The organism is Salegentibacter sp. 24 (assembly GCF_004362395.1).
Lineage (GTDB): Bacteria > Bacteroidota > Bacteroidia > Flavobacteriales > Flavobacteriaceae > Salegentibacter.
Window position 1 is genome coordinate 57,672 of the sequence record NZ_SNWE01000005.1, and the last position, 115,343, is coordinate 173,014.

General features: G+C 38.5%; 90 protein-coding genes, 1 tRNA gene and 1 riboswitch (2 of these 92 cut by a window edge). Of the genes, 25 read left to right on the forward strand and 66 right to left on the reverse strand.

Annotation, left to right across the window (positions count from 1 at the left end; translation table 11 throughout):
• From DET49_RS04700 to DET49_RS04750, 11 genes are all read right to left on the reverse strand, one after another.
• Window positions 1–881 carry the 5' portion of a family 43 glycosylhydrolase gene (locus tag DET49_RS04700; protein ID WP_243729523.1) on the reverse strand. The gene continues 388 nt to the left of window position 1, outside the view, so only the first 881 of its 1,269 coding nucleotides appear in the window; it begins with the start codon at window positions 879–881; its stop codon lies off the left edge, out of view.
• 91 nt (window positions 882–972) lie between these two features.
• Window positions 973–2,547 (reverse strand): glycoside hydrolase 43 family protein, encoded by a 1,575-nt coding sequence (locus DET49_RS04705; protein WP_133546943.1) that lies wholly within the window; start codon window positions 2,545–2,547, stop codon window positions 973–975.
• A 44-nt stretch (window positions 2,548–2,591) separates the two neighbouring features.
• Window positions 2,592–2,942 (reverse strand): hypothetical protein, encoded by a 351-nt coding sequence (locus DET49_RS04710; protein WP_133546944.1) that lies wholly within the window; start codon window positions 2,940–2,942, stop codon window positions 2,592–2,594.
• 32 nt (window positions 2,943–2,974) lie between these two features.
• Window positions 2,975–4,909 (reverse strand): glycoside hydrolase family 97 protein, encoded by a 1,935-nt coding sequence (locus DET49_RS04715; protein ID WP_133546945.1) that lies wholly within the window; start codon window positions 4,907–4,909, stop codon window positions 2,975–2,977.
• Window positions 4,910–4,933: 24 nt separating this feature from the next.
• Window positions 4,934–6,088 (reverse strand): endo-1,4-beta-xylanase, encoded by a 1,155-nt coding sequence (locus DET49_RS04720; RefSeq protein ID WP_133546946.1) that lies wholly within the window; start codon window positions 6,086–6,088, stop codon window positions 4,934–4,936.
• Window positions 6,089–6,400: 312 nt separating this feature from the next.
• The gene (locus tag DET49_RS04725; protein WP_133546947.1) at window positions 6,401–8,536 is read right to left on the reverse strand and encodes an endo-1,4-beta-xylanase; all 2,136 of its coding nucleotides are present in this window, start codon (window positions 8,534–8,536) and stop codon (window positions 6,401–6,403) included.
• Window positions 8,537–8,563: 27 nt separating this feature from the next.
• Complete coding sequence (locus tag DET49_RS04730) at window positions 8,564–9,595, reverse strand: DUF5627 domain-containing protein (protein ID WP_133546948.1); 1,032 nt, start codon at window positions 9,593–9,595, stop codon at window positions 8,564–8,566.
• Between the two features lie 58 nt (window positions 9,596–9,653).
• Window positions 9,654–11,405, reverse strand: a complete 1,752-nt coding sequence (locus tag DET49_RS04735; protein ID WP_133546949.1) for a RagB/SusD family nutrient uptake outer membrane protein — start codon at window positions 11,403–11,405, stop codon at window positions 9,654–9,656.
• Window positions 11,406–11,431: 26 nt separating this feature from the next.
• Complete coding sequence (locus DET49_RS04740) at window positions 11,432–14,446, reverse strand: SusC/RagA family TonB-linked outer membrane protein (protein WP_133546950.1); 3,015 nt, start codon at window positions 14,444–14,446, stop codon at window positions 11,432–11,434.
• Window positions 14,447–14,507: 61 nt separating this feature from the next.
• On the reverse strand, window positions 14,508–16,406 hold the full coding sequence (locus tag DET49_RS04745; RefSeq protein ID WP_133546951.1) for a RagB/SusD family nutrient uptake outer membrane protein: 1,899 nt from the start codon (window positions 16,404–16,406) through the stop codon (window positions 14,508–14,510).
• Between the two features lie 12 nt (window positions 16,407–16,418).
• Window positions 16,419–19,589 carry a SusC/RagA family TonB-linked outer membrane protein gene (locus tag DET49_RS04750; protein ID WP_133546952.1) on the reverse strand — a complete coding sequence of 1,057 codons (3,171 nt, stop codon included), beginning with the start codon at window positions 19,587–19,589 and terminating at the stop codon, window positions 16,419–16,421.
• Between the two features lie 689 nt (window positions 19,590–20,278).
• Between DET49_RS04750 and DET49_RS04755 the strand changes: the two genes are divergently transcribed.
• Window positions 20,279–21,118 (forward strand): alpha/beta hydrolase, encoded by an 840-nt coding sequence (locus tag DET49_RS04755; RefSeq protein ID WP_133546953.1) that lies wholly within the window; start codon window positions 20,279–20,281, stop codon window positions 21,116–21,118.
• A gap of 83 nt (window positions 21,119–21,201) precedes the next feature.
• On the opposite strand, the gene DET49_RS04760 is transcribed toward DET49_RS04755, so the two are convergent.
• From DET49_RS04760 to DET49_RS04780, 5 genes are read right to left on the reverse strand one after another with little or no spacing between them, the layout of a single operon-like run.
• A complete protein-coding gene (locus tag DET49_RS04760; RefSeq protein WP_133546954.1) occupies window positions 21,202–22,155 on the reverse strand; it encodes a transketolase family protein in 954 nt (317 codons plus the stop codon).
• Window positions 22,156–22,206: 51 nt separating this feature from the next.
• Window positions 22,207–23,052 (reverse strand): transketolase, encoded by an 846-nt coding sequence (locus DET49_RS04765; RefSeq protein WP_133546955.1) that lies wholly within the window; start codon window positions 23,050–23,052, stop codon window positions 22,207–22,209.
• A 3-nt stretch (window positions 23,053–23,055) separates the two neighbouring features.
• Complete coding sequence (gene fsa / locus DET49_RS04770; protein ID WP_075325786.1) at window positions 23,056–23,712, reverse strand: fructose-6-phosphate aldolase; 657 nt, start codon at window positions 23,710–23,712, stop codon at window positions 23,056–23,058.
• 12 nt (window positions 23,713–23,724) lie between these two features.
• Complete coding sequence (locus tag DET49_RS04775; protein ID WP_133546956.1) at window positions 23,725–25,677, reverse strand: sialate O-acetylesterase; 1,953 nt, start codon at window positions 25,675–25,677, stop codon at window positions 23,725–23,727.
• 36 nt (window positions 25,678–25,713) lie between these two features.
• Window positions 25,714–26,433: an NUDIX hydrolase gene (locus DET49_RS04780; protein WP_133546957.1), complete on the reverse strand. Its 720-nt coding sequence runs from the start codon at window positions 26,431–26,433 to the stop codon at window positions 25,714–25,716.
• A 146-nt stretch (window positions 26,434–26,579) separates the two neighbouring features.
• On the opposite strand from DET49_RS04780, the gene xylE reads away from it, so the two are divergent.
• The 4 genes from xylE to DET49_RS04800 all read left to right on the forward strand — a co-directional run bounded on the left by xylE (window position 26,580) and on the right by DET49_RS04800 (window position 31,466).
• Complete coding sequence (xylE, locus tag DET49_RS04785) at window positions 26,580–28,184, forward strand: D-xylose transporter XylE (RefSeq protein WP_133546958.1); 1,605 nt, start codon at window positions 26,580–26,582, stop codon at window positions 28,182–28,184.
• Window positions 28,185–28,199: 15 nt separating this feature from the next.
• On the forward strand, window positions 28,200–29,693 hold the full coding sequence (locus tag DET49_RS04790) for a xylulokinase (RefSeq protein ID WP_133546959.1): 1,494 nt from the start codon (window positions 28,200–28,202) through the stop codon (window positions 29,691–29,693).
• A gap of 5 nt (window positions 29,694–29,698) precedes the next feature.
• Complete coding sequence (xylA, locus tag DET49_RS04795; protein WP_133546960.1) at window positions 29,699–31,012, forward strand: xylose isomerase; 1,314 nt, start codon at window positions 29,699–29,701, stop codon at window positions 31,010–31,012.
• 196 nt (window positions 31,013–31,208) lie between these two features.
• The gene (locus DET49_RS04800; protein WP_133546961.1) at window positions 31,209–31,466 is read left to right on the forward strand and encodes a hypothetical protein; all 258 of its coding nucleotides are present in this window, start codon (window positions 31,209–31,211) and stop codon (window positions 31,464–31,466) included.
• 245 nt (window positions 31,467–31,711) lie between these two features.
• Here the strand turns inward: DET49_RS04800 and DET49_RS04805 are convergent, their stop codons facing one another.
• The gene (locus DET49_RS04805) at window positions 31,712–34,444 is read right to left on the reverse strand and encodes an outer membrane beta-barrel protein (protein ID WP_243729526.1); all 2,733 of its coding nucleotides are present in this window, start codon (window positions 34,442–34,444) and stop codon (window positions 31,712–31,714) included.
• Window positions 34,445–34,883: 439 nt separating this feature from the next.
• Between DET49_RS04805 and DET49_RS04810 the strand changes: the two genes are divergently transcribed.
• Both DET49_RS04810 and DET49_RS18665 read left to right on the forward strand, forming a co-directional pair.
• Window positions 34,884–35,183 carry a nucleotidyltransferase family protein gene (locus tag DET49_RS04810; protein WP_133546962.1) on the forward strand — a complete coding sequence of 100 codons (300 nt, stop codon included), beginning with the start codon at window positions 34,884–34,886 and terminating at the stop codon, window positions 35,181–35,183.
• 128 nt (window positions 35,184–35,311) lie between these two features.
• On the forward strand, window positions 35,312–35,533 hold the full coding sequence (locus DET49_RS18665) for a DUF86 domain-containing protein (protein WP_243729528.1): 222 nt from the start codon (window positions 35,312–35,314) through the stop codon (window positions 35,531–35,533).
• Window positions 35,534–36,083: 550 nt separating this feature from the next.
• Here the strand turns inward: DET49_RS18665 and DET49_RS04820 are convergent.
• The 4 genes from DET49_RS04820 to DET49_RS04835 form a co-directional block, all read right to left on the reverse strand.
• Complete coding sequence (locus tag DET49_RS04820) at window positions 36,084–36,272, reverse strand: hypothetical protein (protein WP_133546964.1); 189 nt, start codon at window positions 36,270–36,272, stop codon at window positions 36,084–36,086.
• Window positions 36,262–36,837 (reverse strand): zeta toxin family protein, encoded by a 576-nt coding sequence (locus tag DET49_RS04825; protein WP_133546965.1) that lies wholly within the window; start codon window positions 36,835–36,837, stop codon window positions 36,262–36,264. The genes DET49_RS04820 and DET49_RS04825 overlap by 11 nt, the downstream gene beginning before the upstream one ends.
• A gap of 405 nt (window positions 36,838–37,242) precedes the next feature.
• Window positions 37,243–37,316: transfer RNA gene (locus DET49_RS04830), tRNA-Arg, on the reverse strand.
• Between the two features lie 49 nt (window positions 37,317–37,365).
• On the reverse strand, window positions 37,366–37,818 hold the full coding sequence (locus DET49_RS04835) for a GatB/YqeY domain-containing protein (RefSeq protein ID WP_133546966.1): 453 nt from the start codon (window positions 37,816–37,818) through the stop codon (window positions 37,366–37,368).
• Between the two features lie 131 nt (window positions 37,819–37,949).
• On the opposite strand from DET49_RS04835, the gene DET49_RS04840 reads away from it, so the two are divergent.
• Both DET49_RS04840 and DET49_RS04845 read left to right on the forward strand, forming a co-directional pair.
• On the forward strand, window positions 37,950–38,849 hold the full coding sequence (locus DET49_RS04840; RefSeq protein ID WP_133546967.1) for an alpha/beta hydrolase: 900 nt from the start codon (window positions 37,950–37,952) through the stop codon (window positions 38,847–38,849).
• 33 nt (window positions 38,850–38,882) lie between these two features.
• On the forward strand, window positions 38,883–41,483 hold the full coding sequence (locus tag DET49_RS04845) for a glycoside hydrolase family 2 TIM barrel-domain containing protein (protein ID WP_133546968.1): 2,601 nt from the start codon (window positions 38,883–38,885) through the stop codon (window positions 41,481–41,483).
• 101 nt (window positions 41,484–41,584) lie between these two features.
• Here DET49_RS04845 and bglX read toward each other — a convergent pair whose 3' ends face one another.
• The 11 genes from bglX to DET49_RS04900 all read right to left on the reverse strand — a co-directional run bounded on the left by bglX (window position 41,585) and on the right by DET49_RS04900 (window position 61,922).
• Window positions 41,585–43,858, reverse strand: a complete 2,274-nt coding sequence (bglX, locus tag DET49_RS04850) for a beta-glucosidase BglX (protein WP_133546969.1) — start codon at window positions 43,856–43,858, stop codon at window positions 41,585–41,587.
• Window positions 43,859–43,886: 28 nt separating this feature from the next.
• On the reverse strand, window positions 43,887–45,692 hold the full coding sequence (locus DET49_RS04855; protein WP_133546970.1) for a family 43 glycosylhydrolase: 1,806 nt from the start codon (window positions 45,690–45,692) through the stop codon (window positions 43,887–43,889).
• 29 nt (window positions 45,693–45,721) lie between these two features.
• On the reverse strand, window positions 45,722–46,537 hold the full coding sequence (locus DET49_RS04860) for an alpha/beta hydrolase-fold protein (protein WP_133546971.1): 816 nt from the start codon (window positions 46,535–46,537) through the stop codon (window positions 45,722–45,724).
• A gap of 35 nt (window positions 46,538–46,572) precedes the next feature.
• On the reverse strand, window positions 46,573–47,571 hold the full coding sequence (locus DET49_RS04865) for a metallophosphoesterase (protein ID WP_133546972.1): 999 nt from the start codon (window positions 47,569–47,571) through the stop codon (window positions 46,573–46,575).
• 5 nt (window positions 47,572–47,576) lie between these two features.
• A complete protein-coding gene (locus tag DET49_RS04870; RefSeq protein ID WP_133546973.1) occupies window positions 47,577–48,947 on the reverse strand; it encodes a glucoamylase family protein in 1,371 nt (456 codons plus the stop codon).
• A gap of 44 nt (window positions 48,948–48,991) precedes the next feature.
• Window positions 48,992–51,151: a glucoamylase family protein gene (locus tag DET49_RS04875; RefSeq protein WP_243729533.1), complete on the reverse strand. Its 2,160-nt coding sequence runs from the start codon at window positions 51,149–51,151 to the stop codon at window positions 48,992–48,994.
• A gap of 13 nt (window positions 51,152–51,164) precedes the next feature.
• A complete protein-coding gene (locus DET49_RS04880) occupies window positions 51,165–52,496 on the reverse strand; it encodes a glucoamylase family protein (protein WP_133546974.1) in 1,332 nt (443 codons plus the stop codon).
• Window positions 52,497–52,633: 137 nt separating this feature from the next.
• Window positions 52,634–54,349, reverse strand: coding sequence for a LamG-like jellyroll fold domain-containing protein (locus tag DET49_RS04885; protein ID WP_133546975.1), 1,716 nt, complete (start codon window positions 54,347–54,349; stop codon window positions 52,634–52,636).
• 6 nt (window positions 54,350–54,355) lie between these two features.
• Complete coding sequence (locus tag DET49_RS04890) at window positions 54,356–55,933, reverse strand: RagB/SusD family nutrient uptake outer membrane protein (RefSeq protein WP_133546976.1); 1,578 nt, start codon at window positions 55,931–55,933, stop codon at window positions 54,356–54,358.
• A gap of 10 nt (window positions 55,934–55,943) precedes the next feature.
• Window positions 55,944–58,946: a SusC/RagA family TonB-linked outer membrane protein gene (locus DET49_RS04895; protein ID WP_133546977.1), complete on the reverse strand. Its 3,003-nt coding sequence runs from the start codon at window positions 58,944–58,946 to the stop codon at window positions 55,944–55,946.
• Window positions 58,947–59,171: 225 nt separating this feature from the next.
• Window positions 59,172–61,922 (reverse strand): LuxR C-terminal-related transcriptional regulator, encoded by a 2,751-nt coding sequence (locus DET49_RS04900; protein WP_133546978.1) that lies wholly within the window; start codon window positions 61,920–61,922, stop codon window positions 59,172–59,174.
• A 95-nt stretch (window positions 61,923–62,017) separates the two neighbouring features.
• On the opposite strand from DET49_RS04900, the gene DET49_RS04905 reads away from it, so the two are divergent.
• The 5 genes from DET49_RS04905 (at window position 62,018) to DET49_RS04925 (ending at window position 66,453) form a co-directional block, all read left to right on the forward strand.
• Window positions 62,018–63,700, forward strand: a complete 1,683-nt coding sequence (locus DET49_RS04905) for a sulfatase (RefSeq protein ID WP_133546979.1) — start codon at window positions 62,018–62,020, stop codon at window positions 63,698–63,700.
• 117 nt (window positions 63,701–63,817) lie between these two features.
• Window positions 63,818–65,077: a putative DNA modification/repair radical SAM protein gene (locus DET49_RS04910; protein WP_133546980.1), complete on the forward strand. Its 1,260-nt coding sequence runs from the start codon at window positions 63,818–63,820 to the stop codon at window positions 65,075–65,077.
• Entirely contained in the window at window positions 65,078–65,860 is a 783-nt protein-coding gene (locus tag DET49_RS04915; RefSeq protein WP_133546981.1) for a TIGR03915 family putative DNA repair protein, read from the forward strand.
• Between the two features lie 46 nt (window positions 65,861–65,906).
• Window positions 65,907–66,143 (forward strand): hypothetical protein, encoded by a 237-nt coding sequence (locus DET49_RS04920; RefSeq protein ID WP_133546982.1) that lies wholly within the window; start codon window positions 65,907–65,909, stop codon window positions 66,141–66,143.
• A 79-nt stretch (window positions 66,144–66,222) separates the two neighbouring features.
• The gene (locus tag DET49_RS04925) at window positions 66,223–66,453 is read left to right on the forward strand and encodes a hypothetical protein (protein WP_133546983.1); all 231 of its coding nucleotides are present in this window, start codon (window positions 66,223–66,225) and stop codon (window positions 66,451–66,453) included.
• A 112-nt stretch (window positions 66,454–66,565) separates the two neighbouring features.
• On the opposite strand, the gene DET49_RS04930 is transcribed toward DET49_RS04925, so the two are convergent.
• From DET49_RS04930 to DET49_RS04995, 14 genes are all read right to left on the reverse strand, one after another.
• A complete protein-coding gene (locus tag DET49_RS04930; protein WP_133546984.1) occupies window positions 66,566–67,543 on the reverse strand; it encodes a polyprenyl synthetase family protein in 978 nt (325 codons plus the stop codon).
• 140 nt (window positions 67,544–67,683) lie between these two features.
• Complete coding sequence (gene rlmN / locus DET49_RS04935; RefSeq protein WP_133546985.1) at window positions 67,684–68,727, reverse strand: 23S rRNA (adenine(2503)-C(2))-methyltransferase RlmN; 1,044 nt, start codon at window positions 68,725–68,727, stop codon at window positions 67,684–67,686.
• A gap of 142 nt (window positions 68,728–68,869) precedes the next feature.
• Entirely contained in the window at window positions 68,870–69,925 is a 1,056-nt protein-coding gene (queA, locus tag DET49_RS04940) for a tRNA preQ1(34) S-adenosylmethionine ribosyltransferase-isomerase QueA (protein ID WP_208109623.1), read from the reverse strand.
• Window positions 69,926–70,006: 81 nt separating this feature from the next.
• On the reverse strand, window positions 70,007–71,236 hold the full coding sequence (gene aroA / locus DET49_RS04945; protein WP_133546986.1) for a 3-phosphoshikimate 1-carboxyvinyltransferase: 1,230 nt from the start codon (window positions 71,234–71,236) through the stop codon (window positions 70,007–70,009).
• 9 nt (window positions 71,237–71,245) lie between these two features.
• Window positions 71,246–71,509: a hypothetical protein gene (locus DET49_RS04950; protein WP_133546987.1), complete on the reverse strand. Its 264-nt coding sequence runs from the start codon at window positions 71,507–71,509 to the stop codon at window positions 71,246–71,248.
• Complete coding sequence (locus tag DET49_RS04955; protein WP_133546988.1) at window positions 71,509–71,835, reverse strand: nucleotide pyrophosphohydrolase; 327 nt, start codon at window positions 71,833–71,835, stop codon at window positions 71,509–71,511. Before DET49_RS04955 ends, DET49_RS04950 begins: the two co-directional genes overlap by 1 nt.
• A 7-nt stretch (window positions 71,836–71,842) precedes the next feature.
• The gene (locus DET49_RS04960) at window positions 71,843–73,855 is read right to left on the reverse strand and encodes a DUF3857 domain-containing protein (protein WP_133546989.1); all 2,013 of its coding nucleotides are present in this window, start codon (window positions 73,853–73,855) and stop codon (window positions 71,843–71,845) included.
• Window positions 73,856–73,862: 7 nt separating this feature from the next.
• Complete coding sequence (locus DET49_RS04965) at window positions 73,863–75,770, reverse strand: DUF3857 domain-containing protein (RefSeq protein WP_133546990.1); 1,908 nt, start codon at window positions 75,768–75,770, stop codon at window positions 73,863–73,865.
• Window positions 75,771–75,822: 52 nt separating this feature from the next.
• Window positions 75,823–76,275: a D-aminoacyl-tRNA deacylase gene (gene dtd / locus DET49_RS04970; protein ID WP_133546991.1), complete on the reverse strand. Its 453-nt coding sequence runs from the start codon at window positions 76,273–76,275 to the stop codon at window positions 75,823–75,825.
• Complete coding sequence (gene rsgA, locus DET49_RS04975; RefSeq protein ID WP_133546992.1) at window positions 76,272–77,222, reverse strand: ribosome small subunit-dependent GTPase A; 951 nt, start codon at window positions 77,220–77,222, stop codon at window positions 76,272–76,274. The genes dtd and rsgA overlap by 4 nt, the downstream gene beginning before the upstream one ends.
• Before the next feature lie 153 nt (window positions 77,223–77,375).
• Window positions 77,376–78,458: a bifunctional 3-deoxy-7-phosphoheptulonate synthase/chorismate mutase type II gene (locus tag DET49_RS04980; protein ID WP_133546993.1), complete on the reverse strand. Its 1,083-nt coding sequence runs from the start codon at window positions 78,456–78,458 to the stop codon at window positions 77,376–77,378.
• Between the two features lie 23 nt (window positions 78,459–78,481).
• Window positions 78,482–79,330: a prephenate dehydrogenase gene (locus DET49_RS04985; protein ID WP_133546994.1), complete on the reverse strand. Its 849-nt coding sequence runs from the start codon at window positions 79,328–79,330 to the stop codon at window positions 78,482–78,484.
• 85 nt (window positions 79,331–79,415) lie between these two features.
• A complete protein-coding gene (locus DET49_RS04990; protein WP_133546995.1) occupies window positions 79,416–80,567 on the reverse strand; it encodes a pyridoxal phosphate-dependent aminotransferase in 1,152 nt (383 codons plus the stop codon).
• Complete coding sequence (locus DET49_RS04995) at window positions 80,567–81,391, reverse strand: prephenate dehydratase (protein ID WP_133546996.1); 825 nt, start codon at window positions 81,389–81,391, stop codon at window positions 80,567–80,569. Before DET49_RS04995 ends, DET49_RS04990 begins: the two co-directional genes overlap by 1 nt.
• A 422-nt stretch (window positions 81,392–81,813) precedes the next feature.
• On the opposite strand from DET49_RS04995, the gene gldA reads away from it, so the two are divergent.
• On the forward strand, window positions 81,814–82,719 hold the full coding sequence (gene gldA / locus DET49_RS05000) for a gliding motility-associated ABC transporter ATP-binding subunit GldA (RefSeq protein WP_133546997.1): 906 nt from the start codon (window positions 81,814–81,816) through the stop codon (window positions 82,717–82,719).
• Here the strand turns inward: gldA and DET49_RS05005 are convergent.
• The 18 genes from DET49_RS05005 to DET49_RS05090 form a co-directional block, all read right to left on the reverse strand.
• On the reverse strand, window positions 82,706–83,461 hold the full coding sequence (locus DET49_RS05005) for a head GIN domain-containing protein (protein ID WP_133546998.1): 756 nt from the start codon (window positions 83,459–83,461) through the stop codon (window positions 82,706–82,708). The genes gldA and DET49_RS05005 overlap by 14 nt on opposite strands.
• Window positions 83,458–84,558 (reverse strand): acyloxyacyl hydrolase, encoded by a 1,101-nt coding sequence (locus DET49_RS05010; protein ID WP_133546999.1) that lies wholly within the window; start codon window positions 84,556–84,558, stop codon window positions 83,458–83,460. The genes DET49_RS05005 and DET49_RS05010 overlap by 4 nt, the downstream gene beginning before the upstream one ends.
• Before the next feature lie 24 nt (window positions 84,559–84,582).
• Window positions 84,583–85,539 carry a methylenetetrahydrofolate reductase [NAD(P)H] gene (gene metF / locus DET49_RS05015; RefSeq protein WP_133547000.1) on the reverse strand — a complete coding sequence of 319 codons (957 nt, stop codon included), beginning with the start codon at window positions 85,537–85,539 and terminating at the stop codon, window positions 84,583–84,585.
• Window positions 85,540–85,555: 16 nt separating this feature from the next.
• The gene (gene metH, locus DET49_RS05020) at window positions 85,556–88,240 is read right to left on the reverse strand and encodes a methionine synthase (RefSeq protein WP_133547073.1); all 2,685 of its coding nucleotides are present in this window, start codon (window positions 88,238–88,240) and stop codon (window positions 85,556–85,558) included.
• A gap of 50 nt (window positions 88,241–88,290) precedes the next feature.
• Entirely contained in the window at window positions 88,291–89,307 is a 1,017-nt protein-coding gene (locus DET49_RS05025) for a homocysteine S-methyltransferase family protein (protein ID WP_133547001.1), read from the reverse strand.
• 52 nt (window positions 89,308–89,359) lie between these two features.
• Window positions 89,360–89,470: riboswitch (SAM riboswitch) on the reverse strand.
• A gap of 192 nt (window positions 89,471–89,662) precedes the next feature.
• Window positions 89,663–90,169: a hypothetical protein gene (locus DET49_RS05030; RefSeq protein ID WP_133547002.1), complete on the reverse strand. Its 507-nt coding sequence runs from the start codon at window positions 90,167–90,169 to the stop codon at window positions 89,663–89,665.
• Window positions 90,169–90,591 carry an OsmC family protein gene (locus DET49_RS05035; RefSeq protein WP_133547003.1) on the reverse strand — a complete coding sequence of 141 codons (423 nt, stop codon included), beginning with the start codon at window positions 90,589–90,591 and terminating at the stop codon, window positions 90,169–90,171. Before DET49_RS05035 ends, DET49_RS05030 begins: the two co-directional genes overlap by 1 nt.
• A gap of 133 nt (window positions 90,592–90,724) precedes the next feature.
• On the reverse strand, window positions 90,725–91,789 hold the full coding sequence (locus tag DET49_RS05040) for an NAD(P)/FAD-dependent oxidoreductase (protein WP_133547004.1): 1,065 nt from the start codon (window positions 91,787–91,789) through the stop codon (window positions 90,725–90,727).
• Window positions 91,782–92,375, reverse strand: coding sequence for a bifunctional precorrin-2 dehydrogenase/sirohydrochlorin ferrochelatase (locus DET49_RS05045; protein WP_133547005.1), 594 nt, complete (start codon window positions 92,373–92,375; stop codon window positions 91,782–91,784). The genes DET49_RS05040 and DET49_RS05045 overlap by 8 nt, the downstream gene beginning before the upstream one ends.
• Window positions 92,376–92,386: 11 nt before the next feature.
• A complete protein-coding gene (cobA, locus tag DET49_RS05050) occupies window positions 92,387–93,199 on the reverse strand; it encodes a uroporphyrinogen-III C-methyltransferase (RefSeq protein WP_243729529.1) in 813 nt (270 codons plus the stop codon).
• Complete coding sequence (locus tag DET49_RS05055; RefSeq protein ID WP_133547006.1) at window positions 93,165–95,258, reverse strand: HEPN domain-containing protein; 2,094 nt, start codon at window positions 95,256–95,258, stop codon at window positions 93,165–93,167. The genes cobA and DET49_RS05055 overlap by 35 nt, the downstream gene beginning before the upstream one ends.
• A gap of 176 nt (window positions 95,259–95,434) precedes the next feature.
• Window positions 95,435–96,064, reverse strand: coding sequence for a phosphoadenosine phosphosulfate reductase family protein (locus tag DET49_RS05060; protein WP_133547007.1), 630 nt, complete (start codon window positions 96,062–96,064; stop codon window positions 95,435–95,437).
• A gap of 72 nt (window positions 96,065–96,136) precedes the next feature.
• Window positions 96,137–96,388: a DUF2061 domain-containing protein gene (locus tag DET49_RS05065; RefSeq protein ID WP_133547008.1), complete on the reverse strand. Its 252-nt coding sequence runs from the start codon at window positions 96,386–96,388 to the stop codon at window positions 96,137–96,139.
• Window positions 96,389–96,516: 128 nt separating this feature from the next.
• Window positions 96,517–96,933 carry an RrF2 family transcriptional regulator gene (locus DET49_RS05070; RefSeq protein WP_133547075.1) on the reverse strand — a complete coding sequence of 139 codons (417 nt, stop codon included), beginning with the start codon at window positions 96,931–96,933 and terminating at the stop codon, window positions 96,517–96,519.
• A gap of 95 nt (window positions 96,934–97,028) precedes the next feature.
• Entirely contained in the window at window positions 97,029–98,192 is a 1,164-nt protein-coding gene (locus DET49_RS05075) for a trans-sulfuration enzyme family protein (protein ID WP_133547009.1), read from the reverse strand.
• A 22-nt stretch (window positions 98,193–98,214) separates the two neighbouring features.
• Window positions 98,215–99,288, reverse strand: coding sequence for an aspartate kinase (locus tag DET49_RS05080; RefSeq protein ID WP_133547010.1), 1,074 nt, complete (start codon window positions 99,286–99,288; stop codon window positions 98,215–98,217).
• 11 nt (window positions 99,289–99,299) lie between these two features.
• Window positions 99,300–100,361 (reverse strand): alpha/beta fold hydrolase, encoded by a 1,062-nt coding sequence (locus tag DET49_RS05085; RefSeq protein WP_133547011.1) that lies wholly within the window; start codon window positions 100,359–100,361, stop codon window positions 99,300–99,302.
• An 85-nt stretch (window positions 100,362–100,446) separates the two neighbouring features.
• Entirely contained in the window at window positions 100,447–101,739 is a 1,293-nt protein-coding gene (locus tag DET49_RS05090; RefSeq protein ID WP_133547012.1) for an O-acetylhomoserine aminocarboxypropyltransferase/cysteine synthase family protein, read from the reverse strand.
• A gap of 902 nt (window positions 101,740–102,641) precedes the next feature.
• Here DET49_RS05090 and metK point away from each other — a divergent pair.
• From metK to DET49_RS05115, 5 genes are all read left to right on the forward strand, one after another.
• Window positions 102,642–103,898: a methionine adenosyltransferase gene (gene metK / locus DET49_RS05095; protein ID WP_133547013.1), complete on the forward strand. Its 1,257-nt coding sequence runs from the start codon at window positions 102,642–102,644 to the stop codon at window positions 103,896–103,898.
• A 131-nt stretch (window positions 103,899–104,029) separates the two neighbouring features.
• On the forward strand, window positions 104,030–105,394 hold the full coding sequence (locus DET49_RS05100; protein WP_133547014.1) for an acyl-CoA dehydrogenase family protein: 1,365 nt from the start codon (window positions 104,030–104,032) through the stop codon (window positions 105,392–105,394).
• 29 nt (window positions 105,395–105,423) lie between these two features.
• Entirely contained in the window at window positions 105,424–106,353 is a 930-nt protein-coding gene (locus DET49_RS05105) for a 2-hydroxyacid dehydrogenase (protein ID WP_133547015.1), read from the forward strand.
• 96 nt (window positions 106,354–106,449) lie between these two features.
• Entirely contained in the window at window positions 106,450–106,902 is a 453-nt protein-coding gene (locus tag DET49_RS05110) for a universal stress protein (RefSeq protein ID WP_133547016.1), read from the forward strand.
• A gap of 75 nt (window positions 106,903–106,977) precedes the next feature.
• Window positions 106,978–107,916 (forward strand): pyridoxal-phosphate dependent enzyme, encoded by a 939-nt coding sequence (locus tag DET49_RS05115; protein WP_133547017.1) that lies wholly within the window; start codon window positions 106,978–106,980, stop codon window positions 107,914–107,916.
• Here DET49_RS05115 and DET49_RS05120 read toward each other — a convergent pair.
• Window positions 107,913–108,431 (reverse strand): DinB family protein, encoded by a 519-nt coding sequence (locus DET49_RS05120; RefSeq protein WP_133547018.1) that lies wholly within the window; start codon window positions 108,429–108,431, stop codon window positions 107,913–107,915. The two genes, DET49_RS05115 and DET49_RS05120, sit on opposite strands and share 4 nt — an antisense overlap.
• A 149-nt stretch (window positions 108,432–108,580) precedes the next feature.
• On the opposite strand from DET49_RS05120, the gene DET49_RS05125 reads away from it, so the two are divergent.
• The 3 genes from DET49_RS05125 to DET49_RS05135 all read left to right on the forward strand — a co-directional run bounded on the left by DET49_RS05125 (window position 108,581) and on the right by DET49_RS05135 (window position 112,717).
• A complete protein-coding gene (locus DET49_RS05125; RefSeq protein ID WP_133547019.1) occupies window positions 108,581–111,874 on the forward strand; it encodes an amidohydrolase family protein in 3,294 nt (1,097 codons plus the stop codon).
• 132 nt (window positions 111,875–112,006) lie between these two features.
• On the forward strand, window positions 112,007–112,345 hold the full coding sequence (locus tag DET49_RS05130; RefSeq protein ID WP_133547020.1) for a DUF202 domain-containing protein: 339 nt from the start codon (window positions 112,007–112,009) through the stop codon (window positions 112,343–112,345).
• On the forward strand, window positions 112,346–112,717 hold the full coding sequence (locus DET49_RS05135) for a DUF6122 family protein (RefSeq protein ID WP_133547021.1): 372 nt from the start codon (window positions 112,346–112,348) through the stop codon (window positions 112,715–112,717).
• A 710-nt stretch (window positions 112,718–113,427) separates the two neighbouring features.
• On the opposite strand, the gene DET49_RS05140 is transcribed toward DET49_RS05135, so the two are convergent.
• On the reverse strand, window positions 113,428–114,321 hold the full coding sequence (locus DET49_RS05140) for a DUF302 domain-containing protein (protein ID WP_133547022.1): 894 nt from the start codon (window positions 114,319–114,321) through the stop codon (window positions 113,428–113,430).
• A 177-nt stretch (window positions 114,322–114,498) separates the two neighbouring features.
• Between DET49_RS05140 and DET49_RS05145 the strand changes: the two genes are divergently transcribed.
• Window positions 114,499–115,113 (forward strand): deoxynucleoside kinase, encoded by a 615-nt coding sequence (locus tag DET49_RS05145; protein ID WP_133547023.1) that lies wholly within the window; start codon window positions 114,499–114,501, stop codon window positions 115,111–115,113.
• A gap of 13 nt (window positions 115,114–115,126) precedes the next feature.
• Window positions 115,127–115,343 carry the start of a sterol desaturase family protein gene (locus tag DET49_RS05150; protein ID WP_133547024.1) on the forward strand. Its footprint extends 449 nt past the window's final position, so only the first 217 of its 666 coding nucleotides appear in the window; its start codon is at window positions 115,127–115,129; its stop codon lies off the right edge, out of view.

A 115,343-nucleotide genomic window follows, 5' to 3' on the forward strand; every position in this document is an offset into this window, starting at 1 on the left:
GCTGAAGATTTCCCTATGCCCCGATGGGTTGGAATGACCTTTTTAATGTTGCCATTTTCTTTGAAAAATAAACTATCAGCTCTAATCGAGCGGTTTTTATCAAAATCCGGCGACAATTCACTATCGTGATAAAACAAGTACCATTGATCTTTATAGTTGACCACTGAATGGTGGTTAGTCCAGGTGCCCGAGGATGATTCATCCATAATTACACCTTTGTGAATAAAAGGCCCCAATGGATTATCCCCGGTAGCATATTCCAATCTCTCAGTTTGGTTAGCCACGTGTGGATAGGTCATATAATAAGTCCCTTTGCGTTCGAAAACAAAAGGGCCTTCGATATGACCTTTCTGAGGTAATTCTGTAAAAACTTTGGGCTTTGAGGCGAGCTCCAGCATATTGTCTTTTAGCTTCGCCCCGTAAATTTTACCTCGTGACCAATACAGGTAAGCCTGTCCGGTTTTATCTATTAAAACATTGGGATCTATTCCCTCCACACCTTCAATTGGCATACGCTGCGGAATAAAAGGACCGGTAGGAGTATTGGAAACTGCTACCCCTATTGAAAAACCACCTTCGCCATCACCCGCTCCTTTGGTTCGGGTAGGGAAATAGAAGTAATACTTATCGTTGCGCTCGACAGCATCTGGTGCCCACATACTATAAGCCTCAGAATCTGCCCAGGGCACATCCTTCTGGTCTAAAATTTTTCCATGGTCCTTCCACTGTGTAAGGTTTTCCGTAGAGAATACATGATAATCTGCCATATTGAACCATTCAGGGCGTCCTTCTCCCTCAGGTGGCACAATATCGTGGGAAGGATAAACATATAATTTACCATTAAATACCCTTGCAGTTGGATCTGCAGTGAATTGATCCATAATCAAAGGGTTTTGTGAAAATAGATGGCAGGTAGATAAAAACGTAAATAATTTTATTATAAAACCTGCAGGCAGTTCGAAACTTAAAATCCTAGTCTTCATCCTCAATTAATTTTTTATCGTCTATTTTAAAAAAATCAAAGTCCACATAACCTCCAGCCTTTTCTGTAGCATAGGTGAATAATGCAAAACGGTATCCCATAAAATGAGGCAGGGTATAAGACATTTTAAGCTTGTTGCCTATGGATCTCCAGTTTTCGCCATCCAGACTATAATAGAATTTCGCAGTATCCTTTCTATCTTCAAAATCAGCAACCGCTTTAAGGTATAGCTCATCTTGCTCAAGGGGGATATTTTCAATCTCAACAGGCTTTTCCGATGTACCATTAAGCATTACAATTTGTTTTGTATTGTTTTTTATCTTGGCACCAACAAAACCAAAGTTCTTTTGCAGTAATCCAAGACCAGCATAATCCCCTACCTTCATTCCAGATACATCTATTTTAGTAACTGCAGTGCTTACTGGACCAATGGTTCGCTGGGTAAGGGTATTCCGGGTAGTTAAAAATGAAGAATCAACCCTATCGGTAATTAGTCTAAGGTAACCTTTACGTGCTTTTAAAGACCAGTATTGGGGTATAGGATTATGGTTCCACTGCCAAACAAGCGGTAAGGCTTTATCGTTCGAATTTCTGCTGAAATTGTCGGAAGCTACAATTCCGGGAATTAGACCCTTACTTACAGGCAGGTTCAAAGCCTCGGGTAGCTTGCCTTCTTCACCCAGCACCGGCCACCCGTCTTCCCATGATACAGGAACCAGGTAAGGAATACGTCCAACCGCGCCATTGTCGCGGAATAGATAGGCATACCAGTCCCCTTTTGGAGTTTCAATAAGACCACCTTGTGCCACTCCTTTATCCTGAAAAGCGATCTTTCCCTTATAAGGTCCTGTTATTTTATCGGCACGGTGGATTATAACCGTTCTCATTCCGTTCCTAGGCCAGGCAATATTAAATAAATAATATTTTCCATTGACCTTAAATAACTGGGATCCTTCCGCCGGAAGTATAAAATCAGATCCAATGGGTTTAGTGGCATTTTTAATTAAAACCCTTTCGGTGCCCGCCTTTACTCCGGAAAGATCATCTTTTAATTCTACAATGTTCAATTCTCCCCCACCCCAGATCAAATAGGTTTTCCCATCATCATCAAAAAATAAGGTGTTATCGTGAAAAGAAGGTGAAAACGCTATTTCCTTCCAGGACCCGTTTTCAATATCTTCAGTCTTAAAAATATGGGTTTTGCCAGTATTTTTTGAGAAGGTGCTCACATAATAAACCCCGTCGTGGTAACGCAGGGAACTTGCCCAGGAACCGGCACCATAGGCATTTTTGCCGTTCTTTAACTGCAATGTCTCCTGATTTCCCAAAGTATCATACGCATAATTTACAATCTCCCAGTTTACCAAATCTTTTGATTTCATTATGGGTACTCCAGGACTCATATGCATGGTAGTGCTGCTCATGTAATAATTATCTCCCACCCTGATTATGGACATATCAGGAACATCAGCATGGATAATTGGGTTTTGAGCCCTTTTTTGTGCTATACCTGTATGAGCCAAAAACAGGATTAGAACTATGAGGAGTAGAGTTTTTATTTTCATAAAAATGTTTAATCAATTTTTAATTAAAAAATTTCCTGGCAAATTCAATAAAATGAGGCCAGTTTGGCACCAAAGTATGACCTACTTGGTGCATTCGAAAGACAAATTTCCCATTCGGGTATTGAATTGACTTTTGAACCTTCTTTTAAAAGCAAAAGACCAGGTAAGGTATATTCTGAAACTTTAGTTTCATCTGAATTCGCTGCATTTGGATCATTTGGGTCTGCAGAAGGTCCCGGCCGGAGCGATTTTATATCCAGTTTATTTGTCATCATCTCCTGTTGATCTTCCGCACTTAAACGACAAATACCGCCCCCCTCCCGTTTTGAAAACTGGTCATTTACTTGGCCCAGGAACCACATCAGGCTGATGATAACTATTAAAATTGGTTTCATTTTTAAATTATTAAAAAATAAAGTCGCTTCTCTCAGTTTGTAATTACAAAACCGCCCTGTGGTTGCATAGTAACTTCAAATTTTCCGTTCTTTTGATTAATTTCCTTCTTTTCAGACCTTCCTTTATCGGTATCATTTATAATACTAAAGGTTTCACCATCAAGCTCAGGGAGGGAAAATTCAATGGTTTTAGGCTCTTCCAGTGCGTTGATTCCTGCAATATACCAGTGTTTATTATGTCTTCTAGCCAATACACTGTACTTCCCGGGCTCACCATCAATAAAAATGGTTTCATCCCAGGTGGTGGGAACATTTTTCATGAATTCTATGGCGAAATCAGGAGCATCATTGAGGTTATTCGGAGTTAATGCAAAAAACTGGATAGGTGTCTGGAATAAAATGGCAGTTGCCAATTGAAAGGCATCCGAAGTTTTCCTAGTATTTCCGCCATCATTACCTCGGTTGTATCTCTCGTTTAACACCGTCCCTCCGAAATCCATACTTGCTACAGTGTTTCTTATAAAAGGATGAATAGCTGCATTTTTAGCTTCCTGGTCGTTGGCATACTGGCTGAACATTAAATTCTCTGATGCAAGAACTGCCTCATTACTAATAAAGTTAGGATACATTACCTCCCAACCCCTGGGTAAAGTAGCACCGTGAAAGATCACCATCAACCCATGATCGTTAGCATCAGATAAAATATCTTCATAAAGCTGAATAGTATGTTGTTTATCTCCTCCCATAAAGTCAACTTTTAGCCCTTTCACACCATTTTCCTGCAGCCACTGCATTTCCTTTTTACGTGGAATAGCCCTGTGCATTTTATTTCGGGGGGTCATGGGAGCATCATTAGCAACTCCATTGGAATTATACCATAAAAACACATCGACATCTTTACTCTTGGCATAATCAATTAGCTCTTCCATTCTATCATATCCGATTTTCTGATCCCAAAGTGCATCTATAAGGATATATTCATATCCCATTTCAGCAGCAAAATCTATATAAGTTAGCTGGTCATCGTAATTCATACTTTGATCCTGCCACATAATCCAGCTCCATACCCCACGACCAAATCTATAATCTTCGGCAGCTTTATATAGGGGGTCAACCACATCAAAAGGAATAGTGGTTTCTACAATAGGTTTAAGACTTTCCCCCAGGCTAATAGTCCGCCAGGGGGTACTAAAAGGTAATGAAATTGCTGCACCCCTACTCCCAAAGCCATTATTTTCTGAACTTTCTGGAAAAGCGATTCTATACTCTCCCTTCCCATTAGGGTCACTTAAATGAGAAGCTACGTAAGTACCATCCACCCCGGTTTCGGAAATTAAAACCCAATGCTTTCCAGTTTTAAATAAGCCCGGAAATGTATATCCTAAATTGTTTGATGACACCGAAGTTATATCCTGTCCCAAATTATAGGCTTCCTCATAACTCGGTTTGGTACGTTGAAAACCTACCATAGACTTTGATTGGGGAGTTAAAAAACTCTTGGCTGATTGTGGAAAATCAAATCCCGTAAATTCCTGTGTAACAATATGGGCCACAGTATCACTATATTTATGAATATGATATTTAAAGGCAATATCATTGTTGCTTACCCGGAATACTACATCTATTTTTTGTCCCTTTTCATTGGAAAAAGTACTGATTAACTCCTCTGCCTTATAACTTATCTTCGAATTTTTAAGCTTATTAGATTCGTAGGTCTTTTCAATATTGTTAGTTTCACTACCTTCGAAACTTAAGTTCTCGGAATAATCGGTTATATTGGTTTTTAGACCTAAACGGGATTTTTCCAGTACTACCTCATTATTATATAGCACAGAATACAAGGGCCTTCCTGATTCCAAATAAATTTCCAGTTTAACAGACTGGTTGGGGCTTTTTACCACAGCTTCCTGTGCAAACCCGCAATTTAATCCGGATAATAATCCTATAAGCAAAACGATATTTTTCATTATTAAATCAAAGTTTTCTGTCGTTTATTTCCTTGAAGCCAGTTCAATTATTTCCTTTACCACGGGCTTAGCTTTGTTATTACGGTCGAACAACAAGGGATAATCGGTCCTTCCACGAACTGGCCAGTTATTCTTCCATGAATTGCCATCGTTGATACCCCAAAGGGCTACTCGTGAAATATTATCCTGATGCTTGAGAAAAAGCTCAAAAAATGCTAAATACCTTTTTGTGAATTGTTGCTGAACTTCTTCTGGCAAAGCATCTGGGAAGGGGTTCATTTTGTCTTCGTATTGATAATTATCTGATATTTCAGCTCCTGCATCACCCCATGGAGAGGGTAAAACACTAAGGTCCAATTCAGTTATCATCACTTCTCCAAGTTTCCCGTATGCTTCCAGGCTATTTTCAAATTCATGAATATCAGGGTTGCCAAGTCCTATATGCCCCTGCATTCCAATTCCATGAATCGGAACGCCCTCTTTATGAAGATTTTTTACCATGTTAACTACACCATTACGCTTTCTGGGGTTTGACATGGAATAATCATTATAATAGAGTCTGGCATCAGGATCCGCCTTATGGGCGAACTCAAAAGCCAACTTTATAAAATCTTCACCGATTATTTTATAGAATTTACTATCCCTATAACTCCCATCGTCTTCAATTGCTTCATTGACCACATCCCAGGAATGAATCCTACCCTTATAACGACCAACTACCGCTTGAATATGATCTTTCATTCGCTCAATCAGCACTTCTTTTGATACAGGGTTTCCATTCTGGTCTACAAAAAACCAATCCGGAGTTTGAGAATGCCATATAAGGGTATGACCGTGAATATGCATATTGTTCGCTTCTCCAAATTCCACAAACTTATCAGCCAGTGAGAAATCGAATTCACCCTGTTCGGGCTGAATTCTTTCACTTTTCATGATATTTTCTGAAACAATGGAATTAAAATGTTTTTTTACGATCTCCATTTCTTCTGGTCGCCTACCCATAATTTGCCATGCATTTAGTGTGGTGCCAATATGAAATTTTCCCTTAAGGGCTTCCTTTAAAGATTTTTCATTCGGATTTATGTTAATTGATGGATTTTCACTTTTATTATAACTATAAAATGTAAAAATAACACTTAAAAATAAAATTAAAAAAGGGATATTTTTTCTTTTTAACATAGCAATTATTTTAAATAAGATTTACCTAAACAGGTGTGATTTAACCATAGTAATTTAAAATTTTCTATGATTTATTCTTAAACTTCCTACCCACCTTTTTGGTAAGAATAAAATGAAAAAGTTCTCCCAACTTCCATAGGACCTTTCTTTTAACACCAGCAATTCTTAAGCGTTACAAATTCAACCGGCATAAAGGCTACATGGGTTTAGGAGAACTATTCAGTAAAAATTACACAAAGCTTAATTCAACTTTGAATTTGTAACGCTATAAAATAAATGTTCAAACTTTCGATTAGTTTGGTAACTTAACAATTATAAACTTTTTAGAGCTTCAGCAAAACTCTTATAAGCGGGTTTCCTATTTAAATTTACATCCCATAAGCCCTGAAACTCTCCAGGTAGCCAATTTGCATCTTCCAGACTATCGCTTACTCCCCAAACAGTAATTCCATATCTTTGAGCCACCGGGACATTTGCTTCATAAGCTTCAACGACAAAACTATACATATCTGCCTGTTGTTGTAATATTTCATCAGTAGGTTCAGAAACATCTGTTCTTATATCCAATTCTGAAACTTTTACTAGTTTACCGGTTTCAGCAAGTAGTTGAAACATCTCAACTATTTTATCCTTATCTGAATCCAAACTTATGTGCATTTGAGTACCGATTCCATCTACCCTTGCACCCTGACTTTCGATGTATTCAACATACTTAATAAGACCACGGGTTTTATCCAGATTGTATTCTAAATTATAATCATTTATAAATAAAAGGTCGTCCGGTTGCGCAAATTGTCTGGCAAGGTTAAATGCCTTTACTGCATAGTCTTTTCCCAGGTAATCCTGCCAGTAAAATTCATCACTCGTAATATCGGTATCGTTAGCCCCGCTTTTTAATTCATAGGGATTTCCATCATCCATAGGTTCATTTACTACATCCCAGGCTTGAACATAACCTGTAGCTGTCATTATCCCCGATATCCAATTTTCCAGTGCTGATTCTATAATCATTTCTTTCTCTTCATCAGTCTTGTTCACTATAGTGGTCTCCCCTCCGGAGGAGGATGAAGTATTTTTTAGTACAACATTATCTATATATACAGTACCTGCAAATTCTCCATAGCTTAAAATCAGCCTCTCACGATCTTCAGCCGTTGCTGTAGTAGAAAGTTCTATTCTTTGCCATTCGGGAGAAACATAAACCTGTCCGAAACCATCAGAGGAATAATTAGGGCTTTGGAGTTCAGGGCGAATAATGCCATCAGTAGTTCCTTTTACCCAAAAGCTTAATTCATAAGTTTCTCCCATTTCAAGAGGTTCCTGAAATCCATACACTGTTTGGACTTCCCAAAATCCACCGGTTAAACTGGGATTTGTTACAAAGAATGCTTTACCTTCGTTACCAAATCCCATTCCGTCCTCCGTAATTCCCCGAGTAGAGTTATTTCCCCAGCCACCCCAGCCAGTTCCTGTTTCAAAATCACCATTGGCAACAATATTATTAACTATTGGATCTCCTTCGGTATTATAAATATAAAAATTACCTATATCAACCAAATAGTTCACATTAGGGGCATACCCAAAGTTCAAATGAACATTTATAGAATCTGCCTGGAAATCATTTATTCTAAATCTTATTTCCTTCCATGACCTACCGGTTGTAAAAGTAGAATCTACCGTACCATCACTATCATAATCCAGCAAAGGAGTATTATTCTCCAATCCTTCAAAAGCAACACTTCCTTCACCAGGTATATCAGATTTAACATAGAATACAACCTCATATTCGTTATCCTGAACTACCGATATTGCAGGAGAAGTAAATTGAAGATCTTCAGGTGAATAAACACTTGTTCCCGCCTCAAGCCTAATGGCTCCAGCCATTTCACCCATACCTTCACCCTGCGCAAGTGAAACTTGCATGGGCTCATATATCCATCCGGTAAATGATCCATCCTGAAGATTCTGAGAATCTATTTCATTTGGAAATGCGGGAGTAGTTACAGCTATGGGTGCAATAAGCCCATTTAAATACCCTGCATTTTGATTAGCATGCCAAGTTAGCGTATGTCCAAAAACAGATATACCTGCTGCTTCAGTCATGGTCAGGAATGTGTTTACACCCGCTAAATTTAATGTCCCATCAGCTCTTACTACTGCTCCATGTTTCATTCCATATCCAGGAGTTACCTCCTGAAAATTGGAATTGATCAGGCGGTACATTACCTCCTTTGAGTTATATTCTGGGATGCTCACTGCTGCACCCAGTTTAAAGGCTGATGCATCTTCTTCCAAATATGTTTTTAAAGTCTGGTAGCTGTTCAATTCTTCCTGCAATGCTACACTCTCCGGCTTTTCGACATGAAAATCAAGTGGTTCATAATCCGTGCAAGAGGTTGCCATAGATAATACTGCCACCCAAAGCCCTAATTTATATAAACTTTTCATACAATTTTTATCTTACTTATTATACAATTATTCGAGCACAGGAGTAAAGAGTTCCATCTCTACACCACGATTCCTGATTACTAAAGTGTCGGTAGAGGAAACATGAAAATTTTCCAGTTCTACCTCATAATTAAGATAGATAGCATCACGGTCTTGGTTACCCCAACTATTTATTTCTCCATCTTTTACAAATTCTCCGCTGCCAGTAACGGTATAATCATCAGAACTAGTTCCTACTGTAATGTTTCCTTCCTCATCAAACTTAAGGATCAAGGGTACATCTATATTGCTTTCATCGCTAGCTTTGAAAGTTATTGGAAATAAGACTTCATCAATAGACTGAGTAGTTAATAAGACCACTTCATCATTTTCGACAAATTCTTCACCTCTGACAATTGTTTGATCAAGTTCAGAATTTCCATTTTTTCCTACAATAATGTCCTCACCCCTGCGTAGATAATAACCATGCAAAGGGTTAATATACTTTACAGCATATAAGACAAAGTCTTTAGGCTGGACAGCCCAATCACTCGCTACGGTTCTTCTCCCATCTATAGCAATCGGTTCCCCCACCAGAATAGAATCTGCCTGCTGAACATTTGTCATTCTAACTGGTATTACATAATTCCGCTGTATTGACAGTGGATCTGCAAAAAATGCCTCCGTAAGTTGAACCTCAACACCACCTGTAACTCTTCCTTTAGGAATCACAATATTATCCAATGCCAGATTATAATAATTGCTAGGCATTGTCAAAATATCTCCACCATTTGCAAAAGCTAAATCATCAACCAAAGTATTATCTACGGTTATGTCTATAATAATGTCTTGTTCATTTTCATAGATCCCTCCAGTGGTGGCCATGATCTCAAATTTCCATTCATTATCCAAGGATGTATCAAAAATATCCTCGCCCAACGTAATTGTTCTAACAGGATATTGATGGGCAAAGTATACTGTCTGGTACTCAAAATCAGGGAATTCCCAATCCTCATTTTCGCATGAAGCAAATAATACAGATAAGAATAAGAGTAAAAATAAATAAGTTATATTTTTCATGTTTTTTCCAGTTATTTTATTTAATATAAATATCCTCTACTACCGATTTAATCGGTGATTACCATCCCATATTTTGTGTAAAGCCAAATTTCAATATCTCGCTATACGGGACGGGGCCGTAAATCATATAGTCGGAATAAAGCCGAGGTTCAACAGAAATTATTGTATGATTCCCATTTTCAATCCTATCTCCCATTGCAGTTTCCGAGAGTTCTTCATTCCACCTGCGCAAATCCCAGAAACGGAAACCTTCAAAGCTAAGTTCCAGTCTCCGCTCGTTCCGAATTAGTTCCCGCATAGCATCCTGATCACCCTTGATAGATTCAAGGTAAGTATCATTACCCGCTTCACTTAGTCCTGCCCGCTCACGGATTGCCTTAATCACATCATAGGCGGAAAAAGCATTGCCCCCGGTATCCATAGGACCCCAGGCTTCGTTGGCAGCCTCTGCATAACTCAGGTAGATTTCGGTATAGCGAATAAGCGGAATAATGTGTCTCTGCTGATTCACGCTCTGAGGATTAAGATTAACATCTTCCCTAAGCAGCTTGCGAAGGTAATAGCCTGTTCGGGTAGAAGATTCCACAATGTTTAACCCATCATTTGTACCACCATCAACTGCTGTAAAGATTGTTTCATTAAAAGGTCCTAATTGGCTTTCGTTCACCACAATAAATTCAAGCAGTCGTGGATCACGATTGGAATATGGATCCGTAGGATCGTAACCACTTTCCGGATGAGTAATTGGAAAGCCATTGGCCATTGGAAAAGCATTAACCAAATTCTGTGTTGGATTCACCAGCCCATCTCCGAAAAGGGAAGGCGGATAGAGTTGCTCTTCAAGAGCGCTGCTTGGCCCCGGCATATTCATTCGCCAAAGAATTTCAGGCGGATTAAGGCCCGCAGCAAGATTATCAATCACTTCTCTATTATCATACCAGGTCACTCCATTTGGGGCAAGGCCCGCATTCATATCAATCACATCAGCCGCATAGTTAGCCGCATCAGCCCAGGTAGTGGTAGTCCCTTGAGTAAAAGCAGGGCTGGCCGCAAGCAAGGCAGCTCTTGCACGAATTGCCAGAGCAACGCGTTCAGTCATACGCAGACGATTAATACTTCCTAAAACCCGATTATAATCGTTCACACTAGCATCCATGTTAAGATATTTGTCCGGAATATCAGCTTCGCTACCAATGTCTTCGTAGTCCAGAGGGAGCAAGTCAATGGCATTCTCTATATCACTATATATTTGCTGCATGCCAGCCTCAAAGGTAGCCCGTTGCAGACTTGAAAAATCGGTAGAGGCATCTTGTGGTTCAAGATTGATCGGAACTCCCAATAGCTGCCCCCCAGCCATGCCACCATGGGCTTGCAGAAGCTGGTGCATAAAAAAGGCACGCAATCCATATACCTCCCCTTTAGTACGATCCATAAACATCTGGTTGACCGCCGGATTTTCAGCATAGGTAACCGTATCCGCTTTAGAAAGCATCAGGTTCAAATACTGGATTGCTGCATAGGAATTTTGCCACTGCCCTACCGGATTGAAATTTGCAGCCCATTGCCCTGTGGCCATATTAGAATAGGCGTTATTCTCGGCACTACTTACAGCATCAGCTGTGGCCATTTCATTGAATGAGAACCCGCCTGGTAGCCTAGTGTATCCGTTATATAGCAGTCCAAGTGCAAAACTTGGCTCATCCTGATTGCTCAGGTCCCGATTGTTTTCAATTGCTGGTTCAAGAAAATCCTTCTCGCAAGCGGACAGTGCCAGCACAACCAAAACGAAAAACAGTATTTTGTTATTCATAATCTATCAGTTTTTTAAAAATTCCATTAAAATAATGCCTTAACACCAATATTGAAAAAGCGTGTCTGAGGAGCACTTACTGTATTTAATTCCAAAATCTCCCTATTGGACGCTATCGTGAATAAATTAGCTCCGTTCACATACACCCCGAATTCCTCAACCAGATCGCCTCCAATCAAGTTCTCCGGAAACGTATAAGAAACCTGAACACGGGCTAGATCAAAACGGTCTGTACTATATTGCCAAAAATCCGAATTACGAAAGTTATTATTACCCCCAGAGGTGGTCAGGCGCGGGTATGTGGCTGTACCCATAGTTTCTTCCGTCCAACGATTCCTAACGATTTCTGAATATTTATCCTGACCATTTACCCAAAAATAGTCACTGTTCTTTATACCTATTGCACCTGCACGACCAACTCCTAGTGCAAAGAAGGTGAAGTTCTTCCATTTTGCCGTCAGGTTAATACCGACGGTATAAGGAGATCCATTCCAACCGCCCCTTCCAAGATATATCTCGTCCTGCGCATTGATTATACCATCGGAGTTTTGATCTTTATACTTTATATCGCCAGGTTGCACTTCACCAAAAGCCTGTTCTGGTGAATTAGCAATTTCTTCAATATTTTCAAAGAAGCCTTCGCTCTCCAGACCCCAAATGGCATCCAACGGTTTATTCTGTCTGTTCTGGTAATCATTTTCAAAGAATTCTGCTCGCTTGGAAGCTTCGGTTGTGACATAAGTCCCCACCAATCCCACCGACCAGTCTACCTGTCCGATTCGTTTGTTTAGATTCAGACTAAAATCAAAACCCGAGCGTAGATCATTGTTATAATTTACATATGGGATAAAAGATGAATTCGGCCAACCCGTTTCAAAATAATTGGGATATAAAATGGAAAGTTGATTCACAAGACCTGTCATCTTGCTCATAAAGACATTCCCATTAAAGACCAATAGGCTGTTGAAGAATGAAGCATCTAGCCCCAAGCTTATTTCCTCCCGCTTAGGCAAAGTCAGATCCGGATTCGCACCTCGGCGCGAATCGGTGCTTCGTGCAGGCGCAGATAAATCTGCCCATCCGTACCAAGCTCCATCTGTTTGTGTATAGATAGCTTCATAGAGGAAGTAATCTGGAATATCCAAATCCGTATGTAATATACCCGCCGAGACAGAGAGCTTCAAGTTGTCCACAACAGATGAGGATGCTAAAAAGTCTTCTTCGCTTATTCTCCAGCCTAACGAAAGTGTAGGAGAAAATCCAGTCCTGTTGTCTTCAGGCACTCTGGTGGAGTATATCATGGCACCATTAAATTGTGCATAGTACTTATTTTTAAAGTCATAACCCAAATGTAATCCGAGGTTCGCATTCGTGATTCCCTGGTAGACCCCGGATTGAGACCGTTGAAAACCCCCGGCAATTAACATAGCAGAGATATCATGATCATTATCAAGCAAAGTTTCATAGTTCAATTGTCCCGAAAAAGCCAAAGTCTGTCGGTACGAACTATTGCTTACTGTTAGTTCACCAGAGCTCGCATCCTGGCCATACCGTGTCAGGGAACTTATCATATCTGTTCCTGCATAGTTCGTCCAGGTTGGTTCAAACACGGCATATTCATTATTATAGGATTGATTATAGGAAGTGGCATAGTCTAACCCAAACATAGAACTGAATGATAATCCCTTCAGGATATTTTGTAAGTCAGCATCCACACCTGTATTAAATTGAAATTGACGGCTAGTATAGGTATTGGAACCACCAGCATAGACATCCGCGATAGGATTGGTTTGGTCCAGTTGCGTTCCTCCAAGCAGGTATTGTCCATCTATCAAGTTGTTGGTGTTTTCCACCAGATTCATTGAAGCCTCATCATTCTCTTCGATTAAATCGATTGGAATAAGTGGTGTAAACCGGTGAGGCCTTATGGAAGCGGCACCTCCCCAATAGTTAGCGTTAACACCTACATTATTGGAAAATATAGCACCTAAGTCTACAGTGGCAGAGATATAATCAGTCAATTTCATATCTACGTTTCCGCGGACATTGAACCGTTGATTCTTATTGTTCTCAGCCTCCCCAAAATCCAGTAGGGAACCTTCTGTAAAAAAACCTATATTGGTATAGTAACGGGCCTTTTGATTTCCACCAGATATTTCCATCGTCCCATCATAGCGGCTATAAACCTTTTGCAGGTACTCGTCTGAATAATAGTCGACATTAGGGTAGCGATAAGGATTGGTTCCCGAGAAATGATGATAGATTTCTTCTTCAGAATATAAGGCTTCCAGACCGTCATTTACCCGTGCTTCATTATACAGGGTCATATACTCCGCAGAACCGAGGTATTTGGGAAAGCTCTTCGGAATAGAAAGACCTGCATTGACCCGAACATCAACCGTCTGCTCACCTATATGTCCCCTTTTTGTGGTGATAAGAATTGCACCTTTGGCAGCACGGCTGCCATATAATGCTACAGCGGAGACTCCTTTCAGAAAACTAATTTGAGTAATCGCAGTGGGCTGGACACTACCTACATCACGAGGTACGCCATCTACAAGCACCAAATACTCGTCCATTCCCCAAATATTACCATTAAAACCAGGTACAAGGGCTTGCATATTATCTAAAGGAGAGGTTATATAGTTTTTTTCAAGTAATTCAGGAATATCGACATAGGATATACCTCCCATTAGATCCTTCTTTTCTTCCTCGCGATAGGCGACCTGAACCAACCTATCAGATCCAAGCACAATCTCTTGCAGGTCTGCCGTTGCGGCACTAAATTTAGTTTCATAGCCAACTCTATAAACGGACAGGATTGCATTAGGTGAGACTTCTAAGGAAAAAACTCCAAGACTATCTGTAATTGTTGAAACATCATCCTGCTCACTTCTTACAACAGCCCCCTCAACTGGCAATCCTTCGTCTGTTCGCACCACTGCCTCTATGTCTATCTTTGTGGTCGTTTGTGCGGAAAGAATTACAGGAAGTAGAATTATACTAGCGCACAAAGCAATTTTTAGTGTTATATATTTCATTAGTTAGTGTTTCGTCGTTAAGATCTTTTAATACTTAAAAAATAAACTGTTTCATTACCCGCTACCAGCCCGGATTTTGGTAGAACTCAGGACATAAACTTACATCTGATACTTTTAAAGGTAACCAGTAATGCTTCTCGCTGAAATTACGTTCCAGAATAACTTCTTCCCTGAGGTTCAATACACGGTTTTCTCTCGGGTTTGCAGGATCAAAGGATGCTGCCCGGTCAAATTCATGGGACGTTTTAATGGTATAAGGATATTCAATTAACAACAACCAACGGCGCAGGTCATTAAAGCGGTGTCTTTCAAAGGCGAGTTCCACGGCACGTTCACGTCTAAGCTCCGGCAAGAAAGCCTGAACAGAACCAGTGAAATTACTATGTACAGGATCTACACCAGCTCTGGCGCGAATAAAATTCACCGCTTCCAAGGCTGTTTTATTGAAATTTGGTGCACTACTTTGAGGTGAGCCGTAGCCCATCAGAGCAGCCTCCGCGTACATCAGGTATATATCAGCCAAACGCATATATGGCACCATAAGGTGAAGTGCATAACCATAATCATACTTTCGGTCAAATTGATTGGCTGTTAGAGGAATAAATTTCTGGTTGACGTAACCTGTACGACTTCCGAAGTTAACATCACGGTAACTTCCTCCAGTGTACAAATTGGCATAACGGACCTCCTCTTCGTTTACGTTAGGAGGTAGGGCACCTTCAACTACTTGCACCCCGTCATAAAGAATATCGTGATAAAAACGCGGATCACGTCCTTTCCAGGGGTATTCAGGATCATATCCAGACTCAGGGTCGGCTTGTGTAATATCATCCGGCAAAGGCAATCCATTAGCCATGCCGTAGAAATTAACATAATTGGCAGTAGGAACAAATTTAAGATCCCCACCTCCCACTACAGAAGGCAGATATTGCTTACTAATACCCCAGTTTGAATCATTAGCAGCAATATAAGGAGCTCGGAAAATCGCCTCCGTACCACCTGGAATGGCCCAATTCTGACCCGTAGTAAAAAAATTCTGGCTGTAGTCCTCAAAAGGAAGTAGTGCATATTGAGTTTCCCCATTTTCGACCAGAGACAATAATTCCCCAAATGCAACTGCCGCCCGTTGGGAAAATTCCTGATTATAAGTCCGGCTTCCAGTAGATTCATAGTTCATTAAGGGGCTCCCAGCCCAAAGTAGATTTTTACCTAAATAGCCCAAGGCCATAATCTTGTTGATGCGCAAATCGTTTTTCCCAAGCGTACGCGTACCTACTGTAGTATTATCCCAATTAATAGGCAAAAGGTCAGCCGCTTTTCTTAAGTCTTTTGCCACTAATTCAGCACTCTCATGATAGCTTAGGCGGGGCTCACACAGTGCTTCATCAGAAGGTAGCACTCTATCGATATAAGGAAGGCCACCGAAATACTGTATCAACTGAAAATGAAACCAGCCCCTGAAAAATAGCAGTTGCCCTTCAATCAAATTTCTTTCTTCCTGCGTAGCATTTGTCATAAGGTCCAGGTTTTCCAACCCAATATTTGCCTTTCTAATTCCATACCAGGCAAGCGGCCACAGGCCTTTATCAAATCTTCCACCATTAACATTGGTATTGGCATTGCTCTGGTCCATCCAGCCGGCACCCCAGCCATCATGTTCGGCTTGCCAGCCCCAGAAGTTTCCATTTTCGATTTTGACGCCAAAGTGAAAGTTGTTGGCAGCAGATTGAATCTCATCATCTCCCCAGTTAAACGAAGTAGTCCAATAACTGGTGGTAAAGTTTGGAATAGCCATGTAAAGCTCTTCTACAAATCCCTGAAAATTTTGAAAATTTTGAAAGGCAGTTTCTTCTGATATAACCGATTCTGGTGTTCTTTCCAGGTAGTCTTCACAGGAAACCATCATGAGCAATGCGATAAAAAAGCTGCTCTTAACAATAGTTCTTATATATACTTTCATAATAAAATGGAGTTAAAATGTAATATTTAAACCTAGGTTAAACCTTTTAACCGTAGGGTAAGCTCCTTGAGAAGCCCAACCCGTTCCTGCAAAGTTTGATTCCCGATCATCAGGCATTTCACTCCACAACAATAGATTGTTACCATTTACATATACGCGCAGGTTTTGAAAACCAAACCTCTGTACCATTTCCGAGTCAAAACGATAAGCTATTTCTGCATTCTTCAGGCGGAGGTAGGAACCATCGTAGAAATACCGGTTCCCCATGTTATAAGAAGGCGCATCCGAATTCCAGCGGGGCATAGGTGTATCGGCATTCGGAACCCCCTTAGACCAGTAGGTACCCTGCTCATAAACCCGGTTTGATTGGCCCCCAAGACTATTAAATACTACCTGCCGGGTAACATTATTAACACCGTAGAATTGGATAAATAGACTGAGTCCTCCCCAATCAACTCCAAAATTAGTGCTAAAGGTATTCTGCGGCACACCGGAATACCCAAAAGGGACGCTATCAAAACTATCGACTACCCCATCACCATTGTAGTCAAGGATCTGGTAATTACCGGGAATCTTATTGAGGTTATTTGAATTATGGGGGGTGCTCGCATATAGTTCGTCCCAGGTATTGTAGTACCCACTACCTATATGGGTACGCGCCTGGCCCAGTGAATAACCCGCATCCTTTAGATAATCAGGTAACAATTGGGGATCGTCACGTTCCAGCACCTTATCTTCTGCATGGGTCATGGCAAAGTCGGCCCATACGCTTATTCCATTTCCAAAGGTGTGGTTCATGCCTAAAACGATCTCATAGCCCTGTGTCCGAACACGGCCAAGGTTGGCTGCAGGAGCATCTGCACCAAAATATGAGGGCACTGCCCTGCCATCTGACATCAGGATATCCTTTCGGTCATCCCTGAAGACGTCTATAGAGCCATCTATGAAACCCTTCATTAAACCAAAATCCATACCTAGGTTGGTCTTGTATACCGTTTCCCAACGAACGAAAGGGTTACCCACCTGATCCTGTGAATACCATGTATAAGGGCTCAACTCACCACCCTGACCAACTAGGCCAAGTTGACTATTTCCTCCGTATGCCCACTCATCCATGTACAGAAAGCGAGCACCTATATTGTCATCTCCCACTTCCCCATAAGAGGCTCGCAGTTTCAACATATCCAGAAAAGAAACAGATTGCATAAAATTTTCTTCTGATACCATCCATCCAAGTCCTCCTGAAGAGAAGAATGCAAAACGAAATTCAGGAGCGAATTTTTCTGATCCATTATAGGCGCCGTTATACTCCAGCATATATTTGCCTTTATAATTATAGGTGGTCCGAAATACCCAGTCTTCGCGATATTCAGGAATTCCATTGCCCCTGGCATCTTTCTGGCGGTTCATAAGTCCCATCAGGCTGAAGTTGTGATCCTCTGCAATGGTGGTGTTATAATCCAGCTTTAATTGATAGAATATCTTACGCCAGGCCGCACCAACACTTCCGCTTGCTGAAGACCATTGTGGCCCCGGATTATAAAAATCAAGGCCTGTGGTTGAACTGATACCTTCTGTAAGGGTTACCTGACCGGTTTCCGGATCAATCCACTTTTGTTGAGCGTCATTGTACAAGTCGTTAACTCCTCTATCATTTTCTATAAAGGTATTATCAACAGCTAGAGTTCCATTAAAACTCAATCCTTCCAATACCATATCCAAATCCTGGTCAAGCACAAAGGTAGTTGAGATGCGCGCAGTAGTCTCTTTTTCTACCCCACTAAGGGAAAGGATACGCACGGAGTTCAGCCCTTTTTGCGCATTAGGAGCATAGTACCCATAATTACCATCCGAATATCGCGGGAGAAAGAGAGTTGGTATACCGTTATAGGCAGCATCCCAGAATGGGTATTCATTACCGCCTCCCCAAGGACTCCTACGTACACCATAGGTGCCACCCAAGTCGGTTCGGAGCTTAGTAGTGGGTGTAATTTGAAAATCTAAATTACTACGAAAATTAAGACGGTTATATTCATATCCAGGGTCATAGCCCCTATTATTTTCGAAATCCCGGAACAAGTCGCCTTCATTCTGAAAATCGAGGGTTGCAAAATACTTGACGAATTCGGTCCCTCCTCTAATGTTCAAATTGGCATTATAAGACATAGCATATTCCTTAAATAAGGTTTTTTGCCAGTCCACATCAGGATAGCGCTCTGCTTCCTGCAGATTTGCAGGATTACGGTACTTGTCTCTGATGTCTTGCGGAATTATTTGGCCCCAACTGGCGGGATTTGTAGAAAGTTCGTATTCGATTGCTCTGTTTCTAACACCTATGGCATCATATGCATTATAGGTGCCGGGTAATTGAGAAACCACCTTCACGGTAGAATTAAAATTGGCCGTGATCTCGGCCCTACCGGAACGTCCTCTTTTAGTTGTTACAAGGATTACACCGTTGGCGCCTCTGGAACCAAATACCGCGGTAGCCGATGCATCTTTCAAGACAGATATAGACTCTATCGAGCTAATAGCCATGTTATTAAAAAATTCGGGGCGCTCTACTCCATCCACCAAAATTAATGGGGAATTACCATTCCAACTATTCTGGCCCCTGATCACAATTTGGGGACTTTCCCCACCGGGCAAACCAGTGCTTGAAGACGTTATTAATCCCGGCAAAGCTCCTGTTAGGGCCGAACCTACATTGGAAACACCGCCCGTGCGTTCCAACACTTCGCTAGTTGTTTGAGTAACTGCCCCCACAACAGTTTCCTTCCTCTGTGTCCCATATCCAATAATAACAACTTCTTCAAGAGCACTTTGATCGGTATCCATAGTAACATTTATCTCAGAGCTAGAGCCAATTTCCCTTTCCACAGTTTCATAACCTATAAAACTGAAAGTTAAGATGGTAGCTGATTCAGGTACATTGATTTCGTAAAACCCTTGCATATTAGTTACAGTTCCTATGGATGTTCCCTTTACGATCACATTGACTCCTGGGATACCCAAATTATCTTCAGAGGAAATAACTGTACCACTAATAGTTTGTTGTTGCTCATCTACTAATCTAAGCTTGTTTTCATTAGCATAAATTGTAGAAGTAAGCAGAAGTTCAACTAATAATCCGATAACTGTCAATTTAGACAGATATGGAAATTTTAGAAATCCTATTCTCATATTATAAAATATTTTAAAACTTGATTAAAATGACACCAGATCACTACAATTGGTATGATATTCATATTCACTAAGGGTTTAGTAATTAGAAATGAAAGAAAATTTCCAGCACCTATGAACTGGATAAACTTCTTGAAGCATTTTTATTAGGTAATATTTCACCATTTGAATTTTATTTAATTGGTTAAAAAATCTACGATTTACAGATGGTTTATGAGATTTTATGCTTTAATAAAAATTTAAGATTTTAAAATGCATTCTGTTAAACTTAATTTAAAAAATGCGGCATTTTAAGGATTATATAATTTTCACAATAGAACAAATGTGAAATTTTCTTTAAAATGCTGAAATCAAATATATCTGTTAATTCAAATTTTCAATAATTGTAATGTTACAATTACTTTACGGTATGTTACATGGCTGTGAAAAAATGGTAAAATCAATGTAAATTCAGTTAAAATAATACAAGAATAGCAGAGAAAAAAGGCTTAAAAGCCTTGTAAACAGTAGGTTCTCAATTAAAGTACAATGAATATATTAGTATTTTTATAAAAATGTTAAATTTACACTTATAAGGCAGACGCAGTGCTAAATAAAGATTCAATTGCTATAAAATCATCCAATAAAAATGTATTTCATTCAATTTTATAACATAATTTTCTTCCAATCTTACCTTTTAATCTGAAAAAATGATGAAAATAATTTATTCTTTCCTACTAGGTATAATCTTGATTTCCGATTCACTTCATTCTCAGTCATTAGCACCTTCTCAAATCCCAGTTGAATTTGATAAGCCGCAGGATAATATAAATCCCGGAAAATTAAATTCTATTACTTACTTCTCTGAAACAGTAGGGTTAAAACGAAATGCAATGGTCTACACACCGCCAAATTTTGATTCAACTAAAAGTTACCCTGTATTATATTTATTGCATGGGATAGGTGGTGATGAAAAGGCCTGGATAAGTAATGGGAATTTAAAAAATATCCTAGACAACCTTTATGCGGAAAATAAAATTGAGCCTATGATTGTAATATTACCCAATGGAAGAGCGATGAAAAATGACAAAGCTGAAGGTGATTTATTTTCCAAAGAAAAAATAAATGCTTTTAGCACTTTTGAAAAAGATCTTTTGAATGATTTAATTCCTTTTGTCGAAAAAAATTATCCCGTAATGAAGAATCGCAAACATCGGGCACTAGCAGGGCTTTCTATGGGTGGAGGACAATCTCTCAATTTTGGACTCAGCAATATTGATCATTTTGCTTATATAGGAGGCTTTTCTTCCGCCCCAAATACCAAATCTTTCAAAAATTTAATTGAAAATCCGCCGGAAGTAAATGAAAAATTAGAATTGCTCTACATTTCCTGTGGGGATAAAGACGATCTTTTAAATATAACCGCGAAAGCTCATAAATATTTAAAAGAAAACAATATAACTCATACATACATTGTTCTACCCGGAGGACATGATTTTAAAGTATGGAAGAAAAATCTTTATAACTTTGCCCAACTTCTTTTTAAATAAACAAAAATAATTCCTGAGAATCGCGCACTAAAAAAAGCCAATGAAAAATTGTTTCATTGGCTTTTTTTATAAAATCAGAAAAATTATTTCCTTTTTAATACGCGTTGAGCTGCTTTTAAGATAGCATCAGCATTTAAACCATACTTTTCGAATAATTGTTCAGGCGTTCCGCTTTCCCCGAAAGTATCCTGTGTGGCCACAAATTCCTGCGGTGCTGGATGATTCTCTGCCAGGGTACGGGCAACACTCTCCCCAAGTCCGCCAAGGAAATTATGTTCTTCTGCAGTTACCACGCATCCGGTCTTCTTCACCGAATTAATAATGGCCTGCTCATCTAAAGGTTTAATAGTGTGAATATTGATCACATCGGCACTAATACCCTTTTCGGAGAGTTTCTGTGCTGCCTGGATCGCCTCCCATACCAAATGGCCGGTAGCGATAATGGTTACATCTTCCCCTTCATATAATCTAACCGCTTTACCGATCTCGAATTTCTGATCCTCTGCAGTGAAATTGGCCACTTTGGGTCTTCCAAAACGAAGATAGACCGGGCCATCGTGCTCGGCAATGGCCAAAGTAGCTGCTTTGGTCTGGTTGTAATCACAGGTGTTGATGACAGTCATTCCAGGTAGCATTTTCATAAGGCCAATGTCCTCCAGGATCTGGTGGGTGGCCCCATCTTCTCCTAAGGTAACTCCCGAGTGAGAGGCACAAATCTTTACGTTCTTTCCAGAGTAGGCGATGGATTGACGAATCTGATCGTAAACCCTGCCTGTTGCAAAATTGGCGAAAGTCCCTGCAAAAGGAATTTTCCCGCCAATGGTTAAACCGGCGGCCATTCCCATCATATTGGCTTCAGCAATTCCCACCTGGAAGAAACGATCCGGGTGCTCATCTATGAAATCCTGCATTTTAAGCGAACCTACAAGGTCGGCACATAATGCTACTACGTTAGGATTGGTCCTGCCAAGCTCGGTGAGTCCTGCACCAAAACCAGAGCGGGTATCTTTCTTTCCTGTATCTGTATATGTTTTCATTCTTTGTCTTCTTTGTCATTTCTGCTTTCGCAGAAACCTATTTATTTTACCTTAATAGTCTCCTAAAGTTTCCGGGTTTTGCTCAAGGGCTTTCTCCAGTTGTTCATCGTTTGGTGCCTTTCCGTGCCAGGCGTGGGTATGCATCATAAAATCAACCCCGTTGCCCATCACGGTGGTCATAAGCACACAAACCGGTTTTCCTTTCCCGGTAAGGGACTTTGCCTGCTTTAAACCATCGAGTACCTGTTGCATATCATTTCCGTCTTCGATCTCCATTACCTCCCAGCCAAAAGCCTCGAATTTAGCTTTTATATTGCCCATAGGAAGAACCGTTTCGGTACTTCCGTCTATTTGCTGGCCATTGAGGTCTACCGTAGCAATGAGGTTATCCACCTTGTTCCCTGCAGCATACATAATGGCTTCCCAGTTCTGGCCTTCCTGAAGCTCTCCATCCCCGTGAAGGGTATAAACCAGGTGCTTATCCTTGTTCAGCTTTTTAGCCTGCGCGGCGCCAAGGGCTACCGACATTCCCTGGCCAAGTGAACCTGAAGCTACGCGAATCCCCGGCAGGCCTTCGTGGGTGGTAGGGTGTCCCTGCAACCTGGAATCGATAAGGCGAAAAGTATTGAGTTCTTCTACCGGGAAATAACCGCTACGGGCTAAAACACTATAGAAAACCGGTGAGATATGGCCATTAGAGAGGAAGAAAAGATCTTCATCTTTTCCATCCATATTAAACTCGGGCTTGTGCTCCATAATCCCGCCCTGGTACAAAGCGGTAAAAAACTCTGTACAGCCCAGAGAACCTCCAGGGTGACCCGAATTCACTTTGTGAACCTGCCTTAAAATGTCCCGGCGAACCTGGGTGGCAAAATCTTCTAATTCTTTGATTTCCATAAATTATACATTAAAGGATTTAGCATCTTCTAGAAATTTGGCAAGCCCGCTATCAGTAAGTGGATGTTTCAGTAGACCATCTATTGAAGATAAGGGTCCGGTCATCACATCGGCACCTAATTTAGCACAGTTAATAACGTGCATAGTATGACGAATAGAAGCTGCAAGAATTTCAGTTTCAAAACCATAATTATCATAAATTAGTCTTATATCTGCTATAAGATCTAAACCATCTGTAGAGATATCATCCAATCTCCCCAGAAAAGGAGAAACGTAAGTTGCTCCAGCTTTTGCAGCCAATAAGGCCTGTCCAGCAGAGAAAACAAGCGTACAGTTTGTTTTTATTCCTTTATCTGAGAAATATTTAATGGCTTTCACGCCTTCCTTTATCATTGGAACTTTTACTATAATTTGCTTATGCAATTTTGCGAGCTCCTCACCTTCCCTTACTATACCATCAAAATCGGTGGCTACTACTTCAGCGGAAACATCACCATCTACTATTTCACAAATATCCAGGTAATGCTGTAGAATATTATCCTTGCCAGTAATCCCCTCTTTGGCCATTAAAGACGGATTCGTTGTTACTCCATCTAAAACGCCCAAATCCTGTGCTTCTTTAATCTGATCTAAATTTGCAGTATCAATAAAAAATTTCATGTCAATCTAATTTTAGTTATCTTCTTTCGTTAATTTCAATTCAAATGTCCCGGCTGGTAAATTTTGATTATTGTAAAGATTTGCATTCCCGGGATTATTTGCCCAGGCATATCTTACTATCTTGGGATTTTCTATTTCTTTATTAAAAATTTTCAGGGAATTATCATCCACTACTTCAGCTTTTGCTTCAACAAAGGTCTTCCCATCTCCTGAAATTGTAAAACCAGTCGGTTTCTCTCCATCTTTAAAATTCCAGCCATTTGGAACATTATCAAAGCTTATAATTACAGCTTCATTTTCAGTTCTCCATTCCCTGGGTATAGGGCCGGAACTAACCAGATCATCATTATAAATAAGTTCTCTGGCTTGAAGTGCCAATCTATGACCTACATCTTTTTTATTTAAAGGGTGAATGTCATTCCATTCCCCTAGGTCTATGGTAACGGCCAATCCGGTATTTGGAACATTGAGACTAGTTTTGCGTTGAACTTCCCTCATCTCCGCCCAATTACTTTCTTGCACGCCCGTTGTTTCTTCCATAAAATTTGGTAGTTGTACGATAAGAAAAGGAAGATCTGGATTATCCAAAAGTTCTCTCCAAGCCTCAATCATTTCAGGAAAGGTTTCTGCATACAATTTTGGATTATCAGCATCAGATTCACCCTGATACCAAATAACACCTTTAATTTCAAATTTCTTTAAAGGCGCTATCATAGCATTATACAGCCCACCTGGTTTCCACCGGATAAAAGTTTGAGCCGGTGTATTTGGCATAGAAGCCGCCTGTTTAAACTTCCAGCTCCCGGTAAGATCTAATGTATCTCTGTCTAAAATCAATTGGTAGTCCTTATCTTTTACAAATCCAGTCACCCCACCATTGTTTACTAACCGAACCACTATTTCATTTTCACCTTTATTTAAAACATTTGCATCAAATTCATATTTTCTGGGTGGATACTGATAGCCAGTATGACCTACCTGTTTCCCATTCACATAGGCAAAATCCATATCTATCAACCTACCTAAATGTAATTTCACTTTCTCTGATTCTGGCAGCTTTGAAATATTCACTTTTTTTGAAAACCATGCCACACCTGCGCTATCATTCCTATCTTCTTCAGAAATAAATCCTGGAACCTCAATTACTTTCCAGGAATTCTTGTCTACCTGGGTTTTAAACCACTCTTCCTCCAGGCCGATATCCTTTTTATCTAATTGAGCATACCAATTATCAATTGCCTGACGTTCGACTGTGGAAACCGAATCGATAAAGGCTTGGTCTGCCCATTTTAAATGTTCCTTATATAACACGGGGAATTTTTTTAACGCATCCGCGTCCATCCAAGCAGAAACTGGAGAACCACCTAAAGCAGAGTTTATAATACCGATAGGAATTCCTTTCTCTTCATAAAGCTCCTTTGCAAAAAAATATGCAACACCAGAAAATTCAAAAATATTTTCTCTATTGACCTCCTTCCATGTTCCTGAAGAAAAATCTTCATTTTCTTTAGAAAACTCATATTCATCTGGAACTTGAAACTGGCGAATATTAATATTACCAGCATTTCTTATCTCTTCAGCGTAAGTATCCGCCAGGCGCCTCATAGGTAACTCCATATTCGATTGTCCAGAAGCAAGATAAACATCACCAAAGAGGATGTTATTAACCTCTACGACATTTGAGGCTTTAAAAGTCATCTTGTAAGGACCACCTGCTTTTTGTGGTGGAAGCTGCAACTCCCAGGAGCCGTCGGCAGTTGCAGTGGTGGTAAATTCTTCACCGCGAAAAATTAAGCTGACTTTTTCATTTTCATCTGCCCATCCCCATATTTTCAGATCTGTACCTCTTTGGAGGATTACATTATCACTTATTAATTTAGGGAGTTTTACCTGTGCAAATGTATTTACTACACTTGTTAAAAATAAAACTAATAATATTTTCTTTTTTAACTTTAGAATTTTCATAATTATATTTTAAATTAAGGGAATGAAATTTTACAGTTAAAATTCAAAATTAAAGCCTTTACGGGTAAGATTTTTGTAAATTTCTTCATCAAATCTATATAATTTAGCTGCTCTGTGAGACACTCCTTGTTGTTTGTCACCTACATCCTGAAGCAGCTTCATTTTTAGGAATTTTCTTCGGAAATTGCTCTTGTCCATCTCTACATCCAGGATCTCAGTATATAACTGCATCAATTGAAGTAGTGTAAATTTTTCGGGTAATAAATTGAAGCCAATAGGTGCCCGTTTCACTTTACCCCGTAGTCGGTTTAAGCTGGCTTGTAAAATCTCATTATGATCGTAAATGAGCTCGGGAATATCTCTAACCCTGTACCATCTCGCTTCTGAAGCTGTAAAGCCGGCTTTTACATTGGAGTCTTCCCTATTAATCAGCGCATAATAGCCCACCGTAATTACACGACCTAAGGGAAATCTTTCAGGCTTACCAAAAGCTCTAACTTGCTCTAAATAAATATTTTTAAGTCCCGTTAGCTCAGATAACAGCCTATCTGCTGCTATATCTATATCTTCTTCCTTTTTTATCCAACCACCAGGCAGCCCCCACTTACCTTTACTAATCCCTTCCCCGTGCTGGACCAATAAAACTTCAAGATTCCCTTTTTCGAAACTAAATACACAGCAGTCAATAGTTATAGAACTCATCACTTCTGATTCGGTAAGATCATTGGTTGGAAGAAATGGTAACGGATTTTTCATAAGTATATATAATAGGTACCTTTATAAAGATATACACAAGCTTTAGTCTTATTTTTTACCACACTAGTTTAAATAAGCCTTGGAAATTGCTAATATAAAAAAAAATAACTATACTTGTAGTCAAATAAACCATAAGATACTCATAAATGTCAAAAATAAATAAAAGCGGTATTGTTTTAATTACCATCGTTGCCAGCCTTGGAGGATTATTATTCGGATATGATACCGCTGTAATTTCAGGAGCAGTCGGTGCTTTAGAAAATTATTTTGTCGGTGCCCTGGAAACAGACCAGGAATTGGCTTCAGCCGCTATTTTTCAGTTTAAAGTTATTATTAGTATCTGTGTTATCGCCTTAGTCATCTTATTTAGTTCTTTCCTCCTAAAATTCTTTAACAAATCCAAGGCCTATACCATAATAGGACTATTTGTTTTAATCGGGGGAGCTATTTATTATTTCCAATTTTTAAGCCTGCCAGGGGTATTGACTGAAAATCTAAAAAATTCGATCCTGGGCTTTATGGTAAGCAGTGCCCTGGTCGGATGTATCATTGGAGCTTCTTTAGGTGATAATGTGGCCAATTCATTAGGTAGACGTAACGGGCTACTAATAGCTGCCACTTTATTTGTCCTTTCCGCTATCGGATCGGCTTACCCGGATTCGATGAATATCTTTTTTGGGGATTCTCTTTCCGCATTTATAGTTTATAGAATTATCGGAGGAATGGGAGTTGGTCTTGCCAGTATGCTTGCACCATTATATATTGCTGAAATGGCTCCGCCAAAAATACGAGGAAAACTGGTTAGTTTTTATCAGCTGGCCATTGTCAGTGGAATGATGGTGGTGTATTTTGTTAATTATTTTATCGTACAGGGCCAGGCAGAAAGCTGGATTAACACCACGGGTTGGCGGTATATGTTTCTCTCAGAAGCAATACCCGCTGCTATTTTCTTTCTTGCTTTACTTTTAGTTCCTAAAACCCCTAGGTTCCAGGTGATGAAAGGGAACGAAGAAAATGCCCTTAAAGTCCTTACAAATCTGAATGGACCTGAAAAGGCTCCCGGGGTTTTAGCAGAAATAAAAAAATCCTTCGCAAGGAAAAAAGCCCATTGGTTATATTTTGGAGGAACCGTAGTTATAATAGGCTTGATGCTTTCCATATTTCAACAATTCGTGGGGATTAACGTGGTATTATATTACGCTCCGGAAATTTTCAGGGGTATGGGTATGGAAACCGATGCTTCCATGTTACAAACCATTATTGTAGGGGCCATTAATATGATCTTCACCGTTGTAGCCATTTCTACAGTAGATAAATTTGGCCGTAAAAAACTAATGATGATTGGTAGCGCAGTTATGGCTATTAGTATGATAGGTCTAGGTTTCGCGCTTTACCTGGAAACAACCGGAATTACCGCTTTAGTCTTTATGCTATTTTATATCGCTGCCTTTGCCATGTCATGGGGGCCTGTGGTTTGGGTATTACTCTCCGAAATTTTTCCAAACTCAATTAAAGGGGTTATGGCCGTGGCAGTGGCAGTACAATGGCTTGCGAATTTACTTGTATCGTGGACCTTCCCTATGATGAATAATAATTCTGAACTGGTTGCGATGTTCAATAATGGTTTTCCTTACTGGATTTACGGAATAATGGCCATCCTTTCCGGCTTGTTTATATGGAAATTTGTGCCTGAAACCAAAGAAAAAACCCTAGAAGAAATGGAGAATATTTGGACGGCCAAGAAACTTTAAAAAAGTAGTAAGCATATGTATTTTTTAGGAATAGATTTAGGCAGCTCTTCAATTAAATTATCGGTTTTAGATGCTGACAAAGGAACGACCATAGCCTCGGCTAAAGTTCCCGAATTTGAAATGGAGATTTCTGCACCACAATTCGGCTGGGCCGAACAAAACCCCGAGGATTGGTGGGAAAATGTAAAGAAAGGGTTTGGCATACTTAGGAATAAAAAAGGAATAGATCTTAAAAAAATCAGAGGGATTGGTATTGCCTACCAAATGCATGGCCTGGTTTTAACCGACGAAAAACTTAATCCTGTAAGGCCTTCCATTATATGGTGTGACAGCCGTGCGGTGGAAATAGGAGACAAAGCTTACAAGGCAATTGGAAAGGAAATTAGTCAGAATCAAATCCTGGGCAGCCCGGGTAATTTTACCGCATCAAAATTAAAATGGGTTAAGGAGAACGAACCTGAAAATTTCAAAAAGGCATCTGTTATGATGTTGCCTGGAGATTACATTGCCGCTAAACTTTCTGGAGTACCCCAAATAAGTACCTCAGGATTATCAGAAGCGGCCTTATGGGATTTCTCCAAGGGAAAATTAGCCAGTGAAGTCTTAAACAAAATGGAACTTTCAGAGGATCTTATCCCGGAAATCGTTCCTAGTTTTGGAGAGCAGGCTATAGTAAGCACAGAAATAGCAAAGGAGTTAGGTCTTTCTCCTGAAACAAAAATCAATTACAGGGCCGGCGACCAACCCAATAATGCGTTCTCACTAAATGCATTGAAACCAGGAGACATTGCCACCACGGCTGGAACTTCGGCTGTAATGTACGCAGTGAGTTCTGAAAATACTTTTGATCCTGAAAGCAGGGTAAACACATTTTTACATGTTAATAATACCGAAAAGGCTAAACACAATGGTGTGCTTTTATGCATTAATGGTTCAGGCATTCTTTACCAATGGTTGCGTAAAATAATATCGGTAGGTAGAGACGAACTAATCCCCTATGAGAAATTAAATGAGGAGGCTGCCAAGGTAGCACCGGGAAGTAAAGGCCTTCGGTTCTATCCTTTCGGCAATGGAGTAGAGCGAATTTTCAGCAATAAAGAGGTGAATTCTGGTATAGAAAACCTCAACTATAATATTCACCAACCTGCACATCTTATAAGATCGGCATGCGAAGGGATTGTTTTTGCTATGAACTATGGGTTCGAGGTCATGCAATCTATTGGTATTGAAGGCAAAGTGGTAAGAGCTGGCAAAGACAATCTTTTTTTAAGTCCGGTTTTTAGGGAAATATTTACCAATACCACGCAAACCGCCTTAGAGCTTTATAACACCTCTGGTGCGGAAGGTGCTGCTCGAGGGGCTGCAGTCGGATATGGTTTTTATAAGGAATTTGATGAAGCTTTCAGTAGCCTGAAGTGTCTGGAAAGAATGGAACCTGAAAAGGAATTAAGCAAGCAATACCAGGAGATTTATCAGCAATGGAAACAAAATATTAAAATTAAAGAATAACAATTATGAGCAACACATTTTTTAAAGGAATAGACAAAATCAAGTTTGAAGGCAGGGAAAGTTCAAATCCATTAGCCTACAAATGGTACGACGAAAACAAAAAAGTAGCCGGTAAAACGCTTAAAGAGCATTTAAGGTTTGCCGTTGCTTACTGGCATACCTTCAATAATAAAGGTGGGGATCCTTTTGGGGCTCCTACAGAGACTTTTCAATGGGACAAAAAGGAAAACGTAATAGATCGAGCCAAAGATAAAATGGACGCGGCCTTTGAGTTTATTGAAAAACTTGGAATACCCTATTATTGTTTTCACGATATAGACGTAGTTGACGACTGTTCTTCACTTTCGGAATTTGAAAAGCGTATGGAAACTATGGTTGACTATGCCAAACAAAAACAACAAGAGACCGGTATAAAGTTGCTTTGGGGAACTTCTAACCTGTTCAGCGATCCGCGTTATATGAATGGCGCCTCTACAAACCCTGACTTTAATGTTGTGGCAAGAGCCAGTGCACAAGCCAAGATCGCGATGGATGCAACTATTGCTCTTGATGGTGAAAATTATGTATTCTGGGGAGGTCGTGAAGGATATATGAGCCTTTTAAATACCGATATGAAGCGGGAGCAGGACCATTTGGCTCAGTTTTTAATTAATTGTCGCGACTACGCAAGAAAGCAAGGATTTAAAGGAAACTTCTTGATAGAACCTAAACCCATGGAGCCTACCAAGCACCAGTATGATTATGACACTGCTACTTCAATCGGATTCTTAAAGAATTACGGACTGGAAAAAGACTTTAAAATCAACATTGAAGTAAACCATGCCACCCTTGCAGGACATACCTTTCAGCACGAATTACAAACCGCAGTAGATGCCGGGATGCTTGGAAGTATTGATGCCAACCGAGGGGATTATCAAAATGGTTGGGATACCGATCAATTTCCAATAGATGTTTATGAAATCACCGAAGCCATGTTGGTCATCCTTGAAGGAGGAGGAATCCAGGGCGGAGGTATCAATTTTGACGCTAAAGTAAGAAGGAATTCTACAGATCTTGATGATAAATTTATCGCCCATATTGCTGGAATGGATGCCTTTGCACGCGGACTTATTGCTGCAGACCACGTTCTGCAAAACACAGAATACAAAAAACTACGTAAAGATCGTTATGCGTCTTTTGATACCGGTAATGGGGCTAAATTCGAAAAAGGAGATCTTTCCCTTGAAGAGATCAGCAAAATAGCCAGAGACCTTGGAGAACCAAAACAAATTAGCGGGAAACAAGAACTATACGAGCAGATTATCGCTAATTCCTATTAATTGGATTTCAGCTCAGGTAAAAATGATCATATTCTACAATTCCTCTGGGTTTATTCTCAGGGGAATTGTAGTTTTATAATATATTGATATTGGGCATCCCGGATAGGATCTTTTATCTTGACTATTACCCAGGAAGGATAAATATGCAAAAAATTCTCAGTAAGACAGTATCTGCTAAAAAAGTAAAATTTAGTTTATGAAATACAATGAAAATGACTCCATGTGGATAAGAAGCCAGGACAAAAAAGAATTGGCAAAATGTACGGCCTTCTCAATAAAAAGAAATATTGGTGGCAAGAAAAAAAGTGCTATAATGGGCACCATTTCTAATGGTTTCTGGGGAAGAACAGAAATTATACTCGGATTATACGACACAAAGGAAGTAGCTAAAAATGAATTAACAAGACTTCAAAAGGAGTTAGTTACCAATGCTGACATTTATGAAATGAATTAGGCTATCCTGTTAATATACCAATGTATTTCAATAAGCATTTTTCAAGGAAAAATAGGGTTAGTAAAAAAGGTTTTGTGAGATTAGGAAATTTTGAAGCGAATTTAAAATATTTTAGTTGTAAAATGTGTAGCCCCAGAGGCAGAAAGCAATAAAAAATCAGAACTTAAACATCCATCTTTAAACTTCTTTGAATAAGTTAAAAGACCCTCTTATTCACTATAGCCATCGGGTCTCTTACCCCCAAACTAGCTAACCTTATAAGTAAAACTCAACATAGCATAACGGGTAAGTATCAGTCTGCTAGTGTCCTGAATAAAATCATCGCCTATGGTACGCCTTGTATCCACGTTTTGATCCAGTGCGTCATACACCTTCACTTTCAGTGTAGCATCATCACCTAGAAACTGGTATCCCAGGCTCATATTCCAGAACAGTGCAGTATTATCAAACCCTGGCGCTACATTCCCGAAGTAGTTATAAGAAATGTCATTTCCGAAAATGACATTTTCAGGCCACCTTGTAGTAACCTCCAGACCAATGCTGTGATTTATGAAGTCTTCACTTCTGTCTGGATTAATGTTGTAGGTAGTACTGTTATAGTCCGGGTCATAGTCAAGATTAATATCAAACAGCTCATCTATGGCATAGGTCAGGCGAACACCAGGGCGAACAGAATAGCGTTTGGCGGTGTACTTTTCTTCATTGGTAAATCCCACATTTTTAATATAGCTGCTACGCAAACCTAATCGATATCTGAATTCTCTCGCTCCATCTTCAAATCGTTTACTGTAGAAGCCTCCCAGATTGGCATCCATCGCCCCATCAACATTCGTAAAGCTGGTGGTCCTTACTAGGTTCTCATCCACAACAGTAACGGGGACGATATTTCTATCAGTGAAACTAAGGTTAAACCAACTAAAAATACCGCTCCGGCTGGCGAAGTCGAAATTACGGTAATCAATATCTATACTTTGCCTGTAGGTTGGCTCTAATTCCGGATTTCCTACCACGATATTTAAAGGATTGGTTCTATCTACCACAGGTTGCAGCTGCCTGATTGAGGGCATCTCCACATCTGTTTCATATTCTACTGAAAAACTTTTGGAACGCTCTATTTCATATTCTACCTCAGCTTCTATATAGAGATTTCTATAGGTGTTGTCAAAGGCACCATCCTGCAGGTAGTTCCTATTTTCAAGCTCTGTAAAGATAACGCCAACTTCGGAATCAATTTCCCAGTTATCCCGTTCATAGTTTAAGCCGATATTCGGCGTGTGCTGTCTGCTAAGTGCTTCGAAGTCGCTGCTGAGCAGCTCATTGAGCTCGTCATATTCTTCTTCCGAAGCTTCTGCCTGGTAAACATATCTTTTATTTGTGGAATTGGCGTAATTGAATTGGTAGGCGAGATCGAGGAAGAATTCCTCGCCTAAAACACTTCGCTGTCTTGCCTGAAAAGAATAAGAGTTTCGCGTTTCATCTTCGTCTATATATTGATCTTGTATCTCAACCACTTCTTCTCCATCCTCTACAAAAAAGCTTTCAGAGTAGTAAAAATTGTCATTTACTTGCTCGTTGAGATCATTGGAAAATTCCAGGTCAAGAAAGGCTCCTCTGCTGCCAAAACGCTTGGTGAAATCAATTTCACTACTGAAGTCCTCACTTTCCATCTGTTCAATGTCCGAACTTTCAATATTGTTGATCAACTCACGATCTTCATCCAGAGATTCTGCTACTCTCCAACTACGGGAATTACCAATATTTTTATTGTAAGAGGTTTCCACTGACAATCTAGTAAGAGTATCAATTTCTACTTCAAATTCTGCATTGGCACGATGGCTGTCATTCAGGACGTTGCTTTCTTCTTCAGAATTTGTAAAATATCTTGAATCTGGAAGTATATATTCTCTGGCCACGAGCGATCTTCTCTCCGTATCATTCCTTCCAAAGAAATAATCGGCACTCACTTCAGTTTCATGAAAACCAAACAATTCTTCCCATTGGTTTACAAAATTAAGTCCGGCTGTTTCAGCTTTGGTAATTCCTCCTCCACCACCGCCAAAGACACTCCTACCCACACTTCTTCCCATCATCCCGAAAACCTCGTCATAACTGAATCCGGAACTATTAATGTTATTGGAACTGGCCAGGACACTTACGCGAAGATCATCTTTAAAGTAATTGCCAATCGTACTGAGTTCGTAGCGCTCATCTGTTCCTCCTCCAGCAGTAGCACGGGCAAAAAAACCTGTATTTTTATCTTCCTGGATAGTAATGTTGACTGTTTTGTTATCATTATCTCCTGCTTCCCCAGTGAATTCCTGGTTTTCGGTTTTAGTATTGGTTATTTGAATTTTATCTATAATGTCCTTAGGCAGGTTCTTTGTAGCAACCAGGGGATCATCTCCAAAAAACTCTTCCCCATTTACGAGGATTCGCGAAACAGGTTTCCCATTGACCGTGATATTACCCTCACTATCTACTTCTACTCCTGGTAGTTTTTCCATCAATTCTTCAAGATTGGCATCTGGCCTAGTATCGAAAGAACCTGCATTAAATTCAAGTGTATCCTTCTTTATTGTAATAGGAGCCCTTGTTGCAGTTACAATTACTTCATCAAGTTCATTATTGCTTTGCATCGTGATTGGTTCCAGATTTATCTGCTCCGTAATCTGTAAGGTGCGCTTATATGGCTTGAAACCAGCATAAGAAACATACAGTTCAACTTCCGGTGCATCGGTTTCTCCCGAGAGTTGGAAAGATCCGTCTACATCAGTAACGGTATAGGTAATTAGGCTACTGTCCACTGCTTTCTCGATATAAACAGTCGCCGATGACAATGGCGCTCCATCGGGATTTACTATTTTTCCATTTATTTCAAACTGCTGGGAGAAAGAAAATTGGGAAAGAAAAAGAAAAATAAAGGAGAAATAACGAGTCATATAATTGGTTGATAGGTAAAGAAAGTCTTCAACTTCCATACTCGTTTGACTGGAAATTTTCTAAAAGGTTTAAAATTCACATAATAAAATGATAAAAGAAGGTGGAATTGTCTGTTTCTGAGCATTGATAATAAGATTTCTCAAGCAAGGGGCATTATAGAGAAAAATCTGTTTGATGTTTTAATAATTTAATCGATAACAAAGGCTCTATATTTATATAATGCTTCGCAATTAGACTCCATAGGGAAAAATTTGGAGAAAATATCTGTGTTCAATAACTTTATCTATTTGACTGGCGGATTTCAAGGTCAATATCCGGAGTTGTGGAAAAATTCATATCCTCAACTCTTGACACTTAAATTAATAAGCAAACTTGTATGCTAATCTCTTCGGATAGACCTACATCGCAGCCTTTAGAATTTATTAAATTATAACAAAAAACAATATTGAAAGCGGTATTTTTAATTGAAATTGAGATATGAATATTTTAGAAAATCATATTGCAACTTTAAATAGACTATGTGAAAAACATAATGTGGATAAGATGTATCTTTTTGGATCTGCTTTAAAAGAAAATTTTTCTGAAAAAAGCGATATTGATTTTCTAGTTCGATTTAAACCTATTGAGTTAGCCGATTATTTCGAAAATTATATGAGTTTCAAAGAAGATTTAAAAATGCTACTTGGGAGAGAAATAGATCTTGTAGAAGAACTAACTTTAAAAAATCCGGTTTTGATAAAATCTATAAACCAATCAAAAGAATTGGTTTATGGATGACAGAATCTTAAAGTGGGTATTTGATATTAAACTAGCCATAGAAGAAATGACAGTTATTTTGAAAGTTCGAAAATGACTTTTTTGCATATAAGAACAACCTAATACTCAAAAGAGCAGTTGAAAGTGATTTGGAAATAATTGGAGAAACTATTAATAGAATAATAAACCGAGATCCAAGTTTTGAAGTTAAAATTACAAATGCAAACGCAATTATTGGATTAAGAAATCAAGTAATTCACGCGTATGATAATATCTCTGATGAAAATATCTGGCCGATTTTGATAAATCATCTTCCCAAATTAAAAAGTGAAATTGCCTTACTCAAACCTAAAAAATCATATCGCCGTTAAGTTGAATGAAATATTTCTTTTTGGAAGGGGAAGGTTAAACATACCTGTAAAGCTTTATTACATATTATGTAATCCTTTTGATATTAAAAATGATAACTATTATCATCTTTGATTAATAAACCTGCCAGGGTTTTATTAACCCAAATTTATCTTATCTACAGTTTAAATCAAAAAGACAATAGGTAGTTCCAATTAAGGACTGGAACTTATATTTTCATATAAAAAATCGCAACATTTTGATCCACATATTTTTGCGGTAAATTTAATGTATAAATGATAAACCTAACGGTACAAAACTCGAACCATTTATTAGATGATTTAAAGCTTCTGGCTAATATGTTTGCTGCGAAATCACTAATGATCTATTAAAATTACTAAAATTAAGGTTTTAGCCAGAATAGGTAATCTAAACTCTTTGTCGATTGTATCACCTCTTTATTGCTCCCTTGATTTTCATTATTAAGATTTTGCCCTAATCCCTTTTATATTGGAAAATATTGAGTACATCGTAATGGATCTGTTTAGAGCGATTCACTTTTATAGCTTTTGTCTAACTATTTCTAATATATGGTGCTGTGGGAAGCATTTCTTCCGGAGCTATTTCCAGAATCTTTCCATTCCTAGCGATAATTAAGGGACTTTTTTTATAGCGTTTAAATTCCACTAATTTTTGATAAGTTTTTTCAAGCCCGTCGACTATTTTCTTTCGCCTATCTTTTAGTTCTGACTTATTTTCCATAATTCTCCTTGTTTAATTTATTCCAAATTTCCGAATTGTTAATTTCTTCATCCTCTCCGGCGCCCTCTGCAATAACTTGATATGGTTCCCCGGAATTATCAATAAACATCCAATCGTCAACTACTTCTTTAAAAATGCTGAAAAAATTCTTTAGTCCGTTTTTATATCTTCTTCTAATTACATTTTCTGGAATATTATGACCACCTTCTCTAACTCTGGTTTCTACGCGTTTTATTGCCAAATCTTCCGAGCTAAGCCAGAAAAAAAGTAGTGTTACTGAAAATCCTCTTTTTTGAGCATCAATAACAAAATTCTTATAGCTTCTTGTTGCCAAGGTTGTCTCAAAAGCGAAGTCTTGTTCTGAATTTATTAAGTATTTGATCCTTTGCAACATTAATCTTCCCGCTTGAATTCCCGCTTTCTCCGGCTTAAATGGAGATAATCCCCTGGCAATTTCATCGGCGTTAACAAATTCTTCACATTGTAAAATATCGGGAAGTATTGTATAAGAAACCGTTGTCTTTCCTGCTCCATTACAACCTGCTATAATATAGAGTTTTTTCATCCTATGAAATTCATAACAAATATAATCTAAAATAATCTTTTTAATATTGCTTTACATTTTCGTTTGCTTAGCATTTTTTTTTCCTCCAGAAGCAAGGTTTATGATTTTCATTCGATATATCCGTATTTCACCCTGATCTCCGTATAGCTTTAGGATTTTGCTGTGTAGTGCAAGCGATCAGATATGCCTTATATAATGTTCGTGTTCCTCGGACTGGAACTTTTGTCGCCGGCTTCCTTCAGGTTATACTCGCGGTGGACCTTACCATTAACTAATGATAGGTAACTACAAACTCTCATAACGGACTTGTACAGACAGTGATACGACCTTGCGAAGCGGCATTAAAAAAAACCACGCCAATCCTAAGATTTGCGTGGTTTTGGTTGGATTTATAATCCTTAAAAGTGACCCCGGCAGGATTCAAACCTGCAACCCTCAGAGCCGAAATCTGATGCGCTATTCAGTTGCGCCACGGGGCCGTTTATTTTACCAAATATTATAGGTTTATAAACCCACCTGGTCTATATCTTATTTACTCAATTTACTTTTAACAATACTGGAAATAGTCTTACCATCAGCCCTACCAGCCAATTCCTGGCTTGCCATCCCCATTACTTTACCCATATCCTGCATTCCGCTAGCTCCGGTTTTAGCTAAAATCTCGTCTACTTTAGCTTCAATTTCAGCTTCGCTTAATTGTTCTGGTAAAAAAGATTCTATTACAGTAGCCTGTTTTTCTTCCGGTTCAGCTAGATCTGCCCTATTTTGTTCCCTGTAAATCGCTGCACTTTCTTTACGTTGTTTTACCAGTTTTTGCAAAATCTTAAGCTCTTCATCTTCCGTTAAACCATCTTTTGCAGAACTTTCAGTATTGGCCAATAAAATTGCACTTTTAACCGATCGCAAAGCTTCTAACTTTTCGCTGTCCTTGGCTTTCATAGCGGCCTTCATTTCTACCATTACTTTGTCCTGTAAACTCATAGCTTCTTAAGATTGTTTCCGTATCAACAGAAATTCAATTTCAGCAGCGAAGATAAAATATTAAAATTAAAATCCCCACTTATTCTCCCTTCAAAATTAAGTATCTTGAGGCTAAATTAAATCATCACAATATGAAGAATTGGATTTCAATCGGTTTGTTCTTGCTAAGCTTTTCTATTTCAGCTCAGGAGCGTTTCATAGACGATTCTTTTGAAATAGAAGACGTAGAGACCAGAATCTATGCTACTAAAAACGGTGAGCCTTTAAAGCTGGATATCTATGAGCCAAAAAATGATACCATGCAGCAACGCCCATTGATTATTTTTATGCACGGTGGCGGATTTTCCGGTGGTACCAGAACCAACCCGGCTGAAGTTAAATTCGCACAATCCGCAGCCAAAAAAGGATATGTTGCTGTTCAAATTTCTTACAGGTTAACTCGAAAAGACCAGTCTTTTGGATGCGACTACCAGGCTTCTGGAAAAATAGAAACCTTTAAACTTGCAGCTGAAGATTTTATGGATGCCGTTAATTTTATGGTGAAAAACAAGGAAGATTATGGAATAGATCCTTCTAAAATAGTTGTTGGCGGAAGTAGTGCTGGTGCTGAAGCTGTATTAAATGCTGTGTATAACAAGCGACTTATGTTTGAAGATCTATCCAATTACGATAACTTCGATTTCGCAGGTGTCTTCTCACTTGCAGGTGCCATAGTAGATGCACGATATATTACTGAAGAAAATGCAATTCCCGGGGTATTTTTCCACGGAACCGAAGATAATTTAGTGCCTTATGCCACGGGGCCACATCACTGGTGTGACAGGGAAAAACCGGGGTATATAATCCTGGATGGTTCCAAAACGATAACTGAAAAACTTGATCAATTAAAAACCTCTTATATGCTGTATAGTTTTGAAGGTGGAAAACACGAACATTCTGGTATGCCTTTTACCTATTTCCCTGAAATTTTCGATTATTTTAATTCGGTTTTCTTAAAGGGAAAACATAAACAAATTGAAGTATGGAAATAGAATTATTAGATCTCACCTACTGAAAAAATTCTCATGAAATTCTCTTCTCTTTTTTTTATAGCCTTATTTTTAACCTGGAGCTTTAATCTTTCTGCCCAACGTAATATTCAGACCATAAATTCTGCCTGGGAATTTTCTTCGAAAAAAAATGATGCAACAAAAATCGTTAATATTCCACATACCTGGAACGCTGAAGATGCCTTTGAAGATGGAAAAGACTATTTCCGTGGAAAAGGAACTTATAAAAAAACATTTTTTGTTCCGGAAGAATGGCAAGAGAAACGCGCATTTTTAAAATTTGAAGGCAGCAATCAGATCACTACTGTCTTTGTGAATGATCTGAAAGTTGGTGAGCATCGAGGCGGTTACACAGGTTTTGTTTTTGATATATCTGAAGCTTTAAAATTTGGAAAGGAAAACAAGATAAGGATAGAAGTAAACAATGCCCATAATTCCAATATTCCCCCATTAGATGCCGATTTCAATTTTTACGGCGGAATTTATCGTGATCTACACCTTATACTTACCAATAAAATTCATTTCGAGCTAGAAAACGAAGCAACCGGCAATATGCTGATAAAAACTCCAGAAGTAAATTCGGAGAATGCACAGGTAGTTTTTGAAACCAAAATCGTTAATCATTCTCAGAAAGCAAAAAATCTACAGGTGCGTGTGGAGATATTTAATCCTGAAAAACAAAAATTCGAAACTTTATCCAAACAAATTCGACTTTCACAAGGGGAGACCAAATCGGTTAATTTCAGCAAAGAGATCAATAATCCGGAATTATGGTCCCCCGATTCTCCAAGTTTATATACTGCAGTGGCCCAGATTTCTCATGAAAATTCCAGCGAAATTTTGGATGAAATAGATTCCAGATTCGGACTTCGCTGGTTCGAAGTAAGCACCGAAAAAGGATTTGTTTTAAATGGGGAGCCTATAAAGCTTATTGGCGCCAACCGGCATCAGGATTATAAAGACCTGGGAAATGCCTTACCCAACAAAATTCATAGATCAGATTATAAAACTATTAAAAAAATGGGGGCTAATGTAATTCGTACGGCTCATTATCCCCAAGATCCCGAGGTATATAAAATTTGTGATGAACTTGGTTTATTGGTTTGGACCGAAGTTCCGGTAATTAATGATGTCACCGATACTGAAGCTTATCACGATGTTTCACTAAAAATGCAACGCGAACAGATTCTACAGTTTTTCAATCATCCCTCTATCGTGATGTGGGGGTATATGAATGAGATTTTTATAAGACTGGTTTTTAATAATGAGATCACTGAAGCGGAAAAAGAAGCCAAGATAAAAACTTCGGTAGAGCTGGCTAAAAAACTGGAAAAAGAAACCAAGAGACTGGATCCTCATCGTTTAAGCGTGATGGCTTTGCACGAAAATCAATTATATAACGAGTCTGGGATTGCCGATATTCCAGATGTGATTGGCTGGAACCTTTATTTTGGGTGGTATTCTCCAGGACTGGAAAGTTTTGGCGAGTTTTTAGATAGACAACATACCCGATATCCCAATCGTCCTTTATTCATTTCGGAATATGGTCCCGGTGCTGATTCCCGCCTTCAGACCGATGAGCCAAAACCCTGGGATTATTCAGAAGCTTATCAGCTGAAACTTCACAGGAGTTATCTAAACCAGGTCCAGGCGCGGGATTATGTATTTGGAATGACCGCCTGGAATTTTGCCGATTTTGGTTCATCCTTTCGGCAGGATTCACGCCCTTATATCAACCAGAAAGGTTTGGTAAATATAGATCGCAGCAAAAAGGACATTTACCATTATTACCAGGCCAGGTTGCTGGATGAACCCTTTATCTACATCGCTGGTAAAAATTATGAAAAACGATATCCAATTGATGAAAATGACAGTATAGAAATCACCGTTTTTTCTAATGCAGACAAAGTAAAATTGAATATTGGTAATGCTGAATTTACTTCGGAGGTTGAAGATGCAATAGCTATTTTTAAACTTTCCCTTCCCACAGGGAAACATCAGCTAATGGCTACCGATGGTAAAGTTTCACATTCCCGGGAAATTGAGGTGAAATACAGAAAAAAGCTTGTTTTGGATATTGCAAAGAGCAATATCCTGGTAAACGTAGGTACGCAAGTGAATTTCACCGACGAAACTACAGGTGAAACCTGGATCAGCGATCAGGAATATAAAGAGGGAGGTTTTGGATATGTAGGCGGTAATGTTTACCAGAAAAATGAACATAAATTCCAGGGAACTGCTTCAGATATTCTGGGCACGGAAAACGATCCCCTTTTTCAAACCATGCGTGAAGGCATAGAAGCTTATAAATTTGATGTAAAAGAAGGAAAATATCGCCTAACGCTGCTTTTCGCCGAACCAGACTATAAGGCTTCAGAAGAAAATATTTATAATCTGAATGAATCACAAAAAGAAAAGCTTACTGGCTTAAGGAGTTTTGATGTAAGGATCAATGGAGAAACATTTTCTAAGAACCTCAATCTGGCAAGGGATTACGGCAATATTAGAGCGGTTAAGATTTCCTATGTGGTAAAAACTCAAAATGGAATTTCTGTTGAATTTGAAGAGAATTCCGGGAAAGCACTTTTGTCCGGCATTAAACTGGAAAAATTGTAACGAAAACTATTTCCTATTTGACCTAACAGAAAATCCCGCCGAAGCGGGATAAAAAAGCCCCGAGATAGTAGGGCATCTCAGGACTAGGCATTAATGAAAAATTACTCCACTACAGTAAAAGTTCCTGTGAACTGATGATCTGAACTTCCCGCAACGAAAAATTCAAATTCACCGGGTTCAACCACAAATTCAAGGTTCGCATTATAGAATTTCAGGTCTTCAGCAGATATTTCAAAACTTACTTTTTTAGATTCTCCTTTTTCTAATAAGATCTTTTTAAAGGCCTTCAACTCCTTTTTTGGAGGTGTAATGCTCCGCACTTTATCGTGCGTATAAAGTTGGACTACCTCTGCTCCATCATATGCTCCTGTATTGGTTACAGTTGTGGTAATGGTGATGGTGCCACCTTTGCTTAATTTATTGTCACTAATTTTAGTTTCCCCATATTCAAAATTAGTATAGCTCAATCCGTAACCAAAAGGCAATAGAGGAGAATTAGGTGAATCCAGGTAATTGCTTTTAAATTTCTGAAACTCTCCGCTTTCAGGAGCTGGTCTGCCAGTAGTTTTCATTCGATAATAGATTGGAATTTGTCCAACATTTCTTGGCCAGGTTGCTGTTAGTTTTCCTGAAGGATTATAATCTCCGAAAATCACATCAGCTATTGCATTACCAGCTTCTACACCAGGATGCCAAACCTGAAGAATACTTACGGGCATTTGCATTTCTTCTTCTATCACAAGGGGTCGGCCGCTCATAAGCACTAAGACTACAGGTTTTCCCGTTTTTACAAGCGCTCTAATTAGCTTCTTCTGACTTTCAGGGATACTTAAACTGGTACGACTTGCCGCTTCCCCGCTCATTTCAGTAGCCTCACCTACGGCTGCAACAATAACATCAGCGCCTCTAGAAACTTCCAAAGCCTCTTCAATCATAGCTTCAGGTGATTTTTCTGAAATCTCAATACGTGGACCAAACACGTTCACTTTGTCTGCGAAAACACTATCATTGCTAATATTAGCACCTTTTGCGTAAGTGATTTCTGCCTGGGGAGCCACATTTCTTAAACCTTCCAAAATCGGAACTGAAAGTTCCGGATTGCCTGTTGGCGCCCAGGTTCCTAACATATTGTTCTTGTTATTGGCCATTGGTCCTACCAATGCAATTTTAGCATCTTTAGACAAAGGAAGGGTGTTTTTATGCTTTTTTAATAACACGAAAGAACGTCTTGCTGCTTTTCGAGCTATGGAGCGATTTTCTTCAGTTAGAATATCTTTTTCAGGTCTGCTTTCATCAGAATACAAATAAGGATTATCTAGAAGTCCTAATTTATGTTTGGCTTCCAGGATTCGACGTACAGCTTTAGTAATTTGTTCTTCAGACACCTTTCCTTCTTCAACAGATTTCTTAAGCGTAGTTAAGAATCCTTCTCCAACCATATCCATATCAAGTCCGGCATTTATTGCCAAAGCAGAAACATCCTGAAGATCTCCCATACCGTGTGCGATCATTTCGTTAACCGAAGTATAATCTGAAACCACAAAACCGTCAAAACCCCAACGTTCCCGGAGTAAATCGGTAATTAACCATTTGTTTCCAGAAGCGGGTACCCCGTGAATGTCGTTAAAGGATGTCATCGCGCTGGCAACTCCAGCGTCTACCGCAGCTTTATATGGCGGTAAATATTCATTGAACATTTTTATCTTACTCATATCTACCGAATTGTAATCACGGCCGGCCTCAACTGCTCCATAAAGTGCCAGGTGCTTTACTGTCGCCAACATCGTATTAGGTGCCGAAAAATCCTCACCCTGATAACCTTCTACCATTGCCCTGGCAACTTGAGAACCCAAATAAGGATCTTCTCCTGCTCCTTCAGCAATTCGACCCCAACGCGGGTCACGGGCGATATCTACCATAGGTGAGAAATTCCAGTTTATACCATCAGCCGTGGCTTCTTTTGCGGCTATTTGAGCGGTTTCTTTAATCAAATCCATATCCCAACTGGAAGAAAGTCCAAGAGGAATAGGAAAGGTGGTTTTATAACCATGGATAACATCAGATCCGATTAAAAGGGGAATGCCTAAACGAGAATTCTCTACGGCAAGTTTTTGTGCCTGTCTGACTTTTTCTGGACTGGAAACTCCAAAAATACCTCCAACATTTCCCTCTTTTATTTTAGCCTCTACATCTTCACTAACTACCGATCCAGTGGCTACACCTCCGCCGGGAGTTACTAAATTTAATTGACCTATTTTCTCTTCAAGAGTCATTTTACTGAGTAATTCCTCTACTTCGGGAATCTGTGCTTGTGCTTGCAGAACCGATGCTGCTGTACATATTGTCAAGCCAAGTATTAGATAAATTCTTCTCATTTTATTTAGTTTATATTATCAACATTTTTTATTCTACTTGTAATACCGGAGATCTTTCTGAAATGCCATTTTCATTGAATGCCTCAATACTAAAATAATACTGTGTATCACGATCCAGGCTACGCATAAAATGCTCATTCCTATCATAAATTAACCAGGATTGATATAATTTATCTGGCGCGATACCCCATCGGATATTGTAGCCCTGAGCTCCTTCCACCGGGTTCCATTTCAGGGAGGCATTTCTTCTGTCCTTTTCTCTTGATACGGTGAATCCTTTCACCGTTGCTGGCTTCTCTCCTAAACCCTTACCAAATACTCTTATTTCGGACAATGCCAGGTTTTTTCCAGGAACTTCCACATTTTTATATCTTACATATTTTGCTTTTACAGGCTGACTTAGGGTAATGTAGGCATTGGGGGCATCTTCATAGCTTTCACTTCGGTCTACTACTGTCTCCCAGTCTGTGCCATTTTCAGAGACCTCAAGTATAAACCGGTGTCTCAAGCCTTCCGTACGGGTATATATGCCTGCGTCCTGATCATGAAAATTCAGTTGAAAAGCATATATATTTCCAGGTGAGAGCATTTCGATCTCAACCCATTGCTCATCATTATTGGCCTTAGCAACCCAAAAAGATTTCGGGCTTTCGTCGGTTAACAACTTGGAAATAATTTCACCCTCACTGTTTCTTTCTAGAGGCATTTCCTTAATGTCATAATCCCCATCGGTAGCAGTACTTTTTCTCACCTGCATTTCTGAGGAAGAAACTGTTGCATTTCCCTTGTAAGAAAGCAACATCCAACCACTGTGTTGTCCTGCCATTGTTGGATGATCGGGACCGAACAACGGGTAATCGCCATAACTTGTATTGGTGTACATTAATCCTTCTTGATCAAAATAGGTAGGGAACATGCTTAGACGACGTTCCCAATGGGAGTTCGAAGCCAGGGCCATGGTTGCAAAATGCCAATATTGGCCATTGGTTTGTTTCATCGTAATTCCGTGGCCCGCCCCGTTAGCAAAACCACCTGGTTTGAAACTCATGGGATTATTTTTCATGTAAGTAAATGGCCCAAGTGGGGTTTCTCCAATGTAAGCGGCATCGGCGTATACATTAAATTGTGTTCCAGGAGCCGCATATTGTAGATAATATTTACCATCATGTTTTGTCATCGAGGCTCCTTCCATGTAACCTTCCTTTATGGTTGGATGGTAATTATTTTGACCAAAACGCTCCCAACCGTGTTCTTCTTCAACCAGGTTGATAAGCTCTTTTTCAACTCCGGTTTCAAGAAAACGATCATTTTTATCTAGCATTTTCACACGAAGAGGATGGACATTCGAGGAGCCCCAATACAAATAGGTTTTCCCATCATCGTCGATAAATAATTCCGAATCCTGAATATTATTACTAATGGAGGCGGTGGGGGTCCAATTACCACTTTTCGGGTCATCCGTGTAAAGAATACTCCCATAACCCGCAGGATCACCAGCAAAATATACTAGCGAATCCTTATAATTGAAAGCCGTTGGCGCATTGGACCCCTCGAAAAACCATTGTTTCGGTTTAATAAATTCCCAGTTAATCAAATCGGTGCTATGCCAATAACCAAAAGAACGGGTAACAAACATATAATACTCGCCTTGAAATTCAATTACCGCAGGATCAGCACCGGAACGATATGAAATATTATCACTTGAATTATAAACCATATAAGAATAGTCAATATCCAAAGGATTAATATAAGTTTCTGGTACCACTTCCTGTGCAAACATTAATGCGCCAAATAATAAGGCCGCTGTAGTAAGAATATTTTTAAAACTTTTCATCTTTGCGTCTTAAACTGGTTAATAACTGCCTAATTTTTTAGTTGTTTTCTTTTAGTTAGTTTATGTGAAAATAGCCAGGGTAATAAATTTGGTTCAGCAAATGCCGAATCCCAGCTGTTGTGATTATCGTCCGGGTAAAGGGAAAGTTTAGCATTTCCCCCATAGTGATTAATGGCACGAGCCATTGCCTCGGAATACTTTGGTAATACTACATCGTCCTTTTTTCCATGAAATAGCCAAATATTGAACCCTTGTGGATATTCTTTAGCTATTTCGGGATTTGCACCGCCACAAATTGCAAAGGCTGCAGCGAACATTCCAGGTCTTTTATAAATGAGTTCGAAGGTGCCCATTCCACCCATGGAGAGTCCACCAAGATAAATTCGGTCTTCATTCACATATGGCTTAGAAATCATTTTTTCCATTAAATCCATCACAAGTTGCAAAGATTTCGTAGCAGGCTTATCATTCATAAAATCAAACTGAAAAGGAATGGTATCACGATTCACTTCAACCTTGGCCCAGTAATCATCTTTTGGCGCCTGCGGAAAAATAACTATAGCAGGGAAATCCTCCTGATTCTTCAGAAATAATTCACTCCCGTGAGTTAATTGGGACTGATTATCGTTTCCTCTTTCTCCCGCCCCATGCAGAAATAAAACCACGGGATATTTTTTAGCCTGAGAAAAATCCTTCGGAAATAGAATACGGTAATTTAAGGTATCACCATCTTTAATAAATTGCTCCTTTTTATAGGCCTGTTGTTCCTGTGCCGCTACTGTTATCGGGATTAACAACATAATTAGGATAAATAATGTTACTAGGTATAAAAATCTTTTTTTCATTTTTTGATATATAAAACCTTTGTGGTTTAGTGCTACTATTTTAAATGAGTGTTTTCAAATGTGAAGTCATGATCCTGTTCTTTTTTAAATTCATCTAGCCAGGGAGAATATGTTTTTACATCAATTTTTTGATTTTCAGGATCAACTTTAATAATTCTTAGAAAACCATTGCCTCCTTTTTTTGTGCCTTCAACTCCTTTTTGGTAATTGGCGAGCATTTGGTATACTTTATTCCCCTTTTCTCCCTCACTAACTAAAGTTCCGACTCCAGATTTAAGAATATGGCCAGAAAAAACCATTTTGATATTTTCGTGTTTCTTAATCAATTTCTCCCAAAGTTGCCGGCCATTATTTGGAGCTTCCTTACCAATATCCTTTCCAATACCATAATTTTCGGGGAGCCACCAGTCTTCCCCATCGTGAAGTGACCCGTCCTCGTAGAGGTAAGCATGGGTGACCACTATAAAATTATGATCAGGATATTTTGAAATCATGTCGTTAGCCCATGCAATAGTTTTATTACGCGGGCCAAACTCTAGGGAAAGCACCATCCATTTTTGTTCTCCAATCTTAAATTCGCTCAGTAGATTATCTATTTTACCCTTCGGAAAAGATGCAACAAGATTGGAGATATCATTAGACGGAAAAAAAGCATTGGCTAAAGAAGTATTTCTTGTATCGGCAAATTTCCCGATTTTACTGCCCATATCATGATTTCCAAGTGCAAAAGAATAAGGTACTTTTCCCTGCAGGATATTGAAGCCTTTTTTAGCTATATCCCACTCCTTCCCACTATTATTTTGGGTAATATCACCGACATGCAAGGCAAAGGAAAATCTTTCCTGATTGTTGGCCAACCATTGCATTTGGTGTAAATAAATTTCAGGATATTCTTCAACATACGTTTGGGTATCTGGAAGCACCACAAATTCAAAAGCTTGCTGCTGTGCTGAAGTAGTTTTTGAAACTGCAAATACCACAAGCACTAGCTGTAGGCTCCAATTTTTACGGAAGTATATAAAGAATTCAATCATATAAATTAATTAGAAATATTGAATCCCAATTTGTCTAATCCCTTCTGCACCTCAGGTGCTCCCATAAATAAATCCCAAATAAGGCCACTTCTATAATTTTCTATCATTACAACTTGAGGCCCCTGATCTATTGCCAGGTATTTTGGAGCTACCCAATCTTCACCTTCAAGACTAAAAGCATCGTAAAAACCTGCAGGTCCCCATAGCAAGTCATTCTGCTCTTCAAAGAAATATCGCATAGCAGCTAATGAAATCTCAGGGGTATACGGAATAGAACTAATCGCGCCAGTTGGAGAAACCACACCGCGATCTGAATCCGGGGAATGTGCCGCATAGCCAATACCGTCATCTTCATTACGGGTATAACTGGCGGTTAAGCCCCAGGAATTCTCAGTATAGGTTTCAAAATCATTGGGATTTTCCTGAGCGTATTGATAATTTATTTTAGTGTGATTCACGTTCAAATCCCAGTAATTTGCATATATATCTACGAGTCCCTTAGGATTCAAGCCTAAATAAGAATAGTGCGCCCAAAAAAGTGGGCCTGCTTTATCCCCGGAGGTATTATGTTTTAAGATCAGAGGTATTCCGTAGGCTTCTTTATCGCTCACAATATTTCCGCTCCTAGCCCAGCCATCATGGTAGGCATCAGCTTCAATTGCGTGATCTGGAGAAGAAGCGGCCATAATATAAGTAATCAAACATTCATTATAACCTTCGATCATAAAATCCATTTCCCACTGGTAATCCGGTGACCAGTGCCAGTAAAGTCCGTCTTTATTATTGGTGTACCATTCCCACTCGATACCTTTCCATAATTTATCATATTTTGCCGCCACTTCTTTTTCTCTTTCGTTTCCATTTTTCAAATATTCACGGACTACGAGAAAGCCCTGGGCTAGAAAGGAAGTTTCAACAAGATCTCCGCCATTATCTTTATCACTAAAAGCCTGAACATCTCCGGTTTCGCCGTTTAGCCAATGTGGCCAAACCCCGTGAAATCTAGGAGCCTTATCTAAGAAATTGGCAATCTTATCTAAACGAGCTATCGCTGAATCCCTGGGAATAAACTCACGTTCCATCCCCGCTACAATGGCCATTAATCCAAAACCAGTACCTCCAGTGGTGACCACGTGCGCATCATCCTTTGGATATACCCCATCTGGATGATAACGCTCCCGGGCCATTCCTGAATTAGGTTCGGCATATTCCCAAAAATATTTTAGTGTTTGCTTCTGAACAGTATCTAGCAGGGCTTCTTTGGAAAGGGCTTGGGTTCCTTTCGTTTCTTTGTTAGCTTCACTTTTATCTTCATTTTTACAACCTATGCAAAACAGCAAAGCGAGTAAGAGGATGGTTGATTTAAAGTGTGTCATTGAATATATAATTTAGTTTTCGGTTTAATTATAATAGTAAAAGACTAATTTTCTACTTTTCTTATTGCCCTAAGTGCTTCATGGACATTTTCATTCTTCATAAACAGATCCCATATGAGACCGCTTCTATAATTTTCTATCATCACTACCATTGGAGCCTGATTTAATCCCATAAAAATATCGGCAGTCCAGTCTTCTGATAAATTAAATGCATCCCTAAAACCATATTCCCCCCAAAGAAAAGAACCATATTCACGGTAAAAGTGTTTTAAAGCTTGCATTGATTTGTCCGGGGTATAGGGAAATGAAGCTATAGCACCAGTGGGTGCGATGGTACCATCGTCCATTTCAGCTTTTGCTTCTCGAGCTTTATAACCCCAGGGGCCGTCACTTGCGGTTAGACCCCAGCTTTCCTTACCATAACCTTCAAAATCTCCGGGATTCTCACAGCAATACCTGTAATTGATGGAAACAATAGCCTTGTTATTTTCGAAATAGTTGGTGTATTTATCTTCCATTTTTTTTGGATTGAGCCCAAGAAAAGAGTAATGGGTAAAAAACAGAGGACCTCCCACACCTACACCTATCTCCAATGGGATTCCAAAATAACTTGTATTATTGGTATACATAGAACCTTCTGCTGTTTGCCCCCAATTAGCGCGGTAACTTTTTGCGATACTATCCTGACTTGCCCAACCACTGTAATACATTTCAGGTGAAATACCATGAGTCGGAGAGGCTATTGCGAGGATATAAGTTATCATAGTTTCATTCCACCCAATAAGCTTATGATTTATATGCCATTTATATTCTGGAGACCAATGCCAGAATAGGTATGGACTATCTTGCTTCTTTTTAAACCAATCCCATTCTACATCTTTCCAAATAGCAGAAATTCTATCTCTTAGGTTTCTTTCTTCCGGATTATTTTTTGACAGATATTGTTCGGCTGCTAAAAGCCCCTGAATGAAAAAAGAGGTTTCAACCAAATCAGCTCCATCATCATATTTCCCGAAAAATGCTTCCACTCTGCCAGTTGGTCCATCCATAAAATGTGGTAATGCGCCATGAAATCGATCTCCATTTTCAACAAAACGAACTATTTTTTCCATTCGCGTAATAAATTCTTCTTTAGATATAAAGCCTCTTTCTGTTCCTACGATCAAAGCCATAATCCCAAAACCTGAAGCTCCTGTAGCAATCATATTCTTTCTTCCAGGTATATTTTCAAGGGCTAAACCACTATTAGGTTCTGCACCCTCCCAGTAGTAACGAAAACTAGCTTTCTGAACCATATCCAGCAGCTCCTTATCACTCATTTCCCTGGTGGTCACTTTGACGGATTCGGTCAGTGAAGTTTCAACATAATCATAACTAAGGCTGCTTAGCTTATAGAAGTAGGTTTTTCCAGGAACCCCTGTATAATCGGCATATCGAGAGAATTCATCTGGACTTTGAACCCCAACACCGACGAAGTTCTTGTTGTCCTCAGAACGGTAAATTTTAACATAACGTACTTCGTCAATACTCTCAAGAGACCAATTTATATCTACATGTCTTTCATAAGCTTCTGCACTTTTTATTTCCGGAGATGGTATTTTTCTAGTGGAAATTGTTTCATTAATTATTTCCACCTGGTCTATTAAAATTTCATGTTTACCAATATCGAAAGGTGATTGTTTGAGTGACACAATCCTGATACCATTACTATTGGTAAACCCCTTAAATCTTTCCAGGGGAACTTTTACCTGTATCCATTTTTTTTCTGCATAACCTGTGATATACTCACCTAGGGGAATATAATTTGAGATAAGCTCCGGGCCCCTTCCAATGGCTATTTCAGGGAGTTTTTCTTTGGAGATTGATTGAGGAAAATATAACCAGAGACTTAATAGGTTGCCTTTTTTTAAAAAATCCTTCCCACGCCATTCCGGATATATAAGGTTTACTTTCCAGCTGCCTTTAGGGGCTGAACTATAATTTAACTGAAGACTATTGCCTGGTGTAAAAGCCAGTTCAGAGGCTATTGGAAGCCTACCTTGAATGTTTAGAATATAAGAGGGGGAAGTATAAGAAGTTTCCCCATAAAACCAACTTTTTTCCATTAAACTATTATCGAAAAAAACGTGGTTGTATTGAGTTTCCTGGGCATATTGCATCAATGGGAAAAATAGACAAAACCAAAAAACACCACTTATCTTCATCACCCTAGTTCAATTAATATTTAAATCCAAGTTTATCTAGCCCGGCTTGTATTTCTTCATCTTGCATAAAAAGATCCCAAACTAAACCAGTTCTATGATTTTCTATCATAGAAATAATTGGTCCCTGGTCTATGGCCAGGTATCCATCGGCTACCCAGTTCTCTTCTTCAGAAAAAGCATCATAGAAACCATAAGGTCCCCAAAGTTTATCTCCAATTTCTTCATAGAAATAACGAAGGGCCTTCATAGATTCCTCAGGTGTATATGGGAAAGAGGATAATGCTGCAGTAGGTGTAATCACTCCAAGATCATTCGCGGGACTGTGAGCCGCATAACCTTCATAGCTATCACTTGCCGTAAAACCCCAGCTGTGCTCACCATAACCTTCAAAATTCTTGGGATTATCTATGGCATAATTATAATGAATAAGACTATGAGCCGTATTTTGTTGCCAGTAATTAGCATATTGATCACTTAGATTTCGGGGATCCAGACCTATAAATGAATAATGTGCAAAAAACAATGGTCCTCCATATGCAGGTCCCAGAGGTAAATCTAAGCCATAATGCTGACGATTATTCACCATATTACCATTGGATGCCCAACCCTGGTGATAGACTTCGGGCTCAATAGGATAGGTAGGCGATGCCGAAGCAAGTACATACACCATAAGAGATTCATTCCAGCCTTGAATTTTCAGGTTTTTTTCAAAATTATAAGTTGGTGACCAGTGCCAGTACAAAACGTTTTCTTCCTGTGTATACCAGTCCCACTCAACAGCCTCCCACAGTTGCGTAATTCGCGCTGTTATATTTGTTTGCTCAGAAAAATACTGTCGATTAATCAGTAATCCCTGCATTAGGAAAGCAGTTTCTACCAGGTCTCCCCCATCATCCATATTGCCGAAAGGACGAGTTTGAGCCACATCATCTAGATACCAGTGCGAAAAAGCACCGTGATAGGTTGGTACTTCTTCTAAGAAATCAAGGATTTTATCCAACCTTGCTACAGCATCTGATCTACTTATCCAACCGCGCTCAACTGCAACTGGAAAAGCAGCAAGACCAAAACCGGAACCTCCTATTGCTACAATATTTCTTCCCTGCCCCCCGTAAGCATCTGCTTGGGACCGCTCAAGTGCTAAGCCTGAATTAGGCGCAGCAAAATCCCAGAAATACTTAAAGGTTTGCTGCTGTACTTTTTCCAGTAGTTCTTGGTCAGTTAATTTTTCTTCCTCTTCGATTTCTGAATCAGGATCATATGGTTCCTGGTATCCCGGCCCCTCATCACTGGAACAGGATGAGAAAACCATCATTAACCCTATAAAATACAAGTATCTAATCATTATGATTTCGTTATTGGGGAGAATTAAATTGTCATTTCCTAATTTTTATTAGAAAATTAAAAGCTATCTCGCTTAAATTATATTAGCGAGGCAAAAAAGATTCCGGCCCCTTTAAGGCCGGAATTATTTTAAGAAATCTATTGGGCCATTGCAGCCTGTATCTCTTCCTGAGTTAGTGCCTTATTGTAGAAACGAAGCTTGTCTAAATAACTTTGATCGGCCAAATGACCCCATTCGGTAAACCTCGGTGCACCAGACATTATGGAAACTATATCGGTTCCTGTCCAGTCAATACCTCCAGAAATAGTTCCAGTGTTTACAGGTTCGCCATCAAAATAGATCACGGTCTCAGAATCAGAAATAGTAAAGGCAACGTGAACCCATTCCCCTGCAGTTGCGTCTAAAACACCACCGTCATTCCAGCTATCAGAAGTTCCATTCCCTACGTTCAATTTAATGGTTTGTGCATCGGCACTTCCCTCTCTAAAGAGACGGAAACCACTTGTTCTATTATTTTGAGCATCAGGACTGTCTTCATCCAGGGGACCAACAACTATAATTCCTGCACGATCTGGAGAAGCATTTACGTTGTACCAGAAAGTAGCACTGAATTCTTCGCTTAGAAGTCCGTCAGATGGTAATAGTAGGTAAGAATTTTCAGCACCTGCATAGGCATTGGTTCCTTCTACACTTTCCCCTGCAAACCCTGGAGATCCTACTACAGTAACTTCGCGATTGGAAACCATATCTTTATAAGCTCCATCAAATGGCATATCAAGTGTAATTGAAGAGGCATCGATCAATTCCTGAATTTCCTCCTGGCTAAGAGCAGTATTAAAGAGCCTAAGTTCATCTATATTACTACCTATATCTGAATTATGATTCCAGTAACTAAAAGTTTCTCCACCAGCACCTACGGTAAGTTGTTCCACTCCTGTCCAATCAATGGCACCAGCCATTACACCGGTATTAACAGGCATTCCGTTGAAATAAAGTACTGTTTCTGTTGGAGTTATACTAAACGCAATATGAACCCATTCCCCTTCGGTAACATCAATTACTCCACCGTCGTTCCAGCTTTCTGCTGTTCCAGTGCCGACATTTAATTTTAGCCTTTGCTCCTCGGCTGATCCTTCCCTGAACAATCGAAAACCTTGTTGACGTTCCTCATTTGCACCGGCCACTAAGATTCCTGCACGGTCTGCCTCTGCACTTACCTTATACCAGAAAGCACCGGTGAATTCATCTCCAAGATTTTCCTGGTCAAGTGGTACATCTATATAAGATTCAGCTACACCTTCATAACTTCCAGTCCCTAAATAGGAATCACTAGAAATTATCGGGCTTCCGGTTACCTCTGCCATATAAATGTTTACCAGTTCGGTAAAATCTGCATCCATGGGCATAAAAAAGAATTCCCCTGCGTATTTTGGAGTATAGGGAGGTTCTTTACTGAAATTTACAGTTTTAGTAGTAACGTTCCCTGCAATATCTGTAGCTTTAATAGTAAGGGTGTGTTCACCATTGGTCACATTATCAAAACTAACCTCCTCATTTACTATTCGATAGTCAAGAAATTCATTAAACGTGGCAATCTGGTTCCCGTTTACCAAAACTTCAATCATATCGACCTCTATATCATCGACTACCTTAAACCGGATATCAATTGAAGCCACGGCTTCAGGAACTTGGATAGCCGTACCTTCATTAGGATAGTTAATTGTTACTTCTGGACTACCCGCATCGGCACCCGGATCTACCTTTGTAAGTGGATCTATGCCTTCATATTCACATGCGGTTAATAGTAGAATAAATGAAAACAGACCCACAAAATATTTATTAATTTTTTTCATTATTTTTTAGTTTAATTGTCGCAAAATCTCGTTTGTTGGAGTATCTCTATCTACCGCAGTTGCCTCAATAGGTAATGCATCTAATTGTGCCTGTGGATAGGGCAGGTATTCATCATCGGCTGAGAATTCTCTACCGTCATAACTTAATTCCCCGTATTTATCGTGACGAATCATATCATAATATCTAATCCCCAATTCCATAGATAATTCAGCGAATTTCTCGTCCAAAACCTGTTGATGCGTCACACCGCTTAATGGCTGCATATCGGCACGGTCTCTTACTATATTTACAGCTTCATCTGCTGAAATGCTTGGTGCGCTAGCACCCAGGGTAATAGCCTCGGCATACATCAGAAGAATTTCAGCATATCGGATAACAATCAGGTTCTTTCCTGCACTGTAGTCATTTCTTCCATCGGTAAGCTGGATGGAGGGCAGGTAATGTTTACCGCTTGCGAATCTTGCACGGGCATAATCATTAATAATATCGCCAGAAGGGGTCACATTTGACACAAATGCTGGTAAATCTGTATATCCATCTGCCTGGAGGTCGGCAATACCCCTGTCGGTAAATAGTACACTTGTCACCAATCTGGTTTCCTCATCACGGTCTAACATAAATTTTATGAATTTTTCACTAGGTTCATAGAATCCCCAACCACTTTGCGCATTTTCACGAACGGGTGTCCAGTTTTGCGGACCAAAAGGAGCGTATAGATGATACAATTCATCTCCTGCTTCCGTACCATAATCAGAATACTGGATTTCCAGTAAGCTCTCGTTACTTAGTTCTCCTGGTTTTTTAAACAACTGATAAAAATCCGGATAAAGGGAAAATTTACCTGAACTTATAATTGCCCCTGCCGCATCTGCTACTTCCTGGTAATTTTCCAGCTCCTGATGAGCCAGAGCCTTAAGCGCGTAGGCTGTATACTTTGTCACTCCACCACGAATATCAGTACGTTCGTTTGGACGCATATCTGGCAGGTTTTCAATTGCCATATCCATTTCATCGGAAATAAACTGCATAACATCCGCTTTAGATGACACACCTAGCTCAAGCTCTTCTTCTGGCTGATTGGAAGTTATTATAAAAACATCTTCCCAAACTCTTGCCAGATTAAAATGCAGATAAGCTCGCAATACTTTAATTTCAGCGATATATTGATCCGCTCTTGCTATACCCTCTTCATCTGCATACTCTTTAAAGTTTTCAAGTTGCAGAATTGCTGTGTTCATATTAATAATATCATTGTAATGCACATTCCAAAGAGAATTATACATCCAATAATTCTTTTCATAATCATACCTATCGGTATCGGCAAATGGTTGTTGATCTCCCAATCCACCTGCATTTACATCATCACCTCTTACACCAAGTAAAAGTGGTTCCTCCCATCCTCTGGTGGCAAATTCGTAATAAGCACCAATTAGGGGTTGTATCATATTACTGGCATCGGTATAATCAAGATCACCGGTATTTAACTGGCCCTCCCGCACATCTAGTTTCTCACTACACGAGCTTACTCCAAAGCCAAAAACAAGGCACAAAAGAAGAAATTTTATTAAACTATATTTTTTCATAATAACAATTTTAGAATTTTATATTAACACCCATGGTGTAAATTGCAGGAACAGGATATGTTTGTCTATCCACGCCATCTGCTACTTCAGGATTGAAACCATTGTAGTCAAAAAATGAAAATGGTTTCTCAGCAGTGAGATAAATTCGTGTATTTGGAATTCCTTTGGCTTCTAAATTATAAGCTACTTGAATATTCTGAATTCGGAAAAAATCTCCATCTTCTACCCAGAAATTACTCAATCTCTGGTTCCAGGCTTTACGCAATCCTGCTGAAGAAGGGTAAGTATTACTAGTACCCTCGCCATGCCATCTATTTATAGCAAGATCAGCATCCATATTGGTGTCCTGGGTAAAAATAATTTCTCCTCTTTTTCTATTTAAGATCTTGTTACCAGCCTGACCGTAAAAGTCCAGTGAGAAATCAAAAGCTTTATAGGAGAATCCAATATTCCCACCAAAAGTATATTTAGGAAGGAAAGATCCCAGAATCACCCTATCGGCATCATCTATTACTCCATCCCCGTTCTGGTCCCGGTAAATTAAATCTCCAGGAACAAGGCCATTGGCCACTGCAACCGGATCAGCTTCAATCTGTTCCTGATTTTGATAAACTCCAATTCTTTCATATCCGAAAAATCCTAGAAGCGGACCTCCAATGGTTGTTCGCTGTCTAAATTCAGCTGAGCCGGAATCAATGTATCCACGTTCATCTTCAATTTCAAGAGTTTCGTTTTTAAGTGTAGTAAAGTTTGCTCCTATCCTAAATGTAAAATCTTCAGAAATTTGCTGACTCCAATTGGCAACAAGTTCCAGACCTTCATTTCTAATTACTCCGGAGTTTCTGTCTACACTGCGGTTAACGATGGGTATATATACTGGTAGAATTGCATCATGGGTGTCACGAATATAATAGTCGGCATCCACAGACAATCTATTATCAAATGCTTCAATATTTAGACCAAAGTTATACTCTTCTATAACTTCCCAAGTGTTATTAGAAAATACACTAGTAGAAGTTAAACCTGTACGAGGCTCGTCACCTATTGGGGTAGTGACAACCTCTATGGTATTAGAACCGGCACTTGCTGCAACATTATCATTACCTAGTTTACCCCAGCTGGCTCTTAGCTTAAAGAAATCCAGGACTTCATTATCTCTCAGGAATTCTTCTTCAGAAACCACCCATCCTAAACCAAGAGAAGGAAAATACCCCCAAGGATCTAGAGTAAATTTAGAAGATCCATCAGCTCTGAACGTACCATATAGCAAATATTTATCTTTAAAATTGTAAGCTACTCTACCAAAATATGATAAGCCGTAAAACCTTCTACCAACTTCGCTTACATTACTATTAAAGGAATCTGGATCTGCAAAATCAAGATACCAACTTGTTTCAAGGCCAATACCGGTAATATCAAATCCAGTGGCAGAAAAAGTGTTACTAGCTTCATCCCTAAAAGAAGTACCCGCCATTAAAGTCAGGTCATGATCGCCAAAATTATCGTTATAGGTAAGAACGTTATCCCAATACTGGTTGGAATAATTATTATTTGCTCTTCTTATACTGGATCTGCGTTCAAAGTTATTGCCTAAAGTATAAGGAAGATTTACATTCCTTTCCTCTAAAGCAGTAAAATTATGGCTATAAGTAGTTTTAATATCCAATTTATCCTCTATAATATCAAACTGAAGGAACATAGAAGTCAGCAATTTTCTAATTTTAATCCTATTCTCATTATAAGAAAGATCCTGAAACGGATTTTGTGTACCTCTGTACCCAAGAAGCTGAGCATTGGAATATCTTATTGGTGAAGCCTCGGTATTGAGCTCATCAAATACCGGCATTGTAGGAACGGCAAAATAAGCTCTAAACCAGGCTCCGTTTTCAGGAGCATATTTAATAGCATTACTAAATATAGAATTGACGCCCATTTTTAAACGATCGGAAATATCAACATCGACCTTAGAACGAATATTGAAACGCTCATAGCTATTCTCCATATCTAATATCCCCTCCTGACCGGTATAGTTTGCTCCCAAGGCATAAACTACACTTTCGCCACCACCTGAAACCGATAAACTATGGTTTTGGATGATACCTTGTCTAAGTATCTCTTTATACCAATCAGTATTAACTGCCGGCACATTTGGATTTATTCGGCTACGCCCATAACGCTGGATAGCATTCTCAATAAATTGTATCTCTGCAGCAGAACCAGACTCTCTGGCCATAGTAGCAAACTGTTCTGTATTAGCCAGTTTAACTACATTCTGTGCTCTTTGAAAACCAGTATATCCATCATACTCAAATTGAGGTTTTTGATTTTTTCTACCTGATTTAGTTTCAATAATCACAACCCCATTAGCCGCTCTAACACCATAAATAGCGGAAGATGATGCATCCTTTAATACATTTATGGACGCTATATCCTTTGAATTCAGGAAATCAATATTATCATAAAGAGTACCGTCTACTACATATAAGACACTAGTGGCATCTCCATAGGTGCCAAGTCCTCTAATTCTAACGGTAGGAGAATCTCCTGGAGAACCGGAATTGACAATCTGCACCCCTGAAACTTTACCCTGAAGTGACTGCATAACATTTGATGATGGTGTTTTTTCAATTTCTTCGGAATCTATAACACTAATGGCTCCGGTTAAATCTCTTTTCTTCTGGGTACCATAACCTACCACGACAACCTCATCCAATTGATCGGCGTCCTCTTCCAATGCAATAGAATATTCATTAGTTTGAGTGACTGTAAATTCTTGAGGTACAAATCCCAAATAAGTCACTCTTACGGCATCACCAGTTTCAACACCTTCTAAGGTGAAGTTTCCGTCAAAATCGGTAACATCGAAAATCTCTTTGCCAATTACCTTAACCTCGGCTCCAGGTAAAGGCATTGCATTTTGATCCGTTATTATCCCTGAAACTGTTTTGGTTTCCTGAGCGAACCCAAAACCGGATAATAGGACCATACAAATGAATAATAATTTTAATTTCATACGGTTGAATTTTTACTGAATTTTAACAGAAAGATACAACCATGGCGCTGTTTTACGCAAACGATATAGTACACTACTGCTACATCATTTAAAATAAGGTTTTATATATTTGTTTATCAGGTGTTTAAAACATTTTTGAAGTAAATATTTAACACGGATTTAATTCTATGACGTAGTAATGATGTATTAGTTTTTTGTTAAATTTAGCCACCTATAATTGATAACCTAGAAATTTTTAATTAAAAAATTTGTCAAATTATCTTTCTTGTCCAGATCCATTTTCTTCCTTAATCGGTACCGATGCACCTCCACCCCGCGTACCGAAATTCCCATCAATGGAGCAATTTCTTTTGAAGTCAGGTTCATTTTCAGGTAGGAACAAAGCTTTAAATCTTTACTGGTAAGTTTTGGGTAACTCTCTAAGATATCCTTAAAAAAATCTTCGTGTAGCTCATTGAAGTTAGTTTCAAAAACCTTCCATTCATCCTTATTTTTGATGGCTCTGTTAATCTTGTTTAAAATATGTTTCATTCTGAATTGATTGGAGAAATTATTTTTGTCCTTATTCAATTCGTGTTGAATCTCCATTAGCATTTCATTTTTTTTCGCAGCTACCATCGTGGTATTTGCCAATTCCTTTCGTTTTAAATTAATTTGATTCATCAAACGCTCTTTTTCAAGATTATTAAGTCTTTCTTGATGCTCCTTTTCAAACTTCTCTTCCAGCAATAATTGATGTTTTTTTAATTTTAATTGATTAAACCAATAAACCAAAACAATAAGTGAAAGAATAATTAGGATATATACCAACTTCATTAAGCTTGATAAATACCAGGGTGGTCTAATCGTAAAATCAAAGTTGCTCTTCTGGGCAATCTGGGCCTGTGGACCGATGGCAAGCAGTTCTAATTCATATTCTCCGTGATTAAGATTTTGAAGGTTAATTACCCCATTTTTAACCTCTCCACTCAAGGTGTCTTCTCCTTTAAGACGATAACGTAGTTCCATTGCTTCCGAAACCGGAAACGATGTATAAATATTTAAATCTCTGGAACTCTTATAGGGTATTACCGGTGTCCTGCTTAAATCATACCGTCTTTCCATATCTGAAAATCCTTTTACCCTAGGTTTACTCACATAAACCTGGTCAATATTTTTTATAAACTTATTAAGGTTTATTCTCGCAAAACCATCATTAAGGGCCACATAATATAGCGAGTCCCGATTTTTTACAATTTTCTCATAGTTCTTTACCAATCTATTATTCAAAGAACCGGGTGCTACTATGATATTTTTACTATCAAAATCGGTGTATTTAAGGGAGTTATTGCTTGTATTACTAAACCAATAGGAGTTGCCATCTTTGAGTAACATTTTATGTTTCCGAAAAGGTTTCAATTCCTCGAATACCTGCAAAGAATCTTTAAAAGAATTGTACTTAAACCAATGGTCTCCATTGAAAATAGCCAATTGATTATTGATTTTAAAGATATCGGTATTTATACTATTGCCGCCATCTGGTATATCAATCTTTTCTACAAAGGTGCTTTCCTTAAATTTATCCTTGAATCCAGCCCTGAAAAGGCCTTCATAAGGATGTGCTGCCCAAAGCGTACTTTCATTTTCAAAAACAATATTTTTAACAGGAAAGTTTAAACTATCCAACTCATAAATGCTATCTCTATTTGGACTATAATTTCTAATACCTGTATAACTGCTAATCAGGTACTGATGACTAACCGAAGGGATCTCACTGATTTTAAAACTCCCGGTGGTGGTTTCTACTGGTTCCAATTGATCTGCTTTTACAAAATACGTCCCCTTATTATGGTTTACATACAAAGTATCATTTAAAATCTCCAGGTTCCAGGTATGTCCTTCAGCACCATCAATAATTTCCAGACGATTATCCTTAAAAGTATAAACTCCGGTATTACTGGCCAGAAACATCTTATTTTTATAAAAAGCAAGGTCGTATACCGCGCCCAATTCCCCGGTATCATCCGTATAGAATTTAATTGGCGAATCCAGCTCTATACGATCTATCCCATTATCCAGGCTTAACCAAATGTTTCCATATTTCTCCACAAATCCTAAAACGGTATTGTTCTGAAGTCCATTATTTCTATTAAATATGGTGTAGTTATTATTCCTTCTGTCATAATTAATCACTCCATTTTTCACAGTTCCCAATAATAACCTCTTATGATCTAATGCCATTATATGATTAAGCTCCGATCGTTTTAACTCCTCCAGTAATTGAGAATCATTATTTAAAACACTTAATTCATCATTATACTTAAAAAGCTGCTCCCTGGTACCAATCAATAAATCCTCCCCCTGTATTGCCATATCAATAATTATTTTTCCATTCAAAGCATTCTGGTTTGGCAACTTTTGCAATTCGTTGTTCTCATCTAAGAAATGTAAGCCTTCCTTTCTCACGGCTAGTAACAACCTGTCCTTATAGACCATCATTTTATTACTTACCACATTTTGAACGGGCTGGATTACCTTATGATCATATTTATAAATAGCTCCAAAAGACCTGAAATAAATGTCACCTTTAAATGACAGAATCTCCCAGAATTCTTCACTCTGCATCGCATGTTTACCTAGCTTAGGTATTAGGGAAGTATATACTAACTCTCCTGTTACATCTCTTTTCCAAAAACCAAATTCTTTGTATGAACCCGTATATATTCTATCTCCCTCCACAAAAACTGAACGTATAATGCTACCGTTTGGTAAGGGAAATAATTCCCAGGATTGACCGTCAAAAACCAGTAGCCCCTGATTGTTTGCGGCATAAATAACCCCTTCATTATCTACATCAATATCCCAGTTCTGACTCGCGGCATTATAAGTTGTAGAAGAATAATTATGAATGGGTGGGTTAAGTTGTTGTGATCTCAAGCCATTAACCTGAAAAACAAAGAGAAGGATAGCAATAATTTTTATTTTTGGAAACTCCATAAATTACATTTGAGCAGTTTTTGTATAGGTATAATTTAATACAAAAATACATAATTTTTGTACTTTGCCTTTCTCAATTACTAAACCAAACCCTTATGATTTCTGAAAAACCACTTCTTATTATCCTGACCTTGATTTTTGGGATTTTTAACCTAGCATCCTGTGGAGATAAGGAAAATGTCAAAAAAGAAAATCTAGATCAACATAAAAGTCCCAATATTATTTTCATTATGACTGATGATCATGCGGCGCAGGCCATTAGCGCCTATGGCCACCCAGTGAGTATGCTGGCTCCTACTCCTAATATTGATCGGATCGCAAAAAATGGTGTGAAATTCAATAATAATTTCTGCACCAATTCTATTTGCGGTCCCAGCCGGGCAGTAATTTTAACAGGTAAACACAGCCACATAAATGGCTTTAGAATGAATGGTGAAACCTTCGACGGGTCTCAACCTACCTTACCAAAATATCTTAAGAAGGTAGGATACCAAACGGCTTTGATTGGAAAATGGCACTTGCATGGAACACCAAAAGGATTTGACTACTGGCATATTTTGGAAGACCAGGGGAATTATTATAATCCAGATTTCATCAATGGTAAGGATACTACAAGAATTGAAGGTTATGCTACAGATATAATTACAGAAATGGGATTAGACTGGCTCAAAAACAAAAGATCCACAGAAAAACCTTTTATGCTTATGGTGCAACATAAAGCACCACACAGAAATTGGATGCCGGCACTTAGACACATTAATAAATATGATTCCATTAAATTTCCCTTACCCGATAGCTATTTCTCAGATCATAAAGGGCAAATAGCTGCACAACAGCAATTGCAAACTATTTATGAAGATATGTATGAAGGTCACGACTTAAAAATGACGGTAGCTAAAGGCAGTGATTCTCTAAGGCATAATCCGTGGAAAAATGATTTTAGAAGAATGACCAAAGAACAGCGCGAGGCCTGGGACAAAGCCTACCGGCCTAAAAATGATGCTTTTCATGAGGCTGATTTATCTGGCAGAGCACTGGCAGAGTGGAAAGGTCAGCGGTATTTGAGGGATTATCTTGCCACTGTGGCCTCAGTAGATGAAGGAGTAGGTAAAATATTAGATTATCTGGAAGAAACTGGATTAGATGAAAACACTTTAATTGTTTATACCACAGATCAGGGGTTCTATCTGGGTGAAAAAGGTTTTTTTGATAAGCGCTTTATGTATGAAGAATCCTTAGCCATGCCATTGCTTATGCAATTTCCTGGTGAAATAGAAGCAGGGAGCCAAATTAATGCGCTTACTCAAAACCTAGATTTCGCACCAACCTTTCTTGATTTTGCAGGAGCTAATATTCCAGAAGATATGCAGGGGAAATCTTTAAGACCCTTGATTAATAACTCCATTTCAGATGATGATTTCAGAAATGCTATTTATTATCATTATTATGATTTTCCAGCCTTCCATATGGTAAAACGTCATTATGGAATTAGGACCGACCGTTTTAAATTAATTCACTTTTATGATGACATAGATGTTTGGGAAATGTATGACCTGAAAAAAGATCCTAAGGAAATGACCAACATTTACAACCATCCAGAATATGCCGGGGTGAGAAAGCAACTGCATGCCAGTCTGGATTCATTACAGCAAAAATATAATGTTACTAAGGCAGAATTCAACACTACTCCTGAAGCCCAAGTTGAGCAGGCTTATCGAAATTTTGCGAGACTAGCCGGGGAAGATCCTGCTCATTACCCCCATTTTAGGGAAGAATAAAAAATATTGGAATATCTCCCAACATATTTTACGCAGGTCCGATAATTATAATTTACTCTCTTGTAATATTTCCTATTAATTGGATTTTTTCCTATTTTTGATCCAAACCTCCAAACTATGATGTTTGATCGAATTAAGGAAAAACTTGAAATTCTCGCTGATGCGGCAAAATATGATGTCTCCTGTTCCAGTAGCGGTAGTAAACGCTCTAATAAAAATAAGGGCCTGGGAAATTCTGATGGTATGGGAATCTGCCATTCTTACACGGAGGATGGCCGTTGTGTTTCTTTACTGAAAATTCTACTTACCAATCATTGTATATTCGATTGTGCCTATTGTGTAACCCGACGCAGCAATGATATTCAACGAGCTGCTTTTAAAGTTCAGGAAGTTGTAGATCTTACAATCAATTTTTATCGAAGAAATTACATTGAAGGCTTATTCTTAAGTTCGGGCATTTTTAAAGATCCCGATTTCACAATGGAACGTCTTATCCAAGTCGCTAAGAAACTACGCCTGGAGGAGAATTTTAACGGTTATATCCATTTGAAATCCATACCTGGGACAAGTGATGAGCTGATGCGCGAAGCGGGACTTTATGCAGATAGATTAAGCGTAAATATTGAAATCCCCACCATTTCCGGCCTAAAGAAATTGGCTCCAGAAAAAGATCATTCCGATTTTATAAAACCCATGGAGAAAGTAAAAAATGAAATCATACAATATAAGTCTGAAAAAAAAATAATTAAAAGCACTCCAATTTACGCTCCAGCAGGTCAAAGCACACAAATGATAGTAGGTGCAACAGGAGAAAGTGACCGGGAGGTAATGTTATCCGCAAACCATTATTATAAAAATTATAATATGAAGCGTGTTTATTATTCAGGCTATGTCCCGATACGCAGTGACCCGCGTCTGCCTTCTATGGGCTCTCAAGTTCCTTTGTTAAGAGAAAACCGACTTTACCAAACAGATTGGCTGATGCGCTTTTATGGATTTAAAGTGGAAGAATTATTAAACCAGGAGTTTCCAAACCTCGATATTGAAGTAGATCCAAAATTAAGCTGGGCATTGAGAAATCCGCAGCATTTTCCGATAGATATTAATCGCGCTGAAAAAGAAATATTAATGAGAATCCCCGGAGTTGGACTAAAATCGGTAAGTAAGATTTTAGATGCAAGAAAGTACAGAAAATTAAATTATGGTCATCTAAAAGCAATTGGTGTAGCATTTAACCGCGCCCGATATTTTATAATCTGTGATTCCCGCGGTTGGGAATCATCAGACCTGGACTCGGGGAAAATAAAATCTTTAATTCTTCGGAATTCAGTTGGTAAGTTCAGAAAAGAGTATACCAGCCAATTAAGCCTCTTTTAGATGCTCCCTACCACTTCCCTAAACTACGACGGTACCTTTAATGGCTTACTCACATGCATCTTCACAAACTATGAGGAGAAATTAAAGATTACATCCATAAATCCTCCAGATATAAAAAATGGAGATTTATTTAGCGAAAGCCGGGAAGTAATAACCGATACATCAAAAGCACAAAGAGTTTGGAAAGCTTTTAAAAGGTATGTTTCCAATAAAAGCTTAAAGGCTGTTTATTATGCCTATTTAAGTGAAAATCCAGGAATTGAATTAGAGATTTTAAAATATTTTCAGCATACTTTCCAACATAAAAAATGCATCCATGGAGATTTTGCTAATTTGAATGTTTTACAAATTTCTCAGACTGCCAAAAAAGTAGGTCGAGAAAAACACAGAATGGAGGCCTTTGTTAGATTTCAACTCACAAAAGATAACATCTATTTCGCTACGATAGAACCGGATTTTAATGTACTCCCTCTTATAAAAAAACATTTTACTTCCCGGTATAGTGATCAACAATGGATAATCTATGATACCAGAAGAAAATTTGGGCTATATTACGATTTACAAAAAACGAAGGTTATTTGTATTGATTTTTCTGAAAAGAAGGATGTGCCAGCTGAAAACAAGAATTTTTTTGGTAATACTGAATTAGAATATCAGAAATTATGGCAGAATTATTTTAAAGCTACAACAATTAAATCCCGCATAAACACTAGGCTTCACAACCAACATGTGCCTAAAAGATATTGGAAATATTTGATTGAAAAGAATTCCTTGTCTAATTAAAAAATAGTTTAAATTTGCTGCTTCAACTAATTAAACAAATTCTAAAATGAAAAAATTATTTTTACTTTTTGCTGTTGCAACAATGTCCCTTTCAATCTACTCATGTAGAGAAACTACTGAAGAAAAAACAGAAGACGCAATCGAGTCTGCTGGTGAAGATGTAGAAAATGCTGCTGAAGAAGCAGGAAATGAAATTGAAGAAGTTGGAAATGAAATAGAGGCTGGAGCTGAAGAAGTAGAGCAAGAAATGGAAGAGGAAGTAAACGAAGACGAAAATATCTAATCGTTTACTTTTTAGAAATTTAAGAGCCGCTTTCGTCACCGAAAGTGGCTTTTTTTAGTTTAACATAAATCAAATTACCATGAGAAAATTAGTATTTATTTCAGTTGCTGTTTTTACATTGAGTTTATATTCATGCCGGGAGACTACCCAGGAAAAAACAGAGGATGCTGTAGAGGCCATTGGTGAAGATATCGAAGATGGTGTAAATAAGGCCGGGGAAAAAGTAAAAGAGGGCGCCAGAAAAATTGAAGAAGGTGCAGAAAAAATAGAAGATGAAATTGATGAGGAAATTCACAATAACGACATCTAATTCATCTCTTTTCTTATAAAATATATAAGGCTTTTTTGTGAATTATTTTAAAAGTCAATTTTCTACTTAAAAGGGTATTAAGTTGTTGTATAAATGAACCATTAAATGAGCCTTATTTTTTTCGTTCAATAACATAGTTTACCATAAGTTCAAGGGACTCCCGATAAGACGAAGCCGGATAATCTTCTAGGATCAACATAGCTTCCTGCTGAAATTCTTCCATGCGTTTTATCGCATAATCAAGTCCTCCTTTTTTCTTCACAAAACTAATCACCTCCTTTACCCGCTTTTTATCTTTATTATGATTCTTGACAGAATTAATTACCCAGTTCTTTTCTTTTTCGGACGAATTATTTAAAGCGTAGATAAGGGGCAAAGTCATCTTTTGCTCTTTAATATCAATACCTGTTGGTTTTCCTATTTGTTCATCTCCATAATCAAAAAGATCATCTTTAATCTGAAATGCCATCCCTATTAATTCACCAAATCGGCGCATTTTTGGAATAGCATCCGAATCTGGTCTCACCGAAGCAGCGCCCAGGCTACAGCATGCCGCGATTAGTGTAGCGGTTTTTTGCCGGATTATATCGTAATAAACGGCTTCTGTAATATCTAAACGCCTGGCCTTTTCAATTTGTAACAGTTCTCCTTCACTCATTTCCCTGACGGCTACTGAAATTATTTTAAGCAGATCAAAATCATTATTGTCAATTGAAAGCAGTAAACCTTTGGAAAGTAAATAATCGCCTACCAGAACCGCTATTTTGTTCTTCCATAAAGCATTTATGGAGAAAAACCCGCGACGGCGATTAGAATCGTCGACCACATCATCATGAACCAGGGTAGCCGTATGAATAAGCTCTATAACGGAAGCCCCTCGATAAGTACGCTCGTTTACACTTCCTTCTGAAACCATCTTAGCCACCAGGAAAACGAACATAGGTCGCATCTGCTTTCCTTTACGATTTACTATATAATGGGTGATCCTATTGAGTAGGGCAACTTTTGAAGACATGGCCTCAAGGAACTTTTTTTCAAAAAGCTCCATTTCTTTCTCAACCGGAAGTTTTATTTGGGAAATTACTTTCATTAAGCCACCAAAGATAATTATTTATAAACAATATTAAGCGGTGGTTTTCTTTCAAAATAAAGAATCCAGAGACCTTTCTCCAAGGCGGATAAACGGCCGATAATTAAAGGCATACCAAGGTGAATACACTTAACGACAGATTAGGCGGATTTATTAGCCAACTGTCCACAGGCTGCATCGATATCTTTTCCACGAGAACGTCTTACGGTAACTGTAATACCGTTTCGCTCCAAAATTTGCTGGTACATATCTGTAGCCTTAGAAGAAGCTTGTTGGAAATTGCCATCATCTATAGGATTATATTCTATTAAATTAACTTTACACGGCACATAATTGCAAAAACGCACCAGAGCTTCAGCATCTTTTCGGGTGTCATTAATATCCTTCCAAACGATATATTCATATGTGATCCGGCTTTTCGTTTTAGAATACCAATACTCCAAAGCTTCACGAAGATCAGCTAACGTAAAAGTTTCGTTAAAAGGCATTATCTGTGTGCGGATCTCATCGGTTGCGGCGTGGAGTGAAACAGCGAGTTTTATCTTGGTTTGGTCATCGGCTAGTTTCTTGATCATTTTTGGCACCCCGGAAGTAGAAATAGTAATTCGTTTTGGAGACATTCCTAAACCTTCGGGTGATGTTATCTTTTCTACCGCTTTCATGACATTGTTATAATTCATAAGCGGCTCTCCCATACCCATAAAAACAATATTGCTTAGCGGTCTGTCAAAATACAGTCTGCTTTCATTATCTATGGCAACTACCTGATCGTAGATTTCATCAGGATTCAGGTTTCGCATTCTTTTTAAACGTGCCGTGGCACAAAACTGGCAATCCAGACTGCAACCTACCTGGGAGGAAACACAGGCCGTAGTTCTGGTAGCTGTAGGAATTAAAACGGATTCTACCGTAAGCTGATCGTGCAGTTTTACTGCATTTTTAATCGTCCCATCGCTACTGCGTTGCATTTTGTCTACACGAATATGGTTTATGACAAAATTCTCGTCCAACATTTCACGGGTAGATTTAGAAATATTGGTCATCGCTTCAAAACTATGTGCACCTTTATTCCAAAGCCATTCATATACCTGGCTTCCGCGGAAGGATTTATCGCCATTGGCTACAAAAAATTCCTGAAGTTGGTTTTTAGTAAGCGCCCGTATGTCTTTCTTCTTATTTTTCACGCTGCAAAAGTATGAAGAATTAAAGGATTTTTAAGTTAAGCAGAAGCTAAGTGTTTTAATTTCTGGGATTAAGCAGAATCAAAAAAAGCCACAACTTACTTTTTCAATAACCTGTGGCTTTTATAAATTAAATATTTTGGAATTAAATGATCAACATCGCATCTCCATAAGTATAAAAACGATATTTTTCTTTTACCGCTTCCTCATAAGCGCGCTTCATAAAATCATGTCCTGCAAAGGCCGAGATCATCATTAGAAGCGTAGATTTTGGGGTATGGAAATTTGTAATCATACAATTCGCAATACTAAAATCGTAAGGAGGGAAAATAAACTTATTGGTCCACCCACCAAACTCATTTAAAGTATGATTTGAAGAAACCGCGCTTTCAAGCACACGCATAACAGTAGTACCTACCGCACAAACGCGTCTGTTTTCAAGTTTGGCTTTATTAATGGTTTGTGTCGCTTTTCTTTCAATAAAAGCTTCTTCACTATCCATTTTATGCTTACTAAGGTCTTCTACCTCAACAGGACTAAAAGTACCCAATCCTACATGCAAAGTTACTTCCGCGAAATCAATCCCTTTAATCTCCAAACGCTTTAAAAGGTGTTTAGAAAAGTGAAGTCCTGCAGTAGGTGCCGCTACAGCTCCTTCTTCTTTCGCATATATTGTTTGATAGCGTTCCTGGTCCTCAGGTTCAACATCACGTTTGATATATTTAGGAAGTGGAGTCTCCCCAAGTTCTTTCAGCTTTTTCCTGAAATCTTCATAAGAACCGTCATAAAGGAAACGAAGCGTCCTTCCACGAGAAGTAGTATTATCTATAACTTCAGCAACTAAACTTTCGTCATCACCAAAATAAAGTTTATTACCGATTCTAATTTTTCTGGCAGGATCAACAAGAACATCCCAAAGTTTGGTTTCCGGATTCAATTCCCTTAAAAGAAAAACTTCGATTCTAGCACCTGTTTTTTCCTTATTACCAAATAAACGCGCCGGAAATACTTTGGTATTGTTTAATACCATAACATCTTCAGGCTCGAAATAATCAAGGATATCTTTAAATTGTTTATGTTCAATTGTTTGTTCTTTCCTGTTTAAAACCATTAGCCTTGCTTCATCCCTATTCTCTGAAGGGTATTCCGCCAAAAGTTCATCTGGAAGTTCAAAATTGAAGTGTGAAAGTTTCATTCCCATAGTTGCATTTTTAGAAGCGGCAAATATACAATCTCAAGATAGGGGTTGTCAAGTATTTAACGGTTTATTTGAAAAAAGCTTTTAAATAGAAGTTTTTTCAATATTGAAATTGAGTTTTTCTAAATCTTCCCAGAAACCCGGGTAAGATTTTGATACTACTTCGGCATCTTCAATTTTAAATGGAATTTTTAATCCAAGGGGAGCAAAGGCCATTGCCATCCGGTGATCATTATAGGTTGCTACAGAGACCTGCTCTGAGAATTCCTGCTGTGGAAATAGTTCCAGGCTATTATGGGTAACTTTTACTTTACTTCCGAATTTTTCAATTTCTGTTTTTAATGCCTCAAGCCTGTCGGTTTCCTTAATTTTCAAGGTATGCAAACCGGTTAAACGACAGGGAACGTTAAGAGCTAAACAGGTAACTGCTATGGTTTGAGCGATATCGGGAGAATTTTGTAGATTTTCTTCAATATGTTTCGGTTTGGGAGCCACGTGTTTTTCTAAAATAATATGATCTTTTTCAAATCTGGTATGGACCCCAAACTGCTTATATATATTGGCAAGACAGGAATCTCCCTGTAAACTGGTTTTCCTATAAGTACTGAGTTTAAGATCAGCTGATTCACTTATCGCTGCCAGGCTATAATAATAAGAAGCGGAACTCCAGTCTGACTCTACCGCCAGGGTTTGTTTTTGCAAAGCAAGGGTCGGTTCGATTTTAATAGTATTTCCTTCAAAAACTCCTTTAATTCCAGCCCGCTGCAAGATTTCCAGGGTCATTTTAATGTAAGGTACAGAAGTTATTTCTCCTTCTAAAAAAATTTCGAGCCCCTTAGGAAGGGATGGTGCAATCAACATTAATGCAGAAATATACTGACTACTTATATTAGCCTCTAAACTCACCTTACTTACCTGTAGTTTTTTACCTTTAATTCGTATGGGTGGGTAGCCCTCATTCTTTTCATAAGAAATATCGGCTCCCATAGTTTTAAGCGCATCAACTAAAAGCTTTACAGGCCGCTCAGTCATTCGTTTACTTCCGGTTAAAACTACCTCCCTACCATTTAAAGTAGAAAAATATGCTGTTAAAAATCTCATAGCGGTCCCAGCGTGATGGATATCTATTAATTCATCCTCACTGTCCAGGGCTTTTTGTAAATAATGGGTATCGTCACTATTAGAAAGATTGCCAATCTTCAAATTCGGATATAATGCCTGCAAAATCAGCAAACGGTTGGATTCACTTTTTGAGCCGGTAATTTTAATGGCACCGGTCAGATGTTTTTTGGTATTTGAGATCTTTAAATTCATTGATAAGTATTATTTATCCGCATCCTTCTTTTGTTTAGCTCTGAATTGACCTAATGCAATGATAAAACCATATGCGAAAGCAGCAAGTAGCTGACCAGCAATAAAACGAAACAACTTCCCGTCCTCTGTGCGCTGAGTAAAATAGGTTTTAAAATCGAATCCGCCGTATTCAAACAACATACTTACTATATCATAAACGATAAGAAAGCCTAGCCCAAGGAATAAAACCGATTTCCAGAAGGCTCTTTGCGAAATCATCTCTTTGAATTTCATTATTTTAACTTTTCGTTATTATGATGTCTGTCGTGATCTCTTTTTGTTTTTATTTCCAGTTTTTTATCAAAGGCTTTTTGAAGATCTACCCCCGTTTGATTGGCTAAGCAAAGAACTACAAACATTACATCTGCCAGTTCCTCTCCCAGGTCTTTCTCTTTATCTGATTCCTTTTCACTTTGTTCGCCATAACGACGGGCGATAATTCGGGCAACCTCTCCTACTTCTTCGGTAAGTTGCGCCATATTGGTAAGCTCATTAAAATACCGAACCCCATGTTCCTTTATCCAGGTATCAACAGCTTTCTGAGCATTTTCTATATCCATTTCGTTCTTAAGATTTTGTCAAAACTATGGCTTCTGAATGTTTATTTACCATTTCACTATAGAAATTTTTAAGTCCTTCATAATCCAGGGAGGAATAAACTATATTGTTTAAATCCAAAGAAGATTCAATCCTTAAAAACTTTCCATTTAAAGCTACTACAAATTTAAAAACACCAGCTCCATTTTTTAGGTCCACAATAGCACTTTCTGGCAAAGATTCGACTTCATAACCTTCGGGAATAAGAAAATTTATAGTGTTGCTATCACTAGATGGAAAATCGAAAAATATAGGATAATTACGCTCCTTACCCTTAAAAGGATTTTCGGTAAGACCTGCAAAAACCATAGGTTTAAAATATATTTTTTCATTTATGATTTCCATCGCATTCTTAAGCTCAAAATTATAGCTTTGTTTAATAATTTTTCCAATGGCTTTTTCGTTGGAAATAGTCACATCAGATATTTCTATATTTCCTTTGTTTTTTTCCAGAACCGGTATATAATCTTTTTTAGCTAATCCAGCATAATCGTCTCGGAATTTTTTAGCGTGTAAACCATTTAATTTCCTTACCAACTTTCCTTGTAAGACCATATCATCATCAAACTGCATGTTGAGCATAGTTATATTTTCAGATTTTACAGTAGGCATCAAATTCACCCAATCGGATGTCCCATCTTCCCTAATAATTCTGCCTCGCCAGTTCATAGCCCTATTGGGAAGTTCCCCTATCGCTACGTTTTTATCGGTAGCATCCATTAAAACAAAATCATCTTGAGTTTCAACAGCGGCTATAACATAATTAAAACCATTTCGGGTGGGGTAGATGGGAATACCGTGAGATTTGGTACTTACAAGTACTGGATTAGCCTCAAAGCCCGCGTATCTTAGCATACTAACCAACATTAAGTTTATATCACCGGTATTTCCTGCACCCTTAATATAAGCTGATTTTATTCCACTTTCTGCCCGAAATCCTATAAAATCGTTCCAGGTAATTTTATTCTTCACATAATTAAAAATCTTTGCTAGTTTCCCGGTTCGGTCCTTAGTATCGCTCAGTAGTTTATCGATATCCTTATCGAAAAAATTAGTTCTGTTGACTTCCTGCTTTAGGCCGGAGTCATTATATATACTTTTTGCTACCCCTTCCCAGGTTCGGGAATAATTCTCTACCGGTGAATCTGGAAACTGGGTATATTTTAGTTCCCAACGCAAATATGCGGCATAATTTTGCAGATAATCAACGTACATCTCCTTTTTCAGCGGTGGAATGTCATTTCTTTTAAAATCATAATTATTAAGCAAGTAATCGATACTCCGCTGATCATAATCTGTGCTAACTACTCGCTGGCCAGTTCTACTCTTTTGGGTATACCTATAAGTGAAGGTTTCTGTAGATTTATTAATTGGGAAAATTATAGGAGATTTAGGATTGTAGTGCATTCTAAAACCAAAAAATTCTGGAATTTTTATCTCGGCTTCTAATCGCTTGACAGGAATTTCAAACTGCAAGGGCACATCATCTATAGAAGTAGTAAAAGGAGAGGTGATAGTGTATTTATATTCAATTACGCTGCCTTCTGTTACGGCGGGCATTGTGAATTTTGTTTTTAAAATATACTTGTTGGTTTCCTCATTAAAAATTCCATTATTCCTTAACTTTTCATCAACCAGCTTTCCATCCTCAATATTGTAGGTATATCCTTTAATATTGCCGATATCATCCCTCTCTGTTCCGTTCTGATATCCACTAATAGTTTTATTAGCCCATTTTAAACCTTCTTTATTATAGATTTTAATACGCTCGTGAACTTCGGTAACCAGACTTAAGCCGGTATTTTGGTTTAAATCATAATAGACCCTATGTTCCCTAAATAATATCGCTGCATTGGCCTCTTTATATTTGGGATGTACCTTTTCAAGTACTTCTTCTTTGGAAACCTTTCCGAATTTATAATTTTGTGCCTGAAGCAAACACACTGAAAGTACACTGATGATAAAAAAATAAAAATGTTTCATAAAATGATTAATTACTGACTAAAACTGCTTTTTGGTTGGTAAAAGACCTTATTTGATTCATAAATTTACGGTAGGCATTATATTTCGAACTCCCCCAGTTACCCTCTTTCAAAACCAAAAGTCTTTCCACTTTTAGCTGAGTCCCATCAATTCCTGTAATACTGGCTTTAAAGAATAATTTTCCAAATTCATTTTCAATGCTAAACGGATCGGGAATAGATTCTATCTTAAATTTTTCCGGTATTTTATACTGGAAAACGTCCTTATAAGTTTTACCTCTTTGTATAACCAAAGGAAGTTTTCTGGCCTGGTTTCTAGGTAAACTAAAGAATTTAGCAGGCAAAAAATCTAAGGGTAATAGCAAGCGATTCCCTGCTTTTGAAGCTAATTTAACCCCTTTGATTTTTAGATTTTCAGTAAAGACTACTGAATCCCTGTCATTCTCAAACACTATCTCTGCGATCTCCAATTCCTTTAAATGCCCCCATTTTTCACGATAATAAATTTTCTGGTGGTCTTCTTTCAGGTTTCTTATTCCGTAAATATCGCCATATGGTATCCCTGAATTTTCACAGGTAACATTTGCCGAAAATCCACCATCTTCATTGAGAAGGATTTCACTAAAGCTTTTCTTTAAATTTACTTCTGTTGAATAGTTAGGGGTGCTAATAATTTCTCCTCCTTCCGGTGTGATTTTTAAAACTTTTCTATCATCGGTAAAATCGCCTAAATAATTAAATGGAGTTGATTGACTGGTACATTCTAACCAGACTTCCTCTCCCTCAAATGGTAAATTAAGAATAACGTGATTGCCTTGCATGGAAGCAAATTCCGGGTCAATATTATTCTTTTTCCCTCCATAAACAACGGTATAGTACGAGGGTATTCCTAGAGATTCCAAAAGGGCTTTGGTATAATTGGTAAGTGCTTTACAATCGCCATAACCAAGTTCGTCCACATCTTTGGCATGCATTGGCTCCCAGCCGCCAATACCTAACTGTACACTTATATAGCGCGTGTTTTCCTGGACATAGTTATAAACAATTTCTGCCTTTTCCCGCTCTGAAGGAGCATTAGCCGTAAGATTATTAATCATAACAACTGTCTCCTGTGGAAGTGCGGTCTTGCCTTTTAATAAATAATCATATTGCCATTTACCCAGTTCCTTCCAGTTGGAAGCTTTACCCTGTACACCAACCAAAGCAAATTCGTTTAATGCGACATAGACCTGTGGTAAAAAACTTGAAAGATCAGGGCTTAAAACCTCATGTTCTATTGCTGAAATATTCTGGACTTCATAAAATAACTCTGAATCTGAATTGTTTTTGTCAAAATCCAATTCTTGAAAATTATTTTGTTCAAACCTGAAAGGAATAGCATTTGGATTTACAAATCTATAGGAAGCCCGTTCTACACTTAGGTTATAATTCTCAATCGGTTTCCAGGGCTGGATAAAAATAGTGGAATTTGTTTCTACTACGCTTTCATATGCTATGGTGATTGGATATTCTTTAATTGTATAGTTTAAATAACTAAGTCGATTATCACTAAAGAGGGTGCCTGAACCATGAAGACTACGATGATCAAAATTGCGTTGTTTTATTTTATCAATTACTTCTCCACGACTATTGTATACAATAACTCGCTGATCTTTTATTTTCCTGTTTTCATCGTAAAAATCATAGGCTTGTATGTGTTGATCTCCGTTTTGGTTAAGAACCGAAACCACACGTTTGGTTTTTATTCTCATTTTATCAACCGCAAGAATGGAAACCTCAATAGCTTCGTTGCGAACAATAGCATTCGAGTTGACCAGTAAATCGGGAGCTATGGATAAGATAGAATAATCCTGACTAAGGAGGTTGGTTGTGGCTAGGTGGAAAAATAAAAATTGGAGTATTAAAATCTTGCGCATTTATCTACAGGGATGAAGTATAGTATCGCAAGATATTAAATTTTAACCAATTTTAACGTTTTTCTTTAGAATCCATTAAGATTGTCACAGGCCCGTCATTGATCAACTCAACTTTCATATCGGCTCCAAACTCCCCTGTCCCTATCGGTTTTCCCAAATTTTCCTCCAGTTTTTCAATAAACTTCTCATATAACGGCACAGCCAACTCAGGTTTTGCCGCTTTTATAAAACTCGGCCTGTTCCCCTTTTTTGTAGAAGCGTGCAGCGTAAACTGACTAACCACAATAGCATCTCCATCCACATCTAATAATGAGAGGTTCATCGCATCATCAGCATCATTAAAAATGCGCATTTTTACGATCTTATTGCAAAGCCAGTCAATGTCTTCCTGGGTATCGTCACTTTCAATTCCCAATAAAATTAAAAGGCCATGCTTCATTACCGCATTTATTCCGTGTTTTATTTGCACGGAAGCTTTTGAAACCCGTTGTAAAACAACTCTCATTTTTTTGGATAAATATCGGTTCTGTAATTATCTTCTTCTCCTTCCAAAATCTGCAAATAACTTTTATAACGGCTCCATGCGATCTCACCCTCTTCCAGTGCATCTTTTACTGCACATTGTGGCTCTTCCAGATGTAAGCAATTATGAAATTTGCAATCCTGTTTGATTCTAAAAAATTCCGGAAAATAATTGCCTAATTCCTCCCTTGCAATCTCTACAACTCCAAAACCTTTAATTCCGGGGGTATCAATTATCCTGGCATCAAAATTAAGGTCGAACATTTCAGCAAAGGTGGTAGTATGCTGACCTTGCTTATGTTGTTCGGAAATTTGAGAAGTTTTCAAATTAAGACCGGGTTCTATCATATTGATCAAGGTGGATTTTCCAGTTCCGCTGTGGCCTGCGAACATACTTGTTTTACCCAGCATTATTTCCTTCACTTTATCTACATTTTTTCCTGTGGTAGCGGAAATACCAATACACTGGTAACCTGCATTCCTATAAATAGCTGCCAGATATTTTATTTCTACCAGTTCGTCTTGGCTGTAGGTATCTACCTTATTAAAAAGCAAAACCGCATTTACATGGTAAGCTTCGGCGGTGACCAAAAAACGATCTATAAAAGTGGTCAGGGTGGGTGGATTATTTAAAGTAATCAACAAAAAAACCTGATCTATATTAGCCGCGATAATATGGGTTTGTTTAGAGAGGTTGACCGATTTACGAATAATGTAATTCTCCCGATTTTCGATCTTTTTGATCACACCCTGTTCTGCACCCTCTTTGTCCTCAATATCAAATTCTACGCGATCACCAACAGCCACCGGGTTCGTACTTTTAATTCCTTTTATTCGGAATTTCCCTTTAATCCGGCAATCATAAAATGCTCCAGCCTCACTTTTCACCTGGTACCAGCTTCCGGTAGATTTATAAACGGTTCCTTTCATTCACATTATGGGTTTTAAGTAGCCGTTTGAAAAGTTTTCTAAACGAGTTCAGCCTGAGAAAACCCAGAACACTTCAAACAGCTACTTTGCTAAAATAGCAAAAGCAGTATTCACTACTTGCCTTTAAACCAAAAATCATGGAAACAAGACTGGTTAAGATTTCATGATCTTTTCCTGGTGGTTAATAGATTCCTGGTGAACTGCCTTAAATAAACGTAGAATAAACTCTTCGCTCAGACCGTGTTGTTCTCCTTCGAGGACCATATTTCCAAGAATCTCATTCCATCTTTTGGTTTGTAAAACAGAAACATTCTGTGATTTTTTAACCTGGCCAATTTCATCGGAGATTTTCATTCTTTTGGAAAGCAGTTCGATCAATTGGTTATCGGCTACATCAATTTTGGCTCTTAAAGTGCTTAATTTATTCTGAAATTCTTCGCTTTCTGAAACCTCTTTTCTAATCTTCAAATCTTTCATAATCTGAATAAGTGTAGCTGGAGTGATTTGCTGTGCAGCGTCACTCCAGGCATCATCGGGAGTGTGGTGGGTCTCGACCATAAGTCCGTCATAATTAAGATCTAAAGCAGTTTGACATAGATCAAAAATAATATCCCTGCGGCCGGCGATATGCGAAGGATCCAAAATTAGGGGAAGATCTGGAAATTTATTTTGAAGCTCAATTGCAATCTGCCATTCCGGATTATTTCGATACTTTGTCTTTTCATATGCTGAAAAGCCACGGTGAATCACTCCTAAATTTTTAATATCGGCAGTATGGAATCTTTCTACAGCCCCTAACCAAAGTGATAAATCTGGGTTTACCGGATTTTTAACCAATACGGTTTTATCGGTTCCTTTAAGTGCATCGGCAATATCCTGCACAATGAAGGGTGAAACCGTAGTTCTGGCACCAATCCAAAGAATATCTACATCGTTTTCCAAGGCAAGGTCTACGTGATTCGCATTGGCTACTTCGGTAGTGGTCAACATCCCGGTTTCTTCTTTGGCTTTTTTCAACCATTTCAAACCTAGGGCGCCAACACCCTCAAAATTTCCAGGTCTTGTTCTGGGCTTCCAAATTCCTGCTCTTAACACCGTAGCATCGGTATCTTTTAACTGGTGGGCAATCTTTAAAACCTGTTCTTCGGTTTCAGCACTGCAAGGCCCGGCGATTACTAGCGGATGATCTAATCCGAAATCATCTAACCATTTTCTTAGTTCTTTCTTGTTTTCCATAATTTAAAATTTAATCCTGATTACTAGTTTATTCCGTTTAAAATTGATTTGATATGATTGGTACGTTGCATTTCATTATAGACTTCCTGAAAATCATCTTTTTCAATAAGCTCTTTAAAATGCGTAAGGTTATTAATGTATTCTTTGAGCGTTTCCAGCACATTCTCCTTATTTTCCTGAAAAATAGGTGACCACATAGCAGGAGAACTTTTAGCCAGCCTAACTGTGGAAGCAAATCCACTGCCCGCCAAATCAAAAATATCCCGCTCGTTACGTTCCTTTTCCAAGACCGTTTTCCCCAGCATAAAGGAACTGATATGCGATAAATGTGAAACATAGGCGATATGGCGGTCGTGCGAAACAGGATCCATATACCTGATGCGCATTTCCAGTTTTTGAAAAATATCCAGGGCTCTTTCCTGGAGTTTAAACGCCGTCTTTTCTACCTCGCATATGATATTTGTTTTATTCCTGTATAAATTAGCAATAGCAGCCTGAGGACCAGAAAATTCAGTTCCTGCGATGGGATGAGAGGCTAAGAAATTCCTACGATTTGGGTGATTGGCAATATTTTTACAAAGCCCCGATTTTGTAGAACCAGTATCAAAAACCAATGTATTTTCATTTACTAGATTTAATACCTGCGTTATTACCCCATTTGCAACATCAACTGGAACTGCAACTATCACAACATCTGCATGGCCAACATCTCCCAGCTTCGCTACATCATCTACAATTCCGAGTTCTTTTGCTTTTTTTAAATTTTTTTCATCGGCATCGCTTCCGAAAATTTCTGCTTTAGGGAAAGCCGATTTAATGTCAAGCGCAAAAGATCCACCTATAAGTCCTATTCCTATTATTTGAACTATCATCTTTTATTTTTTTATATCCCTATTGAGGGATTTACAAAAGGTATACAATATTAACCTCTTAGTTGTTTTATTCTTGCTGCCAGCATTAAGCAGCTTTTATTCTTTTGATTGCCCTACTGATATTTTCTTCAGTAGCACAAAGTGAGAAGCGTATATAGCCCTCGCCATTACTTCCGAAAATGAACCCCGGCGCTGTAAAAATATGGTACTTGTTCAATAGAAAATTCACAAAAGCTTCTGCGTTTGTTCCCATGGGAACTTTTGCCCAAACAAACATACCGGTCTGGTCCTTTTCGGGTTCACATTGCAAGGCTTCAGCAAGCTCAAGTACTTTTTCTTTCCGGCTTTGATAAATTTCATTCTGGGAAGAAAACCAGTCTCCATTGAGTCTTAATGCTGCCGCTGCTCCGGCTTGAAGCGGGTAAAACATCCCACTATCCATATTGGTTTTTACTTTTAAAATCGAGTTCAGGTTTTTTTCACTCCCGCAAATCATTCCTATTCTCCAACCTGCCATATTAAAGCTTTTACTCAGGGAATTCAATTCCAAAACAACGTCCTTAGCACCTTGAACTGCTAAAATACTTTTAGGATCCTCATTGAGAATGAAACTATAAGGATTGTCATTTACTATCAGAATTTTATGGGTTCGAGCAAATGCTACCAGCTCTTCAAAAAGACTGTCGTTTGCAGATGCACCCGTAGGCATATGTGGATAGTTAACCCACATTAATTTCACTTTACTTATATCTTTTTCAGCCAGCTCTTTTAAATTTGGCAACCAATTTCCCTGGGCATTCAGATCGTAATAAACCGCTTTTGCGCCTACTAGCTCAGTAACCGAGGAATAGGTAGGATAGCCAGGATTTGGAATAAGCACCTGGTCACCCTCGTTTAAAAATGCCATAGAAATGTGGGTTATACCTTCTTTACTACCCATTAAGGGAAGAATTTCAGTCTCGGCATCCAGGGAAACCTGATAATGGTTTTTATAAAATTCAGCTATGGCATTTCTGAAGTCGGTAGTACCCTTATAGGGCTGATATTGGTGTGCTCCGGTATTGGTCAAAGCTTCATTTAAAGCCGAGATCACTTGTGGCGGCGGAGGCAAATCTGGACTCCCAATTCCCAGGTTAATAATATCTTTTCCGGCGGCGGCCATAGCACGTACCTCCCTCAATTTTGAAGAAAAGTAGTACTCTTTTACGTGGTCCAACCTTTTTGCCTGCTGTATCATCACAAACTATTTTTATAGGTTCCTAATATTGTTAATCGCTCTGTCATAACTTCCAGAATATCCATTGCTTTTTGAAATTCGGTATAATCTTCAAAGGTAATATCAATAAAAAATGAATATTTCCAGGGAAATTCAATTATTGGCATACTTTGTATTTTAGTCATATCCAGATTAAAATCCCTTAAAATATTTAATACTGAAACCAGACTGCCTCGTTTGCTTTCCAGCTCAAACTTCAAAGATGCTTTATCTATTTTATCACCATTAGGTTCTTTCTTTTTAGTACTGATAATAAGAAAACGCGTGGCATTACTTTTTTTAGTATGAATGCTTGCGGCTAAAATTTCTAACCCGAATAGTTCTGCTGCAACCTTACTGGCCACTGCCGCCACTTTTGTACTGCCTTTTTCAGAGATTCTTTTAGCTACTTCTGCTGTATCAGCATCTTCGATCAATTTAATATGCGGATGCTTTTTAAAGAATTCTTTGCACTGCAAAAGTGCCATGGGATGCGAATAAACTTTCTTTATATTCTCTATTTTTTGACCAGGCATCGCCATAAAATTCATATCTATTGGGATATAATGTTCCCCTACCACCTTCAAATCATTTTCATCAATCAAGGCGTAATTTGGCAGAATAGAACCTGCAATGGAGTTTTCAATAGCCATTACCCCTTCGGTAGCTTCGCCTTTCAAAAGGCTTCTAGTAAGCTGGGCAAAAGACATACACTCTAACACCTGGACATCCTTATGGTAATATTGCTGGGCCACCAAATGATGAAATGAACCCTGTACCCCCTGAATAGCTATAATTTTATCCATTTATTTATTATAATAATCCCACTTATTGAGTAAAAAAAAAGCCCCGATGTTTATCGGGACTTTTTTATATAATTCTTCATTTAATTACATAGCATTCCCGTTCCTATTCCAGAAATAGAAATAAAAAAAATAGAATGCGTTCCAGCTAATTAAATGATTCATTGTTTCATTGTTACTTGGCTAAAGTAGAATATAATTCCTAAATGAAAAATGATTTTTTAGGTTTTTTTAAGCCGTCTCCAGCTTTTTACAGACTTGATTTTTTTTCGAGAAAAACACAGAAATATTTCTAATGAGTTTAAAAATAAACACTGCGTAATTCCGAATTTAACAACGGAAAAACTTTCCTAAAAAACTAATATATCTATTTATGGCCTATTTTTAGCGATATAAAAATCCTTACTTTTGAAAAAATGCGTGCTATGTCTATTTATGTGGAAGGAATTTCTAAATTTTATGGCGAACAAAAAGCGCTGGATTCCATTTCTTTTAAACTGAACAAAGGGGAAATTGTTGGTTTTCTGGGGCCAAACGGCGCGGGTAAATCTACCCTGATGAAAATTCTTACCGGTTACCTTTCTTTCTCCCAAGGTAAAGCGGAAGTAAATGGAATTTCCCTGAAGGACAATTTGCATAAAATCCAGCAGCAAATTGGATACCTCCCTGAGCATAATCCTTTGTATACTGAAATGTATGTTCGAGAATATTTAGACTTTAATGCTAAAATATACAATACCGCTAAATCCAGAATAGAGCAGGTTATTGAACTAACAGGATTAAAACCAGAAGCCAATAAAAAAATCGAGCAACTTTCTAAAGGCTACCGACAACGCGTGGGACTAGCCACTGCCCTGCTTCACGATCCAGAAGTTTTAATCTTAGACGAACCTTCTACGGGATTAGATCCAAATCAATTAGTAGAAATCAGGAATTTGATTAAGAATATTGGAAAGGAAAAATCGGGTAAAACAATTTTTCTCTCCACACATATTATGCAGGAAGTTGAAGCCATTTGTGACCGGGTGATCATTATTAACAAAGGAAAAATAGTTGCCGATAAGTATTTAAAAGATTTGCGAAAGGAAAACGATCAGGTGATCTTAGTGGAGTTCGATTACCGGGTTGAAGAAATCGCACTACAAAATTTACCTCATTTAATTTCCGCTAAAAATATTGGTGGATTTGCCTATGAACTGACCTTCGATACCGGGGAAGATATGCGGCCTGCAGTTTTTGATTTTGCACACGATAACGGATTAAAAACCCTCCAGTTAAACCAAAAAACCAAAAACCTGGAAAGTTTATTTGCCGAACTTACTCAAAGATAAGTCGCCCGGTGTAATGTTCTTCTATCGCTACTTCCGGTGGGCGGTTTTTTGAAATTATATCCCCAAAACCAAAAATATCTCCTTTTAAGGATTGCTGCGGATTAATTATTAATTTATTGGTTCCCCGATGAAGGATATCGTAATGTTGAACAATCAAATCCTCAGCTTCCAGCCTTCCATCTCCATTTGCAAAAAACAGGTTCACATTTTCAGCGCTTCCAGTGAGGAAATAATTGGAAATATTATCATTTGTAATTCTTAGGTTTTCAACATGGAGATCAAGGATAAAATCTCCATCAGTATGGATATTGGGGTCGCGCTCCTGGTTGAAGGAGCGTAACCAGAGATCAGGGAATTTTAATTTCCCTAAGCCCTCTATAGCACTTCCACTGCTGTTTTGCAACCAATTTAAAGTAGGAGTAGTCACATAAATTTTGGTGATCTCATAATCCCGGAATAGGTTACAAGAATTTTCATTCCTAAGTTCAAGGCGTTTATTTACAACCTCAGCATGAATATCTTCAATAAGATTTCTGCCGGTTTCAATCTTCACTGTATATGCATCGCCCTGTTCAATAAATAGTTTTATCCGTTCATATACTATAATTTCTTCGAAAGCCTTTACCGTAAATTCCTGAGTGAAAATTTCTCCGGAAGTTTTAATACAGGTAGGTGCTTCCTTGGAATCACATCCTAAAATAGCAAAAAACAAGATCGCTATACTTAAAATTCGCTTGTTCATAATCGATATCCTATTGAAAGTTCTACGGCTTCCGCGTTGGCATAATGGGATCGAACGCTAAGTGAAACCCAAAAATTATCAGTGATTTTTCGCTGTAACCCAAGCCTGTTATACAACTGATCTACAAAATGCTCGTAGGGATAATATACATAATACCCCAAATGGGTAATCACAGATAATTTATCGAAGCTAAGCTGGTGACCTACAAAAACTCCGACCCGCTTGGAATCCTCATCTCCGGAAGTTTCTCCTAATGGGAATGCTACTGCCTGGTATTCTATTCGTTCCTTCATAGCTTTTGAGAAAAAAACTTCTGTTCCTGCCTGGAGAGCGCTTTTATGATTCAGCACCTTATCGGCATATGCTGAAAAGGTCAAAAAAGGATATTGTTTAGAGCCGATAATCCCTATGGTATTTACACCGCTTCGAAGCACAAAATTTAGGTGAATTGGCTCTGTATATTTTTTATTTGGTCCTTTAGGGCGATAGCCGGGCAGGTTCTGGTGATCCAACATATAATTTAAACCAAGATTAAAAGTAATGGTATTAGTACTGGCATTGGGAGAGGCAAAATCGGCATTGGAGTAATGGATTAAGGAAAGACCGGCCTGAAGGCCCAAACCTTCAAAAATTCTTTCTTTCTTATAATTTGCCATCAGGTAAGTTGAGCTTAGCATACGAGAACCGTAGGCATTGTTTTTATAATTATTATCAGGGTGATATGGATTAGAGGCATAGGCCAAACCCTGACCTATTCTGAACATGAGATGTCGCCTGAACAGGTAGAAATTCATATGGGCATAAAGTCCGTAATTCTCACCTAAGCTGGGATTTTTCATATCCTGATAGGTGAGAGAAAAACCAACATCAGGATAATTAAAACGTTTTTCCCACTCTTCAAACCCGAAGCTTTTTTTATTAAAACCAAGGATAAGGCCGGTAGGATGGCCGGTAATTAAATGGGCAATATCCGGATTGTGTTCAGCTATAGTTCCGTAAAAATAACTGGCATCAACAAAATAATAAGCCTTCCTGGATTCCTGGGCAGAACTATTGCCAAGGATAAAAAGAAAAATAAGGACCGAAATTTTCTTCATTACCGGCAAATGTAGCCTAATATTTTAAAAAACCGCTTCTGCAATTTTCTCAATATTGGTACTTTTTCCCATGGAGTAATAATGCAATACCGGAACCCCGGCTTTTATCAATTCTTTACTTTGATGAATTCCCCATTCAATCCCAACCTGGCGGACCTCTTTATTATCCTTGCAATTTTCAACTTCGTGAATAAGATCTTCAGGCATATCAACATGAAATCTATGCGGAATAATACTTAACTGCCTTTTTGTGGCCAATGGTTTCAAACCAGGAATAATGGGAACTTTAATTCCATTTTCACGGCACTTGTCCACAAACTGAAAATATTTACTATTATCAAAAAACATTTGTGTTACCACATATTCAGCACCGGCTTTAATTTTATCTTTTAATCTGCAAATATCTTTATCCAGACTCGGGGCTTCCATATGTTTTTCGGGATAACCAGCAACGCCTACACAAAAATTGGTTTTATGACCTTGCTCAATAACCTCATCCTGATAATTCCCCTTATTGAGCTCCATAATCTGCTCAACCAGATCCTTTGCAAATTTATTGCCTTTGGGGTCGGGGGTAAAATACGTTTCACTTTTAATCGCATCTCCTCTTAATGCTACTACGTTTTGAATACCCAAGAAATCCAGATCAATCAGGAAATTTTCGGTATCCTCTTTGCTAAAACCTCCACAGAGTATATGGGGAACTGCATCCACTCCATATTTACTCTGAATTGCAGCGCAAATCCCTACGGTACCTGGACGTTTTCTTACAATTCTCTTTTCTAGAAGCCCGTTCTCTCTCTCGTCAAAAACATGTTCTTCCCTATGATAGGTTACATCTATGAAAGGCGGTTTAAACTCCATTAACGGATCTATTCCATCGTAAATTGATTGAATATTTTGTCCTTTTAAGGGCGGTAAAATTTCAAAAGAGAACAAGGATCTTCCCTTTGCCTTTTTTATATGTTCGGTAATTTTCATCGTATAAGTTCTGTTTTTAATCTGCAATATTTGGATTTAGCCATTTTTCGGCCTTTTTCAGGGGAATTCCTTTTCTTTGGGCAAAATCTTTTACCTGGTCTTCTTTAATTTTTCCAAGACCAAAATAACGGGCTTCGGGATTGGCGAAATAATAACCACTTACACTTGCTGCCGGCCACATGGCCAAACTTTCGGTGAGTTCGACGCCAATTCGCTCTTTTACTTTTAAAACTTCCCAAATACTCAATTTCTCTAAATGATCTGGGCAGGCAGGATACCCGGGAGCTGGTCGAATGCCTTTATAGGTTTCCTTTATTAATTCTTCATTGCTTAAATTCTCCTCAGGAGCATAACCCCATTCCTCACTACGGATTTTTTTATGAAGAAATTCTGCAAAAGCCTCGGCAAGCCTATCGGCCAGGGCTTTTATCATTATCGAGTTATAATCGTCGTGATCTTCTTCAAACTTTTTGGCTAGCTCTGCTGTCCCAAAACCGGTGGTTACACAAAAACACCCCATATAATCCTGAACCCCGAATTCCTTTGGTGCAATAAAGTCGGAAAGCGCAAAGTTCGGTTTCCCTCCGTGTTTTTTTAATTGCTGACGAAGCGTTCTAAAGAGCATCGTTTTTTCTTCGGAATTCTCCCTATAGGTAACTTCAATATCATCATCGTTAACCGTATTGGCAGGAAACAGTCCATATACTGCTTTTGCTTTGAGTAATTTTTCATCAAGGATTCTGTTGAGTAAAACTTTAGCATCTGCAAATAAAGAAGTTGCCTGTTCACCGACCACTTTATCTTCTAAAATATCAGGATACCTGCCATGCAAATCCCAGCTTCTGAAAAAAGGGCTCCAATCAATATAAGCCTCGAGTTCTTTTAAGTCTAAATCGTCAATTTGATGTATTCCAGGCTTATTTGGTTTTATCAGCTGCGCAGCTTTCCAGTCAATTAAGTACTTATTTTTCCTGGCTTCTTTAATGGATAAAAAAGATTTAACCTTACTTCTTTTCTTAAAATTAAGCCTGAATTTATCATACTCGATTTTAAGATCATCCATATATTTTTGGCGCGTATCTTCCTTTAAAAGATCACCAATTACCGTCACTGCCCGTGAGGCATCATTTACATGAGCAACCGCATTTTTATACTGCGGATCTATTTTTACTGCGGTATGTGCTTTTGAGGTAGTAGCACCGCCAATTAGCAAAGGCACATCAAAATTTTGCCGTTGCATCTCTTTGGCAAGAAAAACCATCTCATCCAAAGAAGGTGTAATCAACCCACTTAGACCGATAGCATCAACGCCTTCCGCCTTAGCCGTTTCGATTATTTTCTCCGGAGGAACCATCACCCCGAGATCTATTATTTCATAGTTGTTACAACTTAATACCACGCCTACGATATTCTTGCCAATATCATGTACATCACCTTTAACGGTAGCCATAAGAACTTTCCCTGCCGAGGATCTTTTATTAGATTTGTCGTCTTCAATATAAGGGAGTAAGTAAGCGACCGCTTTCTTCATTACCCTGGCCGATTTAACTACCTGAGGAAGAAACATTTTCCCACTACCAAAAAGATCCCCTACCACGTTCATTCCTATCATCAAATGTCCTTCTATAACCTCAATAGGCTTTTGTGCTTCCAGGCGAGCCTGTTCTATATCCTCTAAAATATAAGCATCGATCCCCTTTACCAGCGCATGAGTGATTCTTTCCTGCAAGGGTTTTTCCCTCCAGGAAAGGTCTATTTTGCTCTCCCTTTTTGATCCTACCACCGTTTCGGCAAAATCAAGTAAACGCTCAGTAGCATCTTCCCGCCGGTCAAGTATTACATCTTCAACGCGTTCTAAAAGGTCCTTGGGAATATTATCATAAACTTCCAGAAGTGCAGGATTCACAATTCCTATAGTCATTCCTGCCCTAATCGCGTGATAAAGGAACACGGAATGCATTGCTTCCCGCACTGGATTATTTCCACGGAAAGAAAAGGAAACATTACTCACCCCTCCACTTACATTGCAGTGGGGAAGATTTTCTTTTACCCAACGGGTTCCTTCTATAAAATCTATAGCATTGCGTTTATGTTCGTCCATCCCGGTTCCCACCGGAAAAATATTCAAATCAAAGATGATATCCTCAGGTGGTAATTTTACCTTATTAACCAGAATATCATAGGAACGTTTAGCTATTTCTATACGCCGCTTGTAGTTATCGGCCTGTCCAACCTCATCAAAAGCCATCACAATTACCGCCGCACCGTAACGCTTTATTTTCCTGGCGTGCTGAATAAATTCTGCTTCGCCCTCTTTAAGACTAATAGAATTCACCACACATTTCCCCTGCACCACTTGCAAACCGGCTTCAATAATTTCCCATTTTGAGCTGTCTATCATAATAGGCACACGTGAAATATCGGGTTCGGCAACAATAAGGTTGAGAAATTTAACCATAGCCTCTTTTCCTTCAATAAGGCCATCGTCCATATTGATGTCGATAATCTGTGCGCCACCATCTACCTGGTCTCTGGCGACTTCTAGTGCTTCCTCAAATCTTTCCTCTTTAATTAAACGAAGGAACTTCTTGGAGCCAGCCACATTGGTCCGCTCTCCTACATTGACAAAATTACTTTCCGGGGTGATTATTAAAGGTTCAAGGCCTGATAATTTCAGCGGTCTGACTTCTTTTTGTCCCATCTCACCAGCAAAAGATTTTTGCTGGCTATTTTCTTGATTAAATGTCTCTATCATAAGGCGGTAGAAAACTCAGATTTTACAATGTTTCTCGGATTATAATCTTTTGCTATTTGGGCAATTGCCTTAATATGTTCCGGGGTTGTTCCGCAGCATCCACCCAGGATATTGACCAGACCTTTTTCTAAATATTCCTTGATTTGGCTTGCCATCTCTTCTGCATCCTGATCATACTCTCCGAATGCATTTGGTAAACCCGCGTTGGGATAAGCAGAAACACCGCAATCCGCATATCGGTTCAAAACTTCCAGGTGCGGAGTTAGCTGTTTAGCACCCAGGGCACAATTGAAACCAACACTCAACAAAGAGATGTGTGATACTGAAATTAGAAAAGCTTCAGCTGTCTGCCCTGATAAGGTACGTCCGGAAGCATCGGTAATAGTTCCACTTACCATAATGGGTATATCAATTTGCAGTTCTTCTTTAAGTTCTTCGATGGCAAAAAGTGCTGCTTTAGCGTTTAATGTATCAAAAACGGTTTCTACTAAGAGGATATCTACTCCTCCCTTTATTAAAGCTTTAGCCTGTTGTTTATAAGCGATTCGTAGTTCTTCAAAAGAAATTGCACGAAAGCCAGGGTCGTTAACATCCGGGCTCATACTCGCGGTTTTATTGGTTGGCCCCATAGCACCTGCCACAAAACGTGGTTTATTTGGGTTTTCCTTTGTTAATTCTAAAGCGACTTCCTTGGCAATCCTGGCAGACTCATAATTGAGTTCATCCACAAGTTCTTCCATCTTATAATCGGCCATAGCAATAGTGGTTGCAGAAAATGTATTTGTTTCTACAATATCAGCACCAGCTTCAAAATATTTTCGGTGAATTGTGGCTATTGCCTCGGGCTGGGTAATAGACAGCAGGTCATTATTTCCCTGCAGGGAAACCGGCCAATCCGAAAAACGGGTTCCACGAAAATCTTCCTCAGAAAATTTGTATTCCTGAAGCATAGTGCCCATAGCACCATCCAGAATGAGTATACTTTTTTGAAGTTGTTCTTCTAATCTTGACATATAATTTTATGTGAAATCACTATCAAAAAAAGAAGCGGGAAAGAATTCTTTCTTGTTATCTATCTGCACCAAAAAAGAGCAGTAGAACGTAGCACCTTCTCCCATTACAGGAGGGTTGCCAAGGTTTCAACGGGTCTATTCCCTCAACCTTTCTTGATAACGATGTTATAAACAATGAACTTGAACTAGCAAATATACAGCACAAGCTTTTAAACACAAGGCCTTACACTCATTTTTATGAAAAATGTATTTAAAAAGCATTTCAGAATTATATTATCAAAGAAAACAGCAGAACTCTGCCTAAAAATTAAAAAATATTCTATGACAAGTTTTTGTTTTCACATCTTTTTAAATATCATAAAGTAGCATTACCAAATTTCTTTGATCTTATGGTATTAGCATTACCCAATTTAGTTAGAAATTCCTGGAGCTCTTCTTTCTTTTGTTTATTCTCCAGAACGATTTCATAATCATACTTTTCACCTGATAGGGTGGTAAAAAAGATATGGTTTTTATTCCAGAGTAAGCTGAATTTCCAGAAACTGGCATATCCTCTATAGTTCAAACCAATTTCCCTGAGTTCGGGAATTGAAAAAACCTTTTCGGAATCTGCCAAGTCAATTTTTAGAATCGTTTTATCGATCTTTAGTACACCAAGATCTTTAGGTCTAATAAAGGACTGACTTAATGCTCCCAATAGGCCAATTATAAAAGCCAGGCTTCCCGAAATCCTTAGCCAGGTCTCTTTTACCTCAAAAAAAGATATTACAGAAGAACCAGCAAGCAAAAGCACCAGGAAAACACCTCGTAAAAATACAGAAGGATCCCAGGTTTTTACTACTCTTGTTTCGAAAGAGGTCATTAATTAATCAACTCACCATTTAAAGTTATGGCATAATTTATTTCTGCAGCTTTTTCCAACATTTTAGAAACCGAGCAATATTTTTCCATCGATAGTTCAACAGCACGTTTTGCTTTTGCAGCAGGCAAATCTCCTTTTAATAAAAACCTCAGTTGAATTTTTTTAAAAACATTGGGCACTGCCCCCTCTTCCCTTATACCTTCTACCTCTACCTGAAGATCATCCAACTCCAGGTGTTGCTTTTTTAGGATCATTACAATATCAATACTACTGCACCCGGCAATAGCTCTTAGTAATAAATCCATAGGACTGGCTCCCTTGGGCTGGGCATCGGTTTTATTGTCTAAATGAACAATGTCTCCACGTTCATTTACCGTTTCAAAATGGTAATCTTTATTGAGTCGTTTAAGGTTGACTTTCATAGGAAATCGTTTTATACAAATTTAACTAAAGCAAAGTAAAAAACCTCACGGTTTTTAAAAACTCGTGAGGTTTGATTTTTTAATGCTTGCACTTCTAAAAACAAGTATGCCTGCAATAATCATTTAAATAGGTCTAAACCCCAATACTCTGCACCACTTCTTTTTTGGCTTCTTTTTTACTACCATCAAATCCTGTTACACCGCCCACTGTAGTATATTTAAGCACGTATTTCTTATCGGGAAAAATTCGCTGGTAAGCACTTTGGCACATAATCGCGGCCTCGTGGAAACCGGAAAGGATCAATTTCAATTTTCCTTTATAGGTATTGACATCTCCGATAGCATAAACTCCGGGAATATTTGTTTGATAATCGTAAGAATTATCAACTTTAATTGCGTTTTTCTCTATTTCCAGTCCCCAGCTTCCTATTGGCCCCAGTTTAGGAGACAACCCGAAAAGCGGTATAAAATCGTCTACATCCTTAAATTCCTCTCCACGTGCTTCATCTTTATGTCTGATGACCACTTGCTCAAGTTGATCTTCACCTCTCAGGCCTACAACTTCAGCATTGGTTATCATTTCAATTTTACCCAGTTTAGCCAATTCTGAAACCCTTTCTACAGAATCCAGAGCGCCACGGAACTCCGCCCTACGATGAACCAATGCAACTTCGGCAGCGACATCGGCCAGATAAATGGCCCAGTCTAAAGCCGAATCACCACCCCCGGCGATCACCACTTTTCTATCACGATATACCTCAGGATCTTTAATAAAATAAGAAACCCCTTTATCTTCAAAATCGGCAATATTAGCAATCGGGGGCTTTCTTGGTTCAAAAGAACCCAGTCCACCGGCAATTGCCACTACCGGAGCATGATGTTTTGTTCCTTTATTGGTGGTCACTATAAAAGTACCATCATCGAGTTTTTCTAAAGTTTCGGCACGTTCGCCCAAGGTAAACCCGGGTTCAAAAGGTTTTATTTGCTCCATTAAATTTCCCACCAGATCTCCCGCTAAAATTTCAGGAAATGCTGGAATATCATAAATTGGTTTTTTAGGATATATTTCAGAGCATTGTCCTCCGGGTTGCGGCAGTGCATCTATTAAATGCGTTTTTAACTTTAGTAAACCCGCCTCAAAAACGGTAAACAATCCGGTTGGTCCGGCCCCAATTATCAGGATATCTGTTTTAATCATCACTCTTGTTTTTAACTTTTAAAGATTCGGTTATAGAATTCATTTGTGATACTTTAGCTTCAAAATCGCCTTTTATAGTGCTTCTGTATTCATTCAGGTTTTCCACCATTTGGTTTATGTTTTCAGGAATTACTTCCTCAAAAAACTGACGCAGACGCTTGGCAGCGGTAGGTGATTTCCCATTAGTGGAAATCGCTATTTTCACATGGCCCTTGTTTACAATTCCACCCATATAGAAATCACAGAGTTCCGGGGTATCGGCAATATTGGCCAGTAAGTATCGCTTTTTCGCATGTTTGTATACGCGTTTGTTCAATTTCTCATCATTGGTGGCCGCAATTACAAAATGCCTATTTTTAAGATATTTTCTTTTATACCTGCCTTTGGTTAATTTTGCCCCATGTTTTTTTGCCAATTCTTCTGTTTCAGGCAAAAACCATTTAGCCACTACTTCTACCCTGGCATTCGGGCTTGATTTAAATAGAAAATGCAATTTTTCGTGTCCTACACTTCCTCCGCCAACCACCAGAATATTGAGTTTATTGACTTTTAAAAATACTGGGTATAATTCGTTTCTTTCTTCCATAAAATTGCTCTCTATGCCTGGATGGAGTAATTAATATATTCACTCTTTTCACTTACATTTTCGAAAACAGCCTGCAGTTTTCCGCTTTCCCTAACCACTTCGCCAATTACGATAATGGCGGGGGCGGTTAATTGTTTTTCAGCAACTACTTTCTCAATACTTTTAATGGTTCCAAAACCAGTTTGCTCATTTGTGGTTGTGCCATTTTGGATAATTCCTACGGGAATATTTTCCTTTCCATAGTGACTAAAAATGTCTACAATTTCGGCAAGTTTCGACATCCCCATCAAGATCACTACTGTTGCAGTTGACTGCGCTGCCAGGCGAACATCATCAGAAAGTTTCTTTTGCGTTGTTGTCCCGGTGATCACCCAAAAACTCTCAGAAGTTCCACGTTGGGTAAGGGGAATACCAACATTTGCAGGCACCGCTACGGAAGATGTTATTCCTGAAACCACAGCTGTTTCCAAACCTTTGCTTTTTGCGTAATTAATTTCTTCAGACCCCCTGCCGAAAATAAAAGGATCGCCGCCTTTCAAGCGTACCACGTGTCCTCTTTCAAAGGCATATTTTACGATCAGCTGGTTGATTTGCTCCTGTGAATAACGGTGCTTATCCTTGCGTTTACCGACAAAAATATGCTCGGCCTGAGGACAATATTTTAAGAGGTCCCGGTTTATAAGTGCATCAAATAGCACAACTTTAGCATCCTTTAATGCATTTATGGCCTTTATTGTAATCAATTCGGGATCTCCAGGACCTGCTCCGACTACGCTTAATTTTGGTGAATTATACATTTTGTACCTCCTTTGTTCTAAATGCATCTACCCTTTTTAAGAACAAATGCGCATCCTCTAAATAATCATTAGCAAAAGCCTCTGTTGGCTCATGCCTATCCATTTGATAAACGAATTCTTTAAAAGAAGTCGATAATTCAATTTTACCGGTTTCTACGAACAATTCGTCAAACTGCGAGATGATACCGGCCTGGGTATTGGTTTTCACATCCTCTGCCAGCAGCATTGCCTTAGCAGAATTCACAATGGAGGTATAGGAATGATAAATACTATCCGCCCACGCCTTTCTCCCTAGCGCGCTTTTCGCATTGTCTATTTTTTCTTCGCTTTCAAATAAGAGGGTAGCGATAAGGTCGATCACCACACCGGCACATTCGCCAACTCCAACTGCTTTTATATAAGGTTCTTCATGACCCCAATCTATATACTCGTTTTCTGTTAGGCTTGAAGTATCAGCCAGGTCCTTTAATAAATCGTAGAAATAGGTTTTCCCCTGGCGATCGTAATATTCAGCAAACCTCTCTTTGGAATTCGCATTGGCCTGAAAATCATTCAGTAACAATCGCAAAGCTTGCGGACCTCGTTTACTTGGCACTTTCACTACTTTATCAGCAAAACGACCCTGGCCATTACCAATGGTTCCTCCCCCAAGTAAAACCTGAAGAGCCGGGGCTACGGTTTTCCCGACTTTTACAGACATACCCTGGAAACCTATCTCAGCCATATTATGCTGACCACAAGCATTCATACAACCACTTATTTTTATGGTAATATCTTTTCCGTTTATAAACTGCGGGTATTCTTCTTTTAATACATCCTCCAGCACATCGGCAATACCGGTACTGCTGGCAATTCCAAGGTTACAGGTATCGGTACCCGGACAGGCCGTAATATCTACAGTTTTATCATAACCGGTTTCCGCATAGCCCAGCTTTTTCAACTCGGAATAGAAAAATGGCAGCAATTCTTCTCTAACATGACGTACTAAAATATCCTGTCTTAAACTTAGCCTAATCTCATTTCCTGCATACTTTTTAACTAAATCGGCAAGTTTCCTTGCACCCCCAGTATAAAAATCCCCTAACGGAACTCGAATTCCAATTGCGAACAATCCTTCCTGTTTCTGTGGGATAACATTGGTGCTTTTCCAGATTTCAAAAACTTTCTGGTCTTCAATTTTTACAGTGGGCACCTCCACTTTTTGCAGTGGTGGTGTTACTTCGAATTTTTCAATTTTAAATGCAGGATGATTTTTAGATAGTGCTGTGTTTTGCTTGGCTACCAAATCCATAAAAGCTTCCTTTCCAATATCTTTTACGAGAAATTTCATCCTGGCTTTTAGCCTTTTAGCACGTTCGCCATAACGATCAAAAACTCGTAAAACACCTTCTATTAAGGGAAGTAGTTCTTCAGCGGGAAGAAAATCATAAAGTTCATCCGCATGTCTAGGCTGTGAGCCGAGACCGCCACCTAACATAACTTTAAATCCACGTTTTCCTTCTTTCAGTTTAGCGATAAAGCCAAGATCATGAATATAACTTAATGCTGTATCTTCATCGGAAGAAGAAAAGGAAATCTTAAATTTTCTTCCCATTTCCTGGCAAATCGGATTCCGAAGAAAAAATTCGAAAGTTCCCTGTGCATAAGGGGAAACATCAAAAGGTTCATTTGTATCAATTCCCGCGGTTGGGGAAGCGGTCACGTTTCTCACCGTGTTGCCGCATGCTTCACGTAAGGTAATATCATCTTTCTCCAATTGTGCCCACAGCTCCGGTGTTCTATCTAAACTTACGTGGTGAATCTGTATATCCTGACGTGTAGTAATATGTAAACGTCCCTTGGAATATTCATCAGAAACATCAGCTATTCTATGCAGCTGTTCTGATGTTACTTTTCCAAATGGCAGTTTTATTCGAACCATTTGTACGCCAGCCTGTCTTTGCCCATACACACCACGAGCTAAACGAAGGCTTCGAAATTTCTCTTCATCGGCTTTCCCTTCACGAAATAACCTGATTTTCTTTTCCAGATCCAGGATATCCTTCTCTACAACTGGGTTTTCTATTTCGGTTCTAAAACTTTGCATTACTGATATTTTTTAAATTTAAACCTGAACTACAGGTATTTAATAAGATAGGCCCTTTCAAATTTTCACTTAAAAGACCTTATATAATTTTTATAAAAGATACTTTTAGAAGCAGCAGATACGCATAATCCAACGGCACATACTTGTATATTTTTACTCTTTTCTCATTTTATTAATCAAGCGTGTAGACCACATTCCCGGTTTTCCAGAACTTTTGTGGGATCAAAGTATTTAAATTCATTTGGCAAGTGATTTTGCTCTAAATACGCATCGAGTTTTTCATCGCTCCAGTGGTAGAAGGGACTTACTTTCAAGACGCCATCTTTACTGTAGCTCAAAATATCTATACTATCCCTGAAGCTGGTCTGTCCCTTTCTAAGGTTGGTAAACCAAACATCTGGATTTTGCTGGCGCATAGCTCGCAAGAAAGGTTCCAGTTTAACCTGTCTGGTGAACTCTTCGTGCTGTGGGTTATTGATATCAGGAATTCCGCCAAAAAGTGCATCGCGATAGGCGGCAGTTTGTTTTGGGGTATAAAGCTTTACATTAAGTGACAACTGATCAATCACCTGTTTTGCGTGTTTATAGGTTTGCGGAGTATTATAACCGGTATCGCACCAAATCACCTTTATTACGGGATCTATTTCTGAAACCGCGTGTAAAATCGCTGCTTCATAAGGTCTGAAATTAGTCGTGATTACCGGCCTCGCGGCGTTAGAAACCACCCATTGCACGATCTCAGCCGGCGTTATTCCCTTGAACTGCTGGTTGAGGATTTTTAATTCTTTTTCGCTGTACCGTTTCATCTTTTATAAATTTTCTGGTCGTTTCTGAGTTAATTATGCTCTATTTAAAATGCTATGCAATCAGTTTTTGTTTTATTGCTTTCCGAAACTTATTAAATTCCATATGCGTTCGTGTGCAAAATAAAGGATCATTTTAGTTACTAATTCTACCGAACCTATAGCCAGGGCGGTTTCAATTTTTCCAGTTAAAACCCAGGAAATAAGAATCGTATCTAGGGTTCCCACAATTCTCCAGCTAACCGTTTTTAAAATGCTTCTTAAAGGCTTTTCCGAAGTACTGTCCTTTTTATAATTGCTCTTAGATTTCACTTGATCCAGTATCATTCTGCTTCTTATTTAAATTCTAATACCCTATCGGGTTAGTAGGTTATAAAACAAAAGTAACTTTGTTTTTTTAACAGGCCAATTTTTAATGGCCTAAATTTCAGTATTTAACATTTGATTTCTAATTCTTATTTCTTAGCAGAAATATCGGCTAATGTATTATCGCCCAGTACCTTTAGCGTACTATCCCTAACCTGAATCATCAAACTATGGACAGAACAGGCTTCTTCACTAGGACAATCGCCACATTTTTCGTAATAATTAAGGCTTACACAAGGTACCATGGCAATGGGCCCCTCTAAAACCCTAATTACTGCAGTCATTTTGATAGCTTCGGGTTCTTTGATTAAATAATAACCACCGCCTTTACCTTTTTTAGAACCCAAAAAGCCCGATTTTCGTAGTTCCAGAAGAATGCTTTCAAGGAACTTCTGGGAAATATTCTCACTTTTTGATATCTCAGAAGTCTGAACTGGCCTTTTATCTCCTTTTTTCGCAATAAATGCCAGCGCTTTAATTCCGTATTTTGTCTTTTTTGAAAGCATATTGCGAATATACTTAAATATTGACTTTTTAGCATTTATAATTGAATTCTCTAAGGAAAAATTAAAAAGCCCGGAATTTGCTGAAATTACCATAACTAAATTGAGTTTAAAGCTTGTTTTAAATCTTCTATCACATCATCCACATGCTCTAATCCTACTGATACCCTTACCAGCCCCGGTTTTATTCCTGCCTCTAACCTGTCTTCTTCACTTAACTTACTATGGGTGGTAGATGCCGGATGCGTAACAATACTCCTTGTATCTCCAAGGTTTGCAGATCTTGAACAGAGCTTTATTGCATCTATAAATTTTCTTCCAGCAGCAATCCCACCTCTGATTTCAAATGCCACTATATTACCTCCTTTTTTCATTTGTTTTTTTGCAATATCATACTGTGGATGCGACTTTAAAAAAGGATATTTTACATTTTCGGCATTGACCTCAGTCTCTAAAAATTCTGCTACTTTTTCTGCATTTTCACAATGCTTATCCAAACGAACGGAAAGCGTTTCCAGGCTTTTGGAGAGCACCCAGGCATTAAACGGTGACAAAGCCGGCCCAGTATTCCTTGAGAACAGGTAGATTTCCCTGATTAAATCAGCGTTTCCAACTGTTACACCGCCCAGAACGCGGCCTTGTCCGTCTATTAATTTTGTCGCCGAATGAATCACTAAATGTGCACCGAATTTGATAGGATTCTGCAACCAGGGAGTTGCAAAACAATTATCTATTATTAGAATAAGGTTGTGCTTTCTCGCAAGTTTTCCCAGCACTTCTAAATCTAAAATATCTACCCCGGGATTGGTAGGGGTTTCAGCGAAGATAATTTTGGTTTCCGGTTTTATTAAACTTTCAATTTTATCAACTTCATCCACATTAAAATAGGAATGTGAAATATTCCACTTCGGAAAATACTTGGTAAATAAACTATGTGTAGATCCAAAAACCGATCTTGCCGAGATTATATGATCACCACTATTCAACAGTGCAGCAAGGCTTGAAAATACGGCACTCATTCCTGTTGCGAATGCAAACCCAGCCTGTGCACCTTCCATTTTTGCTATTTTCTCAGTAAACTCTGAGGTATTTGGATTTGTAAATCGGCTGTAAATATTGCGTTCTTTTTCTTCAGAAAATGAAGCTCGCATATCTTCGGCATCATCAAAAACATAACTGGACGTAAGATAGAGCGGCGTGGAATGCTCCTGGTATTGCGTTCGTTCGTTTTGTGTTCTAATGGCTTCGGTTTCAAAATGCATAATTGTTGGTTTTGGTAGATTTTTAATTTAGTCTTTGCGATAGCTTTAGCACATCACTTGCTACGCCCCGGGCGGTTACCGCGGCACCCGCACCGGCTCCTTGAATAACAAGCGGTTGATCGCCGTAGGATTCTGTGTAAATCTCAAAAATATTATCTGCACCCTTAATCTGACCCAGGGCGGTATTTTTAGGTTCGGAAATAAGCTTTGCCTCCAGGTTAGCACTACTTACTTCGATTTCTCCAATGTACCTTAGCACATGGTCTTTCTTCTGCTTATTTTTATGTTGAAAAAATATTTCATCCAGCTCTCCTATTCTACGGTTAAATTCTTCTGATGTAGTTTTGCCATTTAGTTTTTCAGGTATTAAAGATTGAATCTTAACTTCCTGAAATTCCTTTTCCAACTCTAGTTCACGTGCCAGAATTAATAACTTTCTACCTACATCATTTCCCGAAAGGTCCTCCCGGGCATCGGGTTCTGTATACCCTAGCTTTCCTGCTTTCCGCAGCACATCTGAAAACTTCTCCTTATTCTCAGAAAATGTATTGAATATAAAACTCAGTGATCCGGAGAAGACCCCTCTAATTTTTGTGACTTTTTCCCCTGCCTGATGCAAGCCCTGTACGGTTTGGACTATTGGTAACCCGGCACCCACATTAGTTTCATAGTGAAAATATTTTCCGTGATAATCTAATTCTTTGCGCAATTTGTTATAAAAATCCGCCGAAAGTGTATTGGCTACTTTATTTGCCGCTACCAGGTTAAAACCGTTTTGAATGAGGCGAATATAAAGCGCTACAAAATTCTTGCTGGCCGTGGCATCTATTGCGATAAGATGTTCCAGGCCATACTCCTTAGTAAAATCAAGAATATCTTCAAGTTGGTATTTTTTTCCAGATTTCTTGAACTCTTTTTGCCAGTTTTCGGAAATTCCTGCTGGATTAAAGAGTACCTTTCTAGAATTGGCAATAACCGGAATACTAACCGACACTCCTGAATGTTTTTCCCATAGTGCTTTTGCACCAAGTAATTGTTGGATTAATGTACTGCCTACATTACCGATTCCAAATAAAATGATGTTCACTTTCTTCATCTAGTTATATTTTAACTCCAGGATCGGAAATTTGAAAAAGATCTATCTTCATTGGCCTGCTTATTAAAAATTTCTGTCTCCAGCTTTTGGTTTTCATTTTTATCAAGGTTGATCTTAAACACAGGGTTTAAAAATCTGGACAACTGGGCAGCTTCAATTAAAAACGCATCGTGTCCGTGAATTGATCTAATTTCGTGAATAGTCACATTATGCTTCACCAAGGATAAGTTTACATAGGTATCCCAGTTTTCGTCAGCAAGAAAAAACCAATCAGAATTTACCGTTACAATATGTATATTCCCTTCTATTTTCTTTGCAGCTTCCAGGTAATTTCCGCTACCCCTGCTAATGTCTATAGTGGTCAACAAATGGTTCATTAACTTATAAGAAGCCAGTTGAAAACGTTCTTCCAGTTTATCGCCGTGATATTGCAACCAGCCTTCTACTTTATAACAAGGCTTTATTTCTTCTTTAGTCCTGTTAAATTTCTTGCTTAGCGACTGTGGGGTACGATAAAATGTCATCGCGTGCATTCTCGCATCCTTTACTGGTGCATTGGAATTATTCAGGATTTGTTCCTGTACTTTACAATTTGCCAAGACCCAATCTGTGGCTTTAAAATCGGTAGCTATAGGAATTATGTTCTGCGCCAATCCCGGCTTTAAAGCAGCCAGTTCCCAGGCCAAAGCTCCCCCAATAGAACCGCCGATTACAGCAAACAGTTTCTCGATTTTTAATCGCTCAAGAGCCAAAGCCTGAATTCTGGCAATATCCCGAAGCGTAAATTCTTTATAATTTTCAATTAAATGTTCCTTTTTTCCATTGAAGCCATTTCCCGGAATATTAAATGCCAGAATACTAAATCTATTGGTATCTATACATTTTTGAGGCCCAACAATTTTATTCCACCAACCGAGCTTTCCAGTTATCTGGGAGTTACCCGTGAGCGCATGGTTTATTAAAACCACTGGTGCGGTTTCCGAATTTTGCCCAAATTGCTGAAAACTCACATAGATATCCTGCAGTGTTCCAGCAGAATTTTCAAAATCTTTTAAACAAAGTTCCTGAAGCATTTTTTTCCTTTTTTGATTTAGAAAGAGCAAAAGGAAAAAGACTTAACCTGGCTGCTTTTTCCCTTGCCTTTCCACCAACAATAAATTATACCAGCGCTTTACTATTAATTTTGGCAAAAGCTTCCTTTAAATCTGTTTTTAAATCATCCAAAGCTTCTAAACCTACCGAAAGACGAATAAGATCCTGAGTAACTCCCGCAGTAGCCTGTTGTTTTTCGTCCAGTTGCTGATGTGTAGTGCTTGCAGGATGAATGATTAAAGATTTTGTATCCCCAATATTGGCAACCAGCGAAAACAACTTAGTTTCATCAGCCACAACTTTAGCTGATTCGAAGCCGCCTTCCACTCCAAAAGTTACCACGCCACTTTGCCCTTTGGGCAGGTACTCTTTGGCAAGTTTATTATACTTGCTACTTTCCAGGCCGGGATAATTCACCCATTTTACTTCTTTTTGTTGCTCTAGCCATTTGGCCAGTTCCAGCGCATTTTCACTATGCTGTTTTATTCTTATTTCCAGCGTTTCCAAACCTTGTAATATCTGAAATGCATTATATGGACTTAAAGCTGCACCGTGATCACGGAGACCCTCGATTCTAACTTTAGCAATAAAAGCCGCTTCCTTTAAAGCCTCGTGATAAACAAGTCCGTGGTAACCTGGTGATGGTTCTGTGAATTCAGGAAATTTTCCATTTGCCCAGTTAAAATTTCCAGCATCGATAATCGCCCCTCCCAGGGAAGTTCCGTTTCCGCTAATGTATTTGGTCAGCGATTCTATGACAATATCGGCACCGTGATCAATAGGTTTTAATAAAGAAGGCGTTGCTACCGTATTATCCACTATAAATGGCACTTTAAGAGCATTCGCTTCTGCTGAAATCGCTTTAAGATCCAAAACATCCAATTTGGGATTCCCAAGTGATTCTACAAAAATCGCACGGGTATTGTCTTTGGCTGCTTTTTTAAAATTCTCAGGATTCTCTGGATCCACAAAAGTGGTGGTAATCCCAAACCTAGGTAATGTAACGCTCAAAAGATTGTAAGTCCCACCATACAAACTGCTGGAAGCTACGATATGATCACCGGATTTCAACAGGGTTAATAGAGTGGTATTAATCGCAGCAGTTCCTGATGCGGTAACAACCGCGGCGATTCCACCTTCTAATGCTGCCAGGCGTTGTTCCAGAATATCATTAGTAGGATTATTCAATCGGGTATATATGTAACCGGGTTCTGCAAGGGAGAAAAGATTGGCCGCATGATCTGAATTATTAAAAACATAAGAAGTTGTTTGGTAAATAGGTACCGCCCTTGTTCCTCCATTAATTTTAGTATCGTGACCAGCGTGTAATGCGTTTGTTGAAAATTTTTGAGTACTCATAATTTCTATTTTTTAAAGTGTTGCTTCAAACTGAGAAGCTTTATTTTTTTTGAATTTCTTTTTTTCGAAAATATTTTGATAAGTAAAAAAAAGTCCCCTTAAGCAGCTATTACCAAGGGGACCTTTAAATTGAACTCTAAACAAACTAAGTTACATTCGGTTTTGGCAATAGCATTTCATGTGTCGCATACACATACACATCATCATATTTTTTATTGCCTTAAAATTTTTCATCTTTTAATTTTTATTTTTTCCCTCAAAACCAGAAATTCAATTTTATTTTTTTCTCCGGCTTAAGCTTGAATTTCGGTCTTGGTGACTATCATTATCTTTTAAATAAAAAAAACCGCTGCGATTGGCAGCGGCTTTTTGCAATTTATCTTATTCAGAATTAAGCAATGGAGCGCGCTGCGGAAGTTCTCCACATCATCATACGCATCATATTGCAAATTATCTGGTACATTTCTTTCTTTTGCTTGCCACAAAGATAAGGGCAGAACTTTTTAATATCCAAACCTAAACTTCATTTTTACGGAAAAAAAAATATTAACCGTTTAAAATAAATAATTAAAAAATAAAATGCTTTAAAACTGATTATAATTCATTTTAATATGTCTTATTGGTTAATTAACTCTATTCCAGACTTGTAAAATAGAACATCCTCCTTTTCTGTTTACAGTTTCTTTCTAAAATTTTTCAGCATCAGGAAAAAGAAAGTTAAATAAAATTGGAATTTGGGTAATTTTTATACATTTGTAGACGAATTAAAAAAGGGAAGGATTTGACTGATTGCAACCCTTTTATACTTTTTATAAGTGTAAGAAAAATGCTAAAGCAGTATCACTACTCCCTTAGCTTTCTGTCAAATTCAACCCGTATTTTTAAAAAACTAATTTTAAAATATGGCTTATTTATTTACTTCAGAAAGTGTTTCTGAAGGACATCCCGATAAAATCGCCGATCAGATTAGCGATACTTTACTAGATAATTTCCTGGCATTTGATGAAAACTCTAAAGTAGCTTGTGAAACTTTAGTCACAACCGGCCAGGTGGTTCTTGCCGGCGAGGTTCGAAGCGACACCTATCTAGACGTGCAAAATATCGCCCGTGAAGTGATCAATGACATTGGTTATACTAAAGGGGCTTACAAATTTAGCGGGGACTCCTGTGGGGTTATTTCTTTAATTCATGAGCAATCTCAGGAGATTTACCAGGGTGTGGATCGCGGCAATAAGGAAGAGCAGGGCGCCGGAGATCAGGGAATGATGTTTGGCTATGCTACCAATGAAACTGAAAATTATATGCCCCTAGCTTTGGATATTTCGCATAAGATTCTAATTGAACTTGCTAAATTAAGACGTGAAGGGAAAGATATTCCTTATTTACGACCCGATTCTAAAAGTCAGGTTACCATTGAATACAGCGACGAAAATGTTCCGCAGAAAATTGTAGCTATTGTAGTCTCTACTCAGCATGACGATTTCGATGAGAACGATGACCAAATGCTGAAAAAAATTAAAAAAGACATTCTTGAAATCCTTATTCCGCGAGTAAAAAAACAATTGCCCAGCTATGTTCAGGAATTATTTAATGACCAGATCACCTATCATATAAATCCTACCGGAAAATTTGTAATTGGAGGACCGCACGGCGATGCCGGATTAACCGGACGAAAAATAATCGTAGATACTTACGGTGGTAAAGGCGCTCATGGAGGAGGTGCATTTTCAGGGAAGGATCCTAGTAAAGTGGACCGTTCGGCAGCATATGCTTCTCGCCATGTTGCAAAAAATCTAGTTGCTGCTGGCCTGGCAGATGAAGTTTTGGTGCAGGTTTCCTATGCCATCGGTGTAGTTGAACCCACTTCGATATCAGTAGAGACCTATGGAACTTCTAAGGTAGATATGAAAGATGGGGAAATAGCAAAAAAAGTAGCTGAAATATTCGATATGCGCCCCTGGGCCATTGAAAACCGTTTGAAACTTAGAAATCCTATTTATCGAGAAACTGCAGCATACGGACATATGGGTAAAGAACCAAGAACCGTTACGAAAATATATAAAAGCCCGTATTCAGGAGAAATAAAAAAAGAAGTTGAACTCTTTACCTGGGAAAAACTTGATTATGTGGATAAGGTGAAAGAAGCCTTTAAACTTTGAGTTTTTTATCATAATTACTTTAAATACCGCTGAAAATCAGCGGTATTTTTTTTGACGTTTTCTTCGGAAAGCTTTAACAACCGGACGCAGTTTTAATTCCTAATTTTAGAACTACACCAATCAAGCACCTTATGTCCATTTTTAGAAAAGTAAAAAACACCATCAACCTGTTAAAGTCGGTTGATATGGATCAGTTAGCTAAAATAAATGAACAAATAGACCTTTCAGAAGCAATGAAAAGTTTAGGGCAGCTGGATGAGCGCCAACTAAAGGGTTTGATGAAAATGTTAAAAACCAAACGTAAAAAAGGTCAAAGCGATCTTCCTCCAATTACAGGGGATTTTTACAATTTAGACCTAAAACTTACCCAAGAACAACGCAAGCTTCAAATGGAAGTTCGCAATTTTATGGAAGATGAAGTTCGCCCTTTGGTAAATGACCATTGGAACCGCGCAAAATTTCCACACGAAATCATTGAAAAATTTAAAAAGCTAAATATTACAGGGGTGCCTTACCAAGGTTATGGCTGTCCTAATCTGCCTTTCTTAATGGAAGGCATCATTGCACAGGAAATCGCACGTGTAGATGTTTCTATTTCCACCTTCTTTGGTGTGCATAGCGGGCTTGCAATGGGATCTATTTATCTATGTGGAAGCGAGGAACAAAAACAGGAATGGCTACCCAAAATGCAAAAACTGGATGCAATTGGTGCTTTTGGTCTTACAGAGCCTAATGTTGGTTCCGGAGTGGCCGGGGGTTTGGAAACCACGTGCAGGTTTGATGGCGAGAACTGGATTTTAAACGGACAGAAAAAATGGATTGGAAACGCCACTTTCGCCGATGTAATTATTATCTGGGCACGCGATGAGGTCAGTAACCAGGTTAAAGGTTTTTTAGTTAGAAAAGGAAACCCCGGTTTTAAAGCCGAAAAAATGGAAGATAAAATGGCATTGCGAATTGTTCAAAACGCCATTATCACCTTAACCGATTGCAGAGTGCCCGAAAGTGATAGGTTACAAAAAGCAGATTCCTTTAAAGACACTGCAAAGGTTTTGAGAATGACCCGTGCCGGAGTAGCCTGGCAAGCGGTTGGTTGCGCTAGAGGCGCTTATGAGAGTGCACTGAAATATACCAGGAAAAGGGAGCAGTTTGGAAGACCCATTGCATCTTATCAATTAATTCAAAATCACCTGGTAGAAATGGTATCCAATCTCACTGCTATGCAAACACTTGTTTTCAGACTCTCTGAAATGCAGGATGCCGACTTACTTACCGACGAACACGCATCTTTGGCAAAGGTTTTTTGTAGTATGCGAACCAGGGACGTGGTTAGCCGTGCCCGGGAAGTTATGGGGGGTAACGGCATTCTTCTTGAATATGACGTCGCACGCTTTGTCGCAGATGCAGAAGCCATTTATAGTTACGAAGGAACAAAAGAAATTAATTCGCTCATTGTAGGCCGTGCCATTACCGGTTACAGTGCCTTTGTGAGCTAAATATTAACCATTCAAAAAAATAGATAAGAATGTCATTTTTAGTAGTTAGTCCGGGAAAAGACCCGAAAGCTTGGGTTGAAGCTTTAAAAAATCAACATCCGGGGTTAAATGTTTATGTATACCCCGAAGATCACGACAAAGAAGAGGTAGAATTTGCATTAAGTTGGAATCATCCCCGTGGAATTTTTCAGAATTACCCAAACCTTAAAGTTGTTGCCTCTATGGGCGCTGGGGTTGACCATATTACCAGTGATAAAGAGCTTCCGGAAAATATAAAAATCACTAAAGTTGTAGATGATCGTTTGGAAGAAGATATGGGCACCTTTGTTTTGAGCCTGGTTTTAGCACACCAGAGAAACCTTCTGGAATACCGTGAAAAACAAATAAATGAAAAATGGGAGCCGGTTTCCTATACCAGGAATGACCAGGTTAAGGTTGGAATTCTGGGAATTGGAAATCTTGGGCAAAGTGTATCAAAATGCTTATTGAAAAACGGGTTTCAGGTTCGTGGTTTTTCAAAAAATAAAAAAGACTTTGATCATGTGGAGAGTTTTGCCGGTGAGGATGAATTTGATGATTTTTTAGAGCAATCAGACATCCTTGTAAATATGCTTCCCTTAACTGCTGAAACCGAAAAAATTCTCAATAAGGAATTATTTGAAAAATTACCTAAAGATGCCTACGTGATTAACGTAGCTAGAGGGGAACATTTAGTAGAACAGGATTTGTTGGCAAAAATAGATGACGGACATCTTTCTGGCGCCGCATTGGACGTATTTTGGGAAGAGCCAATAAGGCCCGAGCATCCTTTCTGGAAACATCCTAAAATAAGAGTAACCCCACATGTGGCCAGTGTTACTCATCCGGAATCTGTAGTTCCACAAATCATAGAGAACTATGAAAGAATGAAAGAGGAAGAAGAGCTTAAAAACTTAGTAAAACGAGATAGGGGGTACTAATTTTCTTGCCTTGTAATTTAAATAGAGCGCAGTCTGAACTTAAAAAATCCCGACTGCGCTTTTGTAGTACTTTGAAAAAATATAAAACTCCAGCATATGAAAATTTTTAAAAATATTCTTGTAGCCGTAGACTTTAATGATGCAGTGGGGGAATTAATGGCTTATGCTGAAAGTATCGCTGAAAAGTTCGATGCTAAAATTTGGGTAGTTCACGTAGCCGCTCCCGATCCTGATTTTGTGGGATTCGAAACCGGGCCCCAGTATATACGCGATATGCGCGCCGATGAACTTAAAAGTGAACACAAAGAATTACAGCAAATTTGTGAAATGTTCGTCAGTAAAAATATTGAATCGGATGCACTTTTAATCCAGGGTTCTACTGTGGAAACCGTGCTGGAAGAAGCTAAAAAATTAAAAGCGGATATTTTAATTGTAGGAACCCACAAACACAGTTTCTTTTATAATCTTTTTGCCGAAAGTGTTTCTGTCGAATTATTTAAAAATGCAGAAATTCCGGTATTGTCTGTTCCTATAGGAGAAGAAACATAAACGGCTAACTTTCTGATTTACAATTGAAATTTTACTGAATAAAATTCTTTAATTTTATTGTCCCAAACCGGTCAAATGATTAGTAAAAAAGAATTCACCAAACTTCATTCAGAAATCGCTCCTTTTATTCACCGCACTCCGGTTATGCGATCTCGTTTATTAGACATCGAGGCCCAAACCCAAATTTATTTTAAATGTGAGAATTTTCAGAAAATGGGCGCTTTTAAAATGCGTGGGGCTACCTCAGCAATTTTAGCTCTGAGCGATGATCAACGGGCCAAAGGCGTGGTTACACATTCCTCCGGCAACTTTGCACAGGCAGTTTCTCTTGCTGCAAAGAGTCTTGGAATTCCTGCTTTTATAGTCATGCCTTCTTCTGCCCCACAAGTAAAAAAAGAGGCGGTAAAAACATATGGCGGCCAGATTACAGAATGTGAACCCAATATAAAAGCGCGTGAAACGGCTGCAAAAAAAATACAAAAGAAGACCGGTGCCACATTTTTACATCCTTCCAATGATCTTCAAGTCATCTACGGCCAGGGAACTGCAGCAAAAGAATTCCTCGAAGATTTCCCTGAACTTGATCTAATGATAACACCCGTGGGCGGCGGAGGTCTCTTAGCTGGAACATCTCTTGCAGTAGACTTTTATTCTAAAAACTGTAAAACCATTGGCGCCGAACCCTTTGAAGTTGATGATGCGTATCGTTCTCTAAAAAGTGGCAAAATTGAATTTAACGAAACGACAAATACCATTGCCGATGGGCTAAAAACGCATCTGGGTGATAAGAATTTCCCAATTATAAAAGATAAGGTTTCTGAAATCATTCGGGTAAAAGAGGATGAAATAATTCTAGCGATGCAACTGATTTGGGAACGCTTAAAAATCATAGTAGAACCCTCAAGTGCTGTGGCTTTTGCAGGAGTCTTACGAGCAAAGGAGAAATTCCGTGGAAAAAGGGTGGGGATAATAATTTCTGGAGGAAATGTGGATTTGCGTAATTTACCGTTTTAAATTCCCTGGTTTTGTTTTAAAACACTAAGTGATACCAAAAGCTGACCTACATGCCGCTGACTATGCTCTGCGGCGTGAAAAAGCAAACCAATTACAGTGGAAGGTAATTCCTTTCTTCCCACCGGTCTATATTCTGTAATGATATTTTCAGGAGTATTTTTGAGAAAATCCATTGCTTCATCTATTTTATTCTTAAAATTCTGGACAAGAAATTCTGCTGAAATTTTATTATTCGGTTTTCCTTCATTTTTTAAATACTGTAACTGGATTTCAGATAACTTTTCTTTTTTAGCATAGGTAAGCATTCTATCAATCACCCTGGTTAAATGTTGTAAATGAAATCCAACGGAAGCTCTTCCTGCAGGCTTTTCCCAGAGTAATTCATTGGGAAATACCCGCATATATAATCCCACCTCTTCTTTGGACTGCAATAAGGCGTGAGCGGCAGGTTGTAATAATTCCGAAATATCCGGCACTTTTCCTCTTAACCAGTTTTCAGGGATGTTTTTTCTCATTTTTAATAAATAATTTCAGAAAACATTCAAGACAAACTTAAAGCAAAAGCTACCAAATAGCTGAAAAATTATCATTTTTTTAAATCCGATTATTACTTTAGAGCTATTAAGCTTTTCATAGTATATTTAGCCTCGCTAAAAAATATATTATGTTTACTAAATACCTCCCGGCCATCTTTCTATTATTGCTAGCCACTAACCTATTTTCCCAGGAAAAAGAAGACGAAAAAAAATGGAATGTTAATGATCCTTATTCCGATGACTGGAAAATAAACAAGATCCCTCTGCAAACCGATGAAGGCACGTGGATGAACCTGGATGTTTCTCCCGATGGAAAGACTATCGTTTTTGACCTCTTAGGTGATATTTATAAAATGCCTATCAGGGGTGGAAAGGCTAAAATATTAAGAAGTGGAATGGCTTACGAGGTCCAGCCCCGTTTTAGCCCAGATGGTTCTAAAATCTCTTTCACCAGCGATGCCGGTGGTGGCGACAACATCTGGATTATGAACAGCGAGGGAGAAAATGTAAGACAACTTACTAAGGAGGATTTCCGTTTATTAAATAATGCTGTTTGGACACCTGATGGAAATGCTGTTGTGGCCAGAAAGCATTTCACCTCCGGGCGATCTTTAGGGGCAGGCGAAATGTGGCTCTACCATATTGGGGGTGATGGTGGTTTACAACTTACAGAGCGTAAGAACGATCAGCAGGATGTCAACGAACCCAGTATCTCCCCAGATGGGCGGTACCTTTATTATAGTGAAGATATGTATCCCGGCGGGATGTTTCAGTACAATAAAGATCCAAATAAGCAGATTTACGTTATAAAAAGATACGATTTTCAAACCGGTGAGAATACCATTATTACCGGAGGTCCCGGCGGCGCTGCAAGACCACAGGTTTCTCCTGATGGTAAGAAACTTGCATTCGTAAAGCGTGTTAGGACCAAATCGGTATTATACATTCATGATCTGGAAACCGGAGAAGAATGGCCTGTTTACGATAAATTAAGTAAGGATCAACAGGAAACCTGGGCGATTTTTGGTGTTTACCCAGGCTTTAGCTGGATGCCTACGGGGGAAGAAATCGTATTTTGGAGCGGAGGTAAAATCAATAAGGTTAATATTGAAAATTATGAGACCAGAATAATTCCATTTGAGGTAGAAAATACTATTGAAATCGCGGAAAGCCATCGTAGTGAACACCAGGTTTTTTCCAAAGAATTCAATCCAAAAGTTATTCGCCAGGCTGTGACCTCACCAGATGGAAAAACCCTCGTTTTTAACGCGGTTGGCTATTTATGGAAAAAATCCCTGCCCAATGGGAGACCAAAAAGGATTACTGATGATGATGATTTTGAGTTTGAACCGGATTTTTCGCCCGATGGAAAAGAGATTGTTTATGTAAGTTGGAATGATAAGCAAATGGGTGCTTTGATGAAGGTTGATTTAGACGGAGGGCAGCCACAGAAATTGACTTCGGAAAAAGGCATTTACAGGAACCCGTCCTTTTCAAATAATGGAGAACAAATTGTTTTTGTAAAAGAAGAAGGCAATAGCGACCAGGGACAAACTTTCAGTAAAGAACCTGGGATCTATACCATTAGCACTTCAGGAGAAAATAAAATTAAAATTCACGATTCGGGAGATTTCCCAATGTACAATAAGGACGATACACGGATTTTCTTTCAAACCGGTGGGTCGCTTATGGGTAACCTGGAAAAAAGCTTAAAGAGTATAGATTTAAGCGGAAATGATGAGCGTACACACATCAATTCTAAACACGCGAACCGATTGGTTCCTAGCCCGGATAACAAATGGGTGGTTTTTAGTCATTTGCACCAGGCCTATCTGGCGCCCCTTACACTTACTGGACGACCTTTAGATTTGGACGACAAGACCAAAAGCATCCCTGTCACTCAAATTACCAAAGATGCGGGAATGAACCTTCACTGGTCTAATAATAGTAAAAATGTGCATTGGACTTTAGGAGATGAGTATTTTACCAATAAAGTTTCAGAGCGTTTTACCTTTCTGAAAAACTCGCCAGATTCAATCCCTGCCATCACGGAAAAAGGAACAAAAATTGGACTTCAAGTGGAAACTGATGTTCCGGAGGGAAAAATTGTTTTTACCAATGCACATATCATTACCATGGATGGTGAGAAAATTATTGAAAATGGTAGCATTGTAGTTGATAAGAATAAAATTGTTTCTATTGGGGAAACTTCAGATGTAAAAATTCCTAATAGTGCTAAAGTCTATGACCTGCAAGGTAAAACCATAATGCCTGGAATAGTAGATGCACACGCTCACATAGGTGCATTTAGATATGGTTTGACACCCGAAAAACACTGGCCTTTATATGCCAATATGGGTTTTGGGGTGACCACCGTTCACGATCCTTCAGCTTTAAGTGAGAGTATTTTTAGTATGGCTGAACTGGTTAAGGCCGGTGAGATGGTTGGTCCGCGAATCTATTCCACTGGAATCATCCTGTATGGAGCAGAAGGCGATTTCAAAGCGGTGATAAATAATCTTGAAGACGCAAGGTCAGCTTTAAGAAGAACAAAAGCTTTTGGCGCGACATCAGTAAAAAGCTACAATCAGCCGCGCCGTGAGCAGCGTCAGCAAATCATGCAGGCTGCCAAGGATTTAAATATGAACGTTGTTCCTGAAGGCGGAAGCACATTCTTTCACAATATGAATATGATTGTCGACGGGCACACCGGAATTGAACACAATATTCCCGTGGCCCCAGTATATGAAGACGTAAAAACCCTATGGAGCAATAGTAATACCGGTTATACCCCCACACTTATTGTAAATTATGGAGGAATAAATGGGGAATATTATTTTTACGAAAAAGATAATGTTTGGGAACATAAGCGTTTGTTGAATTTTACCCCTAGACAAATTGTAGATTCAAGATCAAGACACCGAACCAAACTTCCCCAGGAAGAATATGAAAACGGTCCCATTTTAGTTTCTCAGACTGCAAAGGCCCTTTCCGATCTTGGCGTAAAAGTGAATCTGGGCGCCCACGGCCAACTGCAGGGACTTGGTGCGCATTGGGAACTATGGTTATTGCACATGGGTGGAATGACCAATATGGAAGCCTTACAAGCGGCAACAATTAACGGAGCACAATATATTGGAATGGGGAGTGAAATTGGCTCTTTGGAAGTAGGGAAACTAGCTGATTTGATCGTTCTGGAAAAAAACCCACTGAACGATATTCGTAATTCAGAGACGGTCATCTACACTATGGTTAACGGAAGGTTATTCGATGCCCAGACAATGAATGAAATCGGAAACCACCCAAAAGAGCGTGGCAAATTTTACTGGGAGAACAATAAGTATAACGCAGCTTTCCCATGGCACGAAAGCAACCAGAGTTTTACCGCACCAGGTTGTATTTGCCATAAGCTGACCAATTAAGTTAGGAAGTACTTTCAAAAATATCAGTTTAAAGACTAACCAAAAAATTTTAATATTTACAGGAATTAAAATTTATTTTTACCTTTTAGGTCCGTTTTAGTTAGTCTTTTTTTTATCTTGAATTATAACATTATGAGAAGAGTAAAACTCAGCAATCCATTTAAGTCAAGAATAATAGATGAAGAACTTATTCGCGAGCACCTGGCCCTGGAACGCACCAAACTGGCCAATGAGCGCACCTTACTTTCTTATATTAGGGCATCGCTCTATTTGTTAATTGGTGGAATCGCGTTAATTCAGGTTAAAGAATATCCTAACCTGGTTTGGGTGGGCTATGTAGCACTTTTTATCTGTGTCCTTTTTATTCTGGTGGGGATTTCAAGATATGTTGTCTTAGATAGGAAACTCAACAAACTTTTGGAACCGGACAAGGAGGATGAGGATGGTACCTCCTCAAAAAAGAAACTATAATTGTTACAAAGTTTCACCCATTATTTTCTCCATTTTATCGCCATTGGCGCTATTGCCTGGTTTTATGATAAAAAGAATTGGAAAAAGAACTGGCTGATTTTACTGGCCACTATGGCCGTGGATCTTGATCATATTTTCGCTGATCCTTTATTTGACCCTATGCGCTGTGGCATTGGCTACCATCCCTTACATTCCAAACTGGCCATACTCACCTATTTTTTAGGAGTGATCTTCACTAAGAACAAGATTCTTCGGCTGATTTTTATCGGTTTGTTATTTCATATGCTTACCGATTTTACAGATTGTCTCTGGATGTTCTCTAAATGCTCCGAATGCTACACTTCTTCCCAGGTCTTTAAATGGTTTCATTGAAGTTTTTTTTAATACCTAGTAATTTCTTTAAGCGATAGTAGCTGGAATTTACTTTTTAAAAAATCCAGGAACCTCGGTTTTTAGATTAAAATACCAGTTTCCGAGTCTTACTTACGAAATGATTAAGCGCTAATATTTCTGTTTTTTCATCATTGAGCATTCCCAGTTTTACAAGAAAATGCTAAGCTTTTATGATATCAGGAAAAATAATTCCAATCTAACCTTTATTATCACCTGAGGGATTGTAAGGAGCATCGGGCAAGAGCCATCACCTAAAAATAATTTCGCTATAGTCTTGCTTGAGTTCTAATAGCAATTTTTCTGCCTGAAGTGTTATTCTACGCTTTTAAATTCTTTAGGTGATAATAATCCGGGTTTAATATCACTAAAAGAAATCAGCATATTTTTCCCTTGTCGATAATGATTTAGGATGATCAGTTGATTCTCACTTCAATATCCTGAATTTTTGGCCCTGAAAAAGGGAGCATGTGCGGGATGATGGTTATAACACGCTGCATTTAGTATTCTTCGATATAGACTATTTGAATGCAAATGAATTAAATTTGTTCCAACACTGATTCAAAAAAACCTGGAAATTTTCTGGTACTGCCTATCAAAGTAGATTAAACCCACAAGCTTCTTAAGTAAACATAAGCGCTTCGAAAAGATAAGGTATGATCAGTACAGAAACTGGCAAAAACTAAAACTTCTTAATATTTAGCGGCAATTTTACTTAAATTTTCCAGCGATACTTTCAAGTTCTGCAGTTGAGGGTTATTTTTATTCAATTTAAATCTTTTGGCTAAAAACGCTGGATCATTATAGGAAATTTTGACCACGCCGGCCTCATCACGCCAAATCAGGAATTTAGTGGGGAACTCCAAAGCTATTTTCGTTTTTTCCTGCATGATGGAAGTTCCTGTTTTTGGATACCCAAAGATAATGAGGCGTGTTGGGCGCAGCCCCAGACCTACTTTCTGCGCGTTTCTAAAATGATCTATTTCTGCGAAAATATCCAGGTCGGGATCATTTTTAATTATGCTCAATAATCTATCATAGGTAGTATTGAAATCAAAATCACTTATTTCTGAAATAATACCTTCATGCATATCTAAATTAAATTTTCCAGTTTTTTCAATTTTCCCTCCCGTGGCTTTGGCGGCCATATTTTTAAGCTCCTTTTTAATTCCTGTAAGATTCTTTACTCTTTTAAAATCATACCTGGACCTTAAATAATTAATACTGTTGTAAGCAACTATAGTTTTATTCTCTTTGTCATATACCAAAATTTTAAAGGGAAGTTCCAAGCCGGCCAATTGATCTTTTTGCATTAACATAGTTCCAAGTCTTGCATTTTCAAACATTAAAACACTTGCTTGCGGAAGATTCAGCTTAGCTTTTTCCGCATATTTAGAATGGTCAATTTTAGCATTAATAGAGAAAACTTCATCTTGTTTTAATAATTTTTCTAAGCGGGAGATCGTTTTTTTAAAATCGTATTTGCTTTCACCCATCATCAAGTGATCGTTTTGCTTTTCCTGGGCATAGAGGTCAAGAATTCCGAAGAAAAAAATTAAGAAAATGAATTTTAACAGGGATTTCATAACTTTAATTATAGCTTTAAATTAATCAATTTTAGGTAGATAGGGAATCAAAAATTATAACTTTTCAAGTTTTATGAGTATTTTGATAAAGTGTAAAATTCAGGGTCCTTTTATTCTTGTATCTTTACACTCTCGCTTTTTTAGCGGCCCTAACAACCATCTAATTTCAATGAATTTATGCACGTAGCGATTGCAGGGAATATTGGCGCGGGTAAGACCACCCTCACTAAATTATTAGCAAAACATTACAACTGGGAAGCGCAGTATGAAGATGTATTGGAAAATCCCTATCTCGAAGATTTTTATAATAAAATGGAGCGATGGTCCTTTAATCTCCAAATTTACTTTTTAAATAGTCGATTTAGGCAAATTCTCCAAATCCGGGAAAGCGGAAAGAAAATTATCCAGGACAGGACCATTTATGAAGATGCTCATATTTTTGCGCCCAACCTACATGCGATGGGCCTGATGACCAACCGGGATTTTGAGAATTACAGTTCGCTTTTTGATCTTATGGAAAGTGTGGTACAAGGGCCTGACCTTCTTATTTACTTGCGAAGTAGCATTCCCAACCTGGTTTCGCAAATACATAAACGAGGCCGAGAATACGAGAATTCTATTTCTATAGATTATTTAAGCAGGTTAAACGAAAGATATGAAGCCTGGGTTCACAATTATAACAAGGGAAATCTGTTAATTATAGATGTGGATAATATTAACTTTGTAGATAATCCAGAAGATCTAGGAGATATTATCAACCGAATTGATGCTGAGATCCACGGATTATTTTAAAAATTTAGTGAAGATGGAATCAACAAAACTTAAACGGCCAAAACACAAGGGTTCACCAAAGTTATTTAACAACCCTATTCTGGAAAAATTAACCCATACCCATATTTCGATTCCGCTAATTATTTTTGGAGTAATCGCAGCGGCATTAATCTACTATGGGATTATAGAAAAGGGTTTTAAGGCGCCCTTGATGATAGGCCTTTTTATTACCGGACTTTTCTTTTTTACTT

Bases quoted from the DNA above. Each gene is read 5' to 3' on its own strand.
- DET49_RS04705 (WP_133546943.1), bottom strand. From the start codon at position 2,547: ATGAAAATAAAAACTCTACTCCTCATAGTTCTAATCCTGTTTTTGGCT.
- DET49_RS04710 (WP_133546944.1), bottom strand. From the start codon at position 2,942: ATGAAACCAATTTTAATAGTTATCATCAGCCTGATGTGGTTCCTGGGC.
- DET49_RS04715 (WP_133546945.1), bottom strand. From the start codon at position 4,909: ATGAAAAATATCGTTTTGCTTATAGGATTATTATCCGGATTAAATTGC.
- DET49_RS04720 (WP_133546946.1), bottom strand. From the start codon at position 6,088: ATGTTAAAAAGAAAAAATATCCCTTTTTTAATTTTATTTTTAAGTGTT.
- DET49_RS04725 (WP_133546947.1), bottom strand. From the start codon at position 8,536: ATGAAAAGTTTATATAAATTAGGGCTTTGGGTGGCAGTATTATCTATG.
- DET49_RS04730 (WP_133546948.1), bottom strand. From the start codon at position 9,595: ATGAAAAATATAACTTATTTATTTTTACTCTTATTCTTATCTGTATTA.
- DET49_RS04735 (WP_133546949.1), bottom strand. From the start codon at position 11,405: ATGAATAACAAAATACTGTTTTTCGTTTTGGTTGTGCTGGCACTGTCC.
- DET49_RS04740 (WP_133546950.1), bottom strand. From the start codon at position 14,446: ATGAAATATATAACACTAAAAATTGCTTTGTGCGCTAGTATAATTCTA.
- DET49_RS04745 (WP_133546951.1), bottom strand. From the start codon at position 16,406: ATGAAAGTATATATAAGAACTATTGTTAAGAGCAGCTTTTTTATCGCA.
- DET49_RS04750 (WP_133546952.1), bottom strand. From the start codon at position 19,589: ATGAGAATAGGATTTCTAAAATTTCCATATCTGTCTAAATTGACAGTT.
- DET49_RS04755 (WP_133546953.1), top strand. From the start codon at position 20,279: ATGATGAAAATAATTTATTCTTTCCTACTAGGTATAATCTTGATTTCC.
- DET49_RS04760 (WP_133546954.1), bottom strand. From the start codon at position 22,155: ATGAAAACATATACAGATACAGGAAAGAAAGATACCCGCTCTGGTTTT.
- DET49_RS04765 (WP_133546955.1), bottom strand. From the start codon at position 23,052: ATGGAAATCAAAGAATTAGAAGATTTTGCCACCCAGGTTCGCCGGGAC.
- fsa (WP_075325786.1), bottom strand. From the start codon at position 23,712: ATGAAATTTTTTATTGATACTGCAAATTTAGATCAGATTAAAGAAGCA.
- DET49_RS04775 (WP_133546956.1), bottom strand. From the start codon at position 25,677: ATGAAAATTCTAAAGTTAAAAAAGAAAATATTATTAGTTTTATTTTTA.
- DET49_RS04780 (WP_133546957.1), bottom strand. From the start codon at position 26,433: ATGAAAAATCCGTTACCATTTCTTCCAACCAATGATCTTACCGAATCA.
- xylE (WP_133546958.1), top strand. From the start codon at position 26,580: ATGTCAAAAATAAATAAAAGCGGTATTGTTTTAATTACCATCGTTGCC.
- DET49_RS04790 (WP_133546959.1), top strand. From the start codon at position 28,200: ATGTATTTTTTAGGAATAGATTTAGGCAGCTCTTCAATTAAATTATCG.
- xylA (WP_133546960.1), top strand. From the start codon at position 29,699: ATGAGCAACACATTTTTTAAAGGAATAGACAAAATCAAGTTTGAAGGC.
- DET49_RS04800 (WP_133546961.1), top strand. From the start codon at position 31,209: ATGAAATACAATGAAAATGACTCCATGTGGATAAGAAGCCAGGACAAA.
- DET49_RS04805 (WP_243729526.1), bottom strand. From the start codon at position 34,444: ATGGAAGTTGAAGACTTTCTTTACCTATCAACCAATTATATGACTCGT.
- DET49_RS04810 (WP_133546962.1), top strand. From the start codon at position 34,884: ATGAATATTTTAGAAAATCATATTGCAACTTTAAATAGACTATGTGAA.
- DET49_RS04820 (WP_133546964.1), bottom strand. From the start codon at position 36,272: ATGGAAAATAAGTCAGAACTAAAAGATAGGCGAAAGAAAATAGTCGAC.
- DET49_RS04825 (WP_133546965.1), bottom strand. From the start codon at position 36,837: ATGAAAAAACTCTATATTATAGCAGGTTGTAATGGAGCAGGAAAGACA.
- DET49_RS04835 (WP_133546966.1), bottom strand. From the start codon at position 37,818: ATGAGTTTACAGGACAAAGTAATGGTAGAAATGAAGGCCGCTATGAAA.
- DET49_RS04840 (WP_133546967.1), top strand. From the start codon at position 37,950: ATGAAGAATTGGATTTCAATCGGTTTGTTCTTGCTAAGCTTTTCTATT.
- DET49_RS04845 (WP_133546968.1), top strand. From the start codon at position 38,883: ATGAAATTCTCTTCTCTTTTTTTTATAGCCTTATTTTTAACCTGGAGC.
- bglX (WP_133546969.1), bottom strand. From the start codon at position 43,858: ATGAGAAGAATTTATCTAATACTTGGCTTGACAATATGTACAGCAGCA.
- DET49_RS04855 (WP_133546970.1), bottom strand. From the start codon at position 45,692: ATGAAAAGTTTTAAAAATATTCTTACTACAGCGGCCTTATTATTTGGC.
- DET49_RS04860 (WP_133546971.1), bottom strand. From the start codon at position 46,537: ATGAAAAAAAGATTTTTATACCTAGTAACATTATTTATCCTAATTATG.
- DET49_RS04865 (WP_133546972.1), bottom strand. From the start codon at position 47,571: ATGATTGAATTCTTTATATACTTCCGTAAAAATTGGAGCCTACAGCTA.
- DET49_RS04870 (WP_133546973.1), bottom strand. From the start codon at position 48,947: ATGACACACTTTAAATCAACCATCCTCTTACTCGCTTTGCTGTTTTGC.
- DET49_RS04875 (WP_243729533.1), bottom strand. From the start codon at position 51,151: ATGAAGATAAGTGGTGTTTTTTGGTTTTGTCTATTTTTCCCATTGATG.
- DET49_RS04880 (WP_133546974.1), bottom strand. From the start codon at position 52,496: ATGATTAGATACTTGTATTTTATAGGGTTAATGATGGTTTTCTCATCC.
- DET49_RS04885 (WP_133546975.1), bottom strand. From the start codon at position 54,349: ATGAAAAAAATTAATAAATATTTTGTGGGTCTGTTTTCATTTATTCTA.
- DET49_RS04890 (WP_133546976.1), bottom strand. From the start codon at position 55,933: ATGAAAAAATATAGTTTAATAAAATTTCTTCTTTTGTGCCTTGTTTTT.
- DET49_RS04895 (WP_133546977.1), bottom strand. From the start codon at position 58,946: ATGAAATTAAAATTATTATTCATTTGTATGGTCCTATTATCCGGTTTT.
- DET49_RS04900 (WP_133546978.1), bottom strand. From the start codon at position 61,922: ATGGAGTTTCCAAAAATAAAAATTATTGCTATCCTTCTCTTTGTTTTT.
- DET49_RS04905 (WP_133546979.1), top strand. From the start codon at position 62,018: ATGATTTCTGAAAAACCACTTCTTATTATCCTGACCTTGATTTTTGGG.
- DET49_RS04910 (WP_133546980.1), top strand. From the start codon at position 63,818: ATGATGTTTGATCGAATTAAGGAAAAACTTGAAATTCTCGCTGATGCG.
- DET49_RS04915 (WP_133546981.1), top strand. From the start codon at position 65,078: ATGCTCCCTACCACTTCCCTAAACTACGACGGTACCTTTAATGGCTTA.
- DET49_RS04920 (WP_133546982.1), top strand. From the start codon at position 65,907: ATGAAAAAATTATTTTTACTTTTTGCTGTTGCAACAATGTCCCTTTCA.
- DET49_RS04925 (WP_133546983.1), top strand. From the start codon at position 66,223: ATGAGAAAATTAGTATTTATTTCAGTTGCTGTTTTTACATTGAGTTTA.
- DET49_RS04930 (WP_133546984.1), bottom strand. From the start codon at position 67,543: ATGAAAGTAATTTCCCAAATAAAACTTCCGGTTGAGAAAGAAATGGAG.
- queA (WP_208109623.1), bottom strand. From the start codon at position 69,925: ATGGGAATGAAACTTTCACACTTCAATTTTGAACTTCCAGATGAACTT.
- aroA (WP_133546986.1), bottom strand. From the start codon at position 71,236: ATGAATTTAAAGATCTCAAATACCAAAAAACATCTGACCGGTGCCATT.
- DET49_RS04950 (WP_133546987.1), bottom strand. From the start codon at position 71,509: ATGAAATTCAAAGAGATGATTTCGCAAAGAGCCTTCTGGAAATCGGTT.
- DET49_RS04955 (WP_133546988.1), bottom strand. From the start codon at position 71,835: ATGGATATAGAAAATGCTCAGAAAGCTGTTGATACCTGGATAAAGGAA.
- DET49_RS04960 (WP_133546989.1), bottom strand. From the start codon at position 73,855: ATGAAACATTTTTATTTTTTTATCATCAGTGTACTTTCAGTGTGTTTG.
- DET49_RS04965 (WP_133546990.1), bottom strand. From the start codon at position 75,770: ATGCGCAAGATTTTAATACTCCAATTTTTATTTTTCCACCTAGCCACA.
- dtd (WP_133546991.1), bottom strand. From the start codon at position 76,275: ATGAGAGTTGTTTTACAACGGGTTTCAAAAGCTTCCGTGCAAATAAAA.
- rsgA (WP_133546992.1), bottom strand. From the start codon at position 77,222: ATGAAAGGAACCGTTTATAAATCTACCGGAAGCTGGTACCAGGTGAAA.
- DET49_RS04980 (WP_133546993.1), bottom strand. From the start codon at position 78,458: ATGGAAAACAAGAAAGAACTAAGAAAATGGTTAGATGATTTCGGATTA.
- DET49_RS04985 (WP_133546994.1), bottom strand. From the start codon at position 79,330: ATGATAGTTCAAATAATAGGAATAGGACTTATAGGTGGATCTTTTGCG.
- DET49_RS04990 (WP_133546995.1), bottom strand. From the start codon at position 80,567: ATGATACAGCAGGCAAAAAGGTTGGACCACGTAAAAGAGTACTACTTT.
- DET49_RS04995 (WP_133546996.1), bottom strand. From the start codon at position 81,391: ATGGATAAAATTATAGCTATTCAGGGGGTACAGGGTTCATTTCATCAT.
- gldA (WP_133546997.1), top strand. From the start codon at position 81,814: ATGTCTATTTATGTGGAAGGAATTTCTAAATTTTATGGCGAACAAAAA.
- DET49_RS05005 (WP_133546998.1), bottom strand. From the start codon at position 83,461: ATGAACAAGCGAATTTTAAGTATAGCGATCTTGTTTTTTGCTATTTTA.
- DET49_RS05010 (WP_133546999.1), bottom strand. From the start codon at position 84,558: ATGAAGAAAATTTCGGTCCTTATTTTTCTTTTTATCCTTGGCAATAGT.
- metF (WP_133547000.1), bottom strand. From the start codon at position 85,539: ATGAAAATTACCGAACATATAAAAAAGGCAAAGGGAAGATCCTTGTTC.
- metH (WP_133547073.1), bottom strand. From the start codon at position 88,240: ATGGGACAAAAAGAAGTCAGACCGCTGAAATTATCAGGCCTTGAACCT.
- DET49_RS05025 (WP_133547001.1), bottom strand. From the start codon at position 89,307: ATGTCAAGATTAGAAGAACAACTTCAAAAAAGTATACTCATTCTGGAT.
- DET49_RS05030 (WP_133547002.1), bottom strand. From the start codon at position 90,169: ATGACCTCTTTCGAAACAAGAGTAGTAAAAACCTGGGATCCTTCTGTA.
- DET49_RS05035 (WP_133547003.1), bottom strand. From the start codon at position 90,591: ATGAAAGTCAACCTTAAACGACTCAATAAAGATTACCATTTTGAAACG.
- DET49_RS05040 (WP_133547004.1), bottom strand. From the start codon at position 91,789: ATGATTAAAACAGATATCCTGATAATTGGGGCCGGACCAACCGGATTG.
- DET49_RS05045 (WP_133547005.1), bottom strand. From the start codon at position 92,375: ATGGAAGAAAGAAACGAATTATACCCAGTATTTTTAAAAGTCAATAAA.
- cobA (WP_243729529.1), bottom strand. From the start codon at position 93,199: ATGCATTTAGAACAAAGGAGGTACAAAATGTATAATTCACCAAAATTA.
- DET49_RS05055 (WP_133547006.1), bottom strand. From the start codon at position 95,258: ATGCAAAGTTTTAGAACCGAAATAGAAAACCCAGTTGTAGAGAAGGAT.
- DET49_RS05060 (WP_133547007.1), bottom strand. From the start codon at position 96,064: ATGAAACGGTACAGCGAAAAAGAATTAAAAATCCTCAACCAGCAGTTC.
- DET49_RS05065 (WP_133547008.1), bottom strand. From the start codon at position 96,388: ATGATACTGGATCAAGTGAAATCTAAGAGCAATTATAAAAAGGACAGT.
- DET49_RS05070 (WP_133547075.1), bottom strand. From the start codon at position 96,933: ATGCTTTCAAAAAAGACAAAATACGGAATTAAAGCGCTGGCATTTATT.
- DET49_RS05075 (WP_133547009.1), bottom strand. From the start codon at position 98,192: ATGCATTTTGAAACCGAAGCCATTAGAACACAAAACGAACGAACGCAA.
- DET49_RS05080 (WP_133547010.1), bottom strand. From the start codon at position 99,288: ATGAAGAAAGTGAACATCATTTTATTTGGAATCGGTAATGTAGGCAGT.
- DET49_RS05085 (WP_133547011.1), bottom strand. From the start codon at position 100,361: ATGCTTCAGGAACTTTGTTTAAAAGATTTTGAAAATTCTGCTGGAACA.
- DET49_RS05090 (WP_133547012.1), bottom strand. From the start codon at position 101,739: ATGAGTACTCAAAAATTTTCAACAAACGCATTACACGCTGGTCACGAT.
- metK (WP_133547013.1), top strand. From the start codon at position 102,642: ATGGCTTATTTATTTACTTCAGAAAGTGTTTCTGAAGGACATCCCGAT.
- DET49_RS05100 (WP_133547014.1), top strand. From the start codon at position 104,030: ATGTCCATTTTTAGAAAAGTAAAAAACACCATCAACCTGTTAAAGTCG.
- DET49_RS05105 (WP_133547015.1), top strand. From the start codon at position 105,424: ATGTCATTTTTAGTAGTTAGTCCGGGAAAAGACCCGAAAGCTTGGGTT.
- DET49_RS05110 (WP_133547016.1), top strand. From the start codon at position 106,450: ATGAAAATTTTTAAAAATATTCTTGTAGCCGTAGACTTTAATGATGCA.
- DET49_RS05115 (WP_133547017.1), top strand. From the start codon at position 106,978: ATGATTAGTAAAAAAGAATTCACCAAACTTCATTCAGAAATCGCTCCT.
- DET49_RS05120 (WP_133547018.1), bottom strand. From the start codon at position 108,431: ATGAGAAAAAACATCCCTGAAAACTGGTTAAGAGGAAAAGTGCCGGAT.
- DET49_RS05125 (WP_133547019.1), top strand. From the start codon at position 108,581: ATGTTTACTAAATACCTCCCGGCCATCTTTCTATTATTGCTAGCCACT.
- DET49_RS05130 (WP_133547020.1), top strand. From the start codon at position 112,007: ATGAGAAGAGTAAAACTCAGCAATCCATTTAAGTCAAGAATAATAGAT.
- DET49_RS05140 (WP_133547022.1), bottom strand. From the start codon at position 114,321: ATGAAATCCCTGTTAAAATTCATTTTCTTAATTTTTTTCTTCGGAATT.
- DET49_RS05145 (WP_133547023.1), top strand. From the start codon at position 114,499: ATGCACGTAGCGATTGCAGGGAATATTGGCGCGGGTAAGACCACCCTC.